88 protein-coding genes are annotated in these 98,728 nt (G+C 70.7%); 48 read left to right on the plus strand and 40 right to left on the minus strand.

Translation table 11 applies throughout. The features are described 5' to 3' along the window. Positions 1–385 precede the first annotated feature (385 nt). Positions 386–1,177: a class I SAM-dependent methyltransferase gene (locus VET29_RS16740; RefSeq protein ID WP_324921156.1), complete on the plus strand. Its 792-nt coding sequence runs from the start codon at positions 386–388 to the stop codon at positions 1,175–1,177. Between the two features lie 21 nt (positions 1,178–1,198). Here the strand turns inward: VET29_RS16740 and VET29_RS16745 are convergent, their stop codons facing one another. Beyond that, on the minus strand, positions 1,199–3,148 hold the full coding sequence (locus VET29_RS16745) for a Xaa-Pro dipeptidyl-peptidase (protein WP_324921158.1): 1,950 nt from the start codon (positions 3,146–3,148) through the stop codon (positions 1,199–1,201). 320 nt (positions 3,149–3,468) lie between these two features. On the opposite strand from VET29_RS16745, the gene VET29_RS16750 reads away from it, so the two are divergent. The 3 genes from VET29_RS16750 to VET29_RS16760 all read left to right on the plus strand — a co-directional run bounded on the left by VET29_RS16750 (position 3,469) and on the right by VET29_RS16760 (position 6,384). Beyond that, the gene (locus VET29_RS16750; RefSeq protein ID WP_324921160.1) at positions 3,469–4,275 is read left to right on the plus strand and encodes a hypothetical protein; all 807 of its coding nucleotides are present in this window, start codon (positions 3,469–3,471) and stop codon (positions 4,273–4,275) included. 119 nt (positions 4,276–4,394) lie between these two features. Then, complete coding sequence (locus VET29_RS16755) at positions 4,395–5,225, plus strand: hypothetical protein (protein WP_324921162.1); 831 nt, start codon at positions 4,395–4,397, stop codon at positions 5,223–5,225. Positions 5,226–5,568: 343 nt separating this feature from the next. Next, positions 5,569–6,384: a hypothetical protein gene (locus VET29_RS16760; protein WP_324921164.1), complete on the plus strand. Its 816-nt coding sequence runs from the start codon at positions 5,569–5,571 to the stop codon at positions 6,382–6,384. Positions 6,385–6,463: 79 nt separating this feature from the next. Here the strand turns inward: VET29_RS16760 and VET29_RS16765 are convergent, their stop codons facing one another. Beyond that, positions 6,464–7,441 carry an NAD(P)-dependent oxidoreductase gene (locus VET29_RS16765; protein WP_324921166.1) on the minus strand — a complete coding sequence of 326 codons (978 nt, stop codon included), beginning with the start codon at positions 7,439–7,441 and terminating at the stop codon, positions 6,464–6,466. Between the two features lie 101 nt (positions 7,442–7,542). Here VET29_RS16765 and VET29_RS16770 point away from each other — a divergent pair, with 101 nt between their 5' ends. Further along, positions 7,543–8,493: an alpha/beta hydrolase family protein gene (locus tag VET29_RS16770; RefSeq protein WP_324921169.1), complete on the plus strand. Its 951-nt coding sequence runs from the start codon at positions 7,543–7,545 to the stop codon at positions 8,491–8,493. 100 nt (positions 8,494–8,593) lie between these two features. On the opposite strand, the gene VET29_RS16775 is transcribed toward VET29_RS16770, so the two are convergent. Continuing rightward, positions 8,594–9,118: a sigma-70 family RNA polymerase sigma factor gene (locus VET29_RS16775; RefSeq protein ID WP_414636515.1), complete on the minus strand. Its 525-nt coding sequence runs from the start codon at positions 9,116–9,118 to the stop codon at positions 8,594–8,596. 744 nt (positions 9,119–9,862) lie between these two features. Here VET29_RS16775 and VET29_RS16780 point away from each other — a divergent pair. The 6 genes from VET29_RS16780 to VET29_RS16805 all read left to right on the plus strand — a co-directional run bounded on the left by VET29_RS16780 (position 9,863) and on the right by VET29_RS16805 (position 16,330). Beyond that, positions 9,863–11,341, plus strand: a complete 1,479-nt coding sequence (locus tag VET29_RS16780; RefSeq protein ID WP_324921173.1) for a DUF1996 domain-containing protein — start codon at positions 9,863–9,865, stop codon at positions 11,339–11,341. A 199-nt stretch (positions 11,342–11,540) separates the two neighbouring features. Then, positions 11,541–12,983 (plus strand): DUF1996 domain-containing protein, encoded by a 1,443-nt coding sequence (locus VET29_RS16785; RefSeq protein WP_324921175.1) that lies wholly within the window; start codon positions 11,541–11,543, stop codon positions 12,981–12,983. Beyond that, complete coding sequence (locus VET29_RS16790) at positions 12,977–13,549, plus strand: ferric reductase-like transmembrane domain-containing protein (protein ID WP_324921177.1); 573 nt, start codon at positions 12,977–12,979, stop codon at positions 13,547–13,549. Before VET29_RS16785 ends, VET29_RS16790 begins: the two co-directional genes overlap by 7 nt. A 180-nt stretch (positions 13,550–13,729) precedes the next feature. Then, the gene (locus VET29_RS16795; RefSeq protein ID WP_324921179.1) at positions 13,730–13,930 is read left to right on the plus strand and encodes a ferredoxin; all 201 of its coding nucleotides are present in this window, start codon (positions 13,730–13,732) and stop codon (positions 13,928–13,930) included. Between the two features lie 5 nt (positions 13,931–13,935). Beyond that, positions 13,936–15,234, plus strand: a complete 1,299-nt coding sequence (locus VET29_RS16800; RefSeq protein WP_324921181.1) for an NAD(P)/FAD-dependent oxidoreductase — start codon at positions 13,936–13,938, stop codon at positions 15,232–15,234. A gap of 133 nt (positions 15,235–15,367) precedes the next feature. Next, entirely contained in the window at positions 15,368–16,330 is a 963-nt protein-coding gene (locus VET29_RS16805; protein ID WP_324921183.1) for a pentapeptide repeat-containing protein, read from the plus strand. On the opposite strand, the gene VET29_RS16810 is transcribed toward VET29_RS16805, so the two are convergent. Continuing rightward, positions 16,285–17,016, minus strand: a complete 732-nt coding sequence (locus tag VET29_RS16810) for a hypothetical protein (protein WP_324921185.1) — start codon at positions 17,014–17,016, stop codon at positions 16,285–16,287. The genes VET29_RS16805 and VET29_RS16810 overlap by 46 nt on opposite strands. A 118-nt stretch (positions 17,017–17,134) precedes the next feature. Continuing rightward, on the minus strand, positions 17,135–18,106 hold the full coding sequence (locus VET29_RS16815; RefSeq protein ID WP_324921188.1) for a hypothetical protein: 972 nt from the start codon (positions 18,104–18,106) through the stop codon (positions 17,135–17,137). 140 nt (positions 18,107–18,246) lie between these two features. On the opposite strand from VET29_RS16815, the gene VET29_RS16820 reads away from it, so the two are divergent. Further along, entirely contained in the window at positions 18,247–19,680 is a 1,434-nt protein-coding gene (locus VET29_RS16820; protein WP_324921190.1) for a gamma-aminobutyraldehyde dehydrogenase, read from the plus strand. Here VET29_RS16820 and VET29_RS16825 read toward each other — a convergent pair. The 6 genes from VET29_RS16825 to VET29_RS16850 all read right to left on the minus strand — a co-directional run bounded on the left by VET29_RS16825 (position 19,677) and on the right by VET29_RS16850 (position 25,294). Beyond that, entirely contained in the window at positions 19,677–19,820 is a 144-nt protein-coding gene (locus VET29_RS16825; RefSeq protein ID WP_324921192.1) for a hypothetical protein, read from the minus strand. The two genes, VET29_RS16820 and VET29_RS16825, sit on opposite strands and share 4 nt — an antisense overlap. 94 nt (positions 19,821–19,914) lie before the next feature. Further along, positions 19,915–21,108, minus strand: a complete 1,194-nt coding sequence (locus tag VET29_RS16830; protein WP_324921194.1) for a saccharopine dehydrogenase family protein — start codon at positions 21,106–21,108, stop codon at positions 19,915–19,917. 97 nt (positions 21,109–21,205) lie between these two features. Then, positions 21,206–22,006: an ABC transporter permease gene (locus tag VET29_RS16835; RefSeq protein ID WP_324921196.1), complete on the minus strand. Its 801-nt coding sequence runs from the start codon at positions 22,004–22,006 to the stop codon at positions 21,206–21,208. Continuing rightward, complete coding sequence (locus VET29_RS16840) at positions 22,006–22,923, minus strand: ABC transporter permease (RefSeq protein WP_324921198.1); 918 nt, start codon at positions 22,921–22,923, stop codon at positions 22,006–22,008. The genes VET29_RS16835 and VET29_RS16840 overlap by 1 nt, the downstream gene beginning before the upstream one ends. Next, on the minus strand, positions 22,920–24,059 hold the full coding sequence (locus tag VET29_RS16845; RefSeq protein WP_324921200.1) for an ABC transporter ATP-binding protein: 1,140 nt from the start codon (positions 24,057–24,059) through the stop codon (positions 22,920–22,922). Before VET29_RS16845 ends, VET29_RS16840 begins: the two co-directional genes overlap by 4 nt. Before the next feature lie 20 nt (positions 24,060–24,079). After that, complete coding sequence (locus tag VET29_RS16850) at positions 24,080–25,294, minus strand: spermidine/putrescine ABC transporter substrate-binding protein (protein ID WP_324921202.1); 1,215 nt, start codon at positions 25,292–25,294, stop codon at positions 24,080–24,082. Positions 25,295–25,412: 118 nt separating this feature from the next. Between VET29_RS16850 and VET29_RS16855 the strand changes: the two genes are divergently transcribed. Continuing rightward, positions 25,413–25,850, plus strand: coding sequence for an Lrp/AsnC family transcriptional regulator (locus VET29_RS16855; protein ID WP_414636516.1), 438 nt, complete (start codon positions 25,413–25,415; stop codon positions 25,848–25,850). A 79-nt stretch (positions 25,851–25,929) separates the two neighbouring features. Beyond that, positions 25,930–27,282: an aspartate aminotransferase family protein gene (locus VET29_RS16860; protein ID WP_324921207.1), complete on the plus strand. Its 1,353-nt coding sequence runs from the start codon at positions 25,930–25,932 to the stop codon at positions 27,280–27,282. A gap of 4 nt (positions 27,283–27,286) precedes the next feature. Here the strand turns inward: VET29_RS16860 and VET29_RS16865 are convergent, their stop codons facing one another. Next, positions 27,287–28,453, minus strand: coding sequence for a serine/threonine-protein kinase (locus tag VET29_RS16865; protein WP_324921209.1), 1,167 nt, complete (start codon positions 28,451–28,453; stop codon positions 27,287–27,289). Between the two features lie 44 nt (positions 28,454–28,497). On the opposite strand from VET29_RS16865, the gene VET29_RS16870 reads away from it, so the two are divergent. Further along, entirely contained in the window at positions 28,498–30,072 is a 1,575-nt protein-coding gene (locus VET29_RS16870; protein WP_324921214.1) for an NAD(P)/FAD-dependent oxidoreductase, read from the plus strand. A 188-nt stretch (positions 30,073–30,260) separates the two neighbouring features. Here the strand turns inward: VET29_RS16870 and VET29_RS16875 are convergent, their stop codons facing one another. The 8 genes from VET29_RS16875 to VET29_RS16910 form a co-directional block, all read right to left on the minus strand. Further along, positions 30,261–30,680, minus strand: coding sequence for a hydrolase (locus VET29_RS16875; RefSeq protein WP_324921216.1), 420 nt, complete (start codon positions 30,678–30,680; stop codon positions 30,261–30,263). Then, positions 30,677–31,120, minus strand: coding sequence for a response regulator (locus VET29_RS16880; protein WP_324921219.1), 444 nt, complete (start codon positions 31,118–31,120; stop codon positions 30,677–30,679). Before VET29_RS16880 ends, VET29_RS16875 begins: the two co-directional genes overlap by 4 nt. Then, the gene (locus VET29_RS16885) at positions 31,113–32,648 is read right to left on the minus strand and encodes a sensor histidine kinase (protein ID WP_324921224.1); all 1,536 of its coding nucleotides are present in this window, start codon (positions 32,646–32,648) and stop codon (positions 31,113–31,115) included. Before VET29_RS16885 ends, VET29_RS16880 begins: the two co-directional genes overlap by 8 nt. Continuing rightward, complete coding sequence (locus tag VET29_RS16890) at positions 32,641–33,816, minus strand: PP2C family protein-serine/threonine phosphatase (protein WP_324921226.1); 1,176 nt, start codon at positions 33,814–33,816, stop codon at positions 32,641–32,643. The genes VET29_RS16885 and VET29_RS16890 overlap by 8 nt, the downstream gene beginning before the upstream one ends. Before the next feature lie 105 nt (positions 33,817–33,921). Continuing rightward, the gene (locus tag VET29_RS16895; protein ID WP_324921228.1) at positions 33,922–36,135 is read right to left on the minus strand and encodes a hypothetical protein; all 2,214 of its coding nucleotides are present in this window, start codon (positions 36,133–36,135) and stop codon (positions 33,922–33,924) included. A 74-nt stretch (positions 36,136–36,209) separates the two neighbouring features. Further along, positions 36,210–37,799, minus strand: a complete 1,590-nt coding sequence (locus VET29_RS16900; RefSeq protein WP_324921230.1) for an ABC transporter permease — start codon at positions 37,797–37,799, stop codon at positions 36,210–36,212. Then, entirely contained in the window at positions 37,796–38,716 is a 921-nt protein-coding gene (locus tag VET29_RS16905) for an ABC transporter ATP-binding protein (protein WP_324921232.1), read from the minus strand. Before VET29_RS16905 ends, VET29_RS16900 begins: the two co-directional genes overlap by 4 nt. Continuing rightward, complete coding sequence (locus tag VET29_RS16910) at positions 38,713–39,369, minus strand: TetR/AcrR family transcriptional regulator (protein ID WP_324921234.1); 657 nt, start codon at positions 39,367–39,369, stop codon at positions 38,713–38,715. The genes VET29_RS16905 and VET29_RS16910 overlap by 4 nt, the downstream gene beginning before the upstream one ends. A gap of 128 nt (positions 39,370–39,497) precedes the next feature. Here VET29_RS16910 and VET29_RS16915 point away from each other — a divergent pair, with 128 nt between their 5' ends. The 3 genes from VET29_RS16915 to VET29_RS16925 all read left to right on the plus strand — a co-directional run bounded on the left by VET29_RS16915 (position 39,498) and on the right by VET29_RS16925 (position 47,004). Then, on the plus strand, positions 39,498–43,859 hold the full coding sequence (locus tag VET29_RS16915) for an ExeM/NucH family extracellular endonuclease (protein WP_324921236.1): 4,362 nt from the start codon (positions 39,498–39,500) through the stop codon (positions 43,857–43,859). A 64-nt stretch (positions 43,860–43,923) separates the two neighbouring features. Continuing rightward, on the plus strand, positions 43,924–44,811 hold the full coding sequence (locus tag VET29_RS16920) for a TIGR03619 family F420-dependent LLM class oxidoreductase (protein ID WP_324921238.1): 888 nt from the start codon (positions 43,924–43,926) through the stop codon (positions 44,809–44,811). Positions 44,812–45,036: 225 nt separating this feature from the next. After that, on the plus strand, positions 45,037–47,004 hold the full coding sequence (locus tag VET29_RS16925) for an amino acid transporter (protein ID WP_324921241.1): 1,968 nt from the start codon (positions 45,037–45,039) through the stop codon (positions 47,002–47,004). Here VET29_RS16925 and VET29_RS16930 read toward each other — a convergent pair. Both VET29_RS16930 and VET29_RS16935 read right to left on the minus strand, forming a co-directional pair. Then, positions 47,001–47,852: a TIGR03620 family F420-dependent LLM class oxidoreductase gene (locus tag VET29_RS16930; protein ID WP_324921243.1), complete on the minus strand. Its 852-nt coding sequence runs from the start codon at positions 47,850–47,852 to the stop codon at positions 47,001–47,003. The two genes, VET29_RS16925 and VET29_RS16930, sit on opposite strands and share 4 nt — an antisense overlap. A 10-nt stretch (positions 47,853–47,862) precedes the next feature. After that, positions 47,863–48,192: a metalloregulator ArsR/SmtB family transcription factor gene (locus VET29_RS16935; protein WP_324921245.1), complete on the minus strand. Its 330-nt coding sequence runs from the start codon at positions 48,190–48,192 to the stop codon at positions 47,863–47,865. Between the two features lie 97 nt (positions 48,193–48,289). Here VET29_RS16935 and VET29_RS16940 point away from each other — a divergent pair, with 97 nt between their 5' ends. The 3 genes from VET29_RS16940 to VET29_RS16950 are packed head-to-tail and all read left to right on the plus strand — an operon-like array spanning position 48,290 to position 51,306. Further along, positions 48,290–49,342 carry an alpha/beta hydrolase gene (locus VET29_RS16940; protein ID WP_324921249.1) on the plus strand — a complete coding sequence of 351 codons (1,053 nt, stop codon included), beginning with the start codon at positions 48,290–48,292 and terminating at the stop codon, positions 49,340–49,342. Then, positions 49,342–50,067 carry an esterase family protein gene (locus VET29_RS16945; RefSeq protein WP_324921251.1) on the plus strand — a complete coding sequence of 242 codons (726 nt, stop codon included), beginning with the start codon at positions 49,342–49,344 and terminating at the stop codon, positions 50,065–50,067. Before VET29_RS16940 ends, VET29_RS16945 begins: the two co-directional genes overlap by 1 nt. A 9-nt stretch (positions 50,068–50,076) precedes the next feature. Then, the gene (locus VET29_RS16950) at positions 50,077–51,306 is read left to right on the plus strand and encodes a hypothetical protein (protein WP_324921253.1); all 1,230 of its coding nucleotides are present in this window, start codon (positions 50,077–50,079) and stop codon (positions 51,304–51,306) included. Here VET29_RS16950 and VET29_RS16955 read toward each other — a convergent pair. Beyond that, entirely contained in the window at positions 51,274–52,017 is a 744-nt protein-coding gene (locus VET29_RS16955; RefSeq protein ID WP_324921255.1) for an isocitrate lyase/phosphoenolpyruvate mutase family protein, read from the minus strand. The two genes, VET29_RS16950 and VET29_RS16955, sit on opposite strands and share 33 nt — an antisense overlap. A gap of 244 nt (positions 52,018–52,261) precedes the next feature. Here VET29_RS16955 and VET29_RS16960 point away from each other — a divergent pair, with 244 nt between their 5' ends. Together VET29_RS16960 and VET29_RS16965 are read left to right on the plus strand one after the other, a co-directional pair. Next, positions 52,262–53,392: an inorganic phosphate transporter gene (locus tag VET29_RS16960; RefSeq protein ID WP_324921257.1), complete on the plus strand. Its 1,131-nt coding sequence runs from the start codon at positions 52,262–52,264 to the stop codon at positions 53,390–53,392. 17 nt (positions 53,393–53,409) lie between these two features. Continuing rightward, on the plus strand, positions 53,410–53,634 hold the full coding sequence (locus VET29_RS16965) for a hypothetical protein (protein ID WP_324921258.1): 225 nt from the start codon (positions 53,410–53,412) through the stop codon (positions 53,632–53,634). 121 nt (positions 53,635–53,755) lie between these two features. On the opposite strand, the gene htpG is transcribed toward VET29_RS16965, so the two are convergent. Next, positions 53,756–55,576 (minus strand): molecular chaperone HtpG, encoded by a 1,821-nt coding sequence (gene htpG / locus VET29_RS16970; protein WP_324921261.1) that lies wholly within the window; start codon positions 55,574–55,576, stop codon positions 53,756–53,758. Positions 55,577–55,774: 198 nt separating this feature from the next. Here htpG and VET29_RS16975 point away from each other — a divergent pair, with 198 nt between their 5' ends. Beyond that, entirely contained in the window at positions 55,775–57,268 is a 1,494-nt protein-coding gene (locus VET29_RS16975) for an alpha/beta hydrolase (RefSeq protein ID WP_324921263.1), read from the plus strand. Between the two features lie 227 nt (positions 57,269–57,495). On the opposite strand, the gene VET29_RS16980 is transcribed toward VET29_RS16975, so the two are convergent. Next, the gene (locus tag VET29_RS16980) at positions 57,496–58,005 is read right to left on the minus strand and encodes an ATP-binding protein (RefSeq protein ID WP_324921264.1); all 510 of its coding nucleotides are present in this window, start codon (positions 58,003–58,005) and stop codon (positions 57,496–57,498) included. Between the two features lie 341 nt (positions 58,006–58,346). Further along, positions 58,347–59,114 (minus strand): class I SAM-dependent methyltransferase, encoded by a 768-nt coding sequence (locus tag VET29_RS16985; protein ID WP_324921266.1) that lies wholly within the window; start codon positions 59,112–59,114, stop codon positions 58,347–58,349. Between the two features lie 102 nt (positions 59,115–59,216). Between VET29_RS16985 and fdh the strand changes: the two genes are divergently transcribed. From fdh to nrfD, 3 genes are read left to right on the plus strand one after another with little or no spacing between them, the layout of a single operon-like run. After that, entirely contained in the window at positions 59,217–62,441 is a 3,225-nt protein-coding gene (gene fdh / locus VET29_RS16990; protein WP_324921268.1) for a formate dehydrogenase, read from the plus strand. A gap of 3 nt (positions 62,442–62,444) precedes the next feature. After that, a complete protein-coding gene (locus tag VET29_RS16995) occupies positions 62,445–63,299 on the plus strand; it encodes a 4Fe-4S dicluster domain-containing protein (RefSeq protein WP_324921270.1) in 855 nt (284 codons plus the stop codon). Further along, positions 63,296–64,288 carry an NrfD/PsrC family molybdoenzyme membrane anchor subunit gene (gene nrfD / locus VET29_RS17000; protein WP_324921272.1) on the plus strand — a complete coding sequence of 331 codons (993 nt, stop codon included), beginning with the start codon at positions 63,296–63,298 and terminating at the stop codon, positions 64,286–64,288. Before VET29_RS16995 ends, nrfD begins: the two co-directional genes overlap by 4 nt. On the opposite strand, the gene VET29_RS17005 is transcribed toward nrfD, so the two are convergent. Together VET29_RS17005 and VET29_RS17010 are read right to left on the minus strand one after the other, a co-directional pair. Then, positions 64,277–65,050: a putative protein N(5)-glutamine methyltransferase gene (locus VET29_RS17005; RefSeq protein WP_324921274.1), complete on the minus strand. Its 774-nt coding sequence runs from the start codon at positions 65,048–65,050 to the stop codon at positions 64,277–64,279. The two genes, nrfD and VET29_RS17005, sit on opposite strands and share 12 nt — an antisense overlap. An 8-nt stretch (positions 65,051–65,058) precedes the next feature. Next, complete coding sequence (locus VET29_RS17010) at positions 65,059–65,790, minus strand: enoyl-CoA hydratase/isomerase family protein (protein ID WP_324921276.1); 732 nt, start codon at positions 65,788–65,790, stop codon at positions 65,059–65,061. Between the two features lie 121 nt (positions 65,791–65,911). Here VET29_RS17010 and VET29_RS17015 point away from each other — a divergent pair, with 121 nt between their 5' ends. The 6 genes from VET29_RS17015 (at position 65,912) to VET29_RS17040 (ending at position 72,055) form a co-directional block, all read left to right on the plus strand. Beyond that, complete coding sequence (locus VET29_RS17015) at positions 65,912–67,525, plus strand: sigma-70 family RNA polymerase sigma factor (RefSeq protein WP_324921279.1); 1,614 nt, start codon at positions 65,912–65,914, stop codon at positions 67,523–67,525. Between the two features lie 86 nt (positions 67,526–67,611). Continuing rightward, complete coding sequence (locus VET29_RS17020; RefSeq protein ID WP_324921281.1) at positions 67,612–68,088, plus strand: hypothetical protein; 477 nt, start codon at positions 67,612–67,614, stop codon at positions 68,086–68,088. A gap of 230 nt (positions 68,089–68,318) precedes the next feature. Next, positions 68,319–68,951, plus strand: a complete 633-nt coding sequence (locus tag VET29_RS17025; RefSeq protein ID WP_324921283.1) for a response regulator transcription factor — start codon at positions 68,319–68,321, stop codon at positions 68,949–68,951. Positions 68,952–69,200: 249 nt separating this feature from the next. Continuing rightward, on the plus strand, positions 69,201–69,737 hold the full coding sequence (locus tag VET29_RS17030) for an ATP-binding protein (RefSeq protein WP_324921285.1): 537 nt from the start codon (positions 69,201–69,203) through the stop codon (positions 69,735–69,737). 68 nt (positions 69,738–69,805) lie between these two features. Further along, entirely contained in the window at positions 69,806–70,846 is a 1,041-nt protein-coding gene (locus VET29_RS17035) for a zinc-binding dehydrogenase (protein WP_324921287.1), read from the plus strand. Between the two features lie 708 nt (positions 70,847–71,554). Beyond that, positions 71,555–72,055: a helix-turn-helix transcriptional regulator gene (locus VET29_RS17040; protein WP_324921289.1), complete on the plus strand. Its 501-nt coding sequence runs from the start codon at positions 71,555–71,557 to the stop codon at positions 72,053–72,055. Positions 72,056–72,209: 154 nt separating this feature from the next. Here the strand turns inward: VET29_RS17040 and VET29_RS17045 are convergent, their stop codons facing one another. Further along, the gene (locus VET29_RS17045) at positions 72,210–75,113 is read right to left on the minus strand and encodes a BTAD domain-containing putative transcriptional regulator (protein WP_324921291.1); all 2,904 of its coding nucleotides are present in this window, start codon (positions 75,111–75,113) and stop codon (positions 72,210–72,212) included. Positions 75,114–76,260: 1,147 nt separating this feature from the next. Then, positions 76,261–77,268: a hypothetical protein gene (locus tag VET29_RS17050; protein ID WP_324921293.1), complete on the minus strand. Its 1,008-nt coding sequence runs from the start codon at positions 77,266–77,268 to the stop codon at positions 76,261–76,263. A gap of 410 nt (positions 77,269–77,678) precedes the next feature. Between VET29_RS17050 and VET29_RS17055 the strand changes: the two genes are divergently transcribed. Both VET29_RS17055 and VET29_RS17060 read left to right on the plus strand, forming a co-directional pair. After that, entirely contained in the window at positions 77,679–78,197 is a 519-nt protein-coding gene (locus tag VET29_RS17055; RefSeq protein WP_324921295.1) for a MarR family transcriptional regulator, read from the plus strand. Between the two features lie 324 nt (positions 78,198–78,521). Next, positions 78,522–79,388: a hypothetical protein gene (locus VET29_RS17060; protein ID WP_324921297.1), complete on the plus strand. Its 867-nt coding sequence runs from the start codon at positions 78,522–78,524 to the stop codon at positions 79,386–79,388. A gap of 14 nt (positions 79,389–79,402) precedes the next feature. On the opposite strand, the gene VET29_RS17065 is transcribed toward VET29_RS17060, so the two are convergent. Beyond that, positions 79,403–80,383, minus strand: a complete 981-nt coding sequence (locus tag VET29_RS17065; RefSeq protein ID WP_324921299.1) for a cation diffusion facilitator family transporter — start codon at positions 80,381–80,383, stop codon at positions 79,403–79,405. A 24-nt stretch (positions 80,384–80,407) separates the two neighbouring features. Then, positions 80,408–81,271 carry a LysR family transcriptional regulator gene (locus VET29_RS17070; RefSeq protein WP_324921301.1) on the minus strand — a complete coding sequence of 288 codons (864 nt, stop codon included), beginning with the start codon at positions 81,269–81,271 and terminating at the stop codon, positions 80,408–80,410. A gap of 84 nt (positions 81,272–81,355) precedes the next feature. Between VET29_RS17070 and VET29_RS17075 the strand changes: the two genes are divergently transcribed. Further along, positions 81,356–82,567: a D-arabinono-1,4-lactone oxidase gene (locus VET29_RS17075; protein WP_324921303.1), complete on the plus strand. Its 1,212-nt coding sequence runs from the start codon at positions 81,356–81,358 to the stop codon at positions 82,565–82,567. On the opposite strand, the gene VET29_RS17080 is transcribed toward VET29_RS17075, so the two are convergent. Further along, the gene (locus VET29_RS17080; RefSeq protein WP_324921305.1) at positions 82,557–83,012 is read right to left on the minus strand and encodes a pyridoxamine 5'-phosphate oxidase family protein; all 456 of its coding nucleotides are present in this window, start codon (positions 83,010–83,012) and stop codon (positions 82,557–82,559) included. The genes VET29_RS17075 and VET29_RS17080 overlap by 11 nt on opposite strands. Positions 83,013–83,089: 77 nt before the next feature. Between VET29_RS17080 and VET29_RS17085 the strand changes: the two genes are divergently transcribed. The 9 genes from VET29_RS17085 (at position 83,090) to VET29_RS17125 (ending at position 88,536) form a co-directional block, all read left to right on the plus strand. Next, complete coding sequence (locus tag VET29_RS17085; protein WP_324921307.1) at positions 83,090–83,653, plus strand: TetR/AcrR family transcriptional regulator; 564 nt, start codon at positions 83,090–83,092, stop codon at positions 83,651–83,653. 221 nt (positions 83,654–83,874) lie between these two features. Next, positions 83,875–84,036: a hypothetical protein gene (locus VET29_RS17090; RefSeq protein WP_324921309.1), complete on the plus strand. Its 162-nt coding sequence runs from the start codon at positions 83,875–83,877 to the stop codon at positions 84,034–84,036. A 37-nt stretch (positions 84,037–84,073) separates the two neighbouring features. Beyond that, positions 84,074–84,697 (plus strand): response regulator transcription factor, encoded by a 624-nt coding sequence (locus VET29_RS17095; protein ID WP_324921311.1) that lies wholly within the window; start codon positions 84,074–84,076, stop codon positions 84,695–84,697. Positions 84,698–84,873: 176 nt separating this feature from the next. Continuing rightward, positions 84,874–85,284, plus strand: coding sequence for an ATP-binding protein (locus VET29_RS17100; RefSeq protein WP_324921313.1), 411 nt, complete (start codon positions 84,874–84,876; stop codon positions 85,282–85,284). 34 nt (positions 85,285–85,318) lie between these two features. Further along, positions 85,319–86,737, plus strand: a complete 1,419-nt coding sequence (locus VET29_RS17105; RefSeq protein WP_324921315.1) for a PAS domain S-box protein — start codon at positions 85,319–85,321, stop codon at positions 86,735–86,737. Beyond that, positions 86,734–87,117, plus strand: coding sequence for a response regulator transcription factor (locus tag VET29_RS17110; protein ID WP_324921317.1), 384 nt, complete (start codon positions 86,734–86,736; stop codon positions 87,115–87,117). Before VET29_RS17105 ends, VET29_RS17110 begins: the two co-directional genes overlap by 4 nt. 158 nt (positions 87,118–87,275) lie before the next feature. Continuing rightward, on the plus strand, positions 87,276–87,677 hold the full coding sequence (locus VET29_RS17115) for an STAS domain-containing protein (protein ID WP_324921319.1): 402 nt from the start codon (positions 87,276–87,278) through the stop codon (positions 87,675–87,677). Between the two features lie 27 nt (positions 87,678–87,704). Then, positions 87,705–88,361: a HemK2/MTQ2 family protein methyltransferase gene (locus VET29_RS17120; RefSeq protein ID WP_324921321.1), complete on the plus strand. Its 657-nt coding sequence runs from the start codon at positions 87,705–87,707 to the stop codon at positions 88,359–88,361. Continuing rightward, complete coding sequence (locus tag VET29_RS17125; protein WP_324921323.1) at positions 88,339–88,536, plus strand: CDGSH iron-sulfur domain-containing protein; 198 nt, start codon at positions 88,339–88,341, stop codon at positions 88,534–88,536. The genes VET29_RS17120 and VET29_RS17125 overlap by 23 nt, the downstream gene beginning before the upstream one ends. Here the strand turns inward: VET29_RS17125 and VET29_RS17130 are convergent. The 4 genes from VET29_RS17130 to VET29_RS17145 form a co-directional block, all read right to left on the minus strand. Beyond that, positions 88,533–89,549: an iron-containing redox enzyme family protein gene (locus VET29_RS17130; RefSeq protein ID WP_324921325.1), complete on the minus strand. Its 1,017-nt coding sequence runs from the start codon at positions 89,547–89,549 to the stop codon at positions 88,533–88,535. The two genes, VET29_RS17125 and VET29_RS17130, sit on opposite strands and share 4 nt — an antisense overlap. After that, positions 89,539–90,606 (minus strand): glutamate--cysteine ligase, encoded by a 1,068-nt coding sequence (locus VET29_RS17135; protein WP_324921327.1) that lies wholly within the window; start codon positions 90,604–90,606, stop codon positions 89,539–89,541. The genes VET29_RS17130 and VET29_RS17135 overlap by 11 nt, the downstream gene beginning before the upstream one ends. Further along, positions 90,603–91,553 (minus strand): TIGR03557 family F420-dependent LLM class oxidoreductase, encoded by a 951-nt coding sequence (locus tag VET29_RS17140; protein ID WP_324921329.1) that lies wholly within the window; start codon positions 91,551–91,553, stop codon positions 90,603–90,605. Before VET29_RS17140 ends, VET29_RS17135 begins: the two co-directional genes overlap by 4 nt. 98 nt (positions 91,554–91,651) lie before the next feature. Then, complete coding sequence (locus VET29_RS17145; RefSeq protein ID WP_324921331.1) at positions 91,652–92,785, minus strand: S1 family peptidase; 1,134 nt, start codon at positions 92,783–92,785, stop codon at positions 91,652–91,654. Positions 92,786–93,227: 442 nt separating this feature from the next. Here VET29_RS17145 and VET29_RS17150 point away from each other — a divergent pair, with 442 nt between their 5' ends. Then, the gene (locus VET29_RS17150) at positions 93,228–93,551 is read left to right on the plus strand and encodes a hypothetical protein (protein ID WP_324921333.1); all 324 of its coding nucleotides are present in this window, start codon (positions 93,228–93,230) and stop codon (positions 93,549–93,551) included. A 31-nt stretch (positions 93,552–93,582) separates the two neighbouring features. On the opposite strand, the gene VET29_RS17155 is transcribed toward VET29_RS17150, so the two are convergent. Then, positions 93,583–94,650 (minus strand): PLP-dependent aspartate aminotransferase family protein, encoded by a 1,068-nt coding sequence (locus VET29_RS17155; protein WP_324921335.1) that lies wholly within the window; start codon positions 94,648–94,650, stop codon positions 93,583–93,585. Positions 94,651–94,717: 67 nt separating this feature from the next. Here VET29_RS17155 and VET29_RS17160 point away from each other — a divergent pair, with 67 nt between their 5' ends. Further along, entirely contained in the window at positions 94,718–95,851 is a 1,134-nt protein-coding gene (locus VET29_RS17160; RefSeq protein WP_324921337.1) for a phosphotransferase family protein, read from the plus strand. A gap of 264 nt (positions 95,852–96,115) precedes the next feature. Beyond that, positions 96,116–97,663, plus strand: a complete 1,548-nt coding sequence (locus VET29_RS17165) for a cellulose binding domain-containing protein (protein ID WP_324921339.1) — start codon at positions 96,116–96,118, stop codon at positions 97,661–97,663. A 349-nt stretch (positions 97,664–98,012) separates the two neighbouring features. Here VET29_RS17165 and VET29_RS17170 read toward each other — a convergent pair whose 3' ends face one another. Next, positions 98,013–98,216: a hypothetical protein gene (locus tag VET29_RS17170; protein WP_324921343.1), complete on the minus strand. Its 204-nt coding sequence runs from the start codon at positions 98,214–98,216 to the stop codon at positions 98,013–98,015. 250 nt (positions 98,217–98,466) lie between these two features. Further along, positions 98,467–98,728, minus strand: a 262-nt coding sequence (locus VET29_RS17175; protein ID WP_324921341.1) for a hypothetical protein, incomplete at its 5' end; no start/stop codon positions are given.

The following is a 98,728-nucleotide window of genomic DNA, read 5'->3' on the forward strand; positions in this document are numbered from 1 at the left end:
GCCGTGCGTGAGGACCGGCCGCCCGTTCCCGGCCGCCAGCGCGACCCCGGGTGCGGCGACCCCGGCGGCGAGCACCCCCGCGCCGACCGCACTCGCCCGCAACATCGTCCGCCTGCTGACCCGATCGTTCGTCATGGGCGCTTTCTAATCGCCCATCACGAACGGCGCGTCAACCGGAGGTGAACGAACAGGCCGTCCGGGTCCGGTAACGGTTGGGTCACGCACCCATCCGGCGCCGGGAAGGTCCCCGAACCAGCCGTAGAGCCAACCGACCGGACGGGGTCCCTTTCCTCCCCTCAGGGACCCCGTCCACCCTTCCGTCCACCCTTCCGTCCACTTCGGACACACGGCGGCGGCGCCCACGGCCGCGCGATAGCGTGGCGTGGTGAGCGAGGACACCTGGGCCGGCCTGGCCGGCCCGTTCGTCGACGAGGCCTATGCCACGGTGAAGGGGTACGTGCGCACCTACGTGCTGCACCAGCACCTCCTCGAGCACCTGCCGCCACCACCGGCGACCGTCCTCGACGTCGGCGGCGGCGCGGGGCACCAGTCGTTTCCACTGGCGGATGCCGGCTACGACGTGACCCTGCTCGACTCCTCGCCGGCGATGCTGGACAGGGCCCGGCAACGGCTCGAACGGCTCCCCGCCGAGGCCAGGCGACGAGTGTCCTTCGTCCAGGCCGACGGTGAGCACGCCGTCGAGGCCCTCGACGGCCGGCACTTCGACGCCGTGCTGTGCCATGGCGTGCTCGGCTACCTGGCGCGGCCCGACGCGATGGTCGACCAGCTCTGCCGCTGCGTCGCCCCCGGTGGTCTCGTCTCGATCATGACGGGCAACGCCGACGCCGCGGCGGTACGCCCGGCCATGGAACGCCGCTGGGACGACGCCCTCGCCTCGTTCGACGCGCGGACGGAGATCGGCGTGCTGGGCGTGCCTGGCCGCGCCGACACTGTCGACGAGCTGAGTGACCTCGTCCGGGACGGCGGTGTGGAGCCGCTGCGCTGGTACGGCGTGTGGCTCTTCGTCGACTGGCTCGAGTTCGGCGGCACCGACCTGGACCCGGCCGACTCGGCACAGGTGGCCGCGGTCGAGCTGGCGGCCAGCCGGCGCGACCCGTACCGGCGGCTCAGCCGCGTCTTCCATCTCGTGGGACGCAGGGCCCCCGCCTCCCGGTGAGGAGGCGGGGGCCGCCCGGCGTCAGTTCGCCGGCACTCGCCTCAGGTCCCGGTCGCTCTCCTGGACGTCCAGCACCCTGGTGGCCGCGACCTGTGGCGCCACCGTGGTCTCCGCCAGCGCCGTCGCGCCCGGCGCCAGGGACACCGGCAGGCCGAGCCGGCTGTGGCCCAGGTCCAGCCGGACGGTCGCGCCCGTGCTGGTCGGCACCGTGGACTGCTGGTCGGACACCGTCAGCACGAGCCCGAGCACGCGGCCGGCCGGCAGCACCTTGTCGTGGGCCATCAGGTCGAAGTTCACCGTGTACCAGCGGTCCGGCTGCAACAGGCTCGGGTTCGACAGCGAGTCGCGGTGGGCCGCGTCCACCCAGCCCCGGGTCAGGACGGCCGCGTCGGACGTCACCACGTCCTTGACCGAGTCCCGGTAGCAGGAGTCGTCCGCCGCGGTGGACGCGCCGTAGCAGGACTCGGTGGACAGGGTGCGAATTCCCTCCTGGGCGCCCTGGTAGTTGACGCGGGTCGCCGTGCCGTAGTCGACGAGCCGCGCCGACAGTTCCGTGTTCGGCCTGTCGACCTTGACGCGCAGGGAGATCGTGGTCGTGCCGCTGATCCGTAGGTCCCTCGGCAGCGGCGCGGACAGGAAGACCGCCCGGCCGGCCACCGCGGTGTTGGGGTTCGCTATCGCGTCCCGCTCGCGGAGGTTCGGGTTGTCCACCACGGTCTGCGTGCCGGTCGTGTGGGTCAGGCCCAGCGTGCCGGCGGTGCCGTTGCCCGCGCCCAGCGAGACCGGCAGGGTGAAGGCGCCGCGCGCCGGCCAGGTCGACTCGTTCACCCAGCCGTCCGGGTTGCGCTCGATAGTGGCCATGGGCTCACGCATGACGCCGTTCGGCAGGCCCTGCAGCCAGTAGTCGAACCAGCGGTGCAGGGTCTCCACCCACTCGGGGCGCCGGAAGTCGAAGGGGTCGACGTGCCCCTCCTGGCTCAGCCAGATCTTGCGCGGGACGTGGTTGCGTGCCAGGGCCGCCCACCACTGCGCGAAGTGCTTCGGCTCCACGTTCTGGTCGTTGATGCCGTGCACGACGAACACGCTGGCCTTGACCTTGCGGGCGTCCGGCACGAAGTTCCGCTCCGCCCAGAACGCGTTGAAGCTGCCGTTGACGTTGTCCTCGCCGGCGAGCAGCGCGTCCCGCACCGGCTGGCACACCTCGTCGGGCCGGCCGTTGACGAAGCCGGACAGCCAGTCCGCGCCGCCGTTGACCGTGTAGAGGGCGCCGTTGTCCCGGTAGTAGTCGTACCAGCTGGAGATGGCCGAGATCGGGACGATCGTCTTCAGGCCCTCGACACCGGTGGCCGCGACGCCGTTGGCGACCGAGCCGTCCCACGACTTGCCGATCATGCCCACCTTGCCGCTGGTCCAGGTGGCGCGGGCCGGGGTGCCGTCGGCGTAGGTGGCCCTGGCGCGCCCGTTCAGCCAGTCGATCGCGGCCTTCACGCCCTCGATCTCCTCGCGGCCGCCGACGTCGCCGCAACCGGTGGACCGGCTGGTGCCGTTGAAGTCGACCGCGGCGAACGCGTACCCGCGCGGCACGAAGTAGTTGTCGTAGAAGAGCGGGAACTTGGTCACCGTGCCGTCGGCGGCGTACTGCTTCACCTCGCTCTCGTTGCCCCGGCCGCAGCACTGGTAGTACGGCGAGGCGTCCATGATGACCGGCACCTTGCCGGCCGCGGCCTCCCTCGGCCGCACGAGGTCGACGGCCACCTTGTCGGGCACGCCGTCGCCGTCGTTGTCGAGCCGGGTGGTGACCCAGACGCTCTCCCGGATGGCGTTGGCGTAGTCGTAGACGGGCACCGTCTCCGTGCCGTGGACGTGTGGCGGGCGGGGCGCGGCGGTCGCGGTCGCCGGAGAGACGACCAACCCGGCCAGGGCGGTCGCCGCCACGACCAGCACGGCCCGGCGCAGGGGGGAAAAGGCCATGTCGGCAACCTACCGGCGGGCCTGGGCCGGCGGTAGGTTCCCGTTTGCCAGCTGGCCGGACGGCCACTCGGCGCAACGCGCGAGTACCGAACGGCCGAACAGATCCTTTTCCACTAACGGCCCAGAAAGCCGCCGAACAGTCCGTTGACGTGGGCAAACGCTTGCGGTACGTTGTCAAAGCGGCAAACTTTGGACAGTCGACCAGCTGAAAAGTTGCCGCAAAAGTCGGGGATTAAATTAGTGGCGATCGATTGCGCCCAGAATATCCACTCAATTCATTACCTGGGGGAACAGGAATGAACATATCCAAACTCAGAACCATGGCCGCAATAGCGGCGGCCACGGCGACGGCACTGGTTCTCAACACCAGTTCGGCCACCGCGACACCCGACCGGGACGACCCGGGGATCCTGTCCAGCGACGGACTGATCCTCACCGGCGACTGGAACGGCGACGGCATCGACACCCCCGGCTTCTTCTTCGGCGGTTTCTGGTACCTGCACGACTCCAACACCTCCGGCGGCCCGGAAATCGCCTTCCAGTACGGGGACGACAGCGAGGAGGGCTTCCCCGTGGTCGGCGACTGGGACGGCGACGGCTTCGACACCGTCGGCCTCGTCCGCGGCGACACCTGGCTGCTGTCGAACTTCCTCGGCAACGGCTTCGCGGACGTGGTCTACAAGTACGGCGACCCCAACGAGACGGGCTTCCCGGTGGCCGGCGACTGGAACGAGGACGGCATCGACACGCCGGGCCTGGTCCGGGACAACCGGTGGCTGCTGCGGAACGCCAACAGCGGTGGTAGGGCGGACATCGACTTCACCTACGGCAGCCAGAACGAGACCGGCAGCCCGCTCGTGGGCGACTGGAACGGCAACGGCACGGACTCACCGGGCCTGGTCCGCGACGGCGTCTGGTTGCTGCGCAACTCCAACACCAGCGGTCCCGCGAACCTGACCTTCGCCTACGGCAACCCGGTGCCGCTGCACTGGCCGACCGCGGGCGACTGGGACGGCAACGGAACCGGCACCCCGGGTGTGGTCGATCTCAACCAGAGCCCGTTCGTCTGGCATCTGCGCAACACGAACGACTCGGGAATCGCCGACGTCACCTTCAACTACTTCTGATGGGCTGACGCCACAACGATCCGCACACCGCACCTCCCGGGGTCTTCGCTGATCCGGGAGGTGCTCCCGCGCGGCGTCGCGCGGTGCCCGACAAATTCATCACTGGGGGCTCGACGAAAATGAGCAAGATCAGAACCGTGGCCATCGGCGCGGTGGTGTCCACGGCCACGGTGCTGCTTCTCGACACCACCACCGCCACCGCCACGCCGGACCGCGACGACCCGGGCATCATGTCCAGCAACGGGGTCACGCTCGCCGGCGACTGGAACGGGGACGGCATCGACACGGCCGGCTACTACGGCAAAGCCGTCTGGCACCTGCGGAACTCGAACACCACCGGCGGTACGAACATCGAGTTCCAGTACGGGGATCCCGGCGAGGCGGGCTTCCCGGTGGTCGGCGACTGGGACGGGGACGGCATCGACACCGTCGGGCTCGTCCGCGGCGACACCTGGTACCTGTCGAACTTCCTCGGCAGTGGCTTCGCCGACGTGGTCCTCAGGTTCGGCGACCCCGGCGAGACGGGCTTCCCCGTGGTCGGCGACTGGAACGAGGACGGCATCGACACACCGGGCCTCGTCCGGGACAACCACTGGTTCCTACGCGACACCAACTCCACCGGTGGGGCGAACGTCGACTTCACCTACGGCAGCCAGAACGAGACCGGCATTCCGCTGGCGGGTGACTGGAACGGCAACGGCACGGACTCACCCGGCCTGGTCCGCGACGGCACGTGGTTCCTGCGGAACGCCAACTCCAGCGGTCCCGCGAACGTCTCCTTCACCTACGGAGACCCGTGGCCCCAGCACTGGCCGGTCACCGGCGACTGGGACGGTGACGAGACCAACACCCCGGGTGTGGTCGATTTCAACCAGGGTCCGATCCTGTGGTGCCTACGCAATTCGAACACCACGGGAATCGCCGACTTCTGCTTCGGTTACGCCGTATGAACCGACGCCATAGGAAACGGGCGCGGCCCGGACCTTTCCGGTCCGGGCCGCGCTCTTTCCCATGACCACCTCGGGTTGGCCGCCAGTTGGCGGAATCTTCTGTGCCTGAACGGTCGAACGATCCACCAGCTGAAACTTCGTCTGGTACTTCGTTGACGGCACACACGACTTCCGGGTAACTTGGTTTTTGCGACACTTTGGACGGTCAACTGGGGGGCGCTAGCCAGTTGGAAGTCGTTCGCGAACGTCGGGGGTTTAGCGCTGTTTTCGCGCAAGAGAACATCTGGAACCTTAAAAATCGCATGGGGGCAAGAAACCAATGAAGCTAGCTAGACTGGGTGCTGTGGCAATCGGGGCGACTGCCGCTGTACTGCTTTTCGGCACTGCGCAGGCAACCGCGGCACCCGACCGGAAGGACGTGGGGATCCAGTCGTTCAGCAACGGCGTCGCGCTCTCCGGGGACTGGAACGGGGACGGCATCGACACCCCGGGCCTGTTCGACTTCAGCACGGGCGTGTGGCTCCTGCGGAACTCGAACGACTCCGGTGACCCGCAGATCGTGTTCCAGTACGGCGACGAGGGGGAGTTCGGCTTCCCGGTGGTCGGCGACTGGAACGGGGACGGCATCGACACCGTCGGCCTCGTCCGCGGTGGTGACTGGTTCCTGCGCAACTCCAACACCACCGGTGGGGCGAACGTGAGCTTCACCTACGGCGACCCGAACGAGTCGGGTTTCCCGGTGGTGGGCGACTGGGACAACAACAACACGGACACCCCCGGGCTCATCCGTGACAACCAGTGGCTCCTGCGGAACTCCAACACCACCGGTGGGGCGAACGTGAGCTTCACCTACGGCGACCAGGGCGAGATCGGTTTCCCCGTGGTGGGTGACTGGAACGGCGACGGCAGCGACACCCCGGGCCTGGTCCGCAACGGCACCTGGCTGCTCCGCAACTCGAACTCCGCGGGTGGGGCGGACATCGGCCTCAGCTACGGCGACCCGATTCCGGTGCACTGGCCCGTCACGGGCGACTGGGACGGCAACAACACCGACACCCCGGGTGTGGTCGACTTCAACACCGACCCCGAGCACATCCTGTGGTTCCTGCGGAACTCGAACACGACGGGCAACGCGGACGTCACCTTCACGTACTTCTGATGGGCTGACGGTCCTACCGGTTCGAGAAACGGGCGCCGCCCGGGCCTTACAGGTCCGGGCGGCGCTTTGTCGTACCCGCTCAGCGGACCGTGTAGACCCCGGTCGTCTCCGCGTGATAGCCCTTCGCGCCGACCGCCAGCGCCAGCGGGCTGCGGAAGTCCTCGCCGGCGGACAGCGCCGACAGCACGTGCGCGAAGTCGTACCGCGGCGTCCAGCCGAGCGCCTCCCGCGCCCGGTCGTTCACGTAGACCCGGTCGATCTCGTCGAACATGCGCCAGCCGCGCCGCGCGTACTCCCCCGGCTGCGCGGGAAAGAGCCTGGCCACCACGTCCGCCGCCGACCCGTGCAACTCGGCCAGGTCGCTACGCGTGAACGGGGTCGTCGCGCTCACGATGAACCGGTCGAAGCCGATCTCCGGCGCCTTCGCCATCGCCAGCAGGTGCGCGTCGACCACGTCCTGGAGGTCCACCCGCCGGTACAGGTACTCGTTGGCCTTGAGGTTGGCGTCCGCGTAGGCGGTGCGGACCTCGTCGCGGTCGTCCGGCTCGGCGAAGAACCGGGACGTCCGCAGGACCACCACCGGCAGGCCGTGGTCGCGGTGCACGAGCTCGCACAGGTTCTCCGCGGCCGTCTTCGTGACGCCGTAGATGTTGCGCGGCACCGGCACGACGTCCTCGGTGACCCAGGTCGCGGCGGCGCCGCCGGACGTCAGTGCCCGGCCGAACGCGCTGGTGGTGCTGGTGAACACGAACCTCTCGACGCCGGCCGCCACCGACTCCGTCAGCAGCGTCAGCGTGCCGGTGATGTTGGTGTCGACGAACTCCTGCCGCTCGTGCGAGCCGACGTGCGGCTTGTGCAGGGTCGCCGGATGCAGCACCGCCGTGACCCCCCGCAGGCACGACCGCACCACGTCCCGGTCGCCGATCGACCCGACCACCGTGGTGAACGGCGAGTCCAGCACGTCGAGCCCGACCACGTCGTGGCCGAGGTCCGACAGCACCCGCACCAGCGCCTCACCGAGGTGTCCGGCGCTTCCCGTGACAAGAATCCGGTCCATGCCACCACAGTAGGTAACGGCGCCAGCCGGTTTTGTTGACCACTCACAGCCAGCGGGGGTTGACTGCAGGTGACACCGGAACTCGGCATCACGAGGAGGTCATGGTGCGGTTCAAGGGTTTCCTGCTGGCCCTGGTGCTGGTCTTCAGCACGCTGCTCACCGTCCCGGCCGCGGCGGTTCGCACCGCCGCGTGGGTGGTCTCGACCACTCGGCTCGACGACCGGTTGGTCGAGCTGGTCGTCCGTTCCCCCGCCGTCGGCCACGACGTCGGCGTGCGCCTGCTGCTGCCACCCGACTACGACCGTCACCCGGGCCGGCGGTGGCCGACGCTCTACCTGCTCCACGGTTGCTGCGACGGCGACACCGGCTTCCGCAGCTGGACCGACAAGACCGACGTCGAGGAGCTGTCCGCCCACACGAACGTCCTGATCGTGATGCCGGAAGGAGGTCCTGGCGGCTTCTACTCGGACTGGCTCTCCGGCCCGCGATGGGAGACGTTCCACCTCACGGAGCTGCGCCGGATCGTCGAGCACGAGTACCGGTCCGGGCCCCGGCGCGCGGTCGCGGGCCTGTCGATGGGCGGGTTCGGCGCCCTGTCCTACGCCGGCCGGCATCCCGGGTTCTTCCGCGCCGTCGCGTCGTTCAGCGGCGTCGCACACCCGACCTACCAGGGGGCGAGGAGCACCCGGCTGGTGCTCGACATCGTCCGCGGCACCGGCGCCGACCCGCTCGGGCTCTGGGGCGACCCGGTCGCGAACGCGGACGTCTGGGCCGCACACAACCCGTTCGACCTGGCACGACGGCTACGCGGGACGAAGGTGTTCATCTCGGCCGGCAACGGAGAGGCCGGGCCGTTCGACGCGCCGGGCTCCGGCGTCGACGGCCTGGAGCAGCTGCTCGGTGAGCAGTCGGTCGCGGTGGCGGACCAGCTGCGGCGGTACGGCATACCTGTGCGCACCGACTTCTACGGTCCCGGTCATCACGCGTGGCCCTACTGGGAGCGAGAGCTGCACCGGTCCTTCCCGATGCTGGTGTGGGCGGTGGCACACTGAGATCCCCGGATCGCGCTGCGTGACCTTGGTTACGGCTAGGCCGATCGCGCTCCCTTACCGCAGGGCCGATCGGCCTAGATGCCTTACGCCACAAGCGCTGTCAGACTTCCTCGAGCGCGTTCCGTAGCGCCTTCAACGCGTAGTACACGCGGGACTTGACCGTCCCCTGCGGCACGCCGAGCACCCTCGCCGCCTCCTCGATCGTGCGGTCGCGGAGGTAGGTCTCGGCGAGCGCCTCGCGATGTTTGGGGCTCAACGCCTGTAGCGCGTCGGCGATCACCATGGCGGACAAGGAGTTCTCCGAATCGTCGGGGATGGTCATCGTCTCGAGCGGCGCGGCGTCGACCTCGTGCGGGCGCACCTTCGAGCTGCGCCTTCCATCGATGACCAGGTTGCGCGCGACCGTGTACAGCCACGCGCGTACGCCGATTGACTCGCGGTCGAGTCGATCCGCGTTGCGCCATGCGCGGACCAGGGTCTCCTGCACCACATCTTCAGCCCATTGCCGATCGTTGCCGGTCAGGTACAGCACGTGACCGAACAACGCTCCGCCGAACTCCCGGTAGAGAGCCCTGATGAGCGCCTCATGTCTGTCCGAGACGTCGTCCGCGCCGGCTGCTTCCAATCTTGGACGCCGGCTCACGGGGACACATCTTTGCCCTATCGGGCGGTCGAAGTCGAGTGACCCAGGTCACAGTTGTTTCCTAGCCGTGATTGAACCGTGATTTCTCGTTGTCCGTACTTGCTGGTGACCACACGTGCTGGTGTCCGAGGAAATCCTTGCGAAGAAAGGAAACTCATGAGCACCCGACGCGACCGAAGAGCGATGGTCGCGGTGATCGTCCCTCTCGATCGCCGCAACACCGCAGGCGACGTCTAGTCCGATATGGAGGGAGAACGCCTCGGTCGTGTCGTGGCGGTGGCACCGTTGGCGCTGCTCACCCCGGTTGCCTGCGCGGCCTCGGAGTGTGCACACCTCGGCGCCCGGCCTCCCGCCGTCCCCCGGCAGCGCATCCCCCGCCGTGCAGCCGGGATGACGGCGAGGAGGCCCCCACCACCACCGACGAGACGATCCAGGGCGGCGACCCGGGTACTGGGCGGTACCGGAACGCCAGCAGTCCAGACGACACGCGAGCGAACTGCGGGTCCGCGTGTCCGTTCCCTCCGACCAACGCCGTGATCGACCACACCAGCCCGGCGGTTCCCGGGCCGGCCACCGCGAACGCGCCACCGAGACCGGCGCACGCGGACCGATCACGGTGACCGCACTGGGGACCGGCGACCTCGAAAACCCGAGGTAACGCCCGCCGCGACGCGCCACCTCCGCGCGCGGTGCGGGTCCCGCAACACGAAACGAGGCAACCAAACGATGGCTCGACACAATAACCCGCGGTACAACCGGAAACGCCTGGTCGTAGCGGGTATCGCGGCCGTGACGACGATCGGCGTCGCGGTTGGCATCGGCATCTACGGCAGTGCGTTCGCCGACCAACCGGACCCCAGAGCGGCAAGCGAGCAGTGTCTGCCGACGGACAGTGCGCCCCCGCCCACGTCGTCGGAGTCCTCGGAGACGTCCCCGCCGGACGAGACCGAACCGACCGACACGAGCACCGGCACGGCGACCGACCAGCCGACCGAGCAGCCGACCGACACCGGGACCTCGATCCCGGACTCGACGGAGACCAAGAAGGGTTGGCTTGCCGGCGGCAAGTTGCTGACCTTCCACCCCCCGAACGGCTCCAGCGCCCCGGGCGAGGACGCCGGTGACAACGCCGGTGACAACGGCGCAGGTGACAACGGCGCAGGTGACAACGGCGACAACGCGGGTGACGGCGACAACGGCGGTCAGCAGGGCGGTGGAAACGGCGGCGGAAACGGCGGTGACTACGGCGGGCCGAAGCCGCCGGAGCAGGCACCGGAGCCACCGGACGGCGGCATGGACCAGTTCCCTGGTGGGGACCAGTGCCAGGACGTCCTCGGCCCGAACCCGGGCGACTTCGTCGCCATCGACGACGTCCCGCCGAACAACCTCGCGGACTCCCCGCAGGCCAGGGACACCGGCTCGACCGGCACGTTCGAGTCCCAGTGCGGCACCAACGAGAACGGGCACAGCAACTCGGCGAACTTCATCGTCGCGCCCGGCAACGAGAACGGTGCCCAGCACACGCACGACTACGTCGGCAACGAGGACACCGACGGCTTCACCGACAACGACAGCCTCGCGGCGGCGGGCACGACCTGCACCAACGGCGACCAGTCGACCTACTACTGGCCGATCGTCCGCCTGCGCAACGAGGGCTCGAAGGCCGTCGACCCGCTGAACGCGCACAACGTCGGCGACCCGGTCCGGCCGGTGTCGGCGCAGCTGCAGTTCCGCGGCAACGCGGTCGACAAGGTCGAGGCGCTGCCGGAGTTCATCCGGATCATCACCGGTGACGCGAAGGCGTCGACCAACGGCGGCGCCAACGCCAACGCCAAGTGGACCTGCACCGGGTTCGAGGACCGGATCACGACGAAGTACCCTCTCTGCCCGCAGGGCAGCAACCTGGTGCGGATCTCGGACTTCCCGGGCTGCTGGGACGGCAAGAACACCGACAGCGCCAACCACCGCACGCACGTCGCGTTCGCCGACGCGCAGGGCGCCTGCCCGGCCGGCTTCGAGGCGGTCCCGCAGTTGCGGATCACGCTGACCTACGAGCTGCCCCAGGGTGTCCTGTTCGCGCTGGACGCCTTCCCCGACGAGAAACACAACCCGGTCACCGACCACGCCGACTTCGTGAACGTCATGTCAGAGGAGCTGATGACCCAGGCCGTCGACTGCATCAACAACGGACAGACATGCAAGTAGGGCCGGCCGACCGCTGGCGAGATTGATGTGAACCGCGTGCACGAGCTGTCCGTGATGTAGGCGCAGCTCGTGCACGCGCCCACCGAAGTTTTCGACATCCAGGTGAAGCGTGCTGGTCTCGACGGGCTGGTCGCCGACGCGCCGCTTCCGCTCTCGGTGACAGTTCCCCGAGCAACACACGAAACGAGGCAACCACAAGATGGCAAGACACAAGAATCCGCAGTACAACCGGAAACGCCTGGTGGTGGCGGGTATAGCGGCCGTGACGACGCTCGGTGTCGCCGTCGGCATCGGCATCTACGGCAACGCCTTCGCCGCCGACCAGAACGCCCAGAACGCCGCGAGTCAGGAGTGTCTGCCGACTCCGCCGTCCAGCAGTGCGCCGCCGGCGGCGACCACGACGACGACGGAAACGAGCGCCTCGGACACGGCTACCCAGCAGCCGACCGACACCGGCACCGCCTCCGACACGACCTCCGAGTCCACCACCTCGGGCACCGCGACCGACCAGCCGACCGACACCGGCACCTCGATCCCGGACGAGACGACCGAGACGACGACCACCACCACGAAGAAGAAGGGCTGGCTGGCCGGCGACAAGATGCTGTCGCTGAACGGTCACCCGCGTGGCGGTCAGGGTGGCGGCCGTGGCGGCAACCAGACCAACCCGAACGACCAGGGTGGCCCCGTGCCGTCCGAGACGGCGCCCTCGGTGCCGGCCGGCGCCGCGATGCAGAGCTTCCCGGGTGGCCAGGCGTGCCAGGACCAGTTCGGCCCGGTCGCGTCGGACTTCGTGGACATCCGCAAGGTCCGCCCGTCCAACGTCGGGCAGAACCAGAGCACCCAGCGCGGCCGCGGCGCCTCGACCGGCACGTTCAACGTGAGCTGCGGCACCAACAAGAACGGCCACAACAACTCGGCGAACATGATCGCCGCGCCGGGCAACGTGAACGGCGCCCAGCACACGCACGACTACGTCGGCAACCTGACCACGGACGGCTTCTCGACCAACGAGAGCCTCGCCGCGGGTGGCACCACCTGCAGGAACGGTGACAAGTCGGCGTACTTCTGGCCGATCATCCGGATCCGCAACAAGGGCTCCAAGGCGGTCGACCCGCTGAACGCCCACAACTTCGGCGACCCGATCCTGCCGGCCTCGGCGAAGATCGAGTTCCGTGGCAACGCCAAGGGCCCGGTCGCGGCGATGCCGGAGTTCCTCCGGATCCTCACCGGTAACGCCAAGTCGGTCACCCAGGCCGGCGCCAACCAGAACGCGAAGTGGACCTGCACCGGGTTCGAGAACCGGATCACCGCGAAGTACCCGCTGTGCCCGCGCGGCAGCCAGACGGTCCGGATCGCGGACTTCCCCGGCTGTAACGACGGGAACACCGACAGTGCCAACCACCGCACGCACATCGCGTTCGCGGACGCGGCCGGCAACTGCCCGGCGGGCTTCAAGGCCGTTCCTCAGCTGAGGATCACCTTGAAGTACAACCTCCCACGCGGCAAGCTGTTCGCGCTGGACGCTTTCCCCGACGAGAAGCACAGCCCGATCACCGACCACAACGACTTCGTGAACGTGATGGATGCGAACCTGATGAACCAGGTCGTCCGATGCATCAACACCGGACGGCGATGCTAGAAATCGCGGCTGCGAGCCACGATGACGGCGTACGCGAGCTGTCGATCCTGTCGGCAAGACTCGCGTACGCCCTCATGTGCCTGACCCTGACGTGGGGCGTGCTGGTTTCGACGGGCTGGTTCGACCGGCTCACGGGCCGGCACGCCCTGCGTGCGTCCCACCAGGTCTTCGCGACGATCACACTGGCGTTCGCGTTCGTCCACGGGGTCGGGTTCCTTGTGATGGACAACGGCCTCCCCCTCGGCCGGATCATCATCCCGTTCACCGGCCCGCTCCGGGACACGTTCGGGACGCTGGCGTTCGAGGGCATGCTGGCCGCGTCGATCGCGGTGGGACTGAAACGATGGACGACCTACTGGCGCTGGCTGTGGATCCACCGGCTGGCGTACCCGGCCTTCGCGTTGGGCGTGCTGCACGCCTTCTTCCAGGCGCTGGCCCGGGGCACCCTCTCGACGGTGGCCCTCGGTGGGCTTACGCTGCTGATTCCCGCCGTGCTGGTGATCGCGCTGCGGCTCGTGCCGCCGAAGGCGCTCGAGGCAGCAGGACTGGCGGAAGGAGGGCCGTGAGCGGAGTTGGCGGAGCTTGCGTAGCGAACCCACGGCGCCACGCAGCGGGTGAGGTGGCGCCATGAGCGGAGCTTGCGGAGCGAACCATGAACACCCACGACGCCACCGATCCCGCGGAGGGCGCCGGAGGAGCGGAGCCTGCGAAGCGTTCCGACGCCACGCAGCGGGTGAGGCGGCGGCATGAGTAGGTATCGGGTGAGCGTGGACAATGACCGCTGCCGCAGGTATGGCATCTGTGCCGCCGAGGCCGGACAGCTGTTCCGGCTGACCCCGAACGGCAACCTGCGCTACCTGCGCGCGGTGCCGTCGGAGGCGTTGCCGGCCGCGAAGGCGGCGGTGCGCAGCTGCCCGACGCTCGCGATCGAGTTGGAGGAGAGGTAAGACCAATGGCGGAACGCATCGTCGTCGCCGGCGCCGGCCCGGCCGGCCTGCGGGCGGCGGAACGGCTGCGGGAACGGGGGTTCGGCGGCGAGCTCATCGTCGTCGGCGAGGAACCGTACCGGCCTTACCACCGGCCCGGGCTGATCAAGCCGCTGCTGGCCGGCAAGATGCGGCCACGCGACCTCCGGCTGCCCGTGCTCGAGGAGCTGGACGCGACCTGGCGGTACAACACCCGCGCGTCGCACCTCGAGCCCGACGAGCACCTGCTGCACCTGCCGGGCGGTGAGGAGATCCGCTACGACGGCCTCGTCATCGCGACCGGCGCGCAGGCCCGCCACCTTCCCGGCGCTCCCCGGCACGACCCGCGCGTACACGTGATGCGGACGATCGCCGACGCGGTGGCCGTGCAGAAGAACCTGTCCCGCACCCGGCACCCCGTGGTGATCCTGGGTGGCGGCTTCGTGGCGTGCGAGCTGGCGTCGGCCGCCCGCGCCATGGGCCGGGACGTGACGATGATCGTGCGCGGCCCGTCCCTGCTGCGGCACGTGCCCGGGGAGGACTTCAGCCGGACGATCAGCGCGCTGCACGAGGCCAACGGCGTGCAGGTGCTGACGAAGGCGTGGGTGCACCACTGGGTCCCCCAGCCCGACGGCATCGCGATGCACCTGAACACCGGCCAGGTGGTCTTCGCCGGCTGTGTGGTGCTGGCGGTGGGCAGCGTGCCGGCGGTGAGCTGGCTGCGCGGCTCTGGCCTGATCCTGGACGACGGCATCATGTGCGGGCCGACGTGCCACGCCATCGGCGCGACGGACGTCGTGGTCGCCGGCGACGCGGCCCGCTGGCCGAACCTGCGCTTCGACACCGCGCCCCGGCGCGTCGAACACTGGCTGAACGCGGTGGAGATGGGCCGCGCCGCGGCCGAGAACCTGCTCGCGGGCCAACAGGACGCGAAGCCGTACACGCCGCTGCCCCGCTTCTGGACCGACCAGCACGGAATGCGCATCCAGGGCGCCGGCACACCCGCCCTCGGCAAGGACACGGTCCTGCTGACCGGCCCGGTCGAGGTGGGACGCCGGGTGACGGGCTACGTGACCGGCGGCAACCTCGTGGGCCTGATCGGCTGGGACACCCCGCCGGCCATGCTGAAGTGGACGAAGGAACTGGAGCTCCAGACGACGAAGGCGATGCGCCTCCGCATGGCCCGCCGCTCCCCCCGCCCAGCCCCGTCCGAGACGACGACCCGCCTCCCCCTGGCCCGCCTGACCCCCACCTACGACGAACTCCCCCCAGTCCGCCGCCCCTAAAACCGCGAGTCCCGCGTTCAAACACAGCGAGTCCCGCGTTCACGCATACCGAACTGCGGTTTCGTGCAGACGCCGTGTGTACGAAAACGCGACTCGGTAGGGGTGAACGCGGGACTCGCGGGGGTTTGGGATCATGCTCGGCGTGTCGCGTGCGTTGTCGAGCAGGACGATCGTCGTGTGGTCCGTCGGGCTGGGGGTCGCGGCGCTGGTGGCGGTGACGCTGCTGTGGGTGTTCCTCAGCGGTGACGACCCGGCCGACAGCCGCCGCCTCGACGCCGTGCGGACGGCGTCCAGCCTGGTCATCGGTGCGGGCGGTGCGGCGGCGCTGCTGCTCGCGGCGCGGCGCCAGCGGTACGTGGAGCTGGACCTGGAGCAGAAGGAGCACGACGCCGACGAGCGCCGCGCCACGGACCTGTACGGCAAGGCGGCCGACCAGCTGGGCAGCGACAAGGCGCCGGTGCGGCTGGCCGGGGTGTACGCGCTGGAGCGGCTGGGGCAGGACCAGCCACGGCATCGCCAGACGGTGGTGAACCTGCTGTGCGCGTACCTGCGGATGCCCCACCCCTCGCCCGAGAACCGCGAGGAGCACCTGGTCCGCGGCACCGTGCAGGGCGTGCTGGAGTCCCATCTCCAGCCGGGACCCCTCTTCTGGCCGGACATGGACCTGGTCCTGCAGGGCGCGGAGCTGGACTACTTCTGGTTCCGCGGCTGCCAGGTCCGCAAGGCTGACTTCGGCCAGGTGACCTTCAACGTGATCGCCGCCTTCCGCGACACGACGTTCACCGCCCGCGCCTACTTCACGGGAGCCCGCTTCGCCGGCGCGGCCGACCTCCGCCAGGTGACGTTCCTGGAACGGGGAGTCTTCCGCGACAGCCGGTTCGACGACGACGTCGAGTTCGGCGCCGAGCCGGCCGGGGGACGCACCGTGGACCTGTCCGGCGCCACGGCCGCCCCGACGGCGGAGAAGCGCCAGTGGCCGGCCGGGTGGGGCGACGAACCCGACCCGGACGCCCCGGACCGGTTACGCGTCGTCCGTCAGCACCCGGACGCTCAGAGCGGGGCCGACCACTCGACGGTCACGTGGTCCGGTTCGTAGCTCGTCGTCGCGCCGTGGTCCGCGGCGGTTTCCTTCAGGACGGTGGGATCCTCGGGCGAGGTGCCGGTGACGGTGACGAACAGGTCGCCGTCCTCGGTGGTCACGACGATGCGGACCGCGGACGGGAACTGGGGCAGCACCTCGTAGAGCAGCGACTCCAGCGCCGGCGGCGCGGGCAGGTCGACGCGCCCCTCCACCTCCGGGCTCGCCGGCAGCTCCGGGTCCAGCGCCGTGAGCACGTCCGCGATCGAGCGGTCGCCGCCGAACACGTGGGTACGGAGCTCGCGCAGGACCCGGTCCATCTCGGCCGTGACGAGACGTAACGCCGGGGCCGCGGACGGGTGCCGGGCCGCCGCCGACTGGAGAGCCAGGCTGATCCCGAACAGGTCGCGCACCGTCGTCGCCCCCAGGTCCTGGGCGATGCGGTCCGCTTCCCGCAACCGGACGAGCTGCTCGGCGGACCGGTTCTCCCACAGGAGCTGTGCCCTGGTGGCCTCGACCCACCGCCCCAGCGTGGCGACCGCCGCGACGCCGAGGATGACGGCGAGGCCGGCGGCGGGGATGGCCACGAGGTGCGCCCACGACGTCGTCGTCGTGAGCCAGGCCGCGACGAACGTCACCAGGAGCAGCAACATCACGCCGGCTACGAGGACGTAACCGCGCCATCTGAGCGTGCTCAGCCGCATGCGATTAATCGTAGTTGCCCAGGCCGAACGCACAACCCGTTGCACAGCAAGGGAAACAATTGTCAAGTCGGATCTGTGGGAAACCAACAAACCGTCTCGTGAACAAGTGCGCACAGTCCTATCGACATGACCACCGCACCGGGACCGTGCCTTCGTCGTCCAGCGGTGACACGAAACCACCGGCGTCGTGATCGTTCACGGCCGTCACCGACCCGGGGAAGTAACCCGGCGGCGCCGGCAGTGACACCGGGGTGGTTCCCGACCACAGCAACGGTTCCCCGTTCGCCCCGGCACCCACGGCGACACCCGCCCGGTTCACCGCCACGGCGCTCACGCCACCCGCGTAGACCCGCACCCGCCCGTCCTCGACACCCCAGCCGGCGGCCACCTGACCGGGCTCGCCGAACGCGCCGACAGCCCAGCCGTCACGTACCTCCCGCACGTCCCCGACCGCGACCGGCACCCGCACACCCGACGGCGTCCACGCGTAGGTCTGCCACCGCATCACCGCGCCGTCGAGGATCCCGGTCCGCGCCACGACGGTGCCGTCCTCGTCGATCGCCGGCCTGCCGAACGGTCCGGCGCCGGGCGGCATCGCCAGCACCCGCGCCGTCCCGCCCGCCGACCAGACCACCAGCGCGACCCCGTCGTAGCCGACGGCCTCCCCCCGCCCGTTGACATCCAGCGCGAGCGAGCGGCCGGCCGTCTCCGGCAGGTACTCGAACCGCCCCGAGAAGCGCCCCGAGAACCGGATCGCGTGCAGCCGCCCGTCGTCCCCGGTCACGGTGCCGACCGCGACCCCCGACGCGTTGACCGCCTCGAACCGCGTGTCCAGCTCGAACGCGCTGCCGTGCATGACAAGGCGACCGTCACGCCACAGCAGTCCCTCGTCCGGGTCATACGCCACACCAGCGAGCCAGGCTCCGTCACCCCCGGTCACCTGTCCGTCAACAGTGTTGGCAGGCAAGGAAAGCAGCTCCGGCAGCCACGCACACCCGGCCCGAGAGGGCCCCACCGCGGCCGCGGGCGCGACCACGGACATCCCCACCACGGCGAACAACACGACCACCGCACGCCTCAATTCGATCATACGTTCGAATCTACTCGAACACCCTCCACCGTGCGACCGTTTTCGATCATGTGGTCGAAAGTAATCGCGAGCGTCGCCGGTTACGGAAACAGTTGTTCGAGGGCTTGTCTGCTGCGGATTCAGTCGCGAAGATGGCAGTCATGAGCGAGAAGCGTGTACTGCGGAACTTCATCGACGGCACGTACAGCGACCCGGCAGACGGTCGGTACACCGACGTGGTCGATCCCAGCACAGGCGAGGTGTTCGCGTCCGCGCCGCTGTCGGGCACCGAGGACGTCGACCGCGCGATGCGGGCGGCCTCGAAGGCCTTCGAGCGGTGGCGTGCCGCCGAGCCCAAGCAACGCCAGCTCGCCATGCTCAGGTTCGCCGACGCCATCGAGGCCCGCGCCGAGGAGCTGGTCGACACCGAGTGCCAGAACACCGGCAAACCCCGGCAGCTGACGCTCGACGAGGAGATACCGCCGGCTGTCGACCACTTCCGGTTCTTCGCGGGCGCCTCCCGCCTGCTCGAGGGCAAGTCCGCCGGCGAGTACATGACCGGTCACACCAGCTACGTCCGCCGCGAGCCCATCGGCGTCTGCGCACAGGTCACGCCGTGGAACTACCCGCTCATGATGGCGGTCTGGAAGATCGCGCCCGCCATCGCGGCCGGCAACACGGTCGTGCTGAAGCCGTCGGACACCACGCCCGTATCGACGCTCCTGCTCGCGGAGATCGCGGCGGAGCACTTCCCCGCCGGTGTCTTCAACGTGGTCTGCGGCGACCGGGACACCGGCCGCGCGCTCGTCGCGCACCCGACACCCCAGCTGGTGTCGATCACCGGCTCGGTTCGCGCGGGCCGCGAGGTGGCCACGACGGCCGCCGCCGACCTCAAGCGCGTCCACCTCGAGCTCGGCGGCAAGGCGCCGGTCGTGGTCTTCGACGACGCCGACATCGCCGCGGCGGCGGAGGCCATCGCGGTCGGCGGCTACTTCAACGCCGGCCAGGACTGCACGGCGGCGACCCGCGTGCTGGCGGGCCCCGGCCTGCACGACGAGCTGGTCGCCGCGCTCGCCGAGCAGGCACGCAACACCCGCACCGGCCCGCCGTCGGACCCGGACGTCCTCTACGGGCCGCTGAACAACGCGAACCAGCTGGCCCGCGTGCGTGGCTTCGTGGACCGGATCCCGGACCACGCGTCGCTGGAGACCGGCGGCACACAGGTCGGCGACCGCGGCTACTTCTACTCCCCCACCGTGGTCTCGGGCCTCCGGCAGGACGACGAGCTGATCCAGGACGAGGTCTTCGGCCCGGTGATCACGGTGCAGCGCTTCACCGGCGAGGCCGAGGCCGTGGCCTGGGCGAACGGCGTCGAGTACGGCCTCGCCGCTTCGGTCTGGACCAGGGACCACAGCCGCGCGATGCGGATGACGGCCGCGCTTGACTTCGGCTGCGTGTGGGTGAACACGCACATCCCGTTCATCTCCGAGATGCCGCACGGCGGGTTCAAGCACTCCGGCTACGGCAAGGACCTCTCGATGTACGGGCTGGAGGACTACACCCGCATCAAGCACGTCATGCACAACATAGGTTAGGTCTCAGCGGGCAGCCGCTCGACAATCTCCTTGTCGGGCGGCTTCTCCGGCTCCTTGCCTGCCGGCTCGGGTGGGCGGGCCAGGTGCTCGCGCAGCATCCGCTCGCGGATCGCCTTCGCCTGGAGTCGCTGCCGCAGCATGGTGCGCTCCTCTCCTCACCGTCAACGGTAGAACGATGCGGCCGGGAGGGCTCCCGTATTTCGCGAAGCTCGCGGAGCGAACATCGAGACCGGGCTACTCCCTGATGCCCCAGGGCGAGCCGTACTCCTTCAGCAGGTTCAGGAAGGGAACGGCGTCGAAGGCCTCCGGGCCGAGCACGCCGGCACCTGACCACTCGCCCGACGCCAGCAGCTCCAGCGCGACCACCGGGTTGATCGCCGTCTGCCAGGCGACGGCCTGGTGGCCGTACTCACGCATGGACCACTCGTTGTCGACCACGTGGTACAGGTACACCTCGCGCGGCACGCCGGCATGATCGAGACCACGGACCCACGTGCCGGCGCACGTCCTGCCCCGCATGCGCGGCCCGAGGCCGGCCGGGTCGGGCAGGCACGCCGCCACGACGTCCCGGGGTGAGACGGACACACCCCCGACCCGCACCGGATCCACCGAGGACAGGCCGAGCTTGTGCAGTGTGCGCAGCACCTCGATGAACTCGTTGCCGAGGCCGTACTTGAACGTCACCCGCTTCGCCTGCACCCAGCGCGGGATCAGCAGCACCTCCTCGTGCTCCACGTTCACGCACTCGACCTGGCCGATGCCCTCCGGGAAGTCGAACACCTCGGGCTCGGAGAACGGTTCCGTGGTGTACCAGCCGCGGTCCGCCTCCCAGATCACCGGCGGGTTGAGGCACTCCTCGATCGTCGTCCAGATCGAGAAGGTCGGGGCGAAGTCGTAGCCGTCGACGACCAGGTTCGCGCCGTCCCGCACGCCGATCTCGTCGATGGTGGAGAACAGGTGGTCGGCGGCGTACCGGGCGAAGACGTCCGAGAGCCCCGGCTCCACACCGATGCCGACGAGCGCGAGGCGTTCCCGCTCGGCCCACAGCGAGCCCTGCGCCAGCTGGTCGTCGCCCAGCTTGACGCCGGTACGCGAGTACGGCGCCGCGGCGTCCGGTGTGGACAGTGACATCGCCATGTCCAGGTAGTCCGCGCCGCCGGCGAGCGCACCCTCGAAGATCGGCATCACGAACCGCGGGTCGACGGCGTTGAAGACGTGGGTGATGCGGTGTGCGCGGCAGAGGTCGGCGACCGCCGCCGAGGACGACGCGTCCACGGTCACCGACGAGAAGCGGGCGTCCACCACGCAGGCGTCGGCACGCGCGGCGGAGTAGTCGGCGACCACGTAGGACTCGAAGAACTTCCGCCGTGCGGCGATGGCCACCGCCGCGGAGCCGACCGCCCCGGCGCCGATCTGCAGAATCCTCATGACACCCCTCGCCCGGCATATCGACGACAAGCTCCGGTCGATCGATGACTCGCTCCGCAAGCTCCGGTCGATCGATGACTCGCTCCGCGGGCCTCACTCATACGAACCGCGCCTTCCGCCGGCCACGCAGCTGCACGACCACCACGAGCACGAACGCCAGCAGGAACACCGCCGTGCCGATCACGTTGACCTGCCGGGGAATCCCGCGTTGCGCCGCGCCCCACACGTACATCGGGAAGGTGACCGTCGTGCCGGAGTTGAAGTTCGTGATGATGAAGTCGTCGAACGAGAGCGACAGCGACAGCATGGCCGCCGCCGCGACGCCGGGCAGCACCAGGGGAAGCGTGACCTTCCGGAAGGTCTGCCACTCGTTGGCGTACAGGTCCATCGCCGCCTCCTGCAGTCGCGGGTCGAGCGTCGCGAGCCGGGCCTTGACCGTGACGACCACGAAGGACAGGCAGAACAGGATGTGTGCCACCACGACGGTCCAGAACCCGAGCGGCACCCGCAGTGTCACGAACAACGCGAGCAGCGAGGAGCCCATCACGACCTCGGGCGTGGCCATCGGGAGGAAGATCAGCACGTTCGTCGCGCCGCGACCGCGGAACCGGTGCCGTGCCAGTGCGAACGCCATCAGCGTGCCGAGCACCGTGGCGACGATCGTCGCGACCAGCGCGATGCCGACGCTGACCCGCAGCGCGTCGCCGATCCCGGCCGCGCCGAAGGGATGCAGCCAGTACTCGAACGTCCACTGTGGAGAGAGGTCGTACGAGAGCCGGTTGGCGGGCTTGTTGATCGACAGCAGGAACACCACGACGATCGGCAGGAACAGGTACGCGAGCACGAGCAGGCCGACGACGAGCACCCAGTGGTTCGCGACCCAGCGCCAGAACCGCATCACACCACCTCATCCGTTCCGGCCGCGCGGACATAGCTGAACACCATCACCAGGATCGTCGCCATCAGCAGGAACGACAGCGCGGCGGCCTGGGGATAGTCCAGCCGCACCAGGAAAGCCGAGTCGATCACGTTGCCGATCATGTACTCGTTGGGGGTGCCGAGCAGCTCCGCGTTGATGTAGTCGCCCGCGGCGGGGATGAAGGTGAGCAGGGTGCCGGCGATGAGGCCGGGCATCGACAGCGGCAGCGTGACCCGGCGGAACGCCGTGGCGGGCCGCGCATACAGGTCGCCCGCCGCCTCCAACAGCCGGCCGTCCAACCGTTCCAGGCTCGCGTACAGGGGGAGCACCATGAACGGCAGGAAGTTGTACACGAGTCCGCACACGACCGCGGCCGGCGTCGCGAGCAGCCGGAAGTCGTCCGGCACGAACGGGATCGCGCGGAAGAAGCCGACGACCGGCCCGCTGTCGGAGAGGATCGACTTCCACGCGAGGGTGCGTACCAGGAAGGTGGTGAAGAACGGCGCGATGACGCAGACCAGCATCAGGTTCCGCCACCGGCCGGCCTTCAGCGCGATCGCGTACGCCAGCGGGTAGCCGAGCACCACGCAGATGATGGTCGCGATGCCCGAGTACAACGCGGACCGCACGAGATGCGGCCAGTACGCGGTGATCGCGTCGATGTAATTGCCGACCGCGAACGTCTGCGTGTAGCCCAGCTCGAGGCTGCCGGACCGGTCGTACAGGCTGGTGCCGGCGAGCTGGACGGTCGGCACCACGAAGAACAGCAGCAGCCACAAGCCGCCGGGTAGCAGCAGCAGGTACGGGACCCACCGCCGCCGGCGTAAGCCGGGGGGCGGTGGTTCGGCGGCGGCGGTCGGTCCGGGACCGGCCGCCGCCCCGACGATCGCGGTCACGGCGCGACCCCGAGGGGGTCGGCCGAGTACTGCGCGATCTCGTCGCCCTCGCCGAGACGCCGGTCCAGCACGAACGAATGCGGCGGGTACCAGTGGGCGACGACCTCGGTGCCCGGCGAGAGCGGCTCCCCTGCGGCCGCGTTCGCCGAGAACACCGACATCTCCTGCCCCCAGGGTGTCCTCAGCAGGTACTCGGTGCTCACGCCCGCGTAGCAGGTGTCGGTGAGCACGCCGTGGACCTGGTTGTGGGTGGCCGGCGTGTCCTCGCCGGGCAGCGCGAGCCGTACCTTCTCCGGCCGCACGCCGAGCCACACCCTGCCGTCGGTCGAGTGCGCGCGGGCGCTCGGCGCCGCGAACCGTTCCCCGTGCGAGGTAAGGAGAAGGTCGGCGCCGTTCGTGCCGGACACCTCCGCGGCGAACAGGTTGGACTGGCCGAGGAAGTTCGAGACGAACGGCGACGCGGGGAACTCGTAGATCTCGGTGGGCGCGCCGAGCTGCTCGATGCGGCCGTCGTTCATGACCGCGACCGTGTCGGCCATCCACATGGCCTCCTCCTGGTCGTGGGTCACGTGCAGGAAGGTGATGCCCACCTCGGTCTGGATGCGCTTCAGCTCGATCTGCATCTGCCTACGCAGCTTGAGGTCCAGCGCGCCGAGCGGCTCGTCGAGCAGCAGGACCTGCGGCTCGTTGACCAGCGCGCGGGCCAGCGCGATCCGCTGCTGCTGGCCGCCGGAGAGCTGTGCTGGCTTGCGCTTGGCGAACCCGGGCAGCTGCACCAGCTCCAGCATCTCCGCGACCTTCGTCGCGGTGTTCCGGACGCCGCGCTGGCGCAGTCCGAACGCGACGTTGTCCTCGATGTTCAGGTGCGGGAACAACGCGTAGCTCTGGAAGACGGTGTTGACCGGCCGCCGGTAGGGGCGCAGCTCGGTGATGTCCTTGTCGCCCAGGCGGATCGTGCCCTCGGTCAGCTCCTCCAGCCCCGCGACCATGCGCAGGGTCGTGGTCTTGCCGCAGCCGGAGGCGCCGAGCAGCGCGAAGAAGCTGCCCTGCGGCACGGTGACGGACAGGTCGTCGACGGCGGTCACCGACCCGAACCGCTTGGTGACGTTCTCGAGTACCAGGTCGTCGGTGTTCATGGTCGCTCCGCTCTGATCCACTACGCTCCGATCACCTGCTGGAACCGCTGCTCGTAGATCCGTTCCTCCGCCTCGTTCAGCGCCATGAACACCTTGGCGCTCGACAGCGTGTCCTCGCTCGGGAAGATCAGCTCGTTCTCGGCGAGCTCGGGATCGATGTTCGCCATCTCGTCCTGTGCGCCGACGACCGGGCAGATGTAGTTGACGTACGCGGCCAGCTCGGCCGCCACCGCCGGCTCGTAGTAGTAGTTCATGAACGCCTCGGCGTTGCCTTGGTGCGTGGCGCGGTTGGGGACCTCCATGTTGTCCGACCACAGCATCACGCCCGAGTCCGGCGTCACGAACTCGATCTTCTCGTCCTCGAAGTTCAGCTGGATCACGTCGCCGGACCATGCCACGCACGCCGCGATGTCGCCCTTGGCGAGGTCCTGGGCGTAGTCGTTGCCGGTGAATCGGCGGATCTGTCCGGAGTCGACGGCCCGCTGGAGCCGGGTCAGCGCGTCGTCGAACTGGTCCTCGGTGAAGTTCGACGGGTCGTGGCCCATGGACCCCATGATCAGGCCCATGGTGTCCCGCATCTCCGAGAGGCACGTGACCTTGCCCTTGAGGTCCGGCCGGGTGAGGAGCTCCTCGACCGAGCGGACCTCCCTGGCCACGTTCCCGTTGAACGCGATGCCGGCGAGGCCGGTCTGCCACGGCACGGCGTACTCGGTCTTCTTGTCCCACGGGCGGCCCCGGAGCGAGGGCAGTAGGTTCGCCTCGACGTTCGGCATCTTGTCCATCCGGAGCGGCTGCACCCAGCCGAGCCGGATCATCCGCGCGGCCATCCAGTCGGTGAGGACGATGATGTCCCGGTCGATCGCCTGGCACGTGGAGAGCTGGTTGCGGATCTTGCCGAAGAACTCGTTGTTGTCGTTGACGTCCTCCTGGTACGTCACCTGGATGCCGGTCCGGGTGACGAACTCGTCCAGGGTGGGCCGCTTGGCCTCGTCGTCCTCGTCAACGTCGATGTACAGGGGCCAGTTGGAGACGGCGAGCTTCCTGTCGGTGCTCGACACGTCGGCGCCGCGGCAGGCGGCGGGGTCCTGGCGCGTGCCCGGCATGCCGCAACCGGTGGCCGCCAGGGCGGTGGCGGCCACCAGGCCACGCAGGACGGTCCGGCGCGACGGCCGGTTCAGTCCCGACAGGAGTGCCGCCGCCTCGGGGGATGGTGCGGTTGGCGCCCTGGTTCGCATGGCGACTGATACTGACACGCACATGGGACATGGACAAGGGATTCCGTTGTCACAGTCGCGCTACGCAACGAAATACGCCAGACTCATGGCGTTCACAAGGGGAGGATGCATGGCGGATCTGGACGATGTCTCCAAGGCGATCATCGAACAGTTGCAGGAGGACGGTCGGCGTCCGTACGCCACGATCGGGCGCGCGGTGGGGCTCTCGGAGGCGGCCGTGCGGCAGCGTGTCCAGCGCCTGCTCGACGCCGGCGTCATGCAGATCGTCGCGGTCACCGACCCGATGCAGCTCGGCTTCCCACGCCAGGCGATGGTCGGTGTCCGCACGTCAGGGGACCTGGAGTCGACCTCGGACAGGCTGGCCGAGATCGCCGAGGTCGACTACGTGGTGATCACCGCGGGTTCGTTCGACCTGCTGACCGAGGTGGTCGCCCGCAACGACGACCACCTGATGGAGATCCTCAAGGAGATCCGCGCGGTGGACGGGGTCGTGAGCACCGAGACGTTCGTGTACCTGAGACTGCGGAAGCAGACGTACTCCTGGGGCACGGCCTAGCTACGGATTCCGTAGCCCTGGATCCGATTCACAACGCTAACCGCTTGCCCGAGGCCGGTTCATGTGCGGTAATCGAAGCATGGCCGACAACCTCTGGATGCACTTCACCCGTATGTCGTCCTACGCGGACGCCCCCGTGCCGACCATCGCGCGCGGCGACGGCCCGTACGTCTGGGACACCGACGGCAAGCGCTACCTCGACGGGCTGTCGGGCCTGTTCGTGGTGCAGGTCGGGCACGGCCGGGAGGAGCTGGCGGACGCGGCGGCCAAGCAGGCACGGGAGCTGGCGTACTTCCCGATCTGGTCGTACGCGCACCCGAAGGCGATCGAGCTGGCGGAGCGGCTGGCGTCGCTGACGCCCGGGGACCTCAACCAGGTGTTCTTCACGACCGGCGGCTCGGAGGCGGTCGAGAGCGCGTGGAAGCTGGCGCGCGCGTACTTCAAGCTGGTCGGCAAGCCGACCAAGCACAAGGTGATCTCGCGGGCGATCGCCTACCACGGCACGTCGATGGGGGCGCTGTCGATCACCGGCCTGCCCGGCCTGAAGGCGGACTTCGAGCCGCTGGTGCCGTCGACCGTCCGGGTGCCCAACACGAACCTGTACCGGGCGCCGGCGGGCACCGCCGGTCCCGACGGCACGGACGCGGTGGCCTTCGGCCGCTGGGCCGCGGACCGCATCGAGGAGGCGATCCTGTTCGAGGGCGCGGACACGATCGCGGCCGTGTACCTCGAGCCGGTGCAGAACTCCGGCGGCTGCTTCCCGCCGCCGCCCGGGTACTTCCAGCGGGTGCGGGAGATCTGCGACCGGCACGACGTGCTGCTGGTGTCGGACGAGGTGATCTGCGCGTTCGGGCGGCTCGGCGAGTACTTCGGCGCGACCCGGTACGGGTACCAGCCGGACATCATCACCTGCGCGAAGGGCCTGACGAGCGGGTACGTGCCGCTGGGCGCGATGCTGGCGAGCGACCGGATCTTCGAACCGTTCCGGAAGGGCACCAACTCCTTCGCGCACGGCGTCACGTTCGGCGGCCACCCGGTGGCGTCGGCGGTGGCGCTGGCGAACCTGGACCTGTTCGTCCGCGAGGACCTGAACGGGCACGTGCGGAAGAACTCGCCGCTGTTCCGTGCCTACCTGGAACGCCTCACCGACCTGCCGATAGTCGGCGAGGTCCGCGGTGACGGCTACTTCTTCGGCATCGAGCTAGTGAAGGACAAGGCGACGAAGGAGACGTTCAGCGAGGAGGAGTCGGAGGCGCTGCTGCGGGGCTACCTGTCGAAGGCGTTGTTCGAGAAGGGGCTGTACTGCCGGGCGGACGACCGCGGCGACCCGGTGGTGCAGCTGGCCCCGCCGCTGATCTGCGCGGAGCCGCAGTTCGCCGAGATCGAGAGCATCCTGCGCGAGGTCCTGACCGAGGCCTCCGCCCGGCTCTGACGGCTCAGCCCGCCTCGGCCTCGGTGTCGTGACCGCGGCCGTTTCCGCCGGACCTGCCCTTTCCGTTGCCCTTGTCCGAGCCCTTGTCCGAGCCCTTGTCCGGGCCCTTGTTCGAGCCATTGGCGGGGCTGTCGCCTTCGGCCGGGGCCACCTGGCCGGCGGCCGGCAGTTCCGCCGGCGCCGGCGCGCCCGTCTCGACCGGTTGCTGCTGCTGCGCCGGTTCCGGTGTCGGTGTCTGGACGACCTGCGCCGGGCTCATCGACGGGTCCCCCGCGACCCGCACGGGCCCCGCGATCAGGGCCATCGCCGCCACGGCGGCCGCGGCCAGCGTGACCATGCCGCCGTAGAGCCTGGCCGGCCGTCGCCTCGGGACGGCCAGCGGCACGGTCTGGCCGGCTTCCAGTGCCCGCATCAGGGCCACGCACTGCTCGGCGTCCGGGCGTTCGTCCGGGTCCATCGCCGTCATCGCGGTCAGGACGGCCCGCCACTCGTGGCCCCAGGCCCCCGGGATCCGCGGCGCGCGGGTCAGTCTGGCCAGAGCCATCTCGATGTCGGTGCCGGTGTACTCCGGTTCGCCGGTCAGGCACTCCAGCAGGACGAGGCCCAGCGCGTACACGTCGGCCGCCGGGCCGGTCGAGCGGTCCTCGATCTGCTCGGGCGCCAGGTACGCCGCCGTGCCGACGAACTCGTGGGAGTCGGTGAGGTGTGCGGCGCCGACCGCCCGCGCGATGCCGAAGTCGGCCAGGTAGCACTCGCCCTGGTCGTCGAACAGGACGTTGGACGGCTTGACGTCACGGTGGACTATCCCCCGCTCGTGGACGTAGGCGAGGGCCTCCGCCACCGTCGCGCCGATCTCCGCCACCCGGGACGGCAGCAGGCACCCGGTGTCCAGCCGGTCCCGCAGGGTGCCGCCGGTCGCCAGGCTCAGCACGAGGAACGGCCGTTCACCGTCGAAACTCATGTCGAAGACGGTCAGCAGGGCGGGGTGCGACAGGCCGCCGAGCAGCTCGGCCTCCGCCATGAACCGCCGCAGCCCGGTGCCGTGCGTGGTGGCGCGGTAGCGCTTGATCGCGACTTTCCGTTCGAGGCGGAGGTCCCACGCCTCGAACACGTCCGCCATCCCACCCCGCCCCAGCCGGGGTCCGAGTCGGTAGCGACTGTCGACGATCACGTCGGTGAATACCCCCGGCTCAGCGTGTGGAAACGTGACCGTCCATGAAGGATGTGGACGCGGTCGTGATCGGCGCCGGGCACAACGGGCTCGTCGCGGCCAACCTGCTGGCCGACGCCGGGTGGCGCGTGCTCGTCTGCGAGGCGACGGCCGCCCCGGGTGGCTCGGTGGCCTCCGCCGAGCTGGCCGCGCCGGGGTACGTCGCGGACCTGTGCAGCGCCTTCTACCCGCTCGCGGCGGTGTCGCCCGCACTGGGGTCCCTGCTGCTCGAGGACCATGGGCTGCGATGGCGGCACGCACCGGCCGTCCTCGCGCACGCGTTCCCCGACGGCCGGCAGGCGCTGCTTGCTCGGCATGTCGAAGACACGGCCAGTTCGCTCGCCCGGTTCAACGCGGCGGACGGCGACGCGTGGCACGCGGAGTTCGCGTTCTGGCAGCGGGTGCGCGACGACGTGCTGGACGCGGTCCTGACGCCATTCCCCCCGGTGCGGGCCGGGCTGCGGCTGGCCCGCGTGCTGGGCGCGGGTGGCCTGCTCCGGTTGGCCCGGATGTGCACGCTGCCGGCGCGGACGCTGTCGGCCGAGCGGTTCGCGGGCGAGGGCGCGATGGCGTTGATCGCGGGCTGCGGGCTGCACACGGACCTGGGCCCGGACACGGCCGGGAGCGGCGTGTTCGGCTGGCTGCTGACGATGCTCGGGCAGGAGGCCGGCTTCCCCGTGCCGGAGGGCGGGGCCGGCCAGATCACGGCGGCGCTGGTGCGACGGCTCGGTCCCGAGCTCATCCACTGTGGACGTCCGATCACGTCGGTGCTGGTGGCCGGCGGGCAGGCGCTGGGCGTGCGGGACGCGGACGGTGAGGTCGTACGGGCGCGGCGGGCGGTGCTGGCGGACGTGCCGGCGCCGGTGCTGTACCGGGAGCTGGTCGGCGAGACGCACCTGCCGGCCCGGCTGGTCGCCGACCTGGCGAACTTCCAGTGGGACGACGCGACGGTCAAGGTCGACTGGGCGCTGTCCGGACCGATCCCGTGGTCGTCGCCCGCGCTCGCCGGAGCGGGGACCGTGCACCTCGGGGCGGACGTCGACGGGATGGCCCGGTTCGCGTGTGAGCTGGCGTGCGGGCGCGTGCCGGACGACCCGTTCGTCCTGTTGGGCCAGATGACCACGGCCGACCCGACGCGATCGCCCGCCGGGACGGAGGCGGTGTGGGCGTACACCCATGTGCCGCGAGGTCGGGAGTGGACGCTGGACGGGCTGGCAAGACGGGCGGACCGGATCGAGGAGGTGGTGGAGGCGCAGGCGCCCGGGTTCCGTTCCCGGATCGCGGCCCGGGTGGTCTCGGGCCCGGCGGACCTTGCGAGACACAACCCGAGCCTGGTGGAGGGCGCCATCAACGCCGGCACCGCGGCCATCCACCAGCAACTGGTGTTCCGGCCCGTACCAGGCCTGTCCCGCGCCGACACGGTCATCGACCGCCTGTTCCTGGCCGGCGCCGCGGCCCACCCGGGCGGCGGCGTACACGGCGCCCCCGGCGCCAACGCCGCCCGAGCAGCCCTGGCCCGCCACAACATCCCCGGCTACCACACCATGATCAACACCACCCACCACCTCCTCCACCACTAACCCCTCGCGAGTCCCGCGTTCACCCATAGCGAGTCCCGCGTTCGGACATGCCGAACCGCGGTTTCGTGCACAGGAGCGCGGGGCCGGACCGCACGAAACCGCAGTTCGGTGTGCCTGAACGCGGGACTCGCGGTGTTTGAACGCGGGACTCGCGGGTGCCTGAACGCGGGACTCGCGGGGGGCCGGGGCTAGGTGGGGGTTTGGGTTGTTACTCGTTTGAAGCCGACCAGGGTTCGGTAGCTTGGTCTGGCGGCGAAGGTTGCCAGGTTCCAGAGGGTTGGGCGGCCTACCTCGGCGCAGAGGTGTAGGACCTGGTCGTCTCCGGCCCATACTCCTATGTGGGCGCCCCAGGGGTCCCGGGTGGTGTTCACCAGGACCAGGTCTAGCGGGCGGGGGACCGTCACGCGTTGCGTCGCCGACGTGTCCGTCCACAGCTCGCTGGAGCGTAGCTCCGGGGGGTTCAGGCCGAAGTGCCTGAGGACCTCGAACGCGAACAGTTGGCAGTTCGCGCCCTCCGCCAGCCCGGGACGCTCCCGCACGACCGGTGCACCCGGATAGCGGGCACCAACGTACCGGACATCCCAGTAGGCGTCCGGCAGCTCGATCATCCGGGTAGTTTCACCACCGTCACGAAGAAGTCGTCAATCTGGCGGATCACGTCGATGAAGCGGTCGAAGTCGACCGGCTTCGAGACGTAGGCGTTGGCATGCAGCGAGTAGCTGCGGAGGATGTCCTCCTCCGCCTCGGAGGTCGTCAGCACCACCACGGGGATCACCCGCAACTCGGGATCGGCCTTCAGCTCGGCGAGCACCTCACGGCCGTCGCGGCGTGGCAGGTTCAGGTCCAGGAGGATCAGCCCCGGCCGCGGCGCGTCGACGTACCGGCCTTCGCGGTGAAGGAACTCCAGCGCCTCCTCCCCGTCCTGCACGACGTGCAGTTTGTTGCGGATCTTGTGGTGCTCGAACGCCTCGCGCGTCATGAGCACGTCGCCGTCGTCGTCCTCGACGAGCAGCACGTCCACCACGTCCAGGGAGATAGGGTCAGCCATCGGTTTCCTTGTCCTCGTCGAGCACGGGCAGAGTGAAACAGAACCGCGACCCGGATTCCACCGAAGTGTCCAGCCAAATCCTGCCACCGTGGTACTCCACGATCTTCCGGCACATCGCCAGCCCGATGCCGGTGCCCGGATAGTCCGCCTTGTTGTGCAGCCGCTGGAAGATCACGAAGATCCGCTCCGCGTAGTCGTCGTCGATGCCGATCCCGTTGTCGGCCACGGCGAACTCCCAGAAGTCGCCGTCCCGGCGGACCGTGACCCGCACCTTCGGCGGTTGCTCTCCGTGGAACTTCAGCGCGTTGCCGACCAGGTTCTGGAACACCGTCGTCAGCAGCGGGACCTCGGCCGACACCCGCGGCAGCGGGTCGGCGTCGATGTCGGCGCCCGTCTGCTCGATCGAGTACGACAGGTTCGCGAGCGCCTGCTCAAGCACCGCGTCGCACGACACCAGCACCGGGTCGCGCACGATCCGGCCCACCCGGCTGAACGCCAGCAGGTCGTTGATCAGGATCTGCATGCGCTTCGCGCCGTCGACGGCGAACGCGATGTACTGGTCGGCGCGCTCGTCGAGCTGCCGCTTGTACCGGCGTTCCAGCAGCTGGCAGAAGCTCGCGACCTTCCGCAGCGGTTCCTGCAGGTCGTGCGAGGCGACGTAGGCGAACTGCTCCAGCTCCGAGTTCGACCGCTCCAGGTCGGTGCTGCGCCGGTCCAGCTCGGTGTGCGCGACCTTCAGCGCGGACAGCTCCTGCAGGATCCGCTGCCGCATCACGTTCACGTCCGCGCCGAGCTCGCGGACCTCACGGGGACCGCTCGGCTCGACCGGGTGCTCGAAGTCGCCGCGCGCGACGACGCGGACCTCCTCGGCCAGCCGGGAGATGGGCCGGATCGCGGCACGGCGCAGCCCGACCGCGAGCGCGGCGATGATCAGCGCGAACACCGCCGCGATGCCGAGCAACACCACGTTCACCGTGGTCGCGGCGCCGTCGAGGGTGTTCGTGGCGTTCACCCGCGCCGAGTCGAGCCGCTCCTGCAGCCCGTCCAGCGCGTCGCGGACCCGGTCGAAGTACTCCTTGCCCTGCTCGACCGACGTGCTCGGCGCGGGCTGACGGGTACGCGCGATCTCGGCGATCGTCGGCTGGGCGTAGGCCTCGCGCCACTCGCCCGCGCGCTCGGCGACACGGGTCAGCTGGGTTTCGGCGTCCGGCAGGTCGCCGAGCAGCCCGTGCAGCCGCGCCGCCGCCGTGTTCTGCGCGGTGACCCCGATGATGTAGGGGTTGAGCACGTCCTCGTCGGCGCCGAGCGCGTAGCCGCGCACGCCCGTCTCCTGGTCCACCAGCGCCGACTCGAGCAGCAGCGACTGCTGCAGGGCGGGGTCGATGCGCTGGACCACCGTGGTGCGGGCGTTGGCGAGCCGGCTCAACGCGAGCCCGCCCACGACCAGCGCGGCCAGCAGGAACACCGCCAGCGCCATCAGGCTGACGTTGATGATCCGCCGCAGCGGCCAGCGCTTCGTGTCATCCATGACTGAGCGCCACCACCGCCATGTCGTCGTCGAGTGCGCCGCCGTTGAGCTCCTGGACGGCGCTGATCACCTGGTTGAGCAGCGCGTCGTCACCGAGACCCTGACGGTGCGCCGCGTCGACGAGCTCGATCAGCCCGTCGACGTCGAGCCGTCTTCGCCGCGTGCCCACCCGGCCCTCGATCAGCCCGTCGGTGTACATCAGGACGGTCCACCGGTCCCCCAGCTCGACCTCGCTGCTCGGCCAGCGCGAGCCGTTGCCGACGCCGACCGGGGTGCGGACCGGCGCCTTGAGCTCCCGCACCTCGTCGCCCGTGACCAGCAGCGGGGGCGGGTGGCCGACCAGGTGCAGCGTGCCGCCGCGCCGCGACGGGGCCACCGACAGCATGGAGAGCGTGGTGAACAGGTTCGACTGGTACCGCTCGTGGGTGAAAACCTGGTCCACGACCGTGAGCACCTCGGTCGACGGCCGGGCGGCCAGCACCAGCGACCGCCACGCGACGCGCAGCGACACACCGAGCGCGGCCTCGTCCGGCCCGTGCCCGCAGACGTCGCCGACCACGGCGTGCACGGTGCCGTCGGCGGTCTCGACCACGTCGTAGAAGTCGCCGCCGAGCAGGAGCCGCTGGCCGCCGGGCGAGTACCGCGTGGTGACCCGCAGTCCGGTGTCCGCCACGATGGGTGTCGGCAGCAGGCCGCGTTCGAGGCGGCCGTTCTCCTCGGCGTAGATCTGGGCGTCACGCAGCTGGCGCTGTAACGAGTCGGACCGCTCGCGCTCGACGGCGTACCGGATGACCCGGTCGAGCAGCGGCCCGTCGACCTGGCCCTTGACCAGGTAGTCCTGCGCGCCGAGCCGGACCGCCTCCTCGCCGAGGTGCTCGTCGGACAGGCCGGTGAGCACGACGACCGCGATCGAGGGCACGTTGTTCTGGAGCCAGCGCAGGCCGTCGAGCTGGTAGGTGTCGGGGAGGCCGAGGTCGAGGAGCACACACGTGGCGTCCTGGACGGCGGTCTTGGCCTCGGCGAGCGAGCGCACCCGGCGCAGATCGAAGATCTTGCCGGTCTCGTGCAGCAGTTCCTCGACGAGGAACGCGTCGCCGTCGTCGTCCTCGATCAGCAGCACCCGGGTCGCGACGGGGGTTTCGCGGGTTCCGCTGAACGCACCAACCATGTCCTGGCCTGCTCGTCCCTCACTCCCTGGGTGCCGACCACGACGGTCGATACGGTCAGCACATATTAGTCAGACCGGGGCCGGCAAGTGCGTCGCGGTTGTGTCTCAGTCCACGTGGTGGGCCGTGGTCAGCTCGGCCAGCGCGAGGGCCCAGGCCGGTTCCACGCTGAAACCCGTGTGACGGCGCATGGCCTGGCGCGGGGCGTGGACGCCGTCGGCCGGGCACGGGTCCAGCAGGCGCCACTCGTTGCCGCAGCGGCGGAGGCCGGTCGCCGGGTCCAGCTCGTCGACGCGGTCCTCGGCCGAGCCGAGACGGTGCGACCTGAACTCCGGCCCGTCCGTCCGGTTCCAGCTCAGCACCGGGCCGCCGAAGGGATCCGTCTCGCGGTACAGGGACACCCAGCGGCCGGACAGCACCTCGTCCTTCAGCCAGCACAGGAAGCGGTAGTTCACGTACGCCGGGAACGCCCGCGCGTAGGCGAGCTGGAGCTGCGAGCCGTACGTCAGCAGCGCGACCCGCGACCGGTACCGCTCGTCCAGTCTGGTCAGCGCGGCCGCCGCGATCATGCTGCCCTGGCTGTGCCCGGCCAGCACCAGGAACGTGCCGGGCTCCCGCACGTGCCACTCGATCCGCTCGCGCAGGTCCTCGATCACCTTCGGCGAGTACGGCGGCGGCACCAGCGGGTGCACGGCCGCCGGCCAGAACGCGATCACGTCCCACACCACGCACGCCGCCCGCCGGATCGCGCTGTCACCCACCGCCCTGCGGCCCAGGTAGACGAGGAACCCGCCCAGCAGCACCAAGGCCACCGTGCCCACGGTCACCAGGTCCGGGCCGGGCAGGTCCCGGCAGTCCGACAGCCACGTCCCGCTCGGCCGGCACACCGTCGCGCCCATGTCGCCGGCCGCCTCGGCCACGGCGGCGGCGGTCAGCACCGTGCCGGCCGCGGCGAGCACGATGGCCGGCCACTGCACCGAGAACTTCAGCCGCCCGGCCCACCAGGCCCGCGCGACCGCGCGGGCCTGGTCCGCCGGCAGCAGCTCCTCGCTCGCCGACGCCCGCACCATCGCCGCGAACCGCTTGCCGGACAACAGCATCCGCGCGGCGAGGAACAGCACGAGCACCACCACGAGCACGACCGCGACACCCGCGGCGAACGCGATCCGCAGGTAGAACAGCGGCAGCGTCATCGACGAGGCATCCCCGGCCGGGCGCAGCAGCCGGTACACGCCGTAGCCGAGGGCGGCGGTGAAGCCCACCCCGAGGAACATGCCGAGCGCGGCCACGACCGGGCTGGTCATACCACCGAGAAACCGTCGGAACGGCCGTGGCACACCGGGCTCACGGGTCCGGAGCGCCAGCACGGCCGCGGCCAGGATCAGCACCACGAGCGACAGGAGGGCGAGCCCGGCCGCCCACCGTCCCAGGTCGCCGATGCCGGGCAGGATGCCGCGCCGGCTCAGCGGAAAGTCGCGCACCAGGCCCATCGCGACCACGGACGCGACCAGCACCGCGACGCCCACGTACAGCATGACGACCGGCATCGCGACCACGAAGAACGTCGGCACGGCACCGCGTTCGCGCGGGTCGCCGACCAGTGCCGTGTGGACGACCGTCCAGCCGAGCAGCACGACCGCGACCCAGTACAGCCAGCTGGTGCCACCGAACTCACGCACGAGCGACGCGGCGAGCACGGACAGGATGGTCAGCCCCGCCGTCAGGTGCAGGTGCCGGAGGGCCGGCATGTCCTTGTCACCGGTGTAGAGCTCGCCACCCGCGAGCGCGGTCACGGCCTCGTCCGGTAGGGACACACCGTCCATCCGCCGGAGTGGTCCGACCAGGAACCGGATCACCAGCAACGCGACCACCGCCGCGGCGAACCCGCCGACCAGCCACCAGCGCGGGTCGCCGGAACGACCGCCCGCCCCGGTCCACTGCCACGCGAACAGGTCGACCGCGGCGTGGGCGAACGCGAGCACGACGAGTCCGGTGAGGACGATCGCGAGCACCCGCAACGCGGCCCGCGCAACGGTTTGCGCGCCGTTGCCCCGGCCGTTCGGCAGCATGAAGTACGCGGCGTTGACCAGGCCGAACGGCACCAGCGCGAGCCACAGCGCCTGCCGCCACGTGCCGGAGGTCTGGGGCGCCCAGTGGTATCCCTCGATCACGTGCCCGTCCGCCGCGCGGACCTCGTCGCCCGCCGCGTCCACCGGTCTGAAGAACCGGCCGTCGGTGTCCCCGGCGACCTGCTTCACGAGTGGATGGTCGAGCATGTCCACCGGCGGCGTCCCACTCACGCCGTGGACGCGCAGTTCCACGAACACACCCCGTGGTCGCGTGACACGGCCGGATCGTTACGGCCGGATCGTTACGGCCCGGCCCCGGCCCGGCCTCAGCCCGGCACGTCCCGCCGCCGGAAACCGGTGAGGCCGGCCACCGTCACCCCCACCGCGACCACCATGAGCAGCACCAGTGGCAGTGCGGTCACCTGGCCGCCCGGCAGCTTCGGCAGGTGGGTGAACGGCGAGACGTCCAGCACCCACTGGTCCACCCCGAGGCCCTGGCCGACCAGGCCGACCAGCACGCAGACCGCGAGCGCCGCCCACGCCACCGCGGCGAACCGGGGCAGCAGGCCGAACAGCAGCACCGCCACCGCGGACAGGATCCACACCGCCGGCAGCTGGATCACCGCGCCGGCCAGCAGCGGGGGCACCTCGCCGCCGACGTCGTGCACGTTCATGCCGTGCGTGATGCCCATCGCGAGCCCGGCGGCGAGAAGTGCCACGGCCGGGCCGAGCAGTGCGAACAGCAGGTGGGACGCCAGCCAGCGCAGCCGGCCGGTCGCCGTCGCCAGCACCGGTTCGGCGTGGCCGGCGGTCTCCTCGGCGCGGGCCCGCAGCATCGCCTGGATCGCGTACGCGCCGGCGATGATCCCGAGCAGACCGACCGTGCCGGCCAGGTAGCTGTCGATCAGGCCCTGCGCGCCGCCGAGCCGGGCGAAGACGTCCTTCATCGCCTGGTTGTCGCCGACGAGGTCGCCGACGCCCTCGGCCAGGTACCCGAAGACCACGCCGAGCGCGACGAACCCGCCGGTCCACGCGGCGAGCAGCCCGCGGTGCAGCCGCCAGGCCAGCGCGAACGGCGAGCCCAGCGCACCGACCGCCGGACCGGGACGCGGTGGCAGCAGGCCGGCGCCCACGTCCCGCCGGCCGGACAGCACGACCGCGGCGGCGACCAGTGCGGCGGTCGCGGCGAGCACGACGAGCACCAGCCAGAGCCGGTCGTCGCCGTACGGGCGGATCGCCTGCACCCAGCCGATCGGGGACAGGCCGGTCACCCAGGACAGCGGCCCGTCCGTCATCCCGCTGACGTCGCCGACCACGCGCAGCACGTACGAGACGCCCAGCACGGTCATGGCGATGCCGCGTGCGGCGCCGGCGCCGTCGGTCAGCTGCGCGGCCACCGCGCCGATGCCGGCGAACACCCAGCCGGTCGCGGCCAGCTCCAGCCCGAACGCCAGCGAACCCGTGCCCGGCAGGTGTTGTCCGGACATGCCCGCGGCGAGCAGCAGGCCCATGACCAGACTGGCGGCGCAGGTGGCGATCAGCGCGGACGCGAGCCCCGCGTGCCGGCCGACGACCGCGGAGCCGAGCAGCTCCCGGCGGCCCGCCTCCTCCTCGGTCCGCGTGTGCCGGATGACGGTGAGGATCGCGATCAGACCGACGACCACCGGGATGAACCCGGCGCGCCACGCGACCAGCTCACCGATGCTGGACCCGAACAGCTGCCCGTACAGCGCGACGAACCCCGCGTTGGTGGCGCTGGTGGTCGCGTACTGGGCCTTCTCCGCGGCGGTCGGGAACAACCCGTCGATGCTCGCCACGTAGGACATCGGCACCACGGCGAGGACCACGACCCACAGGGGCATGATCACGCGGTCACGCCGCAGGATCAGCCGGACGAGCTGCCATGTCCCCGTCACCGCGTCACCTCGCCGGCCGGGTCGGTCCGCCTCGTCGCGCCCGCGCCCGTGTAGTGGCGCAGGAACAGCTCCTCCAGCGTCGGCGGCTGGCTCACCAGCGACCGCACGCCCGCGGAAGTGAGCGCCCGCAAGGCTTCCTCCAGCGCGGGAGTGTCCACATCGAACTTGACGTGCCCGTCCCGCACGAGCAGGGCGTGCACCCCCGGCAGGTCCGCGAGCCCGTTCGCCGGGCCGGCGAGGTCGGCCTCGATGGACGTGCGGGTCAGGTGCCGCAGGCCGGCGAGCGAGCCGGTCTCGACCGTGCGGCCCTCCCGGATGATCGTGACCCGGTCGCACAGCGCCTCGACCTCGGCGAGGATGTGGCTGGACAGCAACACGGTCCGGCCGCGCTCCTCCCGCACGACCTCGCGGAAGACCTCCTCCATCAACGGGTCCAGCCCGGACGTCGGCTCGTCGAGCAGCAGCAGTTCCACGTTCGACGCGAAGGCCGCGACCAGCGCCACCTTCTGCCGGTTGCCCTTGGAGTACGTGCGTGCCTTCTTGCGCGGGTCGAGGTCGAACCGCTCCAGCAGCTCGTCGCGACGGGTCTTGTCCAGGCCGCCCCGCAGCCGGCCGAGCAGGTCGATCACCTCGCCGCCGGACAGGTTCGGCCACAGCGTCACGTCGCCCGGCACGTACGCGAGCCGCCGGTGCAGCTCGACCGCGTCGGCCCACGGGTCGCCGCCGAGCAGCCGGACGGACCCCGCGTCGGCCCTGATCAGTCCCAGCAGCACGCGGATCGCGGTGGACTTGCCCGCCCCGTTCGGGCCGAGGAAGCCGTGCACCTCACCGGTTCGCACGGACAGGTCGAGGCCGTCCAGCGCCCTGGTCCGCCCGAACGTCTTGACCAGGCCCGCAACGCTGATCGCGTCAGTCATGTCGAGGTCCCTTCAGTGGTGGACCGCCTCGCGGCCCGCTCGAGACCGGCCCGCGCCGCGGCGGCTTCCTCCGGACTCATCATCGGATGGGAGTAGATGTCGAGCAGCGCGCTGGCGAGCCGGATGTCGCCCTCCGGCGTGGAAAGGTCCACCCCGAACGCCCGGGACAGGTGCTCGAACAGGATCGGGATGGCGAGCCCCCAGGCCGTGACCACCGCCGCCCTGTCCCGCACCGGCACGTCCGGTTCCCCGTCCCCCTTGACGAAGCCCGTGAACCAGGCCTCGCTCATGCCCACCATCTCGTCGAACAGCTCGCTCGCGCCGCCGTCGATGAGCGACCGGGCGACGTAGCGGTGGTAGCGGCCGCTCGGCCGCCGCGTGGCGGACGCCTTCGCGAGGTCGCCTTCCTTGATGGCGGCCCAGGTTTCCTCGTTCAGCTTGCGGACGGTCCGCAGCACGTACTCGTCGCAGGCGGCGTGCAACGCCTCCTTGCTGCCGAAGTGGTGCCTGACCAGTCCCGACGAAACCCCGGCCGTCTCGGCGATGCCGCGGATCGTGGCCTTCTCGAAGCCGTGTTCGCCGAAGTGCCTCATCGCCGCGTCCCGGATTCGGGCACGCGCGGTGAGATCTTCCGGATCGGGTGGACTACTCACACGTGCAGCGTACTACACACACGTGTAGTCGGACGCACAACGATCCCGCAACGTACATCCGCGCGCATTTTTCTGGACACCATTCACATTTAGGCTCCTCCGGTTCCACCCGTGCGATGGAGGCCTGAATGCCAAGCAGTAGACGTGTCCGCTTACGCCAAGCCGTCGGGACGCTGACCGCGATCGCCACGGTCGCGCTCAGTGCCACCACGGCCTCGGCGCAGGCAGCGGATCCGTTCATCAGTGAGATCCACTACGACAACGCCGGCGCGGACACCGGCGAGGCGCTGGAGGTCCAAGCCGATGCCGGTTTCGACCTGACCGGCTGGAAACTCGCCCTGTACAACGGGAACGGCGGTGCCGTGTACAACACGGCGACGCTGTCCGGCACGGTCCCCGCCGCGGGCGTGGTCGTGCAGAGCTACCCCACCGACGGCATCCAGAACGGCGCTCCCGACGGCGTCGCGCTCGTGCGCCCGGACGGCACCGTCGCCGAGTTCCTGTCCTACGAGGGCGGGATGACGGCGGTGGGCGGCCCCGCGAACGGCATGGCCGCGACGGACATCGGCGTGTCCGAGGCCACCTCCACCCCGGTTGGCTACTCGCTGCAGAAGGTCGGCGGCGTCTGGCAGGCCGCGGCCCCCAACACGTTCGGCACCCGCAACTCCGGCGGCGGCGACCCGGATCCCGACCCGGCCGGCTGCGCCGGCCTCACGGTCGACCACACGATCGCCGAGGTCCAGGGCACGACCGACACCTCCCCGCTGGCCGGCAGCCAGGTCGTGGTCGAGGGCGTCGTGACCGCGGACCACCGCACCGGCGGCTACAACGGCATCTACGTCCAGACCGCCGGCTCCGGCGGGCACGCGCCCGCGGCCGGTGTCGCCTCGGACGGCGTCTTCGTCTACCTGACCGCCAACGCCGCCAACCACCCGACCGTCGCGATCGGCGACCAGGTGCGGGTGCGCGGCAACGTCAGCGAGTTCAACGGTCTCACCGAGATCAGCATCGGCGCCCGGACCGACGTGGGGGTGTGCGCCAACAACGCACCCCTGCCGGCGCCGGTCCCGCTCACGCTGCCGCTCGACCCCGCCGCACGCGAGTCCGCGGAGTCGATGCTGGTCGCGCCGGTCGGCGACTACACGGTCTCGGAGGTCTTCAACACCAACCGCTTCGGCGAGGTCGTCCTCGCGGCCGGTGACCGGCCCGCGCCGATCCCGACCGACCTGTACCGCCCGAGCACCCCGGAGGCGCTGAACCAGGCGGCGGACAACAAGCTGCGCCGGCTGCTGCTGGACGACGGCTCGACGACGAACCTGTCGACCGCGGGCCAACTGCCGCCGTACGTCTACCCGGACGCCCCGTTGCGCGTGGGTGACCAGGTGGAGGCGTTCTCGCCGACCGTGCTGTCCTACGGGTTCGCCGAGTGGCGGTTGCAGCCGACCACCCCGGTGACCGCGACGACGCCTGCCTTGCAGCGCACCACGTTCAAGTCGACCAACCCGCGGACCCCGGCGCCGGAGAACGTGGGCGGCGACATCCGGATCGCGAGCTTCAACGTGCTGAACTACTTCGTCCACTTCGGCGGCGACGCCCGCGGCGCGGACGACGAGGCAGGCCTGGCGAAGCAGGAGGCCAAGATCGTGTCCGCGATCTCGGCGCTGGGCGCGGACGTCGTGGCACTGGAGGAGGTCGAGAACTCGATCCGCTTCGAGGCGAACGACCCGCAGAAGGCACTGAAGCGGCTCGTCGCGGCCCTCAACGCCAAGGACGGCGCGGGCACGTGGGACTACGTGCGTTCGCCCGCGAACCTGCCGCCGGCCAGCCAGCAGGACGTCATCACCGCCGCGGTCATCTTCAAGCCCGGCTCGGTGACCCCGTCGGGCGAGTCGAGGACGATCAACGACGAGACCGTGTGGTTCAACGCGCGCGAGCCGATCGCGCAGACCTTCACGGCGGGCGGCGAGAAGTTCACGGTCGTCGCCAACCACATGAAGTCGAAGTCCCCTTCGGACTCCGCGACCGGCGACAACGCGGACGCGGGTGACGGCCAGGGCCAGTTCAACGGCGACCGCGTCCGCCAGGCGCACTCGCTGATCACGTTCGTCGACCAGCTGAAGGCCTCCTCGGGCAGCGACGACGTGATGGTCCTCGGCGACTTCAACTCCTACACCCAGGAAGACCCGATGAAGGTCTTCTACGACGCGGGCTTCCAGGACGTGTCGAACGGTGAGGCCAGCTACGTGTTCGGCGGCGAGTCCGGCTCGCTCGACCACGCGGTCGCGACGCCGTCGCTCGCGGCGAAGGTCACCGGCGTGGACGTGTGGCAGATCAACTCGCACGAGTCGTTCGCGTTCGAGTACGACGGCCACCCGGCCTTCTACCAGCCGAACCCGTATCGGGCGAGCGACCACAACCCCAAGGTGATCGGCCTCTCGACGCGACCGGCCGGTCCGGTCGACCTGCAGTTGTTGGGTATCAACGACTTCCACGGCCGGCTCGAGTCCCCGGCCACCGGCGCGAACGGCCCGATCGGTGGCGCCGCACAGCTTTCGGGCCTGGTGGGCCAGCTGCGCGGACAGAACCCGAACACGCTGTTCCTGTCGGCCGGCGACAACATCGGCGCGTCGACGTTCATCTCGGCCATCGACAAGGACAACCCGACGCTCGACGCGCTGAACCTGATGGGGCTGGACGCCTCCTCGGTCGGCAACCACGAGTTCGACAAGGGCTTCGCGGACCTGCACGACCGCGTGATCCCGAAGGCGCGGTTCCCATACCTGGGTGCCAACGTCTACCGGGGCACGGAGCACGCGCTCACGCCGTACGAGGTCAGGACGGTGGACGGGGTGCGGGTCGGCATCGTCGGGCTGGTGACCGAGCAGACGGCGTCACTGGTGAGCCCGGACGGGATCGCCGGCCTGACCTTCAAGGATCCGGTGCCGGAGGCCGAAGCCGTTGCCGCACAGCTGAAGGACGGCAACGAGAACAACGGCGAGGCCGATGTCGTGGTCGTGGTCGCGCACGAGGGCGCGGCGACCGAGAACATCGGCTCCGTCGCGGATCTGCAGCGGGACCCGGTCTTCGGGCGGTTCATGAGCATGAGCGCGAACGTCGACGCGATCCTGTCCGGACACACGCACCAGGCGTACGCGTTCGAGGCGCCCATCCCGGGCACCGACCGGCTGCGCCCGGTGGTGCAGGCCGAGGACTACGGCATGAAGCTGTCCAAGGTCACGCTGTCGGTCGACCCGACGACCAAGCAGGTGCTGGGGTCGGACGCCACGCTGCTGGACGTCGTCGGGGCACCGTCGGACCCGGCGGTCGCGGACGTCGTGGCGCGGGCCAAGGCGAACGCCAACGAGTTGGGCAAGCAGCCGCTCGGCTCGATCACCGGGGACATCAGGCGTGCGGTCACGTCGACCGGCGCGGAGGACCGCGGCAGCGAGTCGGTGCTGGGCAACTTCATCGCGGACGTGCAGTTGGCCGGTACCAGGGACGCGGGCCGGGGCGGGGCGCAGATCGCGCTCATGAACCCGGGCGGCCTGCGGGCCGACCTGCTCTACGCGCCGGACGGCGTGGTCACGTACTCGGAGGCGTTCTCGGTGCAGCCGTTCGCCAACGACGTCGTGACCAGGACCTACACCGGTGCGCAGCTCAAGGCCGCGCTGGAGGAGCAGTGGCAGCCGGCGGGTGCGTCGCGGCCGAAACTGCACCTGGGTGTGTCGAAGGGCTTCGCCTACACCTACCTGCCGGACAACCCGGCGGGGCAGCGGATCACCGGCATGACGCTGAACGGCCGGCCGATCGCGCCGGCCGCGACCTACCGGGTGACGGTGAACTCGTTCCTGGCCGCGGGTGGCGACAACTTCGCCACCCTGGCGCAGGGCACGAACACGGTCACCACGGGCGACAACGACCTGACCATGCTGACCGCCTACCTCGGCGCCAACTCGCCGGTGACGGCGGACCCGGCGCCGCGGTCCTCGGTCGGCGTGCCGGTGCCCACCTGTGACCGGACGATCACCGGCATGAAGTTCGGCGCCGTGGTCGTGACGTCCGGACTGACCTGTGTGGACGACGCCACGATCTTCGGTGGCATCGTGGTGAGGCCGGGCGCCTCACTGAAGGTGACCGGCGGCCACCTCATCGGTCCGGTGTCGGCCACGTCGCCGGGGGCGGTCACGCTGTCCGGTGTCGAGGTCATCGGTCCGGTCTCGGTGACGGGCGCGACCGGCGCGGTGCTGGTCGACAAGGGCAGGCTCACCGGCCCGGTCGTCCTGCACGGCGACAAGGCCGGCGTGAAGATCGACACCGCGTCGGTGATCGGCCCGGTCTCGGTGACGGGCAACACCGGCGGGCCGGCGGTCGTCGCGGGCAACACGATCGTGGGCCCGCTTGCCTGTTCGGGCAACGACCCGGCCCCCGGCAACGGCGGCAGGAAGAACAAGGTGTACGGCCCGGCGACGGGCCAGTGCGCGAAGCTGTGAGTGGGTGACGGAGGGGCCCGCCCGGTGTGCTGCCGGGCGGGCCCCTCCTTGTTAGCGTGAGGTCGTGCTGATCGGACTTGGCGCCCCGGTGTCCGGCGCGTGGGCGACCCCGGAGAACCTGGCCGGGTTCACCGCACGGGCGGAGGAACTGGGCTACGACTCGCTGTGGACGTTCCAGCGACTGCTGGTCGGCGTGGCCGACCAGCTGGACACGGTGTACCAGAGCGTGCTGGACCCGTTGCTGGCGTTGACCTTCGCCGCCGCGCACACCAGCCGGATCCGGTTGGGGGTGGCACTGGTGAACATGCCGTTCGTCTCGCCGGTGTACCTGGCCAAGCAGGCGGCGACGCTGGACGTGCTGTCCGGCGGCCGCCTCGACCTCGGGCTCGGGGTGGGTTGGTCCTCGACGGAGTTCAGGGCAACGGGGGCGGACCGGGCCCGGCGGGGCGCCCGCGCCGCGGAGTACGTCAGGGTGCTGCGGACACTGTGGACGGACGACCCCGCGGAGTTCGCCGGCGAGTTCTACACGGTCCCGCCGAGCCGGATGCGTCCCCGGCCGGTGCAGGCCGGCGGGCCGCCGATCCTGCTGGGCGGCGTGGTGCGGCCGGCACTGGAGCGGGCGGGGCGGCTCGCGGCTGGCTGGCTGAGCCGGAGCGCACACGACCTCGACGGCATCGCCGCGGACATCGCGGTCGTCCGGGCGGCGGCGCCGGACCCGTCGGCGGTCCGGGTCGTGGTGCGGGGGGTGGTCCGCCCCGGACCCCGGGACGGCCGGCTGTCCGGCACGTACGACGACATCCGCGCGGACACGGCCTGGCTGGCGGAGCAGGGAGTGACCGAGCTGTACTACGACCTCAACTGGGTGCCGGGCATCGGCGACCCGGACGTGCCCGCCGAGAAGGCGACGACCCTGGCCACGGAGATCGCCGAGGCCCTGGCACCACGACGGTAGCCGCGGGGGTTGCCCTCGCCGTGCCGGATGCCGCGAACCGCACATTCAGGACACACGCGACCCCAACGGAAGCGGGCGTCCGACGTCTCGCGGGCAGTGGGCCGTCGCGGGGTGCACCCTGCGGCATCGGGCCGGGCGGATTCGGCCGGGTCCGCCAACATCCGGTCGCTCGATCAGGCATGCTGTGCGGCGCGGGTGACGGCCCGCAGGGGTGGAGGGGATTCGATGGACGCGAAGACGGCTCAGCAGTTCGCCGTGCCGGCCAGTGTGGGTAGTCCGGCCAAGGTGACGCAGCCGCGCGGTCTCGGCAAGTGGCTGCTGCACCACCAGGTCGCGCCGGTCGGTCCAGAATCCGGCGAGGGGCACGGCAAGCCGCAGCCCTGGTGGAAGGTCATGTGCCTCACCGGCGTCGACTACTTCTCCACGCTCTCCTACCTCCCCGCCATCGCCGCGCTGGCCGCGGGCGCGCTCTCGCCGCTCGCCACGCTGCTGATCGTCGCGCTCACGCTGTTCGGCATGCTCCCCATGTACCGCCGCGTCGCCCGCGAGTCGCCGCACGGCCAGGGCTCCGTCGCCATGCTCGAGAACCTGCTTCCCTTCTGGCGCGGCAAGATCTTCGTCCTGGTGCTGCTCGGCTTCGTGGCCACCTCGTGGATCATCACGATCACGCTGTCGGCCGCGGACGCGTCGGTGCACATGGTCGAGAACCCCGGCTTCCCGAGCTTCCTGCACGGCCACGAGGTACTCATCACGGTCCTGCTGCTCGTCATCCTCGGCGGCGTCTTCCTGCTCGGCTTCTCCGAGGCCATCGGCGTCGCGATCCCGCTCGTCGCGATCTTCCTGCTGCTCAACGCGGTCATCGTCGGCGTCGGCCTGGTCGACGTCTTCGACACCCCGGACGCGTTCTCCGGCTGGGTCGACCGGCTCACCGAGCACGGCTCCGGCTTCTTCGACATCGCCGGGCCGGCCGTGGTCGCGTTCCCGCTGCTGGTGCTGGGGCTGTCCGGCTTCGAGACCGGCGTCAGCATGATGCCGCTGATCAAGGCCGACAACTCGGAGCAGAAGGTTCGCAACACCGGCCGGCTGCTGGCCACCGCCGCGCTGGTCATGTCCGTGTACCTGATCGCGACCAGCTTCATCACGACCGTGCTCATCCCCGCCAAGGAGTTCGAGGAGGGCGGCGCGGCCAACGGCCGGGCGCTGGCCTACCTCGCGCACGAGCACCTCGGTGCGGCGTTCGGCACGATCTACGACGTCTCCAGCATCCTGATCCTGTGGTTCGCGGGTGCCTCCGCGATGGCCGGACTGATCAACATCGTGCCGCGGTACCTGCCCGCGTACGGCATGGCGCCGGAGTGGGGCCGGGCCGTACGGCCGGTCGTGCTCGTCTACACGGTGATCAGCATCGGCATCACGCTCCTGTTCGGCGCGGACGTCAACGCGCAGGCCGGGGCGTACGCGACCGGGATCCTCGCGATGATGGTGTCCGGCGCGGTCGCGGTGACGATCTCCGCGTTCCGCAAGGGCAACAAGATCGCCGGCACCGCGTTCACCGTGCTCACGGCGGTCCTGCTGTACGCGCTGGTCGAGAACGTGATCGAGAAGCCGGACGGCATCGCGATCTCCGCCGCGTTCATCGCCGGCATCGTCGTCGTGTCGCTGGTCTCGCGGGTCACCCGCACGACCGAGCTGCGGGTCGAGAGCATCGAGTTCGACGAGACCGCCCGCCGCTTCGTCACCGAGAACATCGAGCACGACGGCCGCCTCGACATCGTCGCCAACAAACGGCAGAAGGGCGACGAGGCCGAGTACTCGGCCAAGGAGTCCGAACAGCGCGGCCTGAACCCCCTGCCCGGCGCGGCGGACGTGCTGTTCCTGGAGATCGACGTGGTGGACCCGTCGGAGTTCAGCGACGTCCTCCAGGTGCGCGGCCGGACCGTGGGCCCGCACCGCATCCTGCGCGCCGAGGCCCCGGCCGTCCCGAACGCGATCGCGTCGATCCTGCTGGCACTGCGCGACACGACCGACGTGCGGCCGCAGTGCCACTTCGAGTGGTCGGAGGGCAACCCGCTCGGCCACCTGTTCCGCTACCTGATCCTCGGCCGGGGCGACACGCCACCGGTGGTGCGGGAGATCATCCGCCAACACGAGGAGGACCCCGCGCGACGGCCGGGGATCCACGTGGGCGGCTAACCCGGTAGCAGCGCGTCGCCCAGCTCACGCCACCACGGCAGCGCGGACTCACCCGGCTGGACGCCGATCACCTGCACGGCCACGTGGTCGGCACCGGCGGCCACGTGCCCGTGCAGTTTCTTGGCGATCGTGTCCAGGTCGCCCCAGAAGACCATGTCGTCGATGATCCGGTCGCTGCCGCCGCCGGCGATCTCGTCCGCCGAGTAACCCAGGCGCCGGTACTTCGCGACGTTGAACCGGGTCGTCAGGTAGCGGTGCAGGTGCTCGCGGGCGACCGCACGTGCCCTGGCCGGGTCCGTCTCGAACAGGACCGGGTGCTCGACGCCCAGGAAGGCGTCCGCGCCCAGGATCTCGCGTGCCTGCGCGGTGTGCGCCACGTTCACGTGGTACGTGTGCGCGCCGGCCGCCCGGTCGCGGGCCAGTCCCAGCATCTTCGGGCCGTAGGCGGCCAGGACGCGGGGCACCGGCGCGTCGAACGCGTCCAGCTCGTCCAGGTACCCGGTCGTCGCCGCCAGTGGGGTGGTGCCCGGCAGGCCCTGGCTGATGCCGAGGCCGAGCAGGTGCCGGCCGGGGTAGGCCGCGGCGAGCAGCGCGGCGCCGCCGTGGGTCGCACGGGCCGATCGGGCCGGGATCTGGGCTATCCCGTTCACGACGTGGATCCGTTCGGTCGCGGCGAGCAGGAAGCCGGCCTGCGAGAACGCCTCGCGTCCGCCGACCTCGGGGAACCAGAACGCCCGCCAGCCCCGTTCCTCCAGCTCCCGCACGGAGTCGCGCATCAGCGCGGGTGGCTGGTGCTCGAAGTCGAACGTGTAGACCCCGAACCTCCCGAGGCCTCCGATGGTGCTCATTCTCCTCCTGTCAGAGCGTCCGGCCGAGAACCGCGACGAGGGCGGCGATCCGCCGCTCGTCGCGCCTGTAGTGCGTCCACTTGCCCACCCGCGTCGAAACCACCAGGCCGGCACGCTCCAGCTCGGCCAGGTACGCCGAGACCGTCGACTGGGCCAGCCCCACCTTCGCCTGGATGTGCGTCACGCAGACCCCGACCTCGTTCGGGTCGGCGATGGCGCCGTCGAGCCGGAAGTTGCGCTCCGGCTCACGCAGCCAGGTCAGCAGCTGCAGGCGAACCGGGTTCGACAGCGCCCGCAGCGCGCGGACGGTCTCCAGATCCGGTGCGTCACTCTCGGCCACGACACCATAGTAGCGACGTTTCGAAGATTGTCGATATGAGAGACAGGACTCCGGAACGACCTTGACTTCACGTGTGGACGGTGGCTGAGATGGGTCAGTGATCGCCGAGACGGAGCCGCAGGTGACCCTCGACTCGGTGACGTTCCGACTACCCGACGCCGACTCCGCGCTCGAAGGCACCCGGCTGCTCCCGGCGCTCTCCCTGCCCGCGGCCGACCTCGACTTCACCTTCACCGACCACGCCTGGCACCTCACGCTCCCCCGCCCGCCCGTGCACCGCATGGAGTACCGGTTCCAGCTGCGCCACCTGGCCGGCGACCTGGAGGAGATCTGCGACCCCGGCAACCCGCGCCGGGCGCCGGGCGCGTTCGGCGACAAGTCGGTGGTGGAGTTCCCCGACTACCGGGCCCCGGGCTGGCTCACCGCGGTGGGTGCCGGCGGTGAGGTCACCGACCTGGCCGTCCACGCACCCCTGCTCGACCGGGACATCGCCGTCCGGCTGTGGTCGCCGGCGCCGCCGGCTGAGCCGCTGCCCCTGCTCGTCACGCACGACGGGCCCGAGTACGACCGGCTCGCGGGCCTCACCACCTACGCCGCCGCGATGATCGCGGCCGGCGAGCTGCCACCGTTCCGCGTCGCGCTGCTCACGCCCGGCGACCGGGACGACGAGTACGCGGCCAACCCGAGGTACGCGGCCGCCCTGCACCAGCGGGTCATGCCGGCACTGCGCCAGGCGGTGGCCGTGACGGAACCGGTGGTCGGCATGGGCGCGAGCCTCGGCGGGCTCGCCGTACTGCACGCCCAGCGCGCACTGCCCGGCCTGTTCGGCGGGTTGTTCCTGCAGTCGGCGTCGTTCCTGACCGTCGACCTCGACCCGCAGGAGCAGCACCGGTTCAGCCGGTTCGGGCAGGTCAGCGTGTACGTGGCGGACGTGCTGCGCTCGGTGCCGCACCAGACCGTGCCCGTGGTAATGACGTGCGGGCTCGCCGAGGAGAACCTGGCCAACAACCGGCAGATGGCCGCCACACTGGCCAAGCAGGGCTACGACGTGCGGCTGGTCGAGGTGCCGGACGCGCACAACTACGTCGGCTGGCGCGACGCGTTCGACCCGGCGCTGACCGCGCTGCTCCGTGCCGTGTGGACAGTCTGATGCGCCGCGACCAGTACGAGGTCGGCGGCGGCACCGTGATCGCCTACGGCCACTACGGCCGGCCGTTCCTGGTGTTCCCCTCCGAGCAGGGCCGTGCATGGGACTTCGAGGCCAACGGCATGATCGAGTCGGTCCGGCCCCTGCTGGCGGACGGCCGGGCGAAGCTGTACTGCGTGGACTCGTTCGACGCCGAGTCGTGGTCGAACCAGTCGGTGCCGCTGGAGGAACGCGCGCGCCGGCACGGCGTGTACGAGTCGTGGATCCTGAACGACGTCGTGCCGTCGATCCACGCCGACTGCGGCGGCCCGGTGGAGATCGCGACGCTCGGCTGTTCGCTCGGCGCGTTCCACGCCGTGCTGTTCGCGCTGCGCCGCGCCGACCTGTTCCCGCTGGCCATCGGCATGTCCGGCAACTACGACCCGTCGGGCTGGCACGGCTGGGGCGACCGCGGCGAGGCCGCGTACTTCGCGAACCCGGCCGACTTCGTGCCGAACCTGCACGGCGACCACCTGGACTGGCTGCGCGAGCGGCTCTCCGTGCTGCTGGTCGTCGGGCAGGGGCAGTGGGAGGACACGACCGGCTCGCTGCCGTCCACCCGGCACTTCGCGCATCTGTTACACGACAAGGGACTGCGCTGCGAGCTGGACGTGTGGGGTCACGACGTGCCGCACGACTGGCCGTCGTGGCGCGCGCAGCTCGCTCACCACCTACCCCGCTTCTGCTAGGAGGATCGCGTGGACCGTACCGAACACCTGCTTGGCCTCCTGCTGGGCACCGAGGAGGACTGGCCGAGGGCGTTCGAGGAGCTGGTCCGCAGGCTGGGCCCGGTCTCCCACGACGGCGCCGACCACACGCTCGCCACCGAGCGGATCACGATCGAGCCGTTCGACCTGCGGGCGAAACCGAGGTACCACCTGGTGATCGACCGGCTCGCGTACTGGTACTACGTGCCGCGCGAGTGGCTGAAGAAGGCCGCGCTCATGGACGACGTGTACCTGCTGAACAGCCCGTTCACGTTCCAGTCCATGGAGAAGCACGCCGCGTACTGCGCGATGATCCGGCTGGGCCTGAAGGTCCCGGACACCTGGCTGGTGCCGTACAAGAACCCGGTCGACAACGCGAGGTACGCCTACACCGCGGCGAGGTACAACCAGCCGTTCGACCTGGACGAGATCGCCGAGCGGATCGGCTACCCGCTGTACATGAAGCCCTACGACGGCGGCGCGTGGCGTGGCGTGTCCCGCATCCGGGACAACAGGACGCTGAACCAGGCCTACGACCAGTCCGGCGAGATGCTGATGCACCTGCAGGCGTCGGTCGAGGGCTACGACGTGTTCGCCCGGTCGCTGACGATCGGGCCCGACAGCATGGTGATGAAGTTCCGGCCGGACCAGCCGATGCACGACCGGTACGCGGTGGACCACGAGTTCCTGTCCCCTGCGGCGGGCGAGGAGGTGCTGACGATCTCCAGGCTGATCAACGCGTTCTTCCGCTGGGAGTTCAACTCGTGCGAGAGCCTGGTGGTCGGCGGGTCGGTCCACCCGATCGACTACGCCAACGCGTGCCCGGACATCTCGATCACCTCGCTGCACTACTACTTCCCGTGGGCCATCGGCACCCTGCTGAAGTGGTCGGTGTTCTGCGCGGTGACCGGCCGGCGCCCGAGGCTGGACCTGGACACCCACAACTACTTCGCGGTGGCCGACTCGTCCCGCACCTACGACGAGAAGCTGACCGAGTACCGCAAGCTGGCCGACGACTACTTCGAAACCGAGCGCTACCAGGAATTCTGCGCGACCGCACTGTCCCATGTGGACGACATGGTCCGCGAGTGGGTCGCCTCCCCCGCCTTCGACGACCTCCTCGTGTCGACCGTCCGGACCACCTACCCGGCCAAGGAGCACGACCGGTTCGTCGCCCACTTCCGCGGCCTACTGGGCCTCTGGGTGAAGGACAACGCGTAGCTCGTCGCGCAGCACGGCCTGGGTTCGGCGCCACAGGCCGGCGGCCAGCGAGATCCGGGCGACGCCGGCCGCGGCCAGGTCCGGCACGGTCAGCTCGGGCAGCAGGGTGGCGTTCACCGGCGCGCCGACCTCGGCCACGAAGGACCGCAGCAGCTCGGTCGAGCGGATGAGGATCGGGTACACGCAGTCCGCGCCCGCGTCCAGGTAGGCCCGTGCCCGCGCCACGCCCTCGGCCAGTGCCGCCGACTGGTCCGCCGCGTGCAGGAACACGTCCACCCGCGCGTTGATCACCAGGTCCTCGCCCGCCGCGGCACGGACCCCGGCCAGGTACTCGGCCTGCCTGTCCGGCGGGGTCAGGCCGCCGCCCGAGTGGTCGGTGTCCTCCAGGTTGCAGCCCACCGCGCCGGTCGCCAGCAGCCGGCCGGCCAGCTCGCCGGGCGGCAGCCCGTACCCGGCCTCGGCGTCGACCGTCACGGGCACGTCGACCGCCCGCGTGATCCGGCGAGCCGCGGCGAACATCTCCTCCACCGCCGCGCCCTCGTGGTCGCGGTAGCCGAGCGACTCGGCCACCGCCGCCGAACTGGTCGCCACCACCGGGAACCCGGCCTCGACGACCAGCCGTGCGGTCCCCGGGTCCCACACGTTCGGCAGCACGAGCGGCCGGCCCGGCACGTGCAGGGACCGCAGTGTCGAACCGGTCGCTCCGCTCATCCGCCCCGTCTCCTTCGCTCGTCGCGTGTTCGTCGCTACTGAGCATGCTCCTCGGTCGACCGGCAGTCGCACGGACCCGCCGGCCGTCCCGCGTGATCGGCCACGGCGGGGTGTCCTGGCACACATCGGCGTTGGCGCCGCCACACGTTTTGCCCGGAACCGCCGGGACCGTCATCCAGCGTTCATGTCCCGGTCAGGTTGAGCGTCCGTGCTGGCAGGTACACCGGACACCGGAGGTGACACCATGGATTTCTCGCTGATCGTCGTCGTGGTCATCGCGACCGCACTGGCGTTCGACTTCACCAACGGATTCCACGACACCGCCAACGCGATGGCGACCTCCATCGCGACCGGCGCGCTGCCGCCGAGAGTCGCGGTCGGCATCTCGGCGGTGCTGAACCTGGCCGGCGCCTTCATCTCCATCGAGGTCGCGAAGACGATCAGCAACGGCATCGTCGACGAGAAGCTGATCACCCCGACGGTGATCTTCGGCGGCCTCGTCGGCGCGATCGTGTGGAACCTCGCGACCTGGCTGTTCGGCCTGCCGTCGAGCTCCTCGCACGCCCTGTTCGGCGGCCTGATCGGCGCGTCCTGGGTGGCGTCCGGGGTGGACGCGGTGCACTTCCCGGTCGTGCTGGCCAAGATCATCGTCCCGGCGCTGGCCGCCCCGCTGGTCGCCTGCCTGGCCTCGACCCTCGCCACCTACCTCGCCTACAAGATCACCAGGCAGAGCCGGGACACCACGCGTGCGAAGGGGTTCCGGGTGGGGCAGATCGTCACCGCGTCGCTCGTCTCCCTCGCGCACGGCACCAACGACGCGCAGAAGACCATGGGCGTGATCACGCTGACGCTCATCACCGCGGGCAGCCTGCCGACCGGCTCGGTCCCGCCGGTGTGGGTGATCGTCTGCGCCGGCACGGCGATCGCGCTCGGCACCTACCTGGGTGGCTGGCGGATCATCCGCACGATGGGCAAGGGCATCACGGACATCGAGACCCCGCAGGGCTTCGCGGCGGAGGCGAGCGCGACGGCGGTGATCCTCACGTCCTCGCACGTCGGCTTCGCACTGTCCACGACGCATGTCGTGTCCGGCGGCATCGTGGGCGCCGGACTGGGCAAACGGCTCGCCGAGGTCCGGTGGGGCACCGCGGGCCGGATCGTGATCGCGTGGGTGCTGACGCTGCCTGCGGCCGCGCTCGTCGGCGCGCTGTCCGGCCGCGTCGCCGACATGGGCACCGTCGGCACGGTCGCCGTCGCCCTGGTGGGCGTCGCCATCGGCGCCGGTGTCTACCTGCTGGCGCGGCGCAGCCCGGTGAGCGCCGGCAACGTCAACGAGGAAACCGACGCACCCGCCGCCCAGCCGGCGGCCGCCTGAGCCCGGAGGAGCACGACGTGAACATCGACTGGAGCGCGCTCGGCCTGGTGGTGCTGATCTCCGTGGTGGCGGGCTGCGGCCTCGTCTCCCTGGTGGGGCTGGGCATCGCCGCCCTCGACCAGCGCGTGACCGCCCAGGAGTCCGGGCGCGCCACGACGACGCCGACCGTGGTCATGGGACTGTGCTTCCTCGCCGCCGCCGCGTTGATCGGCTACGGGCTCTACCTGGTCGCGTTCTCCTGACGCCGGTCCCGCGGTGTGGCGGCAGTGTCTGGGCCACCACGACCGAACGCGGCTACGGGGTCGTCGACGTGACGTCTCACCGCGGCGCGGCCGGCGTCCGCCGCGGTGAGACGTCGCGGTATCAAAGAGTCTTCGCCAGGCGGCCGGCCAGCAGCTTGGTGAACCGCGGCGGGTCGGCCAGGTCGCCGCCCTCCGCGAGCAGTGCCATGCCGTACACCAGCTCGGCCGCCTCAGCGAGGTCCGGCTTCTCGGCCGCGTGCGCGTCGCGCAGCGCGACCACCAGCTCGTGCTTCGGGTTCAGCTCCAGGATCCGCTTGATCTGCGGCAGCTCCTGGCCCATCGCGCGGTACATCTTCTCCAGCGTCGGCGTCATGTCGTAGCTGTCGCCGACGATGCACGCGGGCGAGGAGGTGAGCCGGGACGACAGGCGGACGTCCTTGACCTGTTCCTCCAAAGTGGACTTGAGCCACCCGAGCAGGCCCTCGAACTCCTTCTCCTGCTCCGGATCCTTCTCCTCGTCCAGGTCGACCTGCCCCTTGGCGATGGACTGGAACTTGCTGCCCTGGAACTCACCCACCGCGTCGACCCACATCTCGTCGATCGGGTCGGTGAGCACCAGGACCTCGAAACCCTTGTCCTGGAAGGCTTCCAGGTGCGGCGAGTGCTCGACCGCCGCCCGCGTCTCGCCGGTCAGGAAGTAGATGTGCTCCTGACCCTCCTTCATCCGCTCGACGTACTCCGCCAGCCTGGTCTGCGCCTCGGCCGAGTGCGTCGAGTCGAACGACGCGATCTCCAGGATCGCCTCGCGGTTGTCGGCGTCGTCGAGCAGGCCCTCCTTCAGCGCACGGCCGAACTCCGCCCAGAACGTCCGGTACTTCTCCTCCGGCAGGGCCTTGACCGTCTGCAGCACCTTCTTGACCAGGCGGCGCCGGATCCGCTCGATCTGCCGGTCCTGCTGCAGGATCTCGCGCGAGACGTTCAGCGACAGGTCCTGCGCGTCGACCACGCCCTTGACGAAGCGCAGGTACTCCGGCATCAGCGCTTCGCAGTCGTCCATGATGAACACGCGCTTGACGTACAGCTGCACGCCCCGCTTGCGCTCCCGCATGAACAGGTCGAACGGCGCCTTGGCCGGCAGGAAGAGCAGCGCCTGGTACTCGAACGTGCCCTCGGCCTGGAGCCGCATCGACTCCAGCGGCGCCTGCCAGTCGTGGCTGATGTGCTTGTAGAACTCGGCGTACTCCTCCTCGGTCGCGTCCGAGCGCGCCCAGAGTGCCTTCATCGAGTTCAGGGTCTCGTCGCCGAGCTTGATCGGCCAGGTGATGAAGTCCGAGTACTTCTTGACGATCGAGGTCAGCGTCGCGGCGTCGGTGTAGTCGAAGAGCTTGTCTTCCTTGTCCTCCGGCTTGAGGTGCAGCGTGACGGCCGTGCCCTGCGGGGCGTCCTCGACGGGCTCGATCGTGTAGGTGCCCTCGCCGGTGGACTCCCAGCGCACGCCCTCGGCGGTGCCGGCGCGGCGGGTCACCAGCGTGACCTTGTCGGCGACCATGAAGCTCGAGTAGAAGCCGACGCCGAACTGGCCGATCAGCTCCTCGGTCTGCTTGGCCTCCTTGAGCTTGGCCAGGAACTCCGCGGTGCCGGACTTGGCGATGGTGCCGATGAGGCTGACCACCTCCTCGCGCGTCATGCCGATCCCGTTGTCCCGCACGGTGAGCGTGCGGGCCGCGGCGTCGGTTGCCAGCTCGACATGGAGGTCGTCGGTCTCGGCGGCCAGTTCCTTGTCGCGGAACGCCTCCAGGCGGAGCTTGTCGAGCGCGTCGGAGGCGTTCGAGATCAGCTCACGCAGAAAGGTGTCCTTGTTCGAGTACACCGAGTGAATCATCAACTGCAGCAGCTGGCGGGCCTCGGACTGGAACTCGAGCGTCTCGACCTGCGCGGTCACTTCGTCCCCCTCTAGGTACGTGCTCCTGGTACGTGGTTCGGCCGACTGATTTTACGAGGTCCGAGATGCAAAGCGACGGCGGCCGCCGGCCCCTGTCTCGGCCGTTGCCCGTCTGTCACCGATCGTGGCGAGACGGTCGCGTTGCGGGCATGATGGGCGGCGCACTTGTCACACCAACTGGGGATCGGGGGAACACATATGCGCACGCGAAGACTGCTCATGTTGCTGGCCGGCACGCTGGTGGCCGGCGCGGTGGTCGTACCCGGCACGGCGGCGGCCGAGCCGGTGTCGACCATCGACTGGAAGCCCTGCGGGGCGGACGCGCCGGGCGTCGACTGCGCGACCATCGACGTCCCGCTCGACTACGCGCGGCCCCGCGGCGAGAAGATCCACATCGGGCTGGCCCGACGGCCGGCGAAGGACCAGTCGAAGCGCATCGGCTCGGTGCTGCTCGACCCGGGCGGCCCCGGCGGCTCCGGCGTCGCGTTCGTGATGGGCGGCGACGCCGTGACGCCGGCGGTCGCCGAGCGCTTCGACCAGGTCGGGTTCGACCCACGCGGCATCAACACCTCCAGCCAGCTGCTGTGCGACGCCGGTCTCTCCGACCAGGCCGACGCGGCGAAGCGCCCGGCCAACCAGGCCGACTTCGACCACCTGGCCGCGGTGAACCGGGCACTGCACGACAGCTGCCGGGCCAACTCCGGCGCGCTCGCCAACCACGTCGACAACCTGCACACCGCACGCGACATGGACGCCATCCGGGTCGCGCTCGGCGAGCGGAAGCTGACGTTCGTCGGCTACTCGTACGGCAGCCTGATGGGCCAGCAGTACGCGGAGCTGTTCCCGCGCAACATCCGCGCGTTGGTCATGGACGGCAACATGAACCACAGCCTGCGTTCCCCGTGGGAGTTCGCGCGCACCGAGACGGCGCCGGTCGAGGAGGGGTTCAGGGAGTTCGCCCGATGGTGCGACAGCAACCCGGCGTGCGCGCTGTACGGCCTGGACACCACGGCGGTGTACGCGCAGCTGAAGGCACGCGCCAAGGCCGGCACGCTCGTGGACCCGGACGGCAACCCGGTCAGCTTCTACGCTCTCGCGGGCAGCACGTTCAGTGTCGTAATCCCGCAGGTGTGGAGCTTCGTGGCGGAGAACCTGCGGTGGTTGTGGGACGGCACCGGCACCCCGAGGCTGGGCGCCAAGCTCGCCGCCGAGGTCGACAACATCACCTACCCGACGATCTGGTGCAGTGACTGGACCTGGCCGGTGCGGAACTACGCGGAGTACGCCGGAATCCGGGCCGGCCTCGCACAGCAGTTCCCGATCATGGAGTGGTCCCCGTACGTCGACCACCTCATGACCTGTGTCAACAGCGGCACGAGGAACACGAACCCGCAACGCCCGCTCCGGGTCCACGGCGCGCCGCCCCTGGTGATGGTCGGCAACGTCCACGACCCGGCGACGGTGTACCCGTGGAGCCTGGCGGCCTCCCGCCAGAGCGGCGCACGGCTGCTCACGTACGAGGGCTGGGGCCACACGGCCTACGGCTACGACATCCAGTGCGTGAACAACGCCGTCGACGACTACCTGATCAACCTCCACCCACCCCGCCGCGGCCTACGCTGCGCGTCGATCGACGAGCCGGCCCTGGCCACCGCCCGAACCCAGCGAAACCTCCCAACCGGCCTGTTCTGAGCCAGCCAAGAAGGGCCCTTCAACCCAGAAGGGCCCTTCCGCTCGGAACGGTCCCTGACACACGGAGCCCTTTCCACGCGGAGGGCCCTCCACGCGCCCCATCCACGCGAAGGCCCATCCTCGAATGCCTTCCCGCGAAGCCGCTTCCACGCGAAGCCCCCTCCACGCGAAGCTCCTTCCACGCGAAGCTCCTTCCACACGTTGCCCCCCTCCACGCGGAGGGCCCTTCACGCCGTCAGGTACGGGCGAACCTGGTGCATGGTGTCGGCGGGCGTGCCGTCGTTGCTGACGAGGAGGCGCGGCCCGTCACGCGCGACGTCCCACGGCTCGTAGTCCAGCGCCGTGACCTGGGCCCAGGTCGGCACGACCAGCCCCGCGATGTCACTCTTCCTGGCCTCCACCCGCCGCCGGTGCTCGGCGGGATCGCTCAGCTGCACCTCGATAACCCGTAAGGGCGTACGCGCAAGCGCGGCAAGCGCCATCCAGCCGGCCCTGGCCTCCGGCACCGCACTAACGGCATCGACCACGACATGCGAACCAGCGGCAAGGCTCGACGCCGCGATCTCATGAGCGACGGCATACCCGACCGGGCTAGTGGACGGCCGCACGAGACCACTACGCGCGATCGCCGCCTCGATGGCGTCTATACGCAGATGAGCGGCGGTCAGCTCGGCGGAGACCATTCGCGCGAGCGTGGTCTTGCCCGTGCCCGGCCGCCCCACGAACACAACCAGCACCCGCACATCATGCCGTGACCCTCCCCCACCCAACCGACACGCCCAACCCGCGAGTCCCGCGTTCAAACACCCCGAGTCCCGCGTTCACGCAGACCGGGTTGCGGTTTCGTGCACACCCACCGAGCGCGCGGCGAACGCCGTCACGCCAAGGCGAGGACCCACACCAGCCACGGCCGGAACCCACACGAAACCGCGACTCGCCAGGCCCGAACGCGCGACTCGGGTCTATCGCAGTTCCCGCGACTCGCTATGTCTGAACGCGGGACTCGCTATGTCTGAACGCGGGACTCGCTATGTCTGAACGCGGGACTCGCGGGGTTGGGCGCGGGGCTCGTGAGGGGTTAGGGGGTTGCGGCTCGGTGGAGGGTGGCTGCGAAATCCAGGGTTATTCCGCCTTGGCGGTGCATCTTTTCCGCGTCGCGGAAGAACCGTTCGCGGAAGGCCACTGCCTGTTCGGTCGGTAGGGCGTCGACGGCGGCGGGGACTCCTTGTAGGGCGAGCCAGTCCCATAGGGCGGCCGGGTCCGGTAGGTGTTTGGGAATGTCGACCATCACTCGTGTGGGTGATACAAAGCCGGCCGAAAGGAGTAAATCGTCCAGTTGGTCCGCGGCGAGTGGCGCGCCGCCGGAACCGCTGCCGAAGAACGATCTGTTCAGGTCGTACAGCCAGCCAAGGCGTCCTATCTCCTGGCGTTCGAGGGACAACGCCACCATGCCGCCCGGCGCCAGGACCCGGCGGAACTCCGCCAGTGCCGCCGACGGGTCCGAGAGCACCTGCACGACGAATCCCGCCGTCACCACGTCGAACGAATCGTCGGCGAACCCCAGTGAGCCGGCATCCTGCTGGCGCACAACCATTTCCGGGTAGTCCGCGGCGAGGCGGGACACCATCCCGGCCGACGCGTCCACCGCCGTCACCGCGCAGCCGCGCTCGAGCCCTGCCCGCGCGACGGCGCCCCGCCCGGCGCCGACGTCCAGCAGCCGCGCGCCGCCGGGGGGATCGGCGAAGGAGACCAACCGTCGTCCCACGTCGGCGACGTAGAAATAGATCTCCTCGTAACGGTCGGCCAGGGCATCGTACTTGCGCCGTCCCTCTTCGGTACTTGTCACCGAGAAACCTCCAAGACCCGCCAGCCTAGAAAGGACGGGCACGCGCACATACCGCCGATCCGGGAGTGTTTATCCACCCGAACGGCCGGGTAACGCACCACCATGTGGCCTGTCTTCCGCCAGCTCACGGGCACCGACCGAACCGGACGCGGCGAAGCGGTCAAATCCCGGCGCACGGCGCAGCGCAAACCGCGAACCGCCACCGCCGACCGGGTCGTCAAGTCGATATGTCCGTACTGTGCTGTCGGTTGTGGTCAGGACATCTATGTGAAGAACGAGAAGGTCGTCCAGATCGAGGGCGACCCCGACTCGCCGATCAGCCGCGGCCGGCTCTGTCCCAAGGGCTCGGCCACGCTCCAGCTCACCACCGGCGCGAGCCGCCACCACCAGGTGCTCTACCGGCCGCCGCACGCCACCGACTGGCAGCCGCTCGACCTCGACACCGCCATGGACATGGTCGCGGACCGGGTGATCAGGACCCGCGCGGAGACCTGGCAGGGGGAGCACGACGGGGTCGCCACGAACCGGACGATGGGGATCGCGAGCCTCGGCGGCGCCACCCTGGACAACGAGGAGAACTACCTGATCAAGAAACTCTTCACCAGCCTCGGTGTGGTCCAGATCGAGAACCAGGCCCGCGTCTGCCACAGCTCGACCGTCGTCGGGCTCGGCACGTCGTTCGGCCGCGGCGGCGCGACCGGGTTCATGCAGGACCTGCAGCACTCCGACTGCATCATCATCGAGGGCTCCAACTTCGCCGAGTGCCACCCCGTGGGGTTCCAGTGGGTGATGGCCGCCAAGGCTCGTGGCGCGACGGTCATCCACGTCGACCCGAGGTTCACCCGAACGAGCGCACTGTCCGACCTGCACGTGCCTCTTCGTGCCGGCACCGACATCGCGTTCCTCGGCGGCCTGATCAACCACGTCCTGTCGACCGATTCCTACTTCCACGACTTCGTCGTCCCCTACACGAACGCGGCGACGATCGTCGGCGAGGACTTCCAGGACACCGACGACCTCGACGGTCTGTTCTCCGGGTTCGACGAGCAGACCCGCCAGTACAAGGTCGACACCTGGAGCTACGACGGCGTCCCGGTCGCCCCCGCCTCGGGCCAGCGCGACCAGACCCCCGGCCGGGAGCACGCCGACGTCCGGGACACGGCACGCGGTGAGCAGCACGGCTCCGGTGGCGCCACGACGGACGTCCGCCACGTCAAGGAGGACCGGACGCTCCAGCACCCGCGCTGCGTGTTCCAGATCCTGAAGCGGCACTACGCCCGTTACACCCCGGCGATGGTCACCGAGATCTGCGGCATCCCCGAGGCCACGTTCAGGAAGGTGTGCCGGGCGCTGGTCGAGAACTCCGGACCCGAGCGCACCAGCCAGTTCGTCTACGCCGTCGGCTGGACCCAGCACACCACCGGCTCGCAGTTCATCCGTGCGGCGTGCGTCCTACAACTGTTGCTGGGCAACGTGGGCCGGCCAGGCGGCGGCATCCAGGCGTTGCGCGGCCACGCCAGCATCCAGGGTTCCAGCGACATCCCGACGCTGTTCAACCTGCTGCCCGGCTACCTGCCGATGCCCTACGCGCACCACCAGCAGACGCTCGAGACCTTCATCGCGGCGGACTCGGCCAAGAAGGGCTTCTGGGCCAACATGGACGCCTACGTCGTGAGCCTGCTCAAGGCATGGTGGGGTGACAAAGCCCAGCAGGACAACGACTTCTGCTTCGACTACCTACCCAGGCTGACCGGCAGCCACGGCCACTACGACAACGTCATGGAGCAGCTGAAGGGAAACTGCAAGGGCTACTTCCTGTTCGGCGAGAACCCGGCGGTCGGCTCGGCCAACGCGAAGATGCAGCGGATGGGCATGGCCAACCTGGACTGGTTGGTGGTGCGGGACTTCTCGCTCATCGAGAGCGCGATGTGGTGGCAGGACGGGCCGGAGGTCCAGACCGGCGAGCTGTCCTGCGAGGACAACGCGACCGAGGTGTTCTTCTTCCCCGCCGCGGCGCACACGGAGAAGGACGGCAGCTTCACCAACACGAACCGCTGGCTGCAGTGGCACCATGCGGCCGTCCTGCCCGACGGCGACGCACGCAGCGACCTGTGGTTCACCTACCACCTGGGCCGGCGGATCCGCGAGAAGCTCGCCGGCTCCACCGACCCCGTCGACCGGCCCGTGCTCGACCTCACCTGGGACTACCCGGTCGAGGGGCCGCTGGACGAGCCGTCGGCCGAGGCGGTGCTCGCGGAGATCAACGGCTTCGACCCGGGCGGGAAGCCGTTGTCCGCGTACACCCAGCTGAAGGCCGACGGCTCGACCAGTTGCGGTTGCTGGATCTACTGCGGGGTCCACGCGGACGGCGTGAACCAGGCCGCACGGCGCAAGCCGTGGACCGAGCAGGACTGGGTCGCCGCGGAGTGGGCCTGGGCCTGGCCGGCCAACCGCCGCATCCTCTACAACCGCGCGTCGGCCCGGCCGGACGGCACGCCGTGGAGCGAGCGCAAGAAGCTCGTCTGGTGGGACGCGGAGAACGGGCGGTGGACCGGGTACGACGTGCCGGACTACGAGCCGACCAAGCCGCCGGACTACCGGCCGGCCGAGGACGCGCTCGGCGTCGCGGCGATCGCCGGCGACGAACCGTTCATCATGCAGTCCGACGGCAAGGGCTGGCTGTACGCGCCGGCCGGGGTGCTCGACGGTCCGCTGCCGACCCACTACGAGCCGCAGGACTCGCCCTTCCCCAACGCGCTCTACGTGCAGAAGCGGAACCCGGCCCGGCTGCTGTACCCGCACGAGTTCAACCGGTACGCGCCGAGCGGGAACGAGCCGGGCAGCGACGTCTTTCCCTACGTGGTCACGACCTACCGGCTGACCGAGCACTTCACGGCCGGCGGCATGACGCGGTGGACACCGTACCTCGCCGAACTCCAGCCCGAGATGTTCTGCGAGGTCTCGCCGGAGCTGGCCGCACGCAAGGGCCTGTACAACGGCGGCTGGGCCACGATCGTGACCGCACGCAACGCGATCGAGGCCCGCGTGCTCGTCACCGACCGGATGACGCCGCTGCACGTGCAGGGCCGCGTGGTCGAGCAGATCGGGATGCCGTTCCACTGGGGACCGAACGGGTTGAGCAAGGGCGACTCGGCCAACGAGCTGACGCCGATGGCGCTGGACCCGAACGCGCACATCCAGGAGGACAAGGCGTTCAGCGCGGACATCCGTCCGGGGCGCCGGCCACGGGGACCGGCGCTGCCCGCGCTGGTCCGTTCCTACCAGGAACGAGCCGGCATCACCGAACACACGGGCACGGAGGTGTGAGACGTGACCGGGACCTGTGAGGACCCCCAGCCACGCGTGGGTTTCTTCACCGACACGAGCGTGTGCATCGGTTGCAAGGCCTGCGAGGTGGCGTGCAAGGAGTGGAACGCGATCCCGGACACCGGGCTCGACTTCACCGGCATGTCCTACGACAACACCGGCGGCCTCGGCGCGGACACCTGGCGGCACGTGGCGTTCATCGAGCAGCGGAAACCGTTGGGCGGCCAGGACACCGGCCGGTCCACAGTGGATCTCGGGATGCCGGCGATGCCGGGCCAGGAGGAGGGTTCGGAGTTCCGCTGGCTGATGGCGTCGGACGTGTGCAAGCACTGCACGCACGCCGCCTGCCTCGACGTGTGCCCGACGGGTGCCTTGTTCCGCACGGAGTTCGGCACGGTCGTGGTGCAGGAGGACATCTGCAACGGCTGCGGCTACTGCGTGCCCGCCTGCCCGTACGGCGTGATCGACCAGCGCGAGGACGACGGCCGGGTGTGGAAGTGCACGATGTGCTACGACCGGCTGGGCGCCGGCCAGGAACCCGCCTGCGCCAAGGCATGTCCGACCGACTCCATCCAGTTCGGCGAGCTGGACGTGCTGCGGGCGCGGGCCGACGAGCGCCTGGCGCAGCTGCACGACGCGGGCATCGACGACGCCCAGCTGTACGGCCGGGACCCGGACGACGGCGTCGGCGGGACCAGCGCGTTCTTCCTGCTGCTGGACAGGCCGGAGGTGTACGGCCTGCCGCCGGACCCGGTGGTGACGACCCGTGACCTGCCGACGATGTGGCGCCGCGCGGCGACCGCCGCCGGCGCGCTGCTCGTGGGCCTCGCGGCCACGTTCCTGGGGAGCAAACGATGACCGACATCCATGAGCAGGACTCGGCGGCGCCGCCGGACCGCACCGCGGTGACCGGGCGTCGGAAGGGCCGCGGGCGGGGCGAGCAGCCGATGGTGCCCGACGCGTCGTTCGCCAGCTACTACGGCAGGCCCGTGCTGAACAAGCCGACCTGGCAGGCGCGGGACATCGCGGGCTACTTCTTCCTCGGCGGCCTGGCCGGCGCGTCGTCGGTGCTGGCGGCGGGCGCGCAGCTGACCGGGCGGCCGGCGCTCGCGCGTGGCTGCAAGGCCGGCGCCCTGGTCGCCATCTCGGGTTCCCTGTTCGCCCTCGTCCACGACCTCGGCCGCCCGGCGCGGTTCGTGAACATGCTGCGGGTGGCCAAGCCGACGTCGCCGATGAGCGTCGGCACCTGGCTGCTCACGGCGTACGGACCGGCGGCGGGTGCGGCGGCCGTCTCGGAGCTGACCGGCCTGCTCCCCCGGGTGGGCCGGGTCGCGTCGGTGGCCGCCGGCCTGTTGGGCCCGGCGGTCGCGGCGTACACGGCGCCACTTCTCGCGAACACGGCCGTGCCGACGTGGCATGCGGGGCACCGGGACCTGCCGTTCGTGTTCGTCGGCTCGGCCGCGGCCGCGGCGGGTGGGCTGGGGATGCTGGTCGCCCCCGTCGCCGAGGCGGGGCCCGCACGTCGTGCCGTGCTCACGGGTGCGCTGTGCGAGCTCACCGCGGCGGCACGGATGGAGCGGACCATGGGCCTGGCCGCCGAGCCGCTGCACACCGGCCGCGGTGGCACGCTCATGCGGGCGGCCAGGGCGTTGACGGTGACGGGCGCGGTCCTCGGCGGGATGCTGGGCCGGCGCTCGCGAGCGGCGGCCGTGCTGGGCGGGGTGGCCGCGCTGGCCGGGTCGGCCTGCACCCGTTTCGGCATCTTCCACGCGGGCGTGGCCTCCGCCGAGGATCCCAAGTACACCGTCCGACCACAACGCGAGCGGCTGCGGGCCTCAGGGCTCTAGGCGTCCGACCACCACGGTCGCGCCGAGGTCGTCGTCGGTCACGATCTCCGGTGCCAGGCCGGCCGCGGCGACCATCGCCGTCGCCACGGGTGCCTGCCCGGTACTCGTCTCGAACAGCAGGTACCCGCCCGGCGCGAGCCAGGCCGGGGCCCCGGCGACGGTCCGGCGCAGCACGTCGAGCCCGTCGGCGCCGCCGTCCAGCGCGACGAGCGGCTCGTGCAGCCGGGCCTCGGGCGGCATCAGCGCCACGGCGCCGGAGGGCACGTACGGCGCGTTCGCGACCAGCACGTTCACCCTGCCACGCAAGGAGTCCGGCAGCGGCTCGTACAGATCGCCCTCGAACACCGTGCCGGTGACGTTCCCGCGCGCGCACCGGACCGCGGCCGGTTCTACGTCAGAGGCGAAGACCTCGACACCCGGCACCGCCGCGTACACCGCGGCGCCCACCGCCCCGGAGCCGCAGCACAGGTCCACGACGACCGCGCCGCGTCCGGTGAGCGCCGTGGCGTGCCGGGCCAGCAGCTCGGTGCGCCGCCGTGGCACGAAGACCCCCGGCTCCAGCACGATCCGCAGGCCGAGGAACTCGGCCCAGCCCAGGACCTGTTCGAGCGGTTCCCCGCCGACCCGCCGCTCGATCATCGCGTCGAGCTCCGCCGGGCCGGCCGCCGCCTCGACGAGCAGCCGCGCCTCGTCCTCCGCGAACACGCAGCCCGCGGCACGCAACCGCGCGATGACAGCGGATCGTGGCACCACGGAGGCCATCGGGTGCCCTATCGCTTCGACAGTTCGGCCAGGTAGCCGCTCAGCCGCGCGTGTGTCCCCGGCTCGGCCCAGAGCGCGGCCACGGCCTGGTCGTCGACGTCGCGGCGCGCCGCGATCCGCTCGTGTGCCGGCGCGTGCAGCTGCCGCTTGGCGAGCGCGTACACCGCGGCGGGCACGGCGGCGAGCTTCGCCGCCGAGGCCACCGCGGCCGCGAGGAGATCCTCGGTCACGACCTCGTGGACCAGGCCGACGCGGCGCGCCTCCGCGGGGTCGAGCCGGGGCGCGGTCAGCACCAGCCGGTCGGCCGCCGGGCCGGTCGCGTGCCGCATCACCTCGATGGCGACGGTCGGGAACGGCACCCCGGCCGCCAGCTCGGTGAGGCCGATCGTGCCGCCGGACATGAACCGCAGGTCACACGCGGCGGCCAGCACGCACCCACCGGCGAGCGCGTGCCCGTTGACGGCCGCCACCACGGGCCGCGGGTGGTCGAACACCGCCAGGAACGCGGCGGACAGCGCCGGCAGGAACTCCTCGACGTAGGCGGCGCCGCCGGCCACGATCCGCTTGAGGTCGACCCCGGCCGAGAACGACCGGCCGGCGCCGGTGAGCACGACCGGCGCGTCGCCGGTGGCCGCCAGTGCGCCGGGCAGCGCGCGGAGCAGCTCCACGTCGAGCGCGTTGACCGGTCCGTGGTCGAGCGTGAGAACGGCGACGTCGCCGTGGGTGGTCGTCCCGATCATGTGGCCAGCGTGACACGGTGCGACGGATGGCGGTACGAATCGGTGGTGGAAAGTCGTAAGGTTCTGCCGGTTCGGGGGCTCTCACCATCAGCAAGGCTTGTTTTTCGTCGGAGGTACACCCGTGTCCGAGCACAGTGACGCCGAGTTGGTCGCCGGTGTGCTCGCGGGCGACCGGGACGCGTTCGCGGCCGTCTACGACCGCTACGCCGACCGGTTGCACGACTTCTGCCACTCCGTGCTCCGCGACCGGGACGAGGCCGCGGACGCCGTGCAGGACACGTTCGTGCTCGCCGCACAACGCCTTGTTCAGCTCAACGACCCGGATCGGCTCCGGCCCTGGTTGTACGCCGTCGCGCGCAGCGTGGCGCTACGCCGGGTACGGGCCCGCCGCCGAGTCGTGCTCGACGAGGTGGGAGAGATGGCGGACACGGACCCGGGGCCGCATCGTGCGGCCGAGCAGGAGGCGTTACGCGAGTTGGTGTGGACGGCGGCCGGCGGGCTGTCGGAACGCGACCGCGCCCTGCTCGACCTGCACCTGCGCCAGGGCCTGGAGGGCGCCGAGCTTGGCGAGGCCATGGGCGTCAGCACCAGCCACGCCTACGTGTTGCTGACGAGGCTGCGCGACCAGGTCGAACGGTCGCTGGGCGCGCTGCTCATCGCCCGCCTCGGCCGCGCGGACTGCACGGAGCTGGACGCGGTGCTGTCCGGCTGGGACGGCAAGTTCTCTCCGATCATGCGCAAGCGGGTCGCCCGGCACGTGGACCAGTGCGACGTGTGTGCCGACCGCAGGCGGATCGCGGTCAGCCCGTGGGCGCTGCTTGCGGGCGTGCCACTGCTGCCGGCACCGCTGTTCCTGCGGGACCGCGTGATGGCGCAGGTCCAACTCGCGTCGATGGACGTCCCGACCGAACAGAACCCGACGACCGAGCACGGCGAGAGCGGCGAGGGACAGGGCGGTACGGGCCAGGGCGCCGGGAGGACGGGGGCCGGCGCGGGTACCGCGGCCGGCGCCGGCCTGGCGGTCGAGGCGGCGCTGGCTGCGGAGGAGTCCGACGAACGGGCGGTAGGTGGGCCGTTCAGCTCGCGGCGCGCCAAGGTGACGGCGGCGGCCGCGGCCGTGCTGGCGTTGCTGGTCGCGGGCATGGCCGTCGTGTACTGGCGCGGTGACACGGTGGAAGGCAAGCCGCTGGCACTGGAGAACTCCGTCGCGCTGCCGACCACCACCGACACGACCCGGACCGCCACGACGACCCCCACCGCCACGACGGTCCCGACCACGACGACGGGACCCACCACGACCACCCGCAAGACCACCACCCGCAGAACCACCACGACGACACGGCCCGTCACGACGACGACGAACGTGGTGCAGCCACCACCACCGCCGCCGCCTCCCCCGCCGTCGGGCGACACGACGCCGCCGGTGGTCACCAGCGCGTCGGCCGAGCCGACCACGATCTACGCCACGTACTGCCAGCAGTCCCCCGCCAGCAGCTCGGTCCAGGCGACCGCGAGCGACGACGTCGGCGTCACCTCGGTCACGCTGACCTGGAGCGGGAAGGCGGGGAGCGGGAGCGCGGCCATGTCCCGCGACGGCGACACCTGGTACTCCGGGATGGGCGACTTCGCCAACCCCGGCGACGTCAGCTGGCGGGTGATCGCCACCGACGCGGCCGGGAACACCAGCGAGCCGCGATCGGGGCGGATCACCGTTCGGGACTGCCCCGTCGGCTAGAAAAAAAGTTTCTACGGAAAGTTGTAAGGACCTCGCCAGCGGCGGCTCCTACCGGTCGACACACCGTCCACCGGAGGGACAACACCGTGAGGGCTCTACTCACAGCAGCATTCCTGCTGACCACGCTCCTGTTCTCGGGCCACGAGGCGACCGCCGCCCCACCGACGGCCGCCGACCCGCCCGGCATCCTGACGCCGGCCGATCCGCCGGAGCCCCAGCCGTGCCGCAAGGTCGGGCCGGTCCCCTGTGACGTCACGTTCCCGACCCTGACGGTCGACGTCCCGACCACGCCGTCCGAGCCGTCCGAGCCGGCGGGTGAGCCGTCCACAACCGCCGTCACCACACCGGCCGAGGAGGCGTCGAGCACCCCTGCGTCCGGCGACGGCACCTCGACCGGCGACGGCACGGCGGCGGGCTCGGCACGCACAGCCTCGCCCGTGAGCCCTCCCGGCCCGGCCGGCACGGACTGGTGGCTCATCACGATTCCGGTCCTCGCGTTGCTGGCACTCGCGGCCGCCGGCACCGTGCTGCTCATCCAGCGCTCCGAGCGCCCCCCGCGCTGACCGCCCGGCGGACCACCGCACGCCGGCGAACCACCACACGGCAAGGCACAGCAAGACAAGCACAGCAGTCGGCGGACCACCACACGCCGACAGACAAACGCCGAAAGACCACCACGCGGCCGACCACCACACGCGACATGGCCGCGAACGCGAGAGAGCACGGCGCGACGAACCACCACCACAGCGCCACCAAAGACGTCGTTCCACAGACACCGAGGGGAAACAGAGAAATGCAGGCAATCACCCGTACCAACGTCCTCGTCCGCGCAACCGACCCCATCCTCCAGAACGGCGTCTGCATGACGCTGCGCACCAGGCCGGAGGTCTGGCTCGCCGACGACAAGGCCGACCCCGCCAACACGGTCGCGCTCGTCGCCGCCGACCGGTTCGACGGCCGCACCACCGAGCTGCTCCGCGCCGTCCAGGGCCGTGGCTTCACCAAGATCGTCCTGATCGCCGGGGAGGTCGCCGAGGCCGAGGTGCTCACCGCGGTCGAGTCCGGTGTCTGCGCGGTGGCGCGCCGGTCCGAGGCCACCCCGGACGTGCTCGTCCGCCTGGTGAAGGCGGCGGCCGCCGGCGAGGGCGCCCTGCCGCCGGACCTGCTCGGCCGCCTGCTCAACCAGGTCTCCCGCCTGCAGCGGCACGTCCTCGAACCCCGGGGCCTGCAGCTCGCCGGCATCACCAACCGCGAGTCGGAGGTGTTGCGGCTGGTCGCGTCCGGCTTCTCCACCCAGGAGATCGCCGAGAAGCTCTGCTACTCGCAACGCACGGTGAAGAGCATCCTGCACGACGTGACCAACCGGTTCCACCTCAGGAACCGGGCACACGCCGTCGCGTACGCGCTCCGGGAGGGCCTCATCTGATAAGACTTGTGGTCGTTTTGGTCACAATGGGGGCGGGGCGCTCGCGTGAGCGTCCCCGCAACCGCAGGTCAGGGCATATGACGTGCTCACAGCCCCGGTACGGAAGGGGCTGCCCCCGCGAAGACGACTTGCGGGAGTTAGTAACCTGCAGCCCTGAAGGCAACGCCCAACGTGAGGGGCATTGCCCGACACAAGGGTTTCGCGGCAAGATCACCGGGCGTCTCCCGAGGTTGGGATGTGAAGATATCCGTGCGCGATCAGACGGTCCAGGTGGACGACCTGAAGCTCGTCGCGTTGCCGAGCGCGATCAACTGCGCCGACCTCTTCGTGCGGTTCACCCTGGCCGAGTGGCGCGTCGACTCGATGATCCCCGACGTCCGGCGCGCGACCGAGGCCCTGATCAGGGCCGTCGTGGGCGACGCGAACGCGAAGTCGACGCCGACCATGCTGTTGTTCCGGCTGCGCCTGTCGGGTAACACCCTGGCCATCGAGATCGAGGACGACCGGCAGACGCCGGAGCTGAAGGTCCCGCGCGCCCTGTCCGTCTCGAACAGCGGCGTCACGTTGCTCTCGACCGGCAAGCAGCTCCTCTGGACCGAGGTCCCGCTGCCGAGGGGCATGGACGCGACCGTCGTGCCGCTCCCCCGCCGCGGCACCACCCGCGCGGCGGCGGCCGCGGCGCCACCGCCGGCCGAGATCGCGGGCGCGGACGACCTGTCGCCGGACGTGATGGAGCGCATCCTCGAGGGCCTGCGCCGCGACCACGGCGAGCCCCCGCGGATCTAGTGCGCTCCACCGATGTTGGTGCGCACACTGTTCGCCTTCCCGCTGCCACGCACCACTAAGGTGTGACCATGCTTGCCGGACGCCTGAACCCGACTGCTGGCACGTTCGAGATGCGCGAGGTCCCGGTGCCCGAGCCGGGTCCCGGCCAGGTGCGGATCCGGGTGCGTGCCGCCGGTGTGTGCCTGTCGGACGTGCACCTGATCGACGGCAGCCTGCGGCCCGCGTTCCTCGACGCGCCGGAGGTGACGCTCGGGCACGAGGTGGCCGGCGAGATCGACGTGGTGGGGCCGGACGTGCCGGAGCGGTGGCGGCCCGGGGCGCGGGTGGTGCTCGAGGCGGGCGAGCGGTGCGGGCAGTGCGCGCAGTGCGCCCGGTTCCGGTGGCCGTGCCAGGCCGTCCGGACCCGGGGCGTGGACTACGACGGCGGCTGGGCGGAGTACGCGCTCGCCAGCCACCACACGCTGATCGCCATCCCCGACACGCTTTCCTTCGAGGAGGCGGCGATCGTGCCGGACGCCGTGTCCACGCCGTGGGGCGCGGTCGCCGGCACGGGACGCGCGGAGCCGGGCCGGCCCGCCGGCGTGTGGGGCATCGGCGGGCTCGGCGCGCATGCCGTGCAGTTGCTGCGGATGCTCGGCGCGGCGCCCATCATCGCCGTGGACCCGTTGGAGGCGGCCAGGGATCGGGCACTGGAGTTCGGCGCGGACTTCGCGTTCGACCCCGCCGACCCGCACTTCGGCGAGCAGATCGTCGCGGTGACCGGCGGTGGCGGCCTGGACGTGGCGTACGACATGGCGGGCGTCGGGGCGGTGCGGGACCAGGCGCTGCGGTGCCTCGGCCGCGACGGCCGGCTGGTGCTCGTCGGCCTGACGCCGGAGCCGCTGACCGTGCCGAACAGCATCGGGCTGAGCGTTCGCGGGCAGCGGATCCTCGGCCACTACGGTTCGAGCCCCGGCGCCGTCGAGCGGCTGATCGAGCTGATCCACTACGGGCGGCTGGACCTGAGCCGGTCGATCAGCGGCACGCTGTCGCTCGCCGAGGCGCCGGACGCGGTGAAGGCGTTGTCCGGCAAGCAGGGCAACCCGATCAGGCTGATCCTCGTTCCCTGAGTCGTTCCCCCGAGTCATTGCCTGAGCCGTTCCCCTGAGCCGTTCCCCTGAGTCGTTCCCCTGAGTCGTTCCCCTGTGCCGTGCCCCTGAGCCGTTCCCCTGTGCCGTGCCCGAGTCGTTCCCCGAGCCGTGCCCGAGTTGTCCCCCGAGTCGTTGCCTGAGTCGTTGCCTGAGTCGTTGCCGAGGTGTGCCGCACACCTCGGTCCGGGCCGTCGGCGTCGCCCCGCGACGGAACACCGCCGGCCCCCAGGTTGACACTGCCTGCCGGATATCGAACAATCAGTGTAGTTATACCCCTCCCAACAAAAACTGATGGCCACAGGATCAGGTAGACCAAAGCGTCAAAAATGGTCCCTGATCACCAAACTTCACAGCCCGACCCAATCGCCACTCTCCGCGTCCATCGCCGTCTCGACAATACCGTCGAGTTAACCCGAAAGGATGCCGAACAGTGCTGCGCGCGCACCCACAGCTGCAAATGTCCGCGCATTTCGTATTCAATTCGGTTATCCTCATCATCCGATGGATGTCGATTCGCCTCGTTCTCGCTGCTCACGGGCCTAATCTTGGATCAGGCAAGAAACCAGCCGACTGGCCGTGCCGAACCGGCGCGTCGGTACCACGAGGGGGCCTTGGTCGTATTCGGTCAGCCGCCTTATGCCCTGTCCATGTCGTGTACGACTGACCCCGCAGCCGGAGAACAACCTGATGAACGAGTCACGGGAAGAAGTGACCGGAAAGGCCATCGCAAAGGCCCTTGGCGAGGAGTTGCGATACGCACGCGAGGCGCACAGCTGGTCCCGCGCGCATTTCGTCGGACACCTGCCGTCCGGAATAGGTGAAAGGACATTGCTGGCCTACGAGCACGGCCTGCGGCAGGTCACCGTGGCGCGGCTCGTCGAGCTGTGCGAGGTGCTGGGGACGACCGCGCCGGGCATGCTCACGCTCGCGCTGCAGAAGGCCGGCCTGTGCCTGCAGAACCTCGTGTTGCAGGTGGACCTGCGCCGGTTGCTCGCCGACCAGAACAACCACTTCCGCCCGATGTTCCCGTGGGCACGCAACCGGCTCAACGACGCGGTCGACGGCGTCGTCGAGCTGACGCCGTCCGCCGTCCGCGAGCTCGCGGCCTTCATCGGCCACGCACACGTCGACCTCGCCGACTACCTGGCCAAGTTCAACCCGGAGCCGCCCGAGGAGGTCGGCGGGTAGGACGCGGGGACGGAGCGGGGCGGACAGTCCCCGGTGGCCGGCGGCAGCCGGGGCTCGGGGGTGGAGTCCGGGGACGGCAGGACCCGGGGCAGGCGGAGCGGACGGCGAGGCAGGTGCGGGCGGTGAGCAGTGACGTCACGGTCGAGCGGTCGCGTCACTCGATCGTGGCGCCGTGGACGGGTTGGCGGATCGCGGTCTCGTCGACCTCGACGGCCTCCGCACGGGCCCGCGGGGCCGAACCGTGCACCCCCTCCTCGGTCTTGCTGCGCAGCCTCGTCGCCAGCAACGGGAATCCCGCGTGGTCGTACAGGTCGGCGGCCTGCCGCCACATCAGCATGGCCTCGTACCGCTCGCCGCTGTGGTAGAGCGCGTCGCCGTGCACGGTGGCGACCTGGGCCTGGGTCGCGAGGTCCTGCGAGCCGCGCAGGAGCTCGACCCCCCGCCTGCTGTAGGCCACGGCCTGGTCGAACCGGCGGCTCTCCCAGCCAATTGTCGCCAGCGTGGTGCAGATCAACGCGGCGGCGGTCTGGTCCGGGACGGCCTCGGCAATTGCCAGTGCCTCCTGGCAGTACGCGAACGCGGCCGAACAGTCCCCGAGGTCGCGGTGGATCCCGCCGATCTCCGCGAGGCTGGCCGCCGCGGCGGCCGACTCGCCGGCCCGCGACGCCGTCGTGTGCGCCGCCCGCAGGTGGCCGAGCGCCTCGTCCATCCGCTCGGCCAGGCGCAGCACCTGGCCGATGCGGCAGTGCAGCCAGCACAGCGCGGCGAGGTCGTCGGCCCGCTCCGCGACGGCGAGGCCGCGCTGGAAGAGGGTCAGCGCGGCCGCCCGGTCGTCACGGTGCTCGACGGCCTGCCCCAGCTGGTCGAGCATCGAGACGTGGCCGCACCGGAGGTCGTCGGCCGGCGCCATGCGGGCGGCGGCGGTCAGGCACCGCTCCGCGGCGCCGTGTTCCTCCAGCAGCAGGTGCGCGGCGCCGAGCTGGCGCAACGCCTCGGCCGCGGACACCCCGGCCGCGTGTGCCGAGTCGACCGCGAGCTGCCTGATCACCCTGCTCTCGACGATGTTGCCGGCGCGGGTCAGCAGCGCCGCCACCGGATCGGCCAGCCGCCGGACGTAGCCGTGGCACCCGTCGTCGTAGGCGTCGTGCATCGCCGCCGCCAGCGTGAACCGCTCGCGGGCGAACCAGGCCAGGGCCTCGTGCGCGTCGGCGAACAGCGCCACCCGCTCACGCGGCACGGCATCGCCGGGACACGCGAGGTGCATCGCGCTCGTCGCGGCCGTCACGAAGTACTCGAGCAGCCGCTCCCGCGCGGCACGGACACCCTCTGCGGACTCGTCGTCCTCGAGGCGGCGCGCGGCGAACTCGGCCAGCACGGCGTGCCGGCCGAACCGGTCCAGCTCGTCGGAGGGCCGCAGCAGGTTGGCCGCCACCAGGCGCAGCAGGCTCCGGATGGACTCCGTCGGCGTCCGGCCGTCGCACGCGTAGGCCGCCTCGGCCGAGATGTCCTCGCCCGGATGCACGGCCAGCAACCGGAACAGCCGCCGCTCCGGCTCGGCCAGTGCGTGGTAGGCCCAGTTGAGGCAGGCCTCCCCCGCCTGCACCGCCACCGGTCCGTCCGGCCCGACCGCGGCCAGCAGGCGCCGGCGGTCGAGGCGGGTGACCAGCTCGCCGACCCGCTCGGGCGACTCGCCGGCCAGCTGACCCGCCAACACCGTGACCAGCACGGGCAGGCCGCCACAGGCGGCGCTGAGCCGGGCGGCGTCCGGGATCCGTCCGTGCGCGCGGACCGACAGCAGCAGAGCCGCGCTCTCCGGACTCATCGGCCGGACCGCGATCCGCCGTGCCGAGGGCACCGAGAGCCGCCGCCGGCTGGTGACGATCATCAGGCAGGACGGGAGCAGCTCGACCAGCTGCCGAACCGTGGCGGCGTCCTGGACGTCGTCGAGCACCACCAGGACCCGCCGGTCGGCTAGCAGCAGGCGCAGCAGCCGTTCCCGCTGCCGGCGGGCCAGGTTCGCCGCGGGCGGCTGCCCGAGCGCCACGAGGAAGTCGTCCACGAGCGCCGCGAGGCCGACCTGGCTGCCCCGCATGTTCAGGTAGAGGTCGCCGTCGGGGAACCGTTCGCGCATCCGGTGTGCCCAGTGCACGGCGAGCGCGGTCTTGCCCACGCCACCCGGCCCGTCCAGCACGAACACGCCCGAGACCCCGGCCCGGTCCAGCGCGGCCAGCTCGTCGCGGCGGCCGACGAAGTCGGTGATGTCGTCGGGCAGCCGGCGGGGCACCACGGTCGGTTCCGGCAGCAGCGGCGCCGGGTGCGCGGCGGTCAGGGCGGCGTTGTGCTGGCGCAGGAGTTGCGCGGCCTCGTCGTGGCCGTTGCGGCGCAGGCGGTGCCAGGTGGCGAGGAAGTAGCGGGTGGCCTCGGCGAACCTTCTTCGCTGGTACAACGCGGTCAGGCGGAGCTTCGCGAGACCGAGGTCGTCCGGGAAGTCGGCCAGCAGCTCGTCGAGGGCGGCGAGCGCCGCCTCGTGCCGTTCGAGGTCGAGGAACGCCCGCATGCGCAGGGTGTGCGCGGCGAGCCACTCGTCATGCAGGACCCGTTCCCGCCAGGCCCGGGCGGGCTCGGTGACGAGGTCGGCGAGCGGCAGCCCGCGCCAGAGCCACAGGGCCTGTTCCACCAGCTCGACGGCCCGCGCGGGATGCTGTCCGGCCAGCTCACGGGCCTCGTCGAGCAGGACCCGGAACTCGTGGAGGTCGACAAGCGCCGGATCGATGGTCAGGCGGTACCCACCCTCCTCGATCGACAGCTCGGGCGCGGACGGCAGGCGAGCCAGGACGCGCCGGATCCGCGCGGCGTAGATGTCAAAGGTCGGACCAGCGAGCAGCGGCGCGGGCCGGTCCTTCGGCCAGACCCACCGGACGAGCTCGTCGAGTGGCACCACCTCGTTGGCATGCACCAGGAGCGTCGCCAACACCGCCCGCTCACGGGGCTTGCCCCACGAGTCGTCCGGACCGTCGTCCAGGAGAAACGCGGTCGTGCCCAAAATCCCCAACAACATTGCGTCCACCCAGCTTTCGTTCCCCAACAAAGCTGGCGCCGAGCGGCAGCTATCCAGTCGCATATTACTTATGAACAAAGATCAGAGAAGTCACGTAACACAATTGTTGTACCCCGCGATTGCCGGCCACCCGGAATAGCCACAACCAGTTTCTCGGACGGGCGGTATTTGCCGGCGCCATCACCGTTCGCACGTGCACACGGCTACGGAGCGTACAGCCCCTCCCCGGCTCGGACCACCGCCTGACACAAGGCGATTCCGCGGCACGGGACCATGTCCGCACCCGAAACTGCCTGCCCGTTCACGCACCCTTCCGGAAGCCGAAACCCCTGACCCCTTGACAACGATGGACATTCGACGTTACGCAGGGAGGTTTTGTGCCGCTACGCCGACGGGGGCGGACGAGGTCCCGGTGCCAGCGTCGTGGGCGCACACACAGCGCAGTCTCTTCCCGGCATTTGACGGGCGGGAGCGGCTGGTGGAGACCGCGCCCCAGGGGACCGGCAAGGCGTACTCCCGGATATCGGGCGAGGAGTTCCGGCGGGCCCGCGGGGGAGCGGGGCCGGGCCCGCGGCCGGCTCGCCGACCGGCCGCCTTCCGGTATCGCCGACCGCACGTCGTCGACCCATGAAAAACGCAGCCGGCCGTGGTGCGTTTTGTGGAAACATCGCGGACACTCGGCGTGACGGCCGTCAATTTGCTTGGTCCACCTCAAAAAAGTTGCGCGATCCGTACACCTTTTCTCGGAGTAAATCTCAGGGTAGTTCCACGTGACGGTTTCCGAGTCCGTCGGCGCCCGGCGACGAACCGGCCCAGGTGATCCGCGTACGGAGGTGCCACGATCCGGGAACTGGCCCTCGCACTGGACTTCACGCCCGCGACGCCCACCACCCACCTGGCCGGTTCACCACCGCCGATCTTCCGGCGGATCAGCACACCAGCATGGACGACAAGATCCGCGGCCGTGGGGAAATCGCCGTGGTGGAGATTTCCCGGACGCGCCGGCCAGGGCCGCGGGAATTTTCCGCGGCGCCATCGAAAACGGCTTCGACGAGACGAAAGACCGGCACAATTGCGGCACGAATAATCCCGGCCGTCGCGGTGATATTCGCGACGGTCACCTGGCGGCAAGGGGGTCGTGGGATCGTCAGGCCGTCCTGGCGTCGCCGACGGGTGGCACGGGCACCGGCGCGCACAGGACCGGCACCGCGGGCTCGTCGAGGTCCAGCAGCTCGTACACGGTCTGCCGGAGGAGGTCGCCCGCGTAGCCGGCCCTGGACGTGACCCTGGCGGCGACCTCGTCCTGCCACTCACGGTTGTCCGCCATCGCCGCCGTCACCTGGCTGAGCAACGCACGATCGGGGCGCACGCGGTGTGCATGTCGCCACACCAGCTCGGCCGCACCGCCCGCCGGCGACTCGCCCTCCGGCGGCTCGACGACCATCACGGCCAGGCCGATCGCCGCGCCGTAGCGGGTGGTCGCGCCCAGGTCGCCGATGACCAGGTCCGCCGCGACGAGAGTCGAACGCCATTCCTCGTCCGTTCGTTGAAAAAGCAGACCGGCGCGGACGGCGTCGGCAAACCAGGCGCGCGCCAGCGGGCCACCGTAATATCGCCAGATTTCCGGCGACGCGATCGCGGCGACCCGATATTCCGCCGGCGGCAAATCGGCGAGCAACCTGTTCAACACATTCATCTGTGCGTCCAACACGGACTCCGACCGTCCGGTCAATGTCACGACGACGAGTTTTCGTTCCCGCGACAAACCGGCCGCGAGCCGGTATTCGGCCCGAAAGGGAATACTCGTCAGCAGCCGGTCATAGGAAAGATCACCGACCACGGTCGCCACCGCCTCGGGGTAGGACCTCCCCAGGGCAGCGCGGTCCGACTCGTGTGCCAGCGCCAGCGCGGGCGCCCGGTCCGCGCCCTCGCGGGTGAGCACGCCGCGGTTCAGCAGATGCGCCGGAGCCGTGCCGGCACCGCCCGGCAGCAGCAGCCGCTTCCCCCGCAGCCCAGCCAAACCAGCCAGGCCGGCCGCGATGATCAGGTCGAACTCGCCGCGCGCGTCCGCCTGGGACACGACCACGCGGCGGTCTCCCGCCAGCGTCTGCAGCACGTCCGCCGACCACGTCGCCGCCCCCGCGGCGGGCGGCACGACAAGAACTCTCGCCCGCCCGCCGGCCGGTTCGCATCGCCAATACCCGTGCATCACACAACCTCCCCCGTTCGGCTGTGGTCGGCAGGCATGCCAACCCGAGGAAAGCTTGCGATGCGTAACTGACCGAACACCGGTCCACGCCCGGTCGGACACCGGTCAGTACGAAGGATTCCCGGGGCGCTCGTGCATTTCACATGACCAGCCGCACATGCATGCCTCGGGACCTGTCAATTTCCTGTCCGAAATCCGGTCGGCAATACCACGGGCCAGTCACCAGCGGTCACTGAGCTAAACCCCTCGGTAGTGTCCACCGGTTACCCGGAATCCACCGGCATTGCCGCTGGACGGGCACCGGCGGGCGACACGGTGGACAGACAGGGAAGTACGTACTAATCTCACGACGTACTATGAGGTACGTACATGAGAGCGACGGACTCCACGACCCCTCGGTTCGCGACGCGATGGCGCGGTTCGCCGGCGGGGCGACCGGGCCGTTCGAGGCGGCCGCCGCGGTGCGGGCCGCGGCGCATGCCGTCGAGCGGCTCCAGGGCATCGGCGAACGAAACCTCAGCGCGGGTGCGGTCGACCTCCTCCTCAGGCTCGACGGCGGTGTCGCCGGTGTCGGGGAGCTTGCCCGGTCGGCCGGGTTCAGCTCGCGGAACGTGACCGGCCTGGTCGACACGCTGGAGCGGGCCGGACTGGTGCGCCGCGAGCAGGACCCGGCCGACCGGCGTGCCGTCCTCGTGACGATCACCGATGAAGGCCGCGGCTGGGTCGCCGACTTCCGGGAGCCGGCACGCCGCGCCGTGGCCGCCCTCTTCCACGGCTTCGCGGACGACGAGGTGAGCCGACTGCGCGACCTCTGCCTGCGGCTCGTTGTCAACCAGGAAGCCATCTCCCGGCGGCTCGGCCCGGAGTCCGCTTAGGACCACACCGCTGTCGCCACAGTGGAGGACCACTCCCCGTAGACATCTGACGACACCGTCACCTGGTCGCGGCACCCCGGCGCGGGGCACACACCCGCGCGGAGATGTGATGGACTCTCGGGGAACGGCAGAGGCGGTGGTGCAGAGTGTCCAAGCGGGTGACGCCCCGCGCCGGGGCTGGTTCCGGGGTCCCCGGTTCCTTCCACTGTGACCGGCTCGTGACGGTGCACGATCCACGTAGCGATGTGCCACCACGCGACGACATCCTCGCCAACCGACACGACGCGATGTACTGGGACCGTGGTCCCGGGTACGGGAGGTGGCATGACTAGCCTGGCCGAGTTGGCGCGACCGTCCGGTGGCCTGGCCATGGTGGCGATGGACCAGCGGGAGAGCCTGCGCGCGATGCTGGGCGTGCACACGCCGACCCCGGTGCCCGACAGCGACCTGACGAAGTTCAAGCTCGCCGTCGCCACCGAGCTGGGGACCTTCGCGAGCGGGTTCCTGATCGACCGCGCCTACGGGTTCGACCAGGTGCTCGCCGACCGGCTGCTGCCGCCGTCGTGCGGGCTCATCCTCGCCGCGGACCGCCTGCGGCACCCGCCGGAAGGCGGGCCCGTCCTGGACACCTCGATCGACGAGGAGATCAACCCGGTGCACGTGCGCGAGCGCGGGGTGTCGGCCATGAAGCTCCTGGTCGTGTGGCGGCCGGACGAGCGACGGGACAAGCGGCTCGCCATGGCGGCCGAGTTCGTGCAGCGCTGCCGGTCGGCCGGGTTGCTGTCGATCCTCGAGGGCGTGGTGCGGCCACGGTCGGACCTCGACTTCGACCAGCTGCAGGTCGAGGCCGCCGCGGAGCTCGGCTCGCTGCGACCCTCGCTGTACAAGGCGCAGGTGCCGCGCCGCGGCGTCGACGAGGTTCAGGTCGGGCGGGTGTGTGAGCGGATCTCGGGGGCCATCCCCGTGCCGTGGGTCGTGCTGTCCCAGGGTGTGACGATCGACGACTTTCCCGGCGCGGTGCGTACGGCGTGCCGTGCCGGTGCCTCGGGCTTCCTCGCGGGGCGCGCCATCTGGAGTGACACCCTCACCGACCCGACGCCGCTGCTGCGTGCCCGCGCGGTGGACAGGGTGAAGCGGTTGGCGGAGCTGGTCGACGGGGCCGCCAGGCCCTGGCAGGAGGCCGCCGCGTGAGAGCCGCCGCCCGGCTACCGGTTCTGGTCGACGTCGCCGTAGCGGGCCATGACCCGCGCGCGGAGCTCCGGATCCGACCGTGGGACCGGCTCCAGGAAGATCTCGTCGAGGTCGGTGAACCGTTCGCGTAGCTCGGCCGAGATGCGGACGCAGGCCAGCTCCAGGTCCGTGGACGTCAGATCCTCCGCGAAGTCGAGGCGGGCGCACAGCAGGACCTGGTCCGTGCCGGTGACCATGGTGAGCAGGTCGACCACGACCTCCACCTCCGGCGCCGCCCCCAGCAGCTCGCGTGCCCCGCGCACGATCTTCACGTCCGCCTGCCGCCCGATCAGCAGGCCGAGGTTGGTGCGCCCCAGCAGGTACGCGACCCCGGCGAGCAGGACGCCGATCAGCACCGACGCCAGCCCGTCCCACACGGCCGAGCCCGTGACGTCGTGCAGCGCGATGCCGCCGAACGCCAGCGCGATCCCGACGAGCGCCGCGCTGTCCTCGAAGAACACCGTCTTGACCGTGGGGTCGTCGATGAGCCGCAGGTACCGGCCGACGGACCGGCCCTCGGCCGCCGCCTCCGCCCGCACCTGCTTGACCGCCCGCAGCCACGACGTGCCCTCGAGGAGGAACGCGAGCCCCAGCACGATGTAGCCGATCAGCGGGCTGGTCTGCTCCTCCTGCTCCCCGAAGATCGTCCGGAAGCCTTCGTAGAACGCGAACACCGCGCCCGACACGAAGATCGACACGGCCGCGATCAGCGACCAGAAGTACCGCTCCTTGCCGTACCCGAAGGGATGCGCGCGGTCCGCCGGCCGGCTGGACCGGCGCAACGCCGTCAGCAGCAGCGCCTCCGTGATCGTGTCGGCGACCGAGTGCGCGGCCTCCGCCAGCATCGCGGCGGACCCCGTGATCAGACCGGCGATCAACTTCAGGATCGCGATCACGAGGTTCGCACCCAGCGCCACCAGCACCGTCAGGGTGCTCTCGGACTTCTCTTCGGCCACGAACCCGACACTAACGCCCCGGCCTCACCGCGGCAGAAACGCGGCCGCCGCCGGGGACAGCCTGCCGTCGCGGTGCACGAGGCACACCTTCAGCACCTCGTCAGTGGCCAGGTCACGCACGACCGCCCCGGTCGCCCGTGCCAGCTCCCGCCAGGACTCGCTCAGCACCGCCACCCCGACCCGCGCGAGCACGAGCGGCAGCACGGCCTCGCGGTGCTCGACCTCCACGGCGATGCGGCAGCCCGGCGATCTTCGGAGGATCCCGTCGGCCACCCGCCGCGCGCCGGTCCCCGGCGCGACGACCAGCCGCCGCCCGCCGAGCGCGTTCATGGCGACCGGCGACCCGGGCGGCAGGTCCGCGTCGGCGGCCGCCACCAGCACGAACGCCTGCGTCTCCAGCGCGTACACCATGAGCCCGGCCAGCTCGGGCCCGACGGCCGGCGTGCCGAGCAGCCCCAGCTCGGCGGTGCTGCCGCGGACGGCCGCGACCACGTCCTCGAGCGTCGCGGCGGCCCGCACCACGACCTCCACGAGCGGGTACGCGGCACGGAACCGGCTGACCATCGACGCGAGCGGACTCATCGCGGTCGCGGGCATGGACGCGATCACCAGGCGGCCCGAGCGCAGCCCGTTCACCGCCTCGACGGTCGCCCGCGCGAGCTCGACGCCGCGCAGCACCTCCCGCGCCGGGCCGATGAGCCGCTCCCCCGCCGGGGTGAGCACGAGCCGGCGGCCGGTGCGGTGGAACAGGTCGGCACCGAGGTCGCGTTCGAGCCCGCGAAGCGCCTGCGACACGGACGGCTGCGCGACGAACAGCTCCTGCGCGGCGCGGTGCACGCTGCCGTGGTCGACTATCGCGAGGAAATACCGCAGCTGGCGGACGTCCATGGATGTCCAGGCTATGGCGAAGATGTGAACTAGGACATACTTCACCGCACGAATGCCGCGGGAGGAAGACGGGAGCACTGGTAGGTGGAGCACAACTGGGCCGGCAATGTCGCTTACCAGGCAAGGGAAGTAGCCCGTCCGCGGACGGTGGACGCGCTGCGGGAGCTGGTCGCCGAGCGGTCGCTCGTACGCGCGCTCGGGTCCCGGCACTCGTTCAGCGAGGTGGCCGACGGGCGCGGCACGCTGGTGTCGCTGGAGGAGCTGCCGGACGAGATCACGGTCGACGGCGACCAGGTCGTGGTGCCGGCCGCGACCCGGTACGGCGTGCTGGCGCAGTTCCTGCAGGCGAAGGGGCTGGCACTGCCGAACATGGCCTCGCTGCCGCACATCTCGGTCGCCGGCGCGATCGCGACCGGCACGCACGGCTCGGGTGACGCGCTCGGCGGCCTGTCGACCGCCGTCGCGGGGCTGGAGCTGGTCACGGCGACCGGCGGGCTGCGGCGGGTGTGGCGCGGCGACCCCGAGTTCGCGGGCAGCGTCGTGGCGCTGGGCGCGCTGGGGATCGTCACGCGGGTGACGCTGGCGGTGCGGCCGAGCTTCGAGGTTCGGCAGCAGGTGTACGTCGACGTGCCGTGGACCGACCTGGTCGCGGACCTGCCGTCGGTGTTCGCCGGCGGGTACAGCGTGAGCGTGTTCACCGACTGGGTCGGGCCCGCGCAGGTGTGGGTGAAGTCGCTGGCGGCGCCGACCCTGCCGTTCCGGCCGGCGGACGGGCCGGTGCACATGCTGCCCGGCGAGTCGGTGGCGGCGGTGACCGAGCAGGGCGGTGTGCCCGGGCCGTGGCTGGACCGGCTGCCGCACTTCCGGCTGGGCCACAAGCCGAGCGCGGCCGCCGAGCTGCAGAGCGAGTACCTCCTGCCCCGCGAGTCGGCGGTCGAGGCACTCACGAGGCTGCGCGCGATGGCCCCGCGGATCACGCCACTGCTGCAGATCTCCGAGCTGCGCACGGTCGCGGCGGACGACCTGTGGCTGAGCCCGGCGTGCGGGCGGGACGTGCTCGGCGTGCACTTCACGTGGAAGCTTGACGTGCCGGGCGTGACCGCGCTGCTGCCCTCGGTCGAGGAGGCGCTGCTCCCGCTGGGCGCGCGGCCGCACTGGGGGAAGGTCTTCCACACCACCGAGGTCGCGCCGCTGTACGCGCAGTGGACCGACTTCACCGAGCTGCGCGCTCACCACGACCCGAAGGGCAAGTTCACGAACCCCTTCCTGGACCGGCTGGGCGGGGTCAGACCGTGACGTGCAGCTGGTCCGCGAGGTCGGCGAAGTCGGCGGTGTTCCACCGTTCCGGCCGCATCGTGATGGCGACGTTGCCGGACTGCCCCTCGGCCGTCGCCTCGACGTACGCGGCCGCGACCTCCGGCGACAGGTAACGCGACGCCATCGCGAGCCGGTCCTCCTCGCGGACCGGCCTCGTCCCGACCACCGGCCCCTCGGCGGTCACGTACCGGTACGGGGCGCCGGTCTCCTGCACGCACAACGCGAAGCGGCCCGCCTCGCCGATCAGCCGCGCCTTGCGCAGGCCGGGTGAGGTCAGGATCGTGACGAGCCCGCCGGGCCGGTAGTCGTACCAGATCGGGGTCGTGAGCGGTGCCCGCCCGGCCTCCGCCGCGACGGACAGGACACCGACGTACGGCTCGGCGAGCAGGGCTTCCCGCTGCTCCGAAGTCAACCTGAGGACCACGGCAGCCTCCTTGAAGCCAATCGGTTTGCGTTAAGGCTAGCACGGTAACGCAAACCGTTTGGCTTTAAGATGTCCGCATGACCAGACCCGGCGGCCGTAGCGCCCGTGTCCGCGACGCCGTGCACCGTGCCGCGATCGAGCTGCTGGTCGAAGGGGAGACCGACGCCGCGATCCCGCGGATCGCCGAGCGGGCCGGCGTGAACCCGACCAGCCTGTACCGGAGGTGGGGCAGCCGGGAGAACGTGCTGCTCGACGCCGCCGTGACCCGGTTGCGGGAGCGGTCGCCGATGCCGGACACGGGCACACTGCGCGGCGACCTGCTCGCCTGGGCAGCCCGCGTGGAGCGGGCGATGGCCGAGCCGGACGGCAACATCCTGCTGCGTGCCCTGATCGCGACCATGTCCACGACGGCCCGGCCGGCCGAACACCTGCGCGCCCGCGCCGACGACCTGCGGACGATGCTCGACGCGGCGTCCGCTCGGGGTGAGCGGACGCCGACGGTGGACGAGGTGCTCGACTACGTCCTGGCGCCGCTCTACCTCCGCGCCCTGTTCGGCATCCCGGTCGAGCCGGGCGCGGCCGAGACGCTCGTGGAGCGGCTACTCCAGGTAGGACTAGCTGGGCGGTCCGGCGGGGCCTAGGGGATCCGGTTCGGACGGTGGCCGCGGGTCCGGGCCCGGTGGCACGGGTGGCTGCGGCGGATCCGTGGGGATGGGCCCCGGGTTCGGGCTCGGAATGGGCTCGGGCGTCGGCAAGATCGGCTCGGTCATCCATGGGGGGTTGCCAGGTAACAGCATGGCTAAACAAGCAACTCGCGGGGTAGTCAAGACGTCGAAAGGGTGACAAAGGAGATTGGGTTGCCATGACAATCGCCAGCCGCCGCCTGGCGCGCCAGTGCCGAGAACGGCTCGCCGCCAACAGAAACCTGCTGCCCTGCCCCGCTCAGCCGACCGAGAACGCTACGGTCGGGGACACCGAGACGGCGACAGAGGCGCAGCTGGAGAAAGTTGACGCGACAAAATAGGACACACATCCCGGACCGTAGGGACGAGAATCATGCCATGGCAACGACCCGGGTGGTTCTCGTCGAGGACCACGACATGGTGGCCGAGGCGATGGCCCTCGCCATGCAGCGCGCCGACGACATCGAGATAGTCGCCCGCGCGCGGTCCATCGCCACGGCGCTGACGGAGGTGCGGAAGTACGCGCCGGACGTCGTGCTGCTGGACCGAAGGCTGCCCGACGGCGACGCCATCGAAGCGATCGGGCCCCTGAGCGAACTGGGTGCCCGGGTCCTGATGCTGACGGGCGAGGCGACGTCCACGGTCGCCGCGCGCGTGGCCGAGGCCGGCGGGTGCGGCCTGGTGCTGAAGTCGGCCGGGCTCGACGAGCTGGAGGACGCGGTCCGCCGCGTCGCCGAGGGCGAGGCGGTGTTCGGGGCGGAGTTCCTCGCGGGGGTGCTGAACCGCCTGACGGGCCGGACCCGCAGCGCGACGCTCACCGCACGGGAACGCCAGACGCTGGGGCTGCTCGCGGACGGCGCGAGCACGGCCGAGGTGGCGCGGCGGCTGGGCGTGGCCGTCAACACGGCACGCAACCACGTACAACGCGTCCTCGAGAAGCTGGGCGCCCGCTCGAAACTCGAAGCGGTGGTCATCGCCCGCAAGGAAGGGCTCCTCGACTGAGGGCCGCCCCGGCCGCGCACGCGAGGCCGTGGCGATGCCCACGACGCCCGTCCGGTAGACCAGCCCTGACCTGCACGCCTTCTTCGCCGCCGACCCACGGTTCTGGTGCAGGTGCACCAGTCGGTGAGCATCATTCGCATCTCGATCCGTCCGCCGGGACAACGGAAGGTGCTTGCGTGGAGACAAGTGCACCAGCGGTGGCCGAACTCCGCCTCGCCGAGCGGAACAGCAGTGCCGCCCTCGCGCGACGGTTCACCCGAACGACGCTGGCGGCCTGGCGGGGCGGCGAGTGCCACGGCGATGTCGACGACATCGTCCTCGTCGTCTCCGAGCTCGTCACCAACGCGCTGCTGCACGGCCACGGCACCCCGGTCGTCCGGCTGCTCGCCGGCGGCGACCACGTCCGCGTCGAGGTGTGCGACGACAGCCCCCTGCTTCCGGTCTCCCCCAGGATCACCCCGACGAGCGGTCTCGGCCTTCGTGTGGTCGAACAGGTCTCGTCCGCGTGGGGCGCGTCCCGCCGCGACCGCGGGAAGGTGGTGTGGTGTGAGCTTCCCACCGCACCAGGGGCGGGCATCCCTCATTGAGGCCGGACGGCGTTCCGTGGTGCAGAGTTGGCTCATGCGACCCGATGACGGGTACCGGCTCCTGGTACAGGGCGTACTCGACTACGCCATCTTCATGCTCGACCCGGACGGGCACATCACCAGCTGGAACGCCGGCGCCCAGCAGATCAAGGGCTACCGCGAGGAGGAGATCCTCGGCAAGCACTTCTCGGTCTTCTACCCACCGGAGGACATCGCCGCCGGGAAGCCCTGGCACGAGCTCGACCAGGCGATCCGGCACGGGCGGGTCGAGGACGAGGGCTGGCGGCTCCGCAAGGACGGCACCCGCTTCTGGGCCGACGTCGTGATCACCGCGTTGCGCGACGAGACCGGAGAGCTGCGCGGGTTCGGCAAGGTCACCCGGGACACGACCGACCGCCGCGCCGCCGAGGAGGCGCTGCGGGCGAGCGAGGAGCGCTTCCGCCTGCTCGTGCAGGGTGTGCGCGACCACGCGATCTTCATGCTCGACCCGGACGGGCACATCACCAGCTGGAACACCGGCGCCCAGCAGATCAAGGGCTACCGCGAGGAGGAGATCCTCGGCAAGCACTTCTCCGTCTTCTACCCGCCCGAGAACGCGGACCTGCCGAAGAAGGAGCTGGTGCGGGCGAGCAGGGACGGCCGGCTCGAGACCGAGGGCTGGCGGATCCGCAAGGACGGCACCCGCTTCTGGGCCAACATCGTGATCACCGCGATGTACGACGACACCGGCACGCTCTGCGGCTTCGGCAAGGTCACCCGGGACATGACCGAGCGGCGCGCGGCCGAGCAGGCGCTGAGCGAGCGACGGCGGCTGCTCGGTCACCTCGTCGAGGCCCAGGAGCTGGAGCGCCGGCGGATCGCGTGGGACGTCCACGACGACTCCATCCAGGCCATGGTCGCGGTCGGCATGCGGTTGCAGCTGCTGGCCGGGCGGCTGCCGGCGGAGCAGCAGGAGCTGGCCGCGCAGCTGGACGAGGCGGTGCGCGCGTCGGTCGGCCGGCTGCGCGGCCTGGTCGCGAACCTGCGCCCGACGACCATCGACCAGCACGGTCTCGTCCCGTCGCTCGCCGGCTACCTGCGCGACGTCGTCCGCCCGTGGGGACTCGAGACGTCGCTGTCCGCCGAGCTGCCGAACGAGCCGCCGATGCCGGTCGCGATCACGCTGTTCCGCATCTGCCAGGAGGCCCTGACCAACGTGCACAAGCACGCGCGGGCCACCCGCGTCGACGTCACGCTGGCCGGCAAGGACGGTGGCACGCTGGTGCGGGTCAGCGACGACGGTGTCGGCCTGCCCGACCCGGCGCCGGACGACCCGTACCGGCACTTCGGGCTACTGGAGATGCGCGAACGCGCCGAGATCGCCGGCGGCTGGTGGTCGGTCACCAGCACACCCGGCGGCGGCACGACGATCCAGTTCTGGCTGCCCACGGCACCCACCCAGGAGGAGGAATGACCGAGCAGTTCCGCGTACTGGTCGCGGACGACGACCCGATGCTGCGCATGGCGCTGTCCGAGGTCATCGCGGCGGAGGCCGACCTGCACGTGGTCGCCACGGCGGCCGACGCGCAGGAAGCCGCTGACCTGGCCGAACGCCACACCCCGGACGTGGCGCTGATCGACGTGCGAATGCCCGGCGGCGGCGGCACGCACGCGACCCGCGAGATCAGGACGCGGTCACCACGCACCCGGCTGCTCGCGTTCTCCGCGTACGACGACTCCGGCGCGGCGGAGGAGCTGAAACGGCTCGGTGTCAAGGAGTTCCTGGTCAAGGGCATCACGAACGCCGAGATCGTGGCGGCGGTGCGGCGGGCCGGCGCGGACGCCGAGGGCTGAGACCGGGCCCGACCTGCTCGCCTGGACACAGCCAGCACACCGTGCGATGCTGGATCGAGGTTGAGCAACCAGCCAACAGGCGGTGTGGACGAAGAACGCCGCGAGCTGGGGTGGCTCCATTCGCTCTGGCTTTCTCACCCACTTCCAGGGGAGATCCGATGAGCGAGAGAACTGTGGCGATCAACCGCCGCGTGACCGCGAACGAGTATCTGACCGTCCGTCTTGTGCACGAACGCCAGGATCTGGACAGAATCAACCCCGTCGGGGAGATCGACCTGTGCACCGCGCCGCTGCTGCGCGAGGCACTCCTCGACACCGAGGACCGTGACGTACGCAACGTGCTGGTCGACCTGTCCCGGGTGGACTTCCTCGCGCTGGCCGGCGTGCACGAACTGCGTGCGGCCAACGATCGCCGCGCCGCGGTACACCTGCGGCTCGTGGTAGCCGCGCCGACGGCGGCCGCGCGGCGGACGCTGAGCCTCACCGAGGCCGCCGGCTCGCTGGAGATCTACCTGACCACCTCGGGCGCACTGTCCGCACTGGCCAGTCCCGCTGTTTGAGCCGATTCGCCGGAGGCATCCCCCGGCATGTGGCTCACCCGCCCACCGGGCGTCTATCCTCCGCAGCACGACACGTGGCTGCTGGTCGAGGCACTGGCAGCGGCCGCGATCCGGCCTGGTGCCAACGTTCTCGACATCGGCTGCGGCACGGGCGCACTGTCCGTCGCGGCCGCGAGCACGCGGCCACGCACCATCACGGCGGTCGACGTGTCCCGGCGGGCGGTGTTGGCCGCACGCCTGAACACGTCGCTGCGCGGCATCCGCGCCAGGATCCACTGTGGCGACGCCTTCAAACAGGTCGCGGGCCGCGGTTTCGACCTGATACTCGCGAACCCGCCCTACGTGCCCGGCGTCTCGGCCTGCCCACGGGGACGAGATCGTGCGTGGGATGCCGGCGTGGACGGCCGCGACTTCCTGAACCGGCTGTGCGCCAACGCTCCGCTGCTGCTGGCGCCGGGCGGCACGCTGCTCGTCGTCCACTCCACACTGTCCAATGTGGACGCCACGCTGCATCAGCTGCGCGGCGGCGGGCTGAAGGCCGCGGTGGTCGCGCGGCAGGAGGCGCCGTTCGGCCCGGTGATGAACGGCCGCCGGGACCGGTTGCGCGAGCTGGGTTTCATCGAACCGGGACAGCGCTCCGAGGAGCTGGTGGTGATCCGCGGTGACCGACCGGCGACCCCGTAGGGTCCGTATCGTGCGGGACGGACCCATCCTCGTCGAGGGGCCCGTCGAGCTGGTGACGGACGACGGCACGATCGTCCACTCGGCACGGTTCGTGGTCGCGGTGTGCGCGTGCCGGCGCAGCAAGAACTTCCCACTGTGCGACACGAGCCACCGCAAACGAGTCCGCGCCGACTAGGCCGATCCGCCTCCCGGGATCTGGACAGTGCCTGGGGGTGCGGTCACACCCGCGCCGCGGCGCAGCGAGGTCTGCCCGTCGCGCCAGGACTTCAGCACGTGGTCGGCGAAGCGGGACTCCAGGAACTCCGTGGCCCGCACCCCGAACACCACGTCCCCGGCCAGATGCGGCTCGCGGGCCAGCAGGTCGCCGATCACGTCGTGGCGCAGGATCTGCTCGTGTACGGCGTCGGCCTCGATGTGCTCGGCGAAGAAGTGTGGGTCGCCGCCCAGGCGGTCCATCGCCTTGACCATGCGGGCGGCGCTAGGCCCGGTCGTGATCTCCGCGGCGGCGAAGTGGCCGACCATCGCGCCCCGCAGCCTTCTGTGCAGGCCGAACAGCGACATCATGTCGACCACCGCGATGATCGGCGCCGGCACCTCGTCGAAGTAGGACAGGTAACCCGTGTCCAGCGCGGACGACGCCATCAGGTCCCGGTACAGCTGCGCGTGCATGCGGTCGGCGTGCCCGCCGCCGAACTCGTCGAACTCGACGGCCACCAGCGCGGCCTTCGCCTGTCCCCACAGGCGCGGGATCACCCAAGCGTGCGGGTCGGCCTCCTTGTGGTGGTAGATCGAGCGGTGCACGAAGTACTCCTGGAGCTGCCACCACTCCCCCTCGTCCCGGAGGAAATGGGACACGCCCTCGCCCGGCACCGGCTCCACCAGCAGCTCGTCGAGCGCGGCCGTCACGTCGTCGCCCGGTTCGACCGAGTCACGCAGCGCCCGCTCGAACACCCACTCCAGCCGCCTGCGGTACTGGAGCAGCACCGGCGACCACTCCCAGTCGGAGTCGATCCCGGCGAACCCCTGGTAGTGCGGCTCGTACAGGGTGTGCAGCGCGACCGCGAGGTCCTCGCCGAACGGGTCGGCGCGGTCGACCTCCAGCATCGGCTCGATGCCGTCCCGCAGCAGCTCGACCGCCGCGGCCGACAACGGCCCACGCGGTTCGGGCAGAAGCGCTTCATTTCCCATCGGACACTCCAATCACGACACTTCGCAACACGTTTTCGGCCGCCCGCTGCCGTTCCGCGCCCGTACCGCCACGCAGCACCTGGCGGAACAGCTCGCGGACGGTGACGAGGTCACCGGCGAGCGCGGGCGCGACCCGCACGACCAGTTCGTAGAGCAGCTCCGCCACCGGCACCTCGCGTGCCAGCATCGGGTGCACACCCGGGCCGGCGAGCCCGTGCCGGGCCGCACCCCAGACCGCGGCGGCCAGCACCTGTTCGTCCAGCGCGGGCGCCTCCCGGCCGCGGGACAGCTCGGCGACCGCGGTCGTGACGAGCGCCCGGGACAGCGCGGCCTGCAGCAGCGCTGCCGGCACGTCCACGGCCGCGTCCGCCACCCGGAACTCGACGGTCGGCCAGGACGGCGACGGCCGGACCAGCCAGAACGTCATGGCCGGGTCCTCGATCGCCCCGCAGTCGACGAGCCTGGCGACCCGCGCGGTGTAGTCGGCGGCGTCACGGAACCGAGGCGGCACACCGGCGCCCGGGAACCGGGACTGCTCGATCATGCGCCAGCTCGCGTACCCGGTGTCGCGGCCGTGGTGGAACGGCGAGTTCACCGACAGGGCGAGCAGGGCCGGCAGCCACGGTCGCACGTGGTTGCACACCGCGACCGCGGTCTCGAGGTCGGGCACGGCGACATGCACGTGGCAGCCGCAGGCCTGGTAGTCCCGCACGACCTCCGCGTACCGCGCGGCGATCCCGGCGAACCGGGCGCCGCCGCTGGTCATGGCCGGCCCGCCCAGCGGCGGGAGGCCGCTGGACACGAGCAACACGCCACACTCACGCGCCGCCGTGGCCAGCCGGTCCCGCCCCTGGCGCAGCCGGCTGCCCAGCTCGGCGAGCGTGGCGCAGGGCGGGGTCGCGGCCTCGACCTGGGTCTGGAGCAGCTCGGCGTGCACCGCGCCGGCGCCCGGCAGCTCGCGGGCGGCCTTGAGCACCTCGGTGGCGGCCGGCACGGTCCGTCCTGTCGGCGGATCGGCGAGCAGGAACTCCTCCTCGACCCCGAAGGTGGTGGTCACCTCGACAACTGCGGCGACACTTCGTCGCGCCAGAAACGGAAGAACTCGTCCTGGTGCGGGCCGATCTGCGCCACGTGCACCTGGTCGAACCCGGCGTCCACGAAGGCCTGAACCTGTTGGACGTACGGCTCGGGGTCGGGCCCGGTAGGCAGCGACAGCATGTCCTTGGTCACGAGCTCGCAGGCCTGCTCGAAGTGCCTCGGCTGCGGGAGGACCTGCGCCAGCTCGCCGGGGAGCCCCTCGTTCGGCCAGATCCGGTACGCGGTGTCGAGTCCCTCGTCGACGGTCGGGGCGTGGCAGACCTTGAAGCCGCCCTGCGCCGGGCCTTTGCCACCGGCGTCGCGGTAGGCCTTCAGGACCTCGGCGTCCGGCACCACGCTGACGAACCCGTCGGCGATGCGCCCGGCCAGCTCGGCGGCCTTCTTGCCGAACGCGGAGACGTAGATCGGGACCGGCTCGTCCGGGAGCGTGTAGACGCGGGCGTTCTCGACGGTGTAGTGCCTGCCGTGGTGGGTGCGGCTGCCGCCCTGGTGGAGCAGCCGGATGACGTCGACGGCCTCCTCGAGCATCTGCAGCCGGACGTCCGCGGTGGGCCACGCGTCGCCGAGGATGTGCTCGTTGAGCGCCTCGCCGGACCCGACGCCGAGCACGAACTCGCCCCGGAGCTGCACGGCCGCGGTGGCCGCGGCCTGCGCGAGCACGGCCGGGTGGACACGCACGGTGGGACAGGTCACGGCGGTGGTGACGGGCATGCCGGGCACGGCCTCGGACAGCGCGCCGATCACCGACCAGACGAACGGGCTCTGGCCCTGCGCCTCGTTCCAGGGGTGGTAGTGGTCGGAGATCCAGAGCCGCTCGAAGCCCGCGTCGGCGGCCTGCCTGGCCTGCCGCACGAGTTCGCCCGGACCGAACTCCTCACAGGACAGGAAATATCCGATACCGACCATGACGCCCGGGTACCCGCAGGTCACCGGCTAAACCCGGGTGGGCGCCCGGCCGCGCCGGGCGCCCACAGATTCTCAGGCGACTCTCTCAGGCGACTCTCTCAGGCGACGACGAGCGAGAGCCCGTACGCGCCGAGGACCTCGTTCACCGGCTGGAACCAGGTCTCGCCGCCGGAGGAGCAGTTGCCCCAGCCGCCGGAGGTCATGCCCTGGGCCTGCTCGCCGGTGATGTACGAGCCGCCGGAGTCACCCGGCTCGGCGCACACGTTCGTGTGCGTCATCTGGAACACCGCGCCCTGCTGGTAGTTCACCGTCTCGTTCATGCCGAGGACGGTGCCGCAGTGCCAGTGCGTCGTGGAGCCGGACCGGCAGATCGACGACCCGATCGGCGCGACCGCCGAGCCACGCACCAGCCGGTCCGGCACGGTGCCCCAGCCGAGCACGACCGGCACGGTCCACCAGCCGCCGCCGATGCGGATGAACGAGAAGTCGTTGCCAGGGAACGAGGACGCGGCGAAGTTGCCCATCCACGACCCGTCCCAGCCGTTCACCGACGCGCCGGCGCCGCCACAGTGCCCGGCGCTCACGAACCCGCCCTGCACCGAGAACCCGATCGAGCAGCGCACGCTGCCGTTGATGATGTACGGGTCGCCGCCGACCGTGCCGGCCGCGAACGTCGTCGGCATCCGGTCGGTCACCTCGACCGTCACCGGCCCGAGCTTCCTCGCCGCGGCAAGGAACCCCGCCGCGTCACCGCCACGCCGGACCGTGACGACCACACTGCCCGACCTGGGGTCGACCCGCCAGCTCGCGACGTCGGCCGGGGCCCGGACGCTGTCGAGCCTGGCCTTGACCGCGTCCAGTTCGGCCAGTGGACGCGGCACGCGGACGACCTCGGCGCCGGTGGCACGCACGGCCTTCGCCGTCGCGCCGGTACTGTCCAGGTTGGACAGCCCGATGACCAGCGTGCCGCGAGCGGCGTCGAACCAGGAGCCGCCGTAGGCCGCGCCGGCCGCCGCACGGGCGGCCGGATCGAGGTCCATGGCCACGGCTTCCTGACGCAGCCGGGTCTGGGCCTGTGCCTCGGTCAGCCCGAGGTCCCGCTGCATGGCGGCGACGAACGGGTCACTGGAGACGGTGGGCGCGGGGGTACCGGCCGCCGGCGTGCCGGCGAAGGCACCGCTCAACGCGAGCGCACACGCCCCGACGGCGGCGAGCATACGTATTCTCTTCATGTTTGCTCTCGTTTCTCAGCAGGGTTGAGAGGTGAGAGCGCTCTCACGGACAACCGTGAGGTATCCGGCGTGGTTCCGTCAAGGTCTGGACCAGATTCCACAGTTACCGGAGCGGTAACCGGTAGGCGATGGCCGTGAAGGCGCCCAGCCCGGCCGGGAGGTCGTACTCCGGCGCGCGTTCGTAACCCAGCCCACTCGTACAGCCGGATCGCCGCGCGCATGAAGTCCAAGGTGTGCAAGGCAAGCGTGGGCGCGCCGCCGGCGTTTTCCGCGCAGTGGGCCATGATCTCCCGCGCCACGCCCAGTCCGGTGGCAGGCGGACGGTCGCCGAGCCGGGCGGGTAGAGCCGCGCCCCGAGGATCTCGTCGCCGTCGACCGCCGCACAGCTGAATCCGGTCGCCCTGGGTACCAACGTCATTGTCCTTGTCTCCCAGTGGTATCTATGGCCCTGACCAGCGACGGCTCGTCCGTTCCGACCCGGCGAACCCACACCGCCCGGCCGGCCGGCACGAAGTTCACCCCATCGAATGAAAGGCGCGGCACCATGCTCGGCGCGGACCTCATCGTCAACTCGTACGTCATCGTCAAGGAGGGATGTCCGGTCGCGTTCTGCGTCGACACACCGGACCAGGTTCAGGTGATCTGTGGACGCCTCCCGTCCGACGCCTTCGAGTTCGTCCTGCAGCGGGAGGCGCTCCGCGCCTTCGTCGAGCTGGGGCTCGAAGCCCTGGCGGAGATGGACGGCGCCCTGGCGGGCGAGTGCTGATCGCGCGCCGGTGGCCGTGATCTCCCGACCGTCAACCGGAAAGCGCGGCGTCGAGATCCGCCCACAGGTCCTCGACGTGCTCGCACCCCACCGACAACCGCAGCAGCGACGGCGGCACGTGCTCCTGCCCGGCCAACCTGGCCCGGCGCTCGATCGTCGACTCCACGCCACCGAGGCTGGTGGCGGCGTTGACCACGCGCAGCGCCGCGCACACCGCGTCCGCCGCCGCCGCGCCGCCCGCCACCTCGAACGACATCATCGCGCCGAAACCGGTCATCTGCTTCGCCGCGCGGGTGTGGCCGGGGTCGCTCGGCAGGCCGGGATAGCGGACGCGGGTCACGGCAGGATGCCGCGCCAGCCGCACCGCCAGCTCCCCTGCCGACGCCTGTGCCTGCCGTACCCGCAGCGCCAGCGTCCGCAGGCCGCGGGTGGCCAGGAACGCCTCCATGCCGCCGGGTGTGGCGCCGGCCAGGACCCGGTGGCGGCGCTGGCGCGCGGCGAGGTCCGGATCGGCCGTCACCGTCAGGCCGATGAGCAGGTCGGCGTGCCCGCCGAGGTACTTGGACCCGCTGTGCATGACGACGTCCGCACCCAGGGCGAGCGGTTGCTGGAGCAGCGGCGTCGCGAACGTGTTGTCCACCGCCACCAGCGTGTTCGCCGCGCACAGGGCCGGCAGGTCTGCCACGTCCATGAGCGGGTTCGTCGGCGACTCCAGCCACAGCAGCGCGGCGCCGTCCGCGGCCGCGAGCGTCGCGGCGGTGTCCGTGATGTCCCGCAGGTCGACGGTGTGCCCGCGGGCGGCGACCAGGTGCCGGACGGCGGTGTAGGAGTCGACCGGCACGACCACGCGCGAGCCCGGCGGCAGCAGGTCCACGACGGCCGCCACGGCACCCATGCCCGAGGCGTACGCGGTGGCCGTCCCGCCTTCCAGCCTCCCGACCGCGTCCTCCAGCGCCGCCCAGGTGGGGGTGCCCTCGTTGCGGGCGTAGTCGTACTCGCCGCCGGTGCGGAAGCTGGACGCGAACACGGGCGGGACGTTCAGCGGCTCGCCGGGCCGGTCGTTCCGGCCGGCGCTGACACACACGGTTTCGACATGCACACCCCAACCTAAAACTCGGTCGCGCCCGCCGCCCCTCGATTAAGACACTGCTCACGTGGGGAGACGCGTGAGTGCCGTGGTGACGTCCGGCGACAGATGTGTTGGCACCGTCGGGCCGTTCGCGGTCGAGGTGCCGTGGTGGGCCGAGGTGGAGCAGGTGGTCGCCCGGCTGCGCGAGGTGCTCGGCGTGCCGGCGTACGTGCTGCGCCTTCTGGGGGTCGACGGCGGCGACGGAATGCGGGACGGGCACGTCACCTACCACGTCGAGGCGTTCGGCACGACCGCGTCGCTGCCGGCCGCGGCACTGTTCGCCGGGGACGACCCGCTGCGGGCACGCTGGGCCACCGCCGCCGGGCTGCGCGGCCTGTTCGACTGGGCCCGTGACGCCGTCGGCGTGCCGCTCACCGGCCCGATCGAGCAGCGCAAGACGTGGAACCTGGCCGGCCTGTTCCGGCTGCCCACCGCCGACGGCCCCGTGTGGTTGAAGGCGCTGCCGCCGTTCGCGGCCGACGAGGCGCGGGTCGTGGCGGCGATCGGGGCCGTGGACCCGACGCTGGTGCCCACGGTCGTCGCGTCCGCGCCCGGCCGGGTGCTGCTGGCGGACCTGCCGGGCGAGGACTGCTGGCACGCGCCGGCGGACGTGCTGGCGAGCGGCGTCCGCAGGTTCGTCCGCGTGCAGTCCGTGCTCGACGCACCCGTGCCGGGGCTGCTGGACCGGTCCGAGCCGGCGGACGACGTCCGTGCGCTGCTCGACCGGGACCTCGGGCTCACGCGTGCGGAAGTGGCGGGCGCGCTGGCGTTGCTGCCGAGGTGGCGGGAGCTGGCGGACTGCGGCCTGCCCAGCACCCTCGTGCACGGTGACTTCCACTCCGGCAACTGGCGCAGCGACCGCGGCGGCCCGCCCGTGGTCCTGGACTTCGCCGACGCCCACTTCGGCAGCCCGGCGCTCGACGGGCTACGGCTCACCGACTTCACCGCCCCGGACCGAAAGCCCGCGGTGCGCGCCGTGTGGGTCGAGGCATGGCGAACGGCACGGCCGGGCAGCGACCCGGCCCGCGCCCTGGCCATCGCCGAACCACTGGCACACCTCTACTACGCGGTCCGATACCAGGAGTTCCTGGACGGCATCGAGGAGTCCGAACGGATCTACCACCGAGACGACCCGGCATCGTCGATCCGATCAGCCCTGGCGTCCGCCTGACCCGCGAGTCCCGCGCCCAAACACAGCGAGTCCCGCACCCAGACATACCGAGTTGCGGTTTCGTGCACATCCCGGCTCGCGAGGTATGCACGAATCCGCGACTCGGTATGGGCGAACGCGGGACTCGCTATGGGCGAACGCGGGACTCGCGGGGATCTGGGGTCTGTATTGGTCCAGACCTTGCCGTTTTGGGCTGGTCTAGACCACACTGACGGTCAGGGAGATCCACGGCTGTTCTTCGTCCCCTGCACGATGGAGTCCGCGATGCGAAGATGGCTCACCGGGTTGGCTTCGGCCGCCCTTTTGCTCGGTTTCGTCACGGCGGGCCCGGCTGACGCCGCCGCCGGGCTGACCGCCACGTTCACCAAGGTGTCCGACTGGGGCACCGGCTTCGAGGGCAAGGTCACCGTCACCAACGCCTCAAGTGCCGCGATCAACGGCTGGACGATCGAGTTCGACCTGCCCAGCGGGTACTCGATCCCGAGCGTCTGGGACGCCCAGCACACGGTCAGCGGGCAGCACCACACGTTCCGCAACCCGTCGTGGGCCCCCACCCTCGCCGCGGGCACCAGCACGACGTTCGGGTTCAACGGCAGCCCTGGCAACTTCCCCGGCATCCAGAACTGCCGGTTCAACGGCGACGGCTGTGACGGCGGCGGCGGCAACCCCGGCGCCCCGTCGACCCCGGGCACGCCGAGTGTCACCGGGACCACGAACTCCTCGATCTCGTTGTCCTGGGGCGGGTCCACCGGCACCGTCACCGGGTACCGGGTCTACGAGGGCACGACGGTCCGGGCCACCGTGACCGGCACGTCGGCCACCATCAGCGGCCTGTCCACCTGCTCCGCGCACTCCTACACGGTCGCCGCGTACAACAGCGTGGGCGAGTCCGGCAAGAGCGGCTCGGTCAGCGCGACGACCACCGGCTGCACCAACCCGACCGGCGGCAAGGGCGCGCCGTACCTGTACATGGGCTGGGGTAACCCACCGGCACCGGCGACGGTCATGTCCGCGACGGGCGTCAAGTGGTTCACCATGGCGTTCGTGCTCTCCGGCGGCGGCTGCTCGCCGGCGTGGGACTCGGCCCGCCCGCTGACCGGCGGCGTGGACCAGCAGGCGATCAACGCGATCCGCTCGGCGGGCGGTGACGTGGTGCCGTCCTTCGGCGGCTGGCAGGGCAACAAGCTCGGGCCGAACTGCTCGACACCCGCCGCACTGGCCGGGGCCTACCAGCAGGTGATCAACGCCTACGGCCTCAAGGCGATCGACATCGACATCGAGAACTCCGACGAGTTCGAGAACGACACCGTCCGGAACCGGATCGTCGACGCGCTGAAGATCGTCAAGCAGAACAACCCGGGCATCCAGACGATCGTCACGTTCGGCACGACGACCACCGGCCCGAACTACTACGGCAACCTCCTGATCGAGCACGCCGCGGCGGTCGGCGCGAACATCGACGTGTTCACGATCATGCCGTTCGACTTCGGCAGCGGGAACATCGGCACCGACACGATCAACGCGGCCGAGGGTCTGAAGAACAAGTTGAAGTCCTCGTTCGGCTGGAGTGACGCCCAGGCTTACCAGCACATAGGCATCTCCGGCATGAACGGCCTGTCCGACCAGCAGGAGCAGACGTCGACGGGCACCTGGACCTCGATCCGCGACTGGGCGAAGTCCCACGGGCTCGCCCGGCTCGCGTTCTGGTCCGTCAACCGTGACCGGGGCTGCCCCGGTGGCGGCGTGGTGAGCGACTGCAGCGGGATCTCCCAGAACGACTGGGACTTCACGCGCATCACCGCGGGTTTCTGAGGGGAGGTGTCGGGGGCGGCCGCGATCCGGCCGCCCCCGCTCTTTCCTCTCCGGAACTCGCCGGCCGGCCGAGTCATGAGCCGGCGAGGCGGCCCGCGCTGGCGGGTTCGGCGCGTCGTTCGTTCGCGGTCGACGGCAGACGATCAGCCGAGCATCCGGACCATCTCGCCCACTGGCCGCGGCAACCCGCCGCTAGCGTCCCGTCCAACACGGTATCTCCCCGCGCCCCACCGGGTGAAAGTTATCCACACCCCCGCTGAACAGCGGTTTTGTCGGTCCTTGCCGCTAAAATGGGACCGGGGCCGGCCCCCTGGGTTGGGGCAGGGGGTCCGCGAAGTCGTTTGTCTTGTTAGGTGGGGTTGCGTGCCATGTGGCGTAGTCCTTGGGCGGTGTTGTTCCAGCCGTGGTGGCGCAGGGTGCTGATGGCGAGGTTGCGGAAGATGGCCATGACGCGGGGTGCGTTGCCGGTGCGCACGTGGGAGTGGTCTTCGGTGTAGGTGACGTCGCGGACCCAGTGCAGTCGGTTCTTGATGTGCCAGTGGTGGCCGGGCACAGGTGGCGATCTGGGTGGGATGGGCGTGTTCGGTGGGCAGGCTGGTGATCCCGAGGGTCGCGTAGGCGCTGTGTTTGCCGCTGCTGTGATGAGTGGTGTAACGCTCGATCAGGAACGCGTGTGTCGCGTGCGGGAAGTCGACGATTGGGTAGCCCAGGTAGGTGCCGAGCTGGGCGAGATTCCACCACGGGCACGGCTCTCCAACGATCATGGGACATCAGCAACCTGCGTTCGCGTTGATCAAGAAAAATCACATCACCGCCGTGACGAGTTCGCCGCGTAGTTGGGCCAGGACGTTCGGGACGTTGTTGACGCACAGGGCGTCCACGCCGGCGTCCAGTAGCTGTTGGGCGAACTTCACCGTCGGGCACCAGGCCAGGAACTCGCGGCCGCTGGTGTGCACCGTGTCGACCACGTACTCCAGGGGCCGGTGCAGCTCGACCGGCTCCCGCTCGTTCGGCCGGAGTGAGCCCCAGTGCGGGGCCAGGACCTGCACGTCCAGGTGTCCGGCC

Origin of the sequence: Actinophytocola sp. (assembly GCF_035634895.1) — a bacterium.
Lineage (GTDB): Bacteria > Actinomycetota > Actinomycetes > Mycobacteriales > Pseudonocardiaceae > Actinophytocola.

Bases quoted from the DNA above. Each gene is read 5' to 3' on its own strand.
- VET29_RS16750 (WP_324921160.1), top strand. From the start codon at position 3,469: ATGGCCGCAATAGCGGCGGCCACGGCGACGGCACTGGTTCTCAACACC.
- VET29_RS17120 (WP_324921321.1), top strand. From the start codon at position 87,705: ATGTGGCTCACCCGCCCACCGGGCGTCTATCCTCCGCAGCACGACACG.
- VET29_RS17115 (WP_324921319.1), top strand. From the start codon at position 87,276: ATGAGCGAGAGAACTGTGGCGATCAACCGCCGCGTGACCGCGAACGAG.
- VET29_RS16825 (WP_324921192.1), bottom strand. From the start codon at position 19,820: ATGCTGCGGCAGCGACTCCAGGCGAAGGCGATCCGCGAGCGGATGCTG.
- VET29_RS16930 (WP_324921243.1), bottom strand. From the start codon at position 47,852: ATGAGCACCATCGGAGGCCTCGGGAGGTTCGGGGTCTACACGTTCGAC.
- VET29_RS16780 (WP_324921173.1), top strand. From the start codon at position 9,863: ATGGCTCGACACAATAACCCGCGGTACAACCGGAAACGCCTGGTCGTA.
- VET29_RS17045 (WP_324921291.1), bottom strand. From the start codon at position 75,113: ATGTTGTTGGGGATTTTGGGCACGACCGCGTTTCTCCTGGACGACGGT.
- VET29_RS16790 (WP_324921177.1), top strand. From the start codon at position 12,977: ATGCTAGAAATCGCGGCTGCGAGCCACGATGACGGCGTACGCGAGCTG.
- VET29_RS16765 (WP_324921166.1), bottom strand. From the start codon at position 7,441: ATGGACCGGATTCTTGTCACGGGAAGCGCCGGACACCTCGGTGAGGCG.
- VET29_RS16860 (WP_324921207.1), top strand. From the start codon at position 25,930: ATGGCCGACAACCTCTGGATGCACTTCACCCGTATGTCGTCCTACGCG.
- VET29_RS17110 (WP_324921317.1), top strand. From the start codon at position 86,734: ATGACCGAGCAGTTCCGCGTACTGGTCGCGGACGACGACCCGATGCTG.
- VET29_RS17035 (WP_324921287.1), top strand. From the start codon at position 69,806: ATGCTTGCCGGACGCCTGAACCCGACTGCTGGCACGTTCGAGATGCGC.
- VET29_RS16975 (WP_324921263.1), top strand. From the start codon at position 55,775: ATGCGCACGCGAAGACTGCTCATGTTGCTGGCCGGCACGCTGGTGGCC.
- VET29_RS17085 (WP_324921307.1), top strand. From the start codon at position 83,090: ATGACCAGACCCGGCGGCCGTAGCGCCCGTGTCCGCGACGCCGTGCAC.
- VET29_RS16815 (WP_324921188.1), bottom strand. From the start codon at position 18,106: ATGATCGAATTGAGGCGTGCGGTGGTCGTGTTGTTCGCCGTGGTGGGG.
- VET29_RS16850 (WP_324921202.1), bottom strand. From the start codon at position 25,294: ATGCGAACCAGGGCGCCAACCGCACCATCCCCCGAGGCGGCGGCACTC.
- VET29_RS16785 (WP_324921175.1), top strand. From the start codon at position 11,541: ATGGCAAGACACAAGAATCCGCAGTACAACCGGAAACGCCTGGTGGTG.
- nrfD (WP_324921272.1), top strand. From the start codon at position 63,296: ATGACCGACATCCATGAGCAGGACTCGGCGGCGCCGCCGGACCGCACC.
- VET29_RS17040 (WP_324921289.1), top strand. From the start codon at position 71,555: ATGAACGAGTCACGGGAAGAAGTGACCGGAAAGGCCATCGCAAAGGCC.
- VET29_RS16945 (WP_324921251.1), top strand. From the start codon at position 49,342: ATGCGCCGCGACCAGTACGAGGTCGGCGGCGGCACCGTGATCGCCTAC.
- VET29_RS17145 (WP_324921331.1), bottom strand. From the start codon at position 92,785: ATGAAGAGAATACGTATGCTCGCCGCCGTCGGGGCGTGTGCGCTCGCG.
- VET29_RS17010 (WP_324921276.1), bottom strand. From the start codon at position 65,790: ATGATCGGGACGACCACCCACGGCGACGTCGCCGTTCTCACGCTCGAC.
- VET29_RS16885 (WP_324921224.1), bottom strand. From the start codon at position 32,648: ATGGATGACACGAAGCGCTGGCCGCTGCGGCGGATCATCAACGTCAGC.
- VET29_RS17165 (WP_324921339.1), top strand. From the start codon at position 96,116: ATGCGAAGATGGCTCACCGGGTTGGCTTCGGCCGCCCTTTTGCTCGGT.
- VET29_RS16955 (WP_324921255.1), bottom strand. From the start codon at position 52,017: ATGAGCGGAGCGACCGGTTCGACACTGCGGTCCCTGCACGTGCCGGGC.
- VET29_RS16890 (WP_324921226.1), bottom strand. From the start codon at position 33,816: ATGGTTGGTGCGTTCAGCGGAACCCGCGAAACCCCCGTCGCGACCCGG.
- VET29_RS17005 (WP_324921274.1), bottom strand. From the start codon at position 65,050: ATGGCCTCCGTGGTGCCACGATCCGCTGTCATCGCGCGGTTGCGTGCC.
- VET29_RS16745 (WP_324921158.1), bottom strand. From the start codon at position 3,148: ATGGCCTTTTCCCCCCTGCGCCGGGCCGTGCTGGTCGTGGCGGCGACC.
- VET29_RS16770 (WP_324921169.1), top strand. From the start codon at position 7,543: ATGGTGCGGTTCAAGGGTTTCCTGCTGGCCCTGGTGCTGGTCTTCAGC.
- VET29_RS16915 (WP_324921236.1), top strand. From the start codon at position 39,498: ATGCCAAGCAGTAGACGTGTCCGCTTACGCCAAGCCGTCGGGACGCTG.
- VET29_RS16875 (WP_324921216.1), bottom strand. From the start codon at position 30,680: ATGATCGAGCTGCCGGACGCCTACTGGGATGTCCGGTACGTTGGTGCC.
- VET29_RS17055 (WP_324921295.1), top strand. From the start codon at position 77,679: ATGAGGTACGTACATGAGAGCGACGGACTCCACGACCCCTCGGTTCGC.
- VET29_RS16925 (WP_324921241.1), top strand. From the start codon at position 45,037: ATGGACGCGAAGACGGCTCAGCAGTTCGCCGTGCCGGCCAGTGTGGGT.
- VET29_RS17140 (WP_324921329.1), bottom strand. From the start codon at position 91,553: ATGGTCGGTATCGGATATTTCCTGTCCTGTGAGGAGTTCGGTCCGGGC.
- VET29_RS16905 (WP_324921232.1), bottom strand. From the start codon at position 38,716: ATGACTGACGCGATCAGCGTTGCGGGCCTGGTCAAGACGTTCGGGCGG.
- VET29_RS16755 (WP_324921162.1), top strand. From the start codon at position 4,395: ATGAGCAAGATCAGAACCGTGGCCATCGGCGCGGTGGTGTCCACGGCC.
- VET29_RS16960 (WP_324921257.1), top strand. From the start codon at position 52,262: ATGGATTTCTCGCTGATCGTCGTCGTGGTCATCGCGACCGCACTGGCG.
- VET29_RS16810 (WP_324921185.1), bottom strand. From the start codon at position 17,016: ATGCGGCTGAGCACGCTCAGATGGCGCGGTTACGTCCTCGTAGCCGGC.
- VET29_RS16870 (WP_324921214.1), top strand. From the start codon at position 28,498: ATGAAGGATGTGGACGCGGTCGTGATCGGCGCCGGGCACAACGGGCTC.
- VET29_RS17090 (WP_324921309.1), top strand. From the start codon at position 83,875: ATGACAATCGCCAGCCGCCGCCTGGCGCGCCAGTGCCGAGAACGGCTC.
- VET29_RS17025 (WP_324921283.1), top strand. From the start codon at position 68,319: ATGCAGGCAATCACCCGTACCAACGTCCTCGTCCGCGCAACCGACCCC.
- VET29_RS17130 (WP_324921325.1), bottom strand. From the start codon at position 89,549: ATGGGAAATGAAGCGCTTCTGCCCGAACCGCGTGGGCCGTTGTCGGCC.
- VET29_RS16820 (WP_324921190.1), top strand. From the start codon at position 18,247: ATGAGCGAGAAGCGTGTACTGCGGAACTTCATCGACGGCACGTACAGC.
- VET29_RS16805 (WP_324921183.1), top strand. From the start codon at position 15,368: ATGCTCGGCGTGTCGCGTGCGTTGTCGAGCAGGACGATCGTCGTGTGG.
- VET29_RS17150 (WP_324921333.1), top strand. From the start codon at position 93,228: ATGGCCCTGACCAGCGACGGCTCGTCCGTTCCGACCCGGCGAACCCAC.
- VET29_RS16835 (WP_324921196.1), bottom strand. From the start codon at position 22,006: ATGCGGTTCTGGCGCTGGGTCGCGAACCACTGGGTGCTCGTCGTCGGC.
- VET29_RS16845 (WP_324921200.1), bottom strand. From the start codon at position 24,059: ATGAACACCGACGACCTGGTACTCGAGAACGTCACCAAGCGGTTCGGG.
- VET29_RS17070 (WP_324921301.1), bottom strand. From the start codon at position 81,271: ATGGACGTCCGCCAGCTGCGGTATTTCCTCGCGATAGTCGACCACGGC.
- VET29_RS17105 (WP_324921315.1), top strand. From the start codon at position 85,319: ATGCGACCCGATGACGGGTACCGGCTCCTGGTACAGGGCGTACTCGAC.
- VET29_RS17095 (WP_324921311.1), top strand. From the start codon at position 84,074: ATGGCAACGACCCGGGTGGTTCTCGTCGAGGACCACGACATGGTGGCC.
- VET29_RS16800 (WP_324921181.1), top strand. From the start codon at position 13,936: ATGGCGGAACGCATCGTCGTCGCCGGCGCCGGCCCGGCCGGCCTGCGG.
- VET29_RS16795 (WP_324921179.1), top strand. From the start codon at position 13,730: ATGAGTAGGTATCGGGTGAGCGTGGACAATGACCGCTGCCGCAGGTAT.
- VET29_RS16830 (WP_324921194.1), bottom strand. From the start codon at position 21,108: ATGAGGATTCTGCAGATCGGCGCCGGGGCGGTCGGCTCCGCGGCGGTG.
- VET29_RS17060 (WP_324921297.1), top strand. From the start codon at position 78,522: ATGACTAGCCTGGCCGAGTTGGCGCGACCGTCCGGTGGCCTGGCCATG.
- fdh (WP_324921268.1), top strand. From the start codon at position 59,217: ATGTGGCCTGTCTTCCGCCAGCTCACGGGCACCGACCGAACCGGACGC.
- VET29_RS16880 (WP_324921219.1), bottom strand. From the start codon at position 31,120: ATGGCTGACCCTATCTCCCTGGACGTGGTGGACGTGCTGCTCGTCGAG.